The 112,145-nt window shown below is 59.8% G+C and carries 109 protein-coding genes, 1 tRNA gene and 5 pseudogenes (1 of these 115 running past the window's edge); 55 read left to right on the top strand and 60 right to left on the bottom strand.

The window, feature by feature from the left end; all coding sequences use genetic code 11:
• From pheT to PFEN_RS10525, 5 genes and pseudogenes are all read left to right on the top strand, one after another.
• Positions 1-1,541: the 3' portion of a phenylalanine--tRNA ligase subunit beta gene (gene pheT / locus PFEN_RS10505; RefSeq protein ID WP_191486765.1), read on the top strand. Its footprint begins 841 nt before the window's first position; the window shows 1,541 of its 2,382 coding nt (coding positions 842-2,382); the start codon falls outside the window, past its left edge; its stop codon occupies positions 1,539-1,541.
• A 3-nt stretch (positions 1,542-1,544) separates the two neighbouring features.
• On the top strand, positions 1,545-1,847 hold the full coding sequence (ihfA, locus tag PFEN_RS10510) for an integration host factor subunit alpha (RefSeq protein WP_002553164.1): 303 nt from the start codon (positions 1,545-1,547) through the stop codon (positions 1,845-1,847).
• On the top strand, positions 1,828-2,184 hold the full coding sequence (locus PFEN_RS10515; protein ID WP_017128239.1) for a MerR family transcriptional regulator: 357 nt from the start codon (positions 1,828-1,830) through the stop codon (positions 2,182-2,184). The genes ihfA and PFEN_RS10515 overlap by 20 nt, the downstream gene beginning before the upstream one ends.
• Positions 2,185-2,275: 91 nt before the next feature.
• Positions 2,276-2,352: transfer RNA gene (locus PFEN_RS10520), tRNA-Pro, on the top strand.
• Positions 2,353-2,813: 461 nt separating this feature from the next.
• Positions 2,814-2,951, top strand: a pseudogene (locus tag PFEN_RS10525) (AAA family ATPase); the annotation flags it as partial.
• 14 nt (positions 2,952-2,965) lie between these two features.
• Here PFEN_RS10525 and PFEN_RS10530 read toward each other — a convergent pair.
• The gene (locus tag PFEN_RS10530) at positions 2,966-3,256 is read right to left on the bottom strand and encodes a type II toxin-antitoxin system ParD family antitoxin (protein WP_040066196.1); all 291 of its coding nucleotides are present in this window, start codon (positions 3,254-3,256) and stop codon (positions 2,966-2,968) included.
• A gap of 743 nt (positions 3,257-3,999) precedes the next feature.
• On the opposite strand from PFEN_RS10530, the gene PFEN_RS10535 reads away from it, so the two are divergent.
• On the top strand, positions 4,000-4,482 hold the full coding sequence (locus PFEN_RS10535; protein WP_191486766.1) for a hypothetical protein: 483 nt from the start codon (positions 4,000-4,002) through the stop codon (positions 4,480-4,482).
• 3 nt (positions 4,483-4,485) lie between these two features.
• Complete coding sequence (locus PFEN_RS10540) at positions 4,486-4,719, top strand: hypothetical protein (protein ID WP_191486767.1); 234 nt, start codon at positions 4,486-4,488, stop codon at positions 4,717-4,719.
• A gap of 119 nt (positions 4,720-4,838) precedes the next feature.
• Here the strand turns inward: PFEN_RS10540 and PFEN_RS10545 are convergent, their stop codons facing one another.
• From PFEN_RS10545 to PFEN_RS10555, 3 genes are all read right to left on the bottom strand, one after another.
• Positions 4,839-8,078 (bottom strand): DEAD/DEAH box helicase, encoded by a 3,240-nt coding sequence (locus tag PFEN_RS10545; RefSeq protein ID WP_191486768.1) that lies wholly within the window; start codon positions 8,076-8,078, stop codon positions 4,839-4,841.
• Positions 8,079-8,187: 109 nt separating this feature from the next.
• Entirely contained in the window at positions 8,188-8,781 is a 594-nt protein-coding gene (locus PFEN_RS10550) for a hypothetical protein (RefSeq protein WP_191486769.1), read from the bottom strand.
• Positions 8,782-9,337: 556 nt separating this feature from the next.
• Positions 9,338-9,508, bottom strand: coding sequence for a hypothetical protein (locus PFEN_RS10555; RefSeq protein ID WP_412071413.1), 171 nt, complete (start codon positions 9,506-9,508; stop codon positions 9,338-9,340).
• 332 nt (positions 9,509-9,840) lie between these two features.
• Here PFEN_RS10555 and PFEN_RS10560 point away from each other — a divergent pair, with 332 nt between their 5' ends.
• The 6 genes from PFEN_RS10560 (at position 9,841) to PFEN_RS10585 (ending at position 16,488) form a co-directional block, all read left to right on the top strand.
• Positions 9,841-10,809, top strand: coding sequence for a hypothetical protein (locus PFEN_RS10560; protein ID WP_191486770.1), 969 nt, complete (start codon positions 9,841-9,843; stop codon positions 10,807-10,809).
• Positions 10,809-11,177, top strand: a complete 369-nt coding sequence (locus PFEN_RS10565) for a hypothetical protein (RefSeq protein ID WP_191486771.1) — start codon at positions 10,809-10,811, stop codon at positions 11,175-11,177. Before PFEN_RS10560 ends, PFEN_RS10565 begins: the two co-directional genes overlap by 1 nt.
• Before the next feature lie 140 nt (positions 11,178-11,317).
• Entirely contained in the window at positions 11,318-12,247 is a 930-nt protein-coding gene (locus tag PFEN_RS10570) for a LysR substrate-binding domain-containing protein (protein ID WP_191486772.1), read from the top strand.
• A gap of 245 nt (positions 12,248-12,492) precedes the next feature.
• On the top strand, positions 12,493-13,947 hold the full coding sequence (tcuA, locus tag PFEN_RS10575; RefSeq protein ID WP_191486773.1) for an FAD-dependent tricarballylate dehydrogenase TcuA: 1,455 nt from the start codon (positions 12,493-12,495) through the stop codon (positions 13,945-13,947).
• Entirely contained in the window at positions 13,934-15,091 is a 1,158-nt protein-coding gene (tcuB, locus tag PFEN_RS10580) for a tricarballylate utilization 4Fe-4S protein TcuB (RefSeq protein WP_191486774.1), read from the top strand. The genes tcuA and tcuB overlap by 14 nt, the downstream gene beginning before the upstream one ends.
• 47 nt (positions 15,092-15,138) lie before the next feature.
• Entirely contained in the window at positions 15,139-16,488 is a 1,350-nt protein-coding gene (locus PFEN_RS10585) for an MFS transporter (RefSeq protein ID WP_224770938.1), read from the top strand.
• 348 nt (positions 16,489-16,836) lie between these two features.
• On the opposite strand, the gene PFEN_RS10590 is transcribed toward PFEN_RS10585, so the two are convergent.
• The gene (locus tag PFEN_RS10590; protein ID WP_191486775.1) at positions 16,837-17,451 is read right to left on the bottom strand and encodes a TetR/AcrR family transcriptional regulator; all 615 of its coding nucleotides are present in this window, start codon (positions 17,449-17,451) and stop codon (positions 16,837-16,839) included.
• 113 nt (positions 17,452-17,564) lie between these two features.
• On the opposite strand from PFEN_RS10590, the gene PFEN_RS10595 reads away from it, so the two are divergent.
• The gene (locus PFEN_RS10595; RefSeq protein ID WP_191486776.1) at positions 17,565-18,512 is read left to right on the top strand and encodes an SDR family NAD(P)-dependent oxidoreductase; all 948 of its coding nucleotides are present in this window, start codon (positions 17,565-17,567) and stop codon (positions 18,510-18,512) included.
• Positions 18,513-18,920 carry a hypothetical protein gene (locus tag PFEN_RS10600; protein WP_191486777.1) on the top strand — a complete coding sequence of 136 codons (408 nt, stop codon included), beginning with the start codon at positions 18,513-18,515 and terminating at the stop codon, positions 18,918-18,920.
• A gap of 285 nt (positions 18,921-19,205) precedes the next feature.
• Here the strand turns inward: PFEN_RS10600 and PFEN_RS10605 are convergent, their stop codons facing one another.
• The 8 genes from PFEN_RS10605 to PFEN_RS10640 all read right to left on the bottom strand — a co-directional run bounded on the left by PFEN_RS10605 (position 19,206) and on the right by PFEN_RS10640 (position 27,469).
• Positions 19,206-19,514 carry a hypothetical protein gene (locus PFEN_RS10605; RefSeq protein ID WP_191486778.1) on the bottom strand — a complete coding sequence of 103 codons (309 nt, stop codon included), beginning with the start codon at positions 19,512-19,514 and terminating at the stop codon, positions 19,206-19,208.
• A 662-nt stretch (positions 19,515-20,176) separates the two neighbouring features.
• Entirely contained in the window at positions 20,177-21,211 is a 1,035-nt protein-coding gene (astA, locus tag PFEN_RS10610) for an arginine N-succinyltransferase (RefSeq protein ID WP_191486779.1), read from the bottom strand.
• 31 nt (positions 21,212-21,242) lie between these two features.
• On the bottom strand, positions 21,243-22,259 hold the full coding sequence (locus tag PFEN_RS10615; RefSeq protein WP_191486780.1) for an arginine N-succinyltransferase: 1,017 nt from the start codon (positions 22,257-22,259) through the stop codon (positions 21,243-21,245).
• A 130-nt stretch (positions 22,260-22,389) separates the two neighbouring features.
• Entirely contained in the window at positions 22,390-23,739 is a 1,350-nt protein-coding gene (locus PFEN_RS10620; RefSeq protein WP_191486781.1) for an APC family permease, read from the bottom strand.
• Between the two features lie 143 nt (positions 23,740-23,882).
• Positions 23,883-24,635, bottom strand: coding sequence for an N-formylglutamate amidohydrolase (locus PFEN_RS10625; protein WP_191486782.1), 753 nt, complete (start codon positions 24,633-24,635; stop codon positions 23,883-23,885).
• A complete protein-coding gene (locus PFEN_RS10630; RefSeq protein ID WP_191486783.1) occupies positions 24,619-25,971 on the bottom strand; it encodes a glutamine synthetase family protein in 1,353 nt (450 codons plus the stop codon). Before PFEN_RS10630 ends, PFEN_RS10625 begins: the two co-directional genes overlap by 17 nt.
• Entirely contained in the window at positions 25,968-26,612 is a 645-nt protein-coding gene (locus tag PFEN_RS10635; RefSeq protein ID WP_191486784.1) for an isochorismatase family cysteine hydrolase, read from the bottom strand. Before PFEN_RS10635 ends, PFEN_RS10630 begins: the two co-directional genes overlap by 4 nt.
• 2 nt (positions 26,613-26,614) lie before the next feature.
• Positions 26,615-27,469, bottom strand: coding sequence for a MurR/RpiR family transcriptional regulator (locus PFEN_RS10640; protein ID WP_191486785.1), 855 nt, complete (start codon positions 27,467-27,469; stop codon positions 26,615-26,617).
• A 186-nt stretch (positions 27,470-27,655) separates the two neighbouring features.
• Here PFEN_RS10640 and PFEN_RS30580 point away from each other — a divergent pair.
• Positions 27,656-27,724 (top strand): annotated as a pseudogene (locus PFEN_RS30580) (VOC family protein); the annotation flags it as partial.
• A gap of 65 nt (positions 27,725-27,789) precedes the next feature.
• On the opposite strand, the gene PFEN_RS10645 reads toward PFEN_RS30580, so the two are convergent.
• From PFEN_RS10645 to PFEN_RS10665, 5 genes are all read right to left on the bottom strand, one after another.
• Complete coding sequence (locus PFEN_RS10645; RefSeq protein WP_191486786.1) at positions 27,790-28,410, bottom strand: NADPH-dependent F420 reductase; 621 nt, start codon at positions 28,408-28,410, stop codon at positions 27,790-27,792.
• A gap of 113 nt (positions 28,411-28,523) precedes the next feature.
• On the bottom strand, positions 28,524-29,465 hold the full coding sequence (locus tag PFEN_RS10650; protein ID WP_191486787.1) for an SDR family oxidoreductase: 942 nt from the start codon (positions 29,463-29,465) through the stop codon (positions 28,524-28,526).
• Positions 29,466-29,549: 84 nt separating this feature from the next.
• A complete protein-coding gene (locus tag PFEN_RS10655; protein ID WP_191486788.1) occupies positions 29,550-30,518 on the bottom strand; it encodes an SDR family oxidoreductase in 969 nt (322 codons plus the stop codon).
• A 432-nt stretch (positions 30,519-30,950) separates the two neighbouring features.
• Complete coding sequence (locus PFEN_RS10660; RefSeq protein ID WP_191486789.1) at positions 30,951-31,820, bottom strand: AraC family transcriptional regulator; 870 nt, start codon at positions 31,818-31,820, stop codon at positions 30,951-30,953.
• Between the two features lie 317 nt (positions 31,821-32,137).
• Positions 32,138-32,710, bottom strand: coding sequence for a DJ-1/PfpI family protein (locus PFEN_RS10665; RefSeq protein ID WP_191486790.1), 573 nt, complete (start codon positions 32,708-32,710; stop codon positions 32,138-32,140).
• Between PFEN_RS10665 and PFEN_RS10670 the strand changes: the two genes are divergently transcribed.
• From PFEN_RS10670 to PFEN_RS10690, 5 genes are all read left to right on the top strand, one after another.
• Complete coding sequence (locus PFEN_RS10670; RefSeq protein ID WP_191486791.1) at positions 32,697-33,080, top strand: hypothetical protein; 384 nt, start codon at positions 32,697-32,699, stop codon at positions 33,078-33,080. The genes PFEN_RS10665 and PFEN_RS10670 overlap by 14 nt on opposite strands.
• A 176-nt stretch (positions 33,081-33,256) precedes the next feature.
• Positions 33,257-34,018 carry an SDR family NAD(P)-dependent oxidoreductase gene (locus tag PFEN_RS10675; protein WP_191486998.1) on the top strand — a complete coding sequence of 254 codons (762 nt, stop codon included), beginning with the start codon at positions 33,257-33,259 and terminating at the stop codon, positions 34,016-34,018.
• A 247-nt stretch (positions 34,019-34,265) separates the two neighbouring features.
• Complete coding sequence (locus PFEN_RS10680; RefSeq protein WP_191486792.1) at positions 34,266-34,673, top strand: DUF3224 domain-containing protein; 408 nt, start codon at positions 34,266-34,268, stop codon at positions 34,671-34,673.
• A 66-nt stretch (positions 34,674-34,739) separates the two neighbouring features.
• Positions 34,740-35,099, top strand: coding sequence for a hypothetical protein (locus tag PFEN_RS10685; RefSeq protein ID WP_191486793.1), 360 nt, complete (start codon positions 34,740-34,742; stop codon positions 35,097-35,099).
• Positions 35,096-35,566, top strand: a complete 471-nt coding sequence (locus PFEN_RS10690) for a hypothetical protein (protein ID WP_191486794.1) — start codon at positions 35,096-35,098, stop codon at positions 35,564-35,566. Before PFEN_RS10685 ends, PFEN_RS10690 begins: the two co-directional genes overlap by 4 nt.
• Here the strand turns inward: PFEN_RS10690 and PFEN_RS10695 are convergent.
• The 3 genes from PFEN_RS10695 to PFEN_RS10705 form a co-directional block, all read right to left on the bottom strand.
• On the bottom strand, positions 35,550-37,385 hold the full coding sequence (locus PFEN_RS10695; RefSeq protein ID WP_191486795.1) for a putative Ig domain-containing protein: 1,836 nt from the start codon (positions 37,383-37,385) through the stop codon (positions 35,550-35,552). The two genes, PFEN_RS10690 and PFEN_RS10695, sit on opposite strands and share 17 nt — an antisense overlap.
• The gene (locus PFEN_RS10700) at positions 37,385-39,028 is read right to left on the bottom strand and encodes a hypothetical protein (RefSeq protein WP_191486796.1); all 1,644 of its coding nucleotides are present in this window, start codon (positions 39,026-39,028) and stop codon (positions 37,385-37,387) included. The genes PFEN_RS10695 and PFEN_RS10700 overlap by 1 nt, the downstream gene beginning before the upstream one ends.
• A 68-nt stretch (positions 39,029-39,096) precedes the next feature.
• Positions 39,097-39,354 (bottom strand): hypothetical protein, encoded by a 258-nt coding sequence (locus PFEN_RS10705; RefSeq protein ID WP_191486797.1) that lies wholly within the window; start codon positions 39,352-39,354, stop codon positions 39,097-39,099.
• 70 nt (positions 39,355-39,424) lie between these two features.
• Here PFEN_RS10705 and PFEN_RS10710 point away from each other — a divergent pair, with 70 nt between their 5' ends.
• A complete protein-coding gene (locus PFEN_RS10710) occupies positions 39,425-41,551 on the top strand; it encodes a TonB-dependent siderophore receptor (RefSeq protein WP_191486798.1) in 2,127 nt (708 codons plus the stop codon).
• A gap of 98 nt (positions 41,552-41,649) precedes the next feature.
• Here the strand turns inward: PFEN_RS10710 and PFEN_RS10715 are convergent, their stop codons facing one another.
• Positions 41,650-42,504 carry a nitrate- and nitrite sensing domain-containing protein gene (locus PFEN_RS10715; RefSeq protein ID WP_191486799.1) on the bottom strand — a complete coding sequence of 285 codons (855 nt, stop codon included), beginning with the start codon at positions 42,502-42,504 and terminating at the stop codon, positions 41,650-41,652.
• A gap of 5 nt (positions 42,505-42,509) precedes the next feature.
• On the bottom strand, positions 42,510-43,640 hold the full coding sequence (locus PFEN_RS10720) for a methyl-accepting chemotaxis protein (protein ID WP_191486800.1): 1,131 nt from the start codon (positions 43,638-43,640) through the stop codon (positions 42,510-42,512).
• Between the two features lie 437 nt (positions 43,641-44,077).
• Here PFEN_RS10720 and PFEN_RS10725 point away from each other — a divergent pair, with 437 nt between their 5' ends.
• The gene (locus PFEN_RS10725; RefSeq protein ID WP_191486801.1) at positions 44,078-44,926 is read left to right on the top strand and encodes a hypothetical protein; all 849 of its coding nucleotides are present in this window, start codon (positions 44,078-44,080) and stop codon (positions 44,924-44,926) included.
• 186 nt (positions 44,927-45,112) lie between these two features.
• On the opposite strand, the gene PFEN_RS10730 is transcribed toward PFEN_RS10725, so the two are convergent.
• Entirely contained in the window at positions 45,113-45,952 is an 840-nt protein-coding gene (locus PFEN_RS10730) for an MBL fold metallo-hydrolase (RefSeq protein WP_191486802.1), read from the bottom strand.
• On the bottom strand, positions 45,949-46,506 hold the full coding sequence (locus PFEN_RS10735; RefSeq protein WP_191486803.1) for a sugar ABC transporter: 558 nt from the start codon (positions 46,504-46,506) through the stop codon (positions 45,949-45,951). The genes PFEN_RS10730 and PFEN_RS10735 overlap by 4 nt, the downstream gene beginning before the upstream one ends.
• A gap of 159 nt (positions 46,507-46,665) precedes the next feature.
• Here PFEN_RS10735 and PFEN_RS10740 point away from each other — a divergent pair, with 159 nt between their 5' ends.
• Positions 46,666-47,568, top strand: coding sequence for a LysR substrate-binding domain-containing protein (locus tag PFEN_RS10740; protein WP_191486804.1), 903 nt, complete (start codon positions 46,666-46,668; stop codon positions 47,566-47,568).
• Between the two features lie 178 nt (positions 47,569-47,746).
• Here the strand turns inward: PFEN_RS10740 and PFEN_RS10745 are convergent, their stop codons facing one another.
• Positions 47,747-48,448 carry a hypothetical protein gene (locus PFEN_RS10745; protein ID WP_191486805.1) on the bottom strand — a complete coding sequence of 234 codons (702 nt, stop codon included), beginning with the start codon at positions 48,446-48,448 and terminating at the stop codon, positions 47,747-47,749.
• 162 nt (positions 48,449-48,610) lie between these two features.
• Here PFEN_RS10745 and PFEN_RS10750 point away from each other — a divergent pair, with 162 nt between their 5' ends.
• Positions 48,611-48,751, top strand: a complete 141-nt coding sequence (locus PFEN_RS10750; protein ID WP_191486806.1) for a hypothetical protein — start codon at positions 48,611-48,613, stop codon at positions 48,749-48,751.
• A gap of 168 nt (positions 48,752-48,919) precedes the next feature.
• Positions 48,920-49,132 (top strand): hypothetical protein, encoded by a 213-nt coding sequence (locus PFEN_RS10755; RefSeq protein WP_191486807.1) that lies wholly within the window; start codon positions 48,920-48,922, stop codon positions 49,130-49,132.
• Positions 49,133-49,180: 48 nt separating this feature from the next.
• On the opposite strand, the gene PFEN_RS10760 is transcribed toward PFEN_RS10755, so the two are convergent.
• The 8 genes from PFEN_RS10760 to PFEN_RS10795 form a co-directional block, all read right to left on the bottom strand.
• Positions 49,181-50,068: an alpha/beta fold hydrolase gene (locus PFEN_RS10760; RefSeq protein ID WP_191486808.1), complete on the bottom strand. Its 888-nt coding sequence runs from the start codon at positions 50,066-50,068 to the stop codon at positions 49,181-49,183.
• Positions 50,069-50,095: 27 nt separating this feature from the next.
• On the bottom strand, positions 50,096-50,860 hold the full coding sequence (locus PFEN_RS10765; RefSeq protein ID WP_191486809.1) for a substrate-binding domain-containing protein: 765 nt from the start codon (positions 50,858-50,860) through the stop codon (positions 50,096-50,098).
• Positions 50,861-50,935: 75 nt separating this feature from the next.
• Positions 50,936-51,877, bottom strand: coding sequence for an SMP-30/gluconolactonase/LRE family protein (locus tag PFEN_RS10770; protein WP_191486810.1), 942 nt, complete (start codon positions 51,875-51,877; stop codon positions 50,936-50,938).
• A 25-nt stretch (positions 51,878-51,902) separates the two neighbouring features.
• Positions 51,903-52,727: an amidohydrolase family protein gene (locus PFEN_RS10775; RefSeq protein WP_224770939.1), complete on the bottom strand. Its 825-nt coding sequence runs from the start codon at positions 52,725-52,727 to the stop codon at positions 51,903-51,905.
• Positions 52,728-52,780: 53 nt separating this feature from the next.
• On the bottom strand, positions 52,781-53,599 hold the full coding sequence (locus tag PFEN_RS10780; RefSeq protein ID WP_191486812.1) for an SDR family NAD(P)-dependent oxidoreductase: 819 nt from the start codon (positions 53,597-53,599) through the stop codon (positions 52,781-52,783).
• A gap of 10 nt (positions 53,600-53,609) precedes the next feature.
• Positions 53,610-54,170, bottom strand: a complete 561-nt coding sequence (locus PFEN_RS10785) for a carboxymuconolactone decarboxylase family protein (RefSeq protein WP_191486813.1) — start codon at positions 54,168-54,170, stop codon at positions 53,610-53,612.
• Between the two features lie 14 nt (positions 54,171-54,184).
• On the bottom strand, positions 54,185-55,510 hold the full coding sequence (locus PFEN_RS10790) for a cation:dicarboxylate symporter family transporter (protein ID WP_191486814.1): 1,326 nt from the start codon (positions 55,508-55,510) through the stop codon (positions 54,185-54,187).
• A 74-nt stretch (positions 55,511-55,584) separates the two neighbouring features.
• The gene (locus PFEN_RS10795; protein WP_191486815.1) at positions 55,585-56,229 is read right to left on the bottom strand and encodes a DUF4286 family protein; all 645 of its coding nucleotides are present in this window, start codon (positions 56,227-56,229) and stop codon (positions 55,585-55,587) included.
• Positions 56,230-56,360: 131 nt separating this feature from the next.
• Between PFEN_RS10795 and PFEN_RS10800 the strand changes: the two genes are divergently transcribed.
• From PFEN_RS10800 to PFEN_RS31415, 4 genes and pseudogenes are all read left to right on the top strand, one after another.
• Complete coding sequence (locus PFEN_RS10800; RefSeq protein WP_191486816.1) at positions 56,361-57,278, top strand: LysR family transcriptional regulator; 918 nt, start codon at positions 56,361-56,363, stop codon at positions 57,276-57,278.
• Between the two features lie 477 nt (positions 57,279-57,755).
• Positions 57,756-59,051, top strand: coding sequence for an MFS transporter (locus PFEN_RS10805; protein ID WP_191486817.1), 1,296 nt, complete (start codon positions 57,756-57,758; stop codon positions 59,049-59,051).
• A 211-nt stretch (positions 59,052-59,262) separates the two neighbouring features.
• Positions 59,263-59,994: pseudogene (locus PFEN_RS31410) on the top strand (cache domain-containing protein); the annotation flags it as partial.
• 102 nt (positions 59,995-60,096) lie between these two features.
• Positions 60,097-60,852 carry a methyl-accepting chemotaxis protein gene (locus PFEN_RS31415; RefSeq protein ID WP_412071423.1) on the top strand — a complete coding sequence of 252 codons (756 nt, stop codon included), beginning with the start codon at positions 60,097-60,099 and terminating at the stop codon, positions 60,850-60,852.
• 120 nt (positions 60,853-60,972) lie between these two features.
• Here PFEN_RS31415 and PFEN_RS10815 read toward each other — a convergent pair whose 3' ends face one another.
• The 12 genes from PFEN_RS10815 to PFEN_RS10870 all read right to left on the bottom strand — a co-directional run bounded on the left by PFEN_RS10815 (position 60,973) and on the right by PFEN_RS10870 (position 70,293).
• The gene (locus PFEN_RS10815) at positions 60,973-61,797 is read right to left on the bottom strand and encodes a DUF4198 domain-containing protein (RefSeq protein WP_191486819.1); all 825 of its coding nucleotides are present in this window, start codon (positions 61,795-61,797) and stop codon (positions 60,973-60,975) included.
• 8 nt (positions 61,798-61,805) lie between these two features.
• Positions 61,806-62,129, bottom strand: a complete 324-nt coding sequence (locus PFEN_RS10820) for a hypothetical protein (RefSeq protein ID WP_191486820.1) — start codon at positions 62,127-62,129, stop codon at positions 61,806-61,808.
• A 29-nt stretch (positions 62,130-62,158) separates the two neighbouring features.
• Positions 62,159-62,965, bottom strand: coding sequence for a metal ABC transporter solute-binding protein, Zn/Mn family (locus tag PFEN_RS10825; protein ID WP_224770941.1), 807 nt, complete (start codon positions 62,963-62,965; stop codon positions 62,159-62,161).
• A gap of 203 nt (positions 62,966-63,168) precedes the next feature.
• Positions 63,169-64,074 carry a metal ABC transporter permease gene (locus PFEN_RS10830; protein ID WP_191486821.1) on the bottom strand — a complete coding sequence of 302 codons (906 nt, stop codon included), beginning with the start codon at positions 64,072-64,074 and terminating at the stop codon, positions 63,169-63,171.
• The gene (locus PFEN_RS10835; protein ID WP_191486822.1) at positions 64,071-64,769 is read right to left on the bottom strand and encodes a metal ABC transporter ATP-binding protein; all 699 of its coding nucleotides are present in this window, start codon (positions 64,767-64,769) and stop codon (positions 64,071-64,073) included. The genes PFEN_RS10830 and PFEN_RS10835 overlap by 4 nt, the downstream gene beginning before the upstream one ends.
• A complete protein-coding gene (locus tag PFEN_RS10840) occupies positions 64,766-65,698 on the bottom strand; it encodes a metal ABC transporter solute-binding protein, Zn/Mn family (RefSeq protein ID WP_191486823.1) in 933 nt (310 codons plus the stop codon). The genes PFEN_RS10835 and PFEN_RS10840 overlap by 4 nt, the downstream gene beginning before the upstream one ends.
• Positions 65,695-66,588: a DUF6162 family protein gene (locus PFEN_RS10845; protein WP_412071414.1), complete on the bottom strand. Its 894-nt coding sequence runs from the start codon at positions 66,586-66,588 to the stop codon at positions 65,695-65,697. Before PFEN_RS10845 ends, PFEN_RS10840 begins: the two co-directional genes overlap by 4 nt.
• Positions 66,480-66,968 carry a DUF6644 family protein gene (locus PFEN_RS10850; RefSeq protein WP_191486825.1) on the bottom strand — a complete coding sequence of 163 codons (489 nt, stop codon included), beginning with the start codon at positions 66,966-66,968 and terminating at the stop codon, positions 66,480-66,482. Before PFEN_RS10850 ends, PFEN_RS10845 begins: the two co-directional genes overlap by 109 nt.
• A gap of 32 nt (positions 66,969-67,000) precedes the next feature.
• Positions 67,001-67,489, bottom strand: a complete 489-nt coding sequence (locus tag PFEN_RS10855) for a DUF6644 family protein (RefSeq protein WP_191486826.1) — start codon at positions 67,487-67,489, stop codon at positions 67,001-67,003.
• A 21-nt stretch (positions 67,490-67,510) separates the two neighbouring features.
• Entirely contained in the window at positions 67,511-69,019 is a 1,509-nt protein-coding gene (locus PFEN_RS10860) for an alpha/beta hydrolase domain-containing protein (protein WP_191486827.1), read from the bottom strand.
• A gap of 34 nt (positions 69,020-69,053) precedes the next feature.
• Positions 69,054-69,836: a hypothetical protein gene (locus PFEN_RS10865; RefSeq protein ID WP_191486828.1), complete on the bottom strand. Its 783-nt coding sequence runs from the start codon at positions 69,834-69,836 to the stop codon at positions 69,054-69,056.
• A gap of 64 nt (positions 69,837-69,900) precedes the next feature.
• Complete coding sequence (locus tag PFEN_RS10870) at positions 69,901-70,293, bottom strand: DUF6152 family protein (protein WP_191486829.1); 393 nt, start codon at positions 70,291-70,293, stop codon at positions 69,901-69,903.
• A gap of 235 nt (positions 70,294-70,528) precedes the next feature.
• On the opposite strand from PFEN_RS10870, the gene PFEN_RS10875 reads away from it, so the two are divergent.
• Positions 70,529-71,866, top strand: coding sequence for a hypothetical protein (locus PFEN_RS10875; protein ID WP_191486830.1), 1,338 nt, complete (start codon positions 70,529-70,531; stop codon positions 71,864-71,866).
• A gap of 62 nt (positions 71,867-71,928) precedes the next feature.
• Here PFEN_RS10875 and PFEN_RS10880 read toward each other — a convergent pair whose 3' ends face one another.
• From PFEN_RS10880 to PFEN_RS10890, 3 genes are all read right to left on the bottom strand, one after another.
• Positions 71,929-72,492 (bottom strand): cytochrome b, encoded by a 564-nt coding sequence (locus tag PFEN_RS10880; protein WP_191486831.1) that lies wholly within the window; start codon positions 72,490-72,492, stop codon positions 71,929-71,931.
• 101 nt (positions 72,493-72,593) lie between these two features.
• Positions 72,594-74,048, bottom strand: coding sequence for an aldehyde dehydrogenase family protein (locus tag PFEN_RS10885; protein ID WP_191486832.1), 1,455 nt, complete (start codon positions 74,046-74,048; stop codon positions 72,594-72,596).
• 27 nt (positions 74,049-74,075) lie between these two features.
• Complete coding sequence (locus tag PFEN_RS10890; RefSeq protein ID WP_191486833.1) at positions 74,076-75,452, bottom strand: aspartate aminotransferase family protein; 1,377 nt, start codon at positions 75,450-75,452, stop codon at positions 74,076-74,078.
• A 201-nt stretch (positions 75,453-75,653) separates the two neighbouring features.
• Between PFEN_RS10890 and PFEN_RS10895 the strand changes: the two genes are divergently transcribed.
• Together PFEN_RS10895 and PFEN_RS10900 are read left to right on the top strand one after the other, a co-directional pair.
• A complete protein-coding gene (locus tag PFEN_RS10895; protein WP_191486834.1) occupies positions 75,654-76,628 on the top strand; it encodes a helix-turn-helix domain-containing protein in 975 nt (324 codons plus the stop codon).
• A 225-nt stretch (positions 76,629-76,853) separates the two neighbouring features.
• A complete protein-coding gene (locus tag PFEN_RS10900) occupies positions 76,854-78,302 on the top strand; it encodes an APC family permease (protein ID WP_191486835.1) in 1,449 nt (482 codons plus the stop codon).
• Here PFEN_RS10900 and PFEN_RS10905 read toward each other — a convergent pair.
• The 3 genes and pseudogenes from PFEN_RS10905 to PFEN_RS31425 all read right to left on the bottom strand — a co-directional run.
• The gene (locus PFEN_RS10905; RefSeq protein ID WP_191486836.1) at positions 78,299-79,792 is read right to left on the bottom strand and encodes an MFS transporter; all 1,494 of its coding nucleotides are present in this window, start codon (positions 79,790-79,792) and stop codon (positions 78,299-78,301) included. The two genes, PFEN_RS10900 and PFEN_RS10905, sit on opposite strands and share 4 nt — an antisense overlap.
• A 65-nt stretch (positions 79,793-79,857) precedes the next feature.
• Positions 79,858-80,613: a methyl-accepting chemotaxis protein gene (locus PFEN_RS31420; protein ID WP_412071424.1), complete on the bottom strand. Its 756-nt coding sequence runs from the start codon at positions 80,611-80,613 to the stop codon at positions 79,858-79,860.
• Positions 80,614-80,715: 102 nt separating this feature from the next.
• Positions 80,716-81,987, bottom strand: a pseudogene (locus tag PFEN_RS31425) (HAMP domain-containing protein); the annotation flags it as partial.
• A gap of 266 nt (positions 81,988-82,253) precedes the next feature.
• On the opposite strand from PFEN_RS31425, the gene PFEN_RS10915 reads away from it, so the two are divergent.
• The 3 genes from PFEN_RS10915 to PFEN_RS10925 all read left to right on the top strand — a co-directional run bounded on the left by PFEN_RS10915 (position 82,254) and on the right by PFEN_RS10925 (position 86,684).
• The gene (locus tag PFEN_RS10915; protein WP_191486838.1) at positions 82,254-83,702 is read left to right on the top strand and encodes an APC family permease; all 1,449 of its coding nucleotides are present in this window, start codon (positions 82,254-82,256) and stop codon (positions 83,700-83,702) included.
• An 89-nt stretch (positions 83,703-83,791) separates the two neighbouring features.
• Entirely contained in the window at positions 83,792-85,213 is a 1,422-nt protein-coding gene (locus tag PFEN_RS10920) for an aldehyde dehydrogenase family protein (RefSeq protein ID WP_191486839.1), read from the top strand.
• Between the two features lie 145 nt (positions 85,214-85,358).
• On the top strand, positions 85,359-86,684 hold the full coding sequence (locus tag PFEN_RS10925) for a hypothetical protein (protein WP_191486840.1): 1,326 nt from the start codon (positions 85,359-85,361) through the stop codon (positions 86,682-86,684).
• A 49-nt stretch (positions 86,685-86,733) separates the two neighbouring features.
• Here the strand turns inward: PFEN_RS10925 and PFEN_RS10930 are convergent, their stop codons facing one another.
• The gene (locus PFEN_RS10930; RefSeq protein WP_191486841.1) at positions 86,734-87,492 is read right to left on the bottom strand and encodes an IclR family transcriptional regulator; all 759 of its coding nucleotides are present in this window, start codon (positions 87,490-87,492) and stop codon (positions 86,734-86,736) included.
• Between the two features lie 245 nt (positions 87,493-87,737).
• Here PFEN_RS10930 and PFEN_RS10935 point away from each other — a divergent pair, with 245 nt between their 5' ends.
• From PFEN_RS10935 to PFEN_RS10975, 9 genes are all read left to right on the top strand, one after another.
• Positions 87,738-89,279: an acetolactate synthase large subunit gene (locus PFEN_RS10935; protein ID WP_191486842.1), complete on the top strand. Its 1,542-nt coding sequence runs from the start codon at positions 87,738-87,740 to the stop codon at positions 89,277-89,279.
• Positions 89,280-89,290: 11 nt separating this feature from the next.
• Entirely contained in the window at positions 89,291-90,781 is a 1,491-nt protein-coding gene (locus PFEN_RS10940) for an aldehyde dehydrogenase family protein (RefSeq protein ID WP_191486843.1), read from the top strand.
• Between the two features lie 26 nt (positions 90,782-90,807).
• Positions 90,808-91,602, top strand: a complete 795-nt coding sequence (locus tag PFEN_RS10945) for an SDR family NAD(P)-dependent oxidoreductase (protein WP_191486844.1) — start codon at positions 90,808-90,810, stop codon at positions 91,600-91,602.
• Positions 91,603-91,614: 12 nt separating this feature from the next.
• Positions 91,615-92,655: a WD40/YVTN/BNR-like repeat-containing protein gene (locus tag PFEN_RS10950; protein WP_191486845.1), complete on the top strand. Its 1,041-nt coding sequence runs from the start codon at positions 91,615-91,617 to the stop codon at positions 92,653-92,655.
• 11 nt (positions 92,656-92,666) lie between these two features.
• Complete coding sequence (locus tag PFEN_RS10955; protein ID WP_191486846.1) at positions 92,667-93,125, top strand: VOC family protein; 459 nt, start codon at positions 92,667-92,669, stop codon at positions 93,123-93,125.
• Between the two features lie 10 nt (positions 93,126-93,135).
• Positions 93,136-93,738 (top strand): amino acid synthesis family protein, encoded by a 603-nt coding sequence (locus tag PFEN_RS10960; protein ID WP_191486847.1) that lies wholly within the window; start codon positions 93,136-93,138, stop codon positions 93,736-93,738.
• Between the two features lie 62 nt (positions 93,739-93,800).
• A complete protein-coding gene (locus PFEN_RS10965) occupies positions 93,801-95,408 on the top strand; it encodes a bifunctional 3-(3-hydroxy-phenyl)propionate/3-hydroxycinnamic acid hydroxylase (protein ID WP_191486848.1) in 1,608 nt (535 codons plus the stop codon).
• The gene (locus PFEN_RS10970; protein ID WP_191486849.1) at positions 95,405-96,184 is read left to right on the top strand and encodes a 2-keto-4-pentenoate hydratase; all 780 of its coding nucleotides are present in this window, start codon (positions 95,405-95,407) and stop codon (positions 96,182-96,184) included. Before PFEN_RS10965 ends, PFEN_RS10970 begins: the two co-directional genes overlap by 4 nt.
• Positions 96,185-96,260: 76 nt before the next feature.
• Positions 96,261-97,202 carry a helix-turn-helix domain-containing protein gene (locus PFEN_RS10975; protein ID WP_191486850.1) on the top strand — a complete coding sequence of 314 codons (942 nt, stop codon included), beginning with the start codon at positions 96,261-96,263 and terminating at the stop codon, positions 97,200-97,202.
• Positions 97,203-97,224: 22 nt separating this feature from the next.
• On the opposite strand, the gene PFEN_RS10980 is transcribed toward PFEN_RS10975, so the two are convergent.
• Positions 97,225-98,052: an AraC family transcriptional regulator gene (locus tag PFEN_RS10980; RefSeq protein ID WP_191486851.1), complete on the bottom strand. Its 828-nt coding sequence runs from the start codon at positions 98,050-98,052 to the stop codon at positions 97,225-97,227.
• A 186-nt stretch (positions 98,053-98,238) separates the two neighbouring features.
• On the opposite strand from PFEN_RS10980, the gene PFEN_RS10985 reads away from it, so the two are divergent.
• From PFEN_RS10985 to PFEN_RS11010, 6 genes and pseudogenes are all read left to right on the top strand, one after another.
• Positions 98,239-99,378: a tyramine oxidase subunit B gene (locus PFEN_RS10985; protein WP_191486852.1), complete on the top strand. Its 1,140-nt coding sequence runs from the start codon at positions 98,239-98,241 to the stop codon at positions 99,376-99,378.
• A 34-nt stretch (positions 99,379-99,412) separates the two neighbouring features.
• Positions 99,413-99,835 (top strand): RidA family protein, encoded by a 423-nt coding sequence (locus tag PFEN_RS10990; RefSeq protein ID WP_191486853.1) that lies wholly within the window; start codon positions 99,413-99,415, stop codon positions 99,833-99,835.
• A 57-nt stretch (positions 99,836-99,892) separates the two neighbouring features.
• A pseudogene (locus PFEN_RS10995) lies at positions 99,893-101,184 on the top strand (NAD(P)/FAD-dependent oxidoreductase).
• A 33-nt stretch (positions 101,185-101,217) separates the two neighbouring features.
• Positions 101,218-102,066, top strand: coding sequence for an alpha/beta fold hydrolase (locus PFEN_RS11000; RefSeq protein ID WP_191486854.1), 849 nt, complete (start codon positions 101,218-101,220; stop codon positions 102,064-102,066).
• Positions 102,067-102,120: 54 nt separating this feature from the next.
• Positions 102,121-102,945 carry an SDR family oxidoreductase gene (locus tag PFEN_RS11005; RefSeq protein WP_191486855.1) on the top strand — a complete coding sequence of 275 codons (825 nt, stop codon included), beginning with the start codon at positions 102,121-102,123 and terminating at the stop codon, positions 102,943-102,945.
• Between the two features lie 56 nt (positions 102,946-103,001).
• Complete coding sequence (locus tag PFEN_RS11010) at positions 103,002-104,186, top strand: sugar transporter (RefSeq protein ID WP_191486856.1); 1,185 nt, start codon at positions 103,002-103,004, stop codon at positions 104,184-104,186.
• A 61-nt stretch (positions 104,187-104,247) separates the two neighbouring features.
• Here PFEN_RS11010 and PFEN_RS30585 read toward each other — a convergent pair whose 3' ends face one another.
• The gene (locus PFEN_RS30585) at positions 104,248-104,457 is read right to left on the bottom strand and encodes a hypothetical protein (protein ID WP_224770942.1); all 210 of its coding nucleotides are present in this window, start codon (positions 104,455-104,457) and stop codon (positions 104,248-104,250) included.
• A gap of 221 nt (positions 104,458-104,678) precedes the next feature.
• Between PFEN_RS30585 and PFEN_RS11015 the strand changes: the two genes are divergently transcribed.
• Positions 104,679-105,119, top strand: coding sequence for a GNAT family N-acetyltransferase (locus tag PFEN_RS11015; protein WP_191486857.1), 441 nt, complete (start codon positions 104,679-104,681; stop codon positions 105,117-105,119).
• 378 nt (positions 105,120-105,497) lie between these two features.
• Here PFEN_RS11015 and PFEN_RS11020 read toward each other — a convergent pair whose 3' ends face one another.
• The 3 genes from PFEN_RS11020 to PFEN_RS11030 all read right to left on the bottom strand — a co-directional run bounded on the left by PFEN_RS11020 (position 105,498) and on the right by PFEN_RS11030 (position 108,225).
• Positions 105,498-106,724, bottom strand: coding sequence for an MFS transporter (locus PFEN_RS11020; protein WP_191486858.1), 1,227 nt, complete (start codon positions 106,722-106,724; stop codon positions 105,498-105,500).
• Positions 106,725-106,772: 48 nt separating this feature from the next.
• Complete coding sequence (locus PFEN_RS11025) at positions 106,773-106,949, bottom strand: ectoine synthase (protein WP_263596601.1); 177 nt, start codon at positions 106,947-106,949, stop codon at positions 106,773-106,775.
• Between the two features lie 370 nt (positions 106,950-107,319).
• Entirely contained in the window at positions 107,320-108,225 is a 906-nt protein-coding gene (locus PFEN_RS11030) for a LysR family transcriptional regulator (RefSeq protein WP_191486859.1), read from the bottom strand.
• A gap of 87 nt (positions 108,226-108,312) precedes the next feature.
• Between PFEN_RS11030 and PFEN_RS11035 the strand changes: the two genes are divergently transcribed.
• Together PFEN_RS11035 and PFEN_RS11040 are read left to right on the top strand one after the other, a co-directional pair.
• A complete protein-coding gene (locus PFEN_RS11035) occupies positions 108,313-109,437 on the top strand; it encodes an alanine racemase (RefSeq protein WP_191486860.1) in 1,125 nt (374 codons plus the stop codon).
• A 201-nt stretch (positions 109,438-109,638) separates the two neighbouring features.
• A complete protein-coding gene (locus PFEN_RS11040; protein WP_191486861.1) occupies positions 109,639-110,340 on the top strand; it encodes a phytanoyl-CoA dioxygenase family protein in 702 nt (233 codons plus the stop codon).
• Between the two features lie 12 nt (positions 110,341-110,352).
• On the opposite strand, the gene PFEN_RS11045 is transcribed toward PFEN_RS11040, so the two are convergent.
• Positions 110,353-111,048, bottom strand: coding sequence for a tRNA (adenine(22)-N(1))-methyltransferase (locus tag PFEN_RS11045; protein WP_318192837.1), 696 nt, complete (start codon positions 111,046-111,048; stop codon positions 110,353-110,355).
• Between the two features lie 155 nt (positions 111,049-111,203).
• On the bottom strand, positions 111,204-111,440 hold the full coding sequence (locus PFEN_RS11050; RefSeq protein ID WP_191486863.1) for a hypothetical protein: 237 nt from the start codon (positions 111,438-111,440) through the stop codon (positions 111,204-111,206).
• Between the two features lie 317 nt (positions 111,441-111,757).
• On the opposite strand from PFEN_RS11050, the gene PFEN_RS11055 reads away from it, so the two are divergent.
• Positions 111,758-112,099, top strand: a complete 342-nt coding sequence (locus tag PFEN_RS11055) for a hypothetical protein (RefSeq protein ID WP_191486864.1) — start codon at positions 111,758-111,760, stop codon at positions 112,097-112,099.
• The last annotated feature ends 46 nt before the right edge of the window (positions 112,100-112,145 follow it).

The following is a 112,145-nucleotide window of genomic DNA, read 5'->3' on the forward strand; positions in this document are numbered from 1 at the left end:
AAGAGGGCGAGAAGCTGGTGCTGCTCGACGGCCAGGAAGTCACCCTGCGTAGCGATACCCTGGTGATTGCCGACCACACCCGCGCCCTGGCGATTGCCGGCGTGATGGGTGGCGAGCACAGTGGCGTGAACACCGCGACCACTCGCGACATCTTCCTGGAAAGCGCGTTCTTCGACCAGATCGCCGTCGCTGGCAAGGCCCGTTCCTACGGCCTGCACACCGATGCCTCGCACCGCTACGAGCGTGGTGTGGACTGGCAACTGGCCCGTGAAGCCATGGAGCGCGCCACTGGCCTGCTGCTGGAAATCACCGGTGGTGAAGCCGGCCCGATCGTCGAGACCGTCAGCGCGGCGCACCTGCCTGCCGTGGCACCGGTGACCCTGCGTGCCGAACGCATCACCCAGATGCTCGGCATGGAGATGGAGGCGGCTGAGGTCGAGCGTCTGCTGACCGGCCTGGGCCTGGGTGTTTCCGCGAGTGGAGCAGGGCAGTGGCGTGTTGACGTGCCCAGCCATCGCTTTGATATCAGCCTGGAAGTCGACCTGATCGAGGAACTGGCCCGTCTGTACGGCTACAACCGTCTGCCGGTCCGTTACCCGCAAGCCCGCCTGGCGCCGCAAGCCAAGGCCGAAGCCCGTAGCGACCTGCCTGAGCTGCGTCGTCTGCTGGTGGCTCGTGGTTACCAGGAAGCGATCACCTACAGCTTCATCGATCCGAAACAGTTCGAACTGTTCAATCCGGGCGTCGAGCCGCTGCTGTTGGCCAACCCGATCTCCAACGACATGGCGGCCATGCGCTCGTCGCTGTGGCCGGGTCTGGTCAAGGCGTTGCAGCACAACCTGAACCGTCAGCAGGCTCGCGTGCGTCTGTTCGAAAGCGGCCTGCGTTTCGTCGGTCAGTTGGAAGGCCTGAAGCAAGAGCCGATGCTCGCTGGTGTGGTTTGTGGCAGCCGTCTGCCGGAAGGCTGGGCACAAGGGCGCGATGTCGTCGACTTCTTCGACGTCAAGGCTGATGTGGAAGCGCTGCTGGGCTTTGCCGGTGCGCTGGATTCGTTCAGCTTCGTGCCGGGCAAGCATCCGGCGTTGCACCCGGGTCAGACCGCGCGCATCGAGCGCGAAGGGCGCCTGGTCGGTTTCGTCGGCGCAATCCACCCGGAATTGTCGAAAACCCTCGGTCTCGACCGTCCGGTCTTCGTTTTCGAGCTGGTGCTGGCTGAAGTTGCGTTGGGGAAAATGCCTAAATTCAGCGAATTGTCGCGTTTTCCTGAAGTGCGTCGTGACCTCGCGTTGCTGGCGGACAAGGGCGTGGCGGCCAGCGCGGTATTGGACGTAATCCGTGAAAATGCAGGCGAATGGCTCACAGAGCTCAGGCTCTTTGACGTCTATGAGGGTAAAGGCATTGATCCGCATAGAAAAAGCCTTGCAGTTGGCTTGACCTGGCAGCATCCATCGCGCACTCTTAATGACGATGAGGTGAATTCCACGACGCAAAACATCCTCACCTCGCTTGAAACCAGGTTGAACGCCACGCTAAGGAAGTGACGTATGGGGGCTCTGACGAAAGCTGAAATGGCGGAACGTCTCTACGAGGAATTGGGTCTGAACAAACGGGAGGCCAAGGAATTGGTCGAACTGTTTTTTGAAGAAATCAGACACGCTCTCGAAGATAACGAGCAGGTCAAACTGTCGGGTTTTGGCAATTTTGACTTGCGGGACAAACGCCAGCGGCCTGGCCGCAATCCAAAAACGGGAGAGGAAATCCCGATCACGGCTCGCCGTGTGGTCACCTTTCGTCCAGGGCAGAAGTTGAAAGCCCGAGTTGAGGCCTATGCTGGAACCAAGTCATAACGACGAGCTTCCGCCGATTCCAGGCAAACGCTACTTCACCATTGGTGAAGTCAGCGAGCTGTGTGCGGTAAAACCGCACGTGCTGCGGTATTGGGAGCAGGAGTTTCCTCAACTCAACCCCGCCAAGCGTGGTGGCAATCGCCGGTATTATCAGCGCCATGACGTGCTGATGATCCGGCAGATTCGCGCGTTGCTGTACGACCAGGGGTTCACCATCGGCGGGGCGCGTCTGCGTCTCTCCGGCGATGAGGCCAAGGACGACAGCACCCAGTACAAGCAACTGATCCGCCAGATGATCTCGGAGCTGGAGGATGTGCTGGTGGTGCTGAAGAAGTGATTCAAGGTTTTAAAATACTTTGACATTTCAAACGCTTGCGGTATATTTCTTCTCGCTTCCACAAGAAGCAAAACCCAGTTTCACGCCTAGTCGGGGCGTAGCGCAGTCCGGTAGCGCACTAGCATGGGGTGCTAGGGGTCGAGTGTTCGAATCACTCCGTCCCGACCATATTTCCTGAGTAAAATCAGACACTTGAGCCGATCAGCTAGATCGGCTTTTTTGTGCCTGAGGGGGAATCCTTTTTTAGGGCACATATAGGGCGCATGGGAACCCTGTACAGAGTTCTCGCCGCTTTTGTCCTCCTTGCACTGCCTTCAACATCGATTGAAATCCTTTTCGGGTTGTCGTTGTTTCTCGGCGTTTAGAATTTCCAGCAGTCTTCAAATGCTTTTGTTTGGCGTGATTGGGAGTTTTCCGCGGTTGCGCCGTGTCGGAGTCGTTGTCGACTCGCGGTATCCATCGGGAACCCTATATTGCCTCAGGGAGCTGACCGCGCATGGAGGCACCTTATAGGGCGTACACGGCACTGATGGTGTAATGCTCTGACTAGCACTTCTCAGGGCAACTTGCCTCCAGTGGGCAAAATGATGCCATTATCATGGGCATTGAGACCACGCTGAGGGACCAGTATGAAAGTCGTCAAGCTCACTATCCAAAACTTCCGTGGCATCCGTTTGGCGAACTTATTGTTTGATGGTCATACGTTGATGGTCGGAACCAACAATGTCGGTAAGAGCACAATTTGCGAGGCTCTCGACCTAGTTCTTGGGCCAGACCATGCTCAACGGTTCTTGGTAGGGGAGAGGGCAGCTCGTTCGCCGATGTCAGCCAGAAGCTCTCCCAACTGGTCACCGCCAATCTCGATGAAACGACCCCGCTCCAGGTCCATCAGTCCTGCTGAAGTGGCATGACGCAAAGCATCGAGCTTGGCCAGTTCTTCAGCTTCACGCTGCTCCAGCAGACGAAGCCCTTCGCGCATGACTTCGCTGGCGTTCTGGTATCGGCCGGAGACAACCAGGTCGTTGATGACCTGGTCCATGTGATCAGTGAGAACGACATTTCGCGTAGCCATGTTGTGCTCCAGGAACAAATAACGCTGCTGCGGATGTTGGCATATTATGCCATCGCATTGGCTCATGCCTAGTTTGAGTCTGGAATTCATGCTGGAAGGCCTCTTGCAAGATTTGTCAGGGTGATGGATGGAAAACGGAAAATGGCCCTGCCTGATCATGGATGGAGGGCAGGGAGCGGACCTCAAAGGCCACTCCTGTCGGGGGATACACCGTTTGGGTCAGGGCACGTTTGTCAGCTTCTGCGCTGGCGGAGTAAGGAAGGCGTTGTGGAAACCCGTTGCAGCAGATGTTGGGCATAGCTGCTCCCCCAGATTTAAGAAACAGAACTCGGAGAAGCGTTGCGACCTGGGGGGAGGATCAATGCGCAATGGCGCATCGTAGCTTCCCGGATCCAAGCTACATGGGCATGTTGCTGACAACGTCAGCGGTATGCCCCAACACAATGAATAAGGCCGCCGGGAGCTGTCAAAACCCCAACTGCTACAAGCTTTTTCAGGTCGTTGGTGTAGCTATAGAACGGGGAAGAGGACTACAAATCTGCTTCCACAACCAGCGTGGGAGCCTTCCTGATCATCTGTTCGGTTTTTGCCGAGGAAGGTGTGCATTGCCTACAGCCGTGTTTGTGTCAGGTGGCTATTTCACCAAAGATGAAAGTCTTTTTCGGCGTTTTACCAAGCGCTTGCGAAAGCCTATGAGCTAAGACAGACTCCCAGCCTTTCCAGACTCGACAAGGATGCGAGCATTGAAGTTTGAGAGTGACCAGTTTTCCGGCAATCATGGAATTGTCTTCAACGTATCGCGCTTCACCCTGTCAGCCAGTGAACGGGGTAGCCTCAGAACGTTGCATTTTGGTGAAGCGAAAGCCGCCCACTATGACGTGAACAATCTGGTGGTGGCGCTCTACGACAGAATGCTCGCCAAGGATTTGCCCTGCCAAATGATGGTCGGGATCTCCAAACCCCTGACCCGGCAACAGGGGGATTTACTCAATGCCCAACGAACGAGTATCGCCATGCTCACCAGTGGTGTTTTCGCCGCAGCGGCAGGCAGGTTTATGCCTGCTGTGGCCTTTCCAGTGGGATGGGCAGTCCGCGAGTTCACGCTGAGCAAATTGCCGACTTATCACGCTGGCGATGTCATCGTCAGCCTGGATGCGCAGGTCAGCGGCGGCATAGGTCCCCAGCACTCCGTATCGTCCATGATCATCAAGAATCAAGGCGGATAGACCATGAGCGAGTATGGCTTCTATGCCGGGGCTTACGCGGTGTTCCTGCTGCTGTTCTTTTGTCTGAAATCCTACCTCCTCAGAAAATGGCTGGGCATCACCCTGGTCGCTCTGGGGCTTGCGAGTATTTTTATACTGCCGCCTTTCATTGCCGGCTTCGATCTGGGCATCGCTTCGATTTATGCCATCGGTAGCGGGGCTGCGCTGTTTTTCAGTCGGGCCCGGTATGCGGCATGAGCCAGGTGCTCATTCAAGCAGCGTGAAATGGTCTTCCAAAAAAACCTCATATTTCCCACACGTCTCAGGTGTGGGAAATATTGTGTGCGTAGGAGGCTTCGGCCTAAGGCGGCTGTTTGTCATGCAGGACTGTCGGCGGTCATCTGGAAATGAGCCGGCAGCAGCTCCATAACGTCACAGAAGAGTTTCCGCTGCTTCCAGTCATTGCGATCGCCAATCACATACAAGCGGCGCTTGGCCCGGGTGGCCGCGACGTTGAGCAGGTTTGGCTTGGACACTGCCCATTCGCGAGCGCCGCCGTTTTCGCTGCTCCCACCCAGGACGAGGATGATCACGGCAGCTTCCTTACCCTGCATGGTGTGAATGGTGCCGCGCACGATCTTGCCGTGTAATCGATCCTTGAGCTGGTTGCGCACGTCCTGGAAGGGCGTAATCACTGCGATGCTGTCCAGCGGCACACCGTCGCCATCCAGCAAGGCCAACAGACGTTCGAGTACCTTGCCTTCATTGTCGACCCAATTGCCAGAAGAGCGGCCACTCGCATGCACCCAGCCGGTGAGCAGGCGGGCCGGAGTTTCTTTGGCGGGGGATGGCTCGATGGTGCCATAGACCATGGCACCGTCGTAAGCGATGCGATTAGCCAGGTCGAACATCGGTCTGTCGCAGCGACGGTGTACCACCAGCGGCAGGCCGACCCAGCATTTCTGGTCTTTGGGACCGGCCATGCGACCCCAAGGGGTGGCCTGGTCGGCCAGGGTCTGGGCGGACTGGCGATTGGGTAGCCAGTGAGCGTCGACTTGATAGCGGGTACGCATGTGTTCGAGCACGGCATCGGATACGGTGACGATCGGCTCCAATTGCAGCGGATCACCGACCAGCACAGCCCGGCGTGCACGCCACAGGGCACCCACTGCAGCCTGCGGGGTAGCCTGACCGGCTTCGTCCACCAACAGCCAGCCAATCTCGCCGCAGCCAAGGCTACCGAAGGAGCGGGCGAACGAGGCGAAGGTGCTGCTGAGCACCGGCACTACCATGAACAGCGAGGCCCATGCCGAACGTACCACGGCCTGGGACACGCCGCGATAACGGCTGCCGGTCAGCGTGCTGGTGATGAACTCCAGGTTGGCGCGCAAGCGCGAGGCCTCGATCTGGAAGAAGGTGCGGTGCAGCTTGAGCGCTTCGATAAACACCTTCGCCCGGGCCTGGCGCCAGCCTTCGACGATCCAGGGTTCGAGCAGCTCGATCTTGCTACCTCTGCCGATCCGGCCTTGTTCGAGCCAGACCCGCAGGTGCTCGGCCTTTCCAGCCTGGACAATGCTGCGAGCCTTGTCGATCTGCAGGGCGGCGTGGCGCACGGCTTCGTTGATCTCCTGTTCGTCCGTAGCCAATTGTCGATTGAGTTCGGTGAGCTGGCCGACGAGTCGCTGCATTTGGCGTTGAGCACCATCGAAGGCGTCCTTGGCCAAGGCGTGGGCGCTATCGAGCAGGCGTTGCCGGGCTGTCCACATGCGATGAGCACCCCAGAGGCTGAACAGGTTGGCGAGAAATCCCGGCTTTTTTGCCAGGTGTGCTTCAAGGGCCTGAAGTTCTCGTTGCAGTTGCTCGCGGGCAGGCGTGAGCTGTCGTGTTTCCAGCATGGCTTGTTCATCATCGAGACGGCTGCGCTGGGTCAGGCGGACTTGGCGCTCCTCTTCCTTCTGGTGGACTCGGGCCTTGGCGCTGATCACTGCCTGAACCCGTTCCAGAATGTCGCTGACTTGAGCGCGTAGTGCCTGTTCGGCGTTCTTGGCTTCCTGGTATTGCTTGACGGCGGCGCGCCAGAGACTGGTTTTTTCGGCGGACGAGAGCAACTTCATCTGTGGCGCTTGCTCGGCCAGCCATCCGCGCATGCCCTTGGGGGCTGGTTTGTCATCCGTGCTGTTCGCTACGGCCGCGTCGGGCGTTGTATCGCCGTCGTATAGATCTTCGTCCAAGTCTCCGTTGTCGAGGGCCTCTGGTTGGGAGGATGACGATTCCTCTTTGGTCTTCGTCGCTTTGGGCGGACGCTTGCCATAGAAGAAGCGATCGACGAACTGGGTACGTTTGGCTTTGCTGCCCAATGCCGCGGAGATCATTGCCCAGGCTGGCTTGCCGCTGGTGAGCTCGCCCAGTTCGCTGAAGTACTCGGCATCGGGCAGCCAGGATGGGTCGACCTTATCCTGCTGGGGCAACTCGAGAGTTACGTTCTCCACGGCACCATTATTGGAGGAGGCTACCACCATCTCGAAGCCGAACAGGCGTGGGTTGAGTTGATAGGCTAAGCGCTCGCGTCCGCCATCGTTGGCGGATTCGCGCCCATCCTGAATGAAGGCTTCCGACGCCTTGCTCAGCGAAGCCAGTACGTCGGCTCGCTGAGTCACCACGGCGGCGATCAGGTCGCGGAGGAGGGTGGTCTTCCCTGTGCCTGGAGGACCGTTGACGCCCATCACGCCGGTGTCGTTGCCCAGGTTGTTCAGTAGGCTGTTGACTGCCAGTTGCTGGGAGTGCACCAGCCCCAGATGCCGTTCGGCAGGCCAGCAGCCGGCGGCGTAGCGCGAGGGCGCGAGGCGATCGATCAGTGCCAGATCTGCGTTCGATTGGTCGAGGTGCAGACGCTGGCTGGCGTCGTGATGACTCAGGTAGCGGGCCAGCGGCGCACTGGTTTCGCCACGGCCCAAGGCATCGGCCACGTCGGCCAAATCGCTTAGCAGGAAGCTGTTGAGCGGATCGTCCTCCTGTTCGGGTTTACTCGGGTTGATTGGTGCAGAGCGGAAGCGATGTTCGCGCGGCTGGTCCCCGAAAAACGCTTCGAGTCCCAGGGTCTGGCGGATGTAGTCGGTCAGGCGTGCCAGGTCGGCAGCTTGGACCACCCCACCGAGCAGGCTTTTGGCCTGTCCACGGAGGAGGTCCTGGGTCTCGTCGAAGCCGCGTGTCCAATCCTTTTGATTGATGGCGCAGCCAACGAACCACGCCTCGCTGGAGAGAACCAGGCTATCGACCAGCATCATGCCTTGGTCGTTGAACTTGAGCGCGTACAAGGCTGAAAGCCGATGTTGTGGCTCCTTGTAGCCTTGGTCGGCGCCGTAGAGCGCCTCTAACTGGCGAGACACATCCAGGTTGTTGTAAAGGTGTGCGTAGAGCGTGTGGCTCCATACCCGTTTGTTCGGCAGGCGCTGCCGGCTCAGCGGGTTGGCTGGCATCCATGGCAGGATTTGGGCTGAGGCGGGGATGTTTTGGAAAAAAGGTTGATAGTCGCTGTCGCGCTTCTTCAGCTTGGGGACTGCCTGGGGTTGCAGCAGCTCGACGGCGTGCCAGTAACGCACGATATTTTGAGGATTCATCTACGTCCTTGAAAGCGCTGGGGGCTTGGATTCCTGATAGGGAAGAATATCAGGCATGGTGCATCGCTTCCTGGCGCAGGGCGCAGAAGCGATGCGGTCGTGGGCCGGATCACTTGCCTGATGGATACCAGGTGGCGTAGTTGTGGGTGTAATCCTCTTCCAGATCGATGTCTTCGTCGCGGATATCGTGAACTACATCCCGTTCTCGGTCGAAGGCTGGGCGCAATTCGCGTTCTGCCAGCTCCTGGGCCACATAGGCCATGCCTCGCCATTTGTTGCGCCATGCCAGCAACTGTGCCGGGGTTTCAATGACGTAGACCGGTGCGTCGAGACGTTCACGTAGGTTTGGAACGCGGTAGGAGGCGTTCATTAGGCTGGGAACTCGAACTTCTTGGCCGCGCTTGTCCCAACCGATCCAGTGGCTGTAGAAGCGCATACGGCGGTCGTTGTTAGCGATGAACTCGAAATAGTTTCGACTCGATCTGGGCATCGTCCGGGCGCAGGCCAGCCGCATCAGCTTAGTGTTGATCTTCCCGATGCGGTCATCGCTTAACTTGGCCAGTGAGAGCAAAAAATGATCATAGTTGTTGAATCTGATTTCCTTGGCATGGAAATGCAGGCGTTCGGTATAGCCCATTCCCTGATCGGGTGAGCAGCGGACGAGGTACTTGAAGTTTTTGACGCAGTCGACTGATGCGGACATGACTTTCTCCACAGGCCTATATCGGAACAACCGATACCCGCATTGCTGCTTGCTTGGCCTTTACTGGCGAAAATCAGAAAGAAGAAAGAGGATGGGTGTTCCCCAACGCAGCAGGGTGCCTCCCGAGGCATGGCGTGATCTTAAGTGGCCAGTAGCTAGCCTGTCAATAATCGCGTGGGGGGACTCCGCGTCGTGCATACCATATAAAATGGTACGGCTCAGGTCATGCCGGGCGGCGTTATCGGTGACCTGCTGAGCATGTTCTGTCCGAGATCGACACTGACGTTATCGCTGTGCCATTTCTAGTTCTTCGCGGGATATATCCAATTCCTCATCATTCAACTGAGATGCGTAATTGAATTTGGTCAAGAGTGATCGGTCAAGTCCTGCCGGTATCGATCATCCCAGCCCCAGAGCTGATCGGGCGGGTAAGCTTGGGCATTACAGTCGCACTGGAAAAGCTCCTGGAAGTACGGTCGGCAATAGAGTCGACTATAGCGGTGTGAACGCGCCTAGCCGCGCTTGCTCAAGGTACACTTTGATATGGCGCTCGACGCTAAACACACCGGGCGTGTAGTCGAGCTTCCGGGGCGGTAGGTGTCGGCTTCAGCGCTTTCAGCTCGGCTTCAATGCCGGCCAGGTCGGCGTCGACCAGTTCCTCCAGCAAGCTGGCCTGAAGGGGGCTGAATGACTCGGCCCGTTTGGCGAAGCGATGGCGCTTGAGCACGGCCAGTTCGTGGGTGAGCTTTTGATTGACGGTTTTGTAGTGCAGGACCGTTTTAGATCGAATCGACGCGGATCATTGCAACAGGTCCTGGAGAAAAGCCGTGTGCCAACGTCTGGCACTCGGTTGGTCCGATCATCCAGGTATTCAGGTCGATCAAACCTTGCGCTCAAGTGAAAGAGCATTTCCCGTAATGCCCTACCGATGTTGGCTGAAATGTAGGACGTTTCTTATAGTTAATTAGGATCTGTAGCAAACAGCGGTATTGCTCTTCTTTTCGATCTTTATCTGTCTTTATATCTGACGCCATCTTTCATACTTCAAGGATGTGAAGCATGGCGAGCGGATTCATCAATGAAAAGACTATCCATTACCCCAGTCTGAAAAACCAACTGTTGATACAGCGCGGTTCACATGCACAGACCAAGTTCGACACGATCAATAGCCACCTGCGCCGCTCAATGGTGACACCAGGACAACTGGTGATCGTTCCCGATGACAGCACGGCGTCCTGCACCTTCGAAGAAGCCTGGCTGATGACCCGGGCACGGGAAATCGATCTGGCCCTGAGCCTCAACCCCAAGGCCGGTGTCGAGGTCCTGAACAACTATGATTTGTTGCAGGGCTTGCTGGGATACAGCTCGATTGGCATCGGCAGCACCACGGCGGCCTGGGGACGGCATTTGACTGGGGTCGAGGAAACCTTGAAGGACATCGAAAAACTGCATCAGCAGCATTTAAAAGGCGGCAGCTCGGCCAGGAGCGAATTTTTCGTCAAGCGCCAGGCCCTGTTCCAGAAGCTGGACACTCAACTCCAGGGTGTGGGCCATTACGGTACCAGCCTGCGACACAACGAGTCGATCAAGAAAATGCTCGGCATTTCCACCCAGCGCTACCTGCATCGCCAGACCATCGACGGTTATGCGCAGCGGATCAACAAGATTGCCAGCACCTCGCGTTTTCTGAGCAAAGGCGGCTATGTGGGCATGGCCCTGGACGTGGGAGCGGCGGGACTGGCGATTCAGGAGGCGTGTTCGACGGGGCGGGAAGAGCAGTGCAGAAAGGCCCGGTATGTGGAGGGCGGCAAGGTGGCGGGAGGAATTGCTGGTTCTCACTTCGGAGGAAAGCTTGGGGCGCGTGCAGGGGGATTGGTGTGCGCGGTTGGGTTGGGTGTTGTATCGGGCGGGTGGGGAGCATTGAGCTGCGGAATTATTGGTGGGGTCGTAGGTGGATATACTGGCGGAATAATATTTGGAGGGCTGGGAGAGCTTGCGGGTGATTTGATTTATGAGGGAACGCATTGATGATGACGTTGGAGGCGATGAGTGTTTTTCTACTTCTGTTTCTATTGTTCTTTAGTCTTGGCTTGTCAGCCTATATCACTAAAACAAAGCTGGATTTGGTCGAAGCCTATTTCGATAATAACGAAATGATGATCGGTGACCGCAAATGGTGGGGCGGCAAGTCTTACAAGCATCGCTCAATGAGGTTATGTTTGATCGGCATCGTTATCATGTTTCCCAGGATGTTCATCTGGCGCGGACTCGTCACCCAGCGAGAGCTCGACGCCATACCGCAGGGGCTCAAACGATGGAGCAAGGCACCTTTGTATCTTGAGCTTCCTCTATTCTTCGGCATGATTGCCTTTTGGATATGGCACCCATTTCTGTGAGATGGGCAGTGCGCAAGTTCACGCTGAGCAACTGGCCGACGTATCACGCCGGCGATGCCATTGTCAGCCTGGATGCGCAGGTCAGCGGGGCAGGCAAGAGGTAGACTGCTGATTTATCCTTCGTCCGGAGTCGCTTCCCCTTGGAACTCAAGCAACTGCGCTATTTCGTGAAGATCGTCGAGCATGGCAGCCTTGGCCGTGCCGCATTGGAGCTGGACGTCGGCGTCTCGGCACTAAGCCAGCAGGTCGGCAAGCTTGAGAGTGAACTGTCGACTCGCCTGCTAAACCGTACCAGCACTGGCGTGACACCGACCAGCGCCGGGTTCGCCTTCCTGCACCACGCCCAACTGACCTTGCGTCAGGCGGAGAACGCGATCCTGGCAGCACATCGCGGACGCATGAGTGGATACGTCAGTGTCGGTCTGCCACCCACCACCGCCACGGTTCTGGCGCTGCCATTGATCAATGCAATGCGCGAGCGTTACCCAGACATCCAGTTGCACCTGGTGGAGATGCTGTCCGGGCACCTCGCGGCGCAGCTCAATGCGCGACAGATCGATCTGGCCATCCTGTTTCAACTCGAAGGCGGTAAGCGCTGGAACGTGACGCCGTTGCTGGACGAAAAACTATTCGTGATTACCTCCCGGGAGCTGCCAGGCGCACCTCGTGGCGACAGCGTGCAACTGGCAGATCTTGGTCAACTGCCGCTGGTGATGCCCAGCTCTCAACATGGGCTGCGTACGACTCTGATGACTGCATTTGAACGCTCGGGCGTGACGCCTAACATCATCATGGAGATAGACGGGCTGGTCGTGCTGATGAACGCGGTAAGGGCCGGACACGCCGCTACGATTCAACCAGGTGCCGCCGCGGCATTAGAAGGGGAGTCGGGATTGTCACTGGTACAGATCGCTGATGCGCACGTTGGGCGTAGGAATTTGCTGGCGACTCTTGCTGACGACGAATTGTCTCCGGCTGCTCTGGCGACGCGGGTCGTGATAACCGATGTCGTGCGACATCTGGTCAATGATCGACAGTGGCCCGGAGCGCGTTTGATCGAGGAAATTTGAGACTTGGAACCCTGTCACCGTACCTATGCCTTACAGGCAATGCCGCCCACTCAATAGTTGTTCGCCTCGCATAACCGTTGCGATCAAAGGGGCTGTTGCCCGAAGAAAGTTCACTTCCCCCCCCTTTAGCAAAACTAAAGCCCCCATGTAAAAACCCGCCTTTCGCCCCCTTGGGTGCCGCACTACTGTTCGCCCACTCGCCAGCAGCAACTCGTTCCCGTCTGCTTGCGAATTGAGGAGAAACGATGGTCGATGTTTTGGTTATAGGTGGCGGTAACGCGGCCTTGTGCGCGGCGCTGATGGCGCGGGAAGCCGGTGCCAGCGTGATGTTGCTGGAAAGCTCGCCAAAGGTCTGGCGCGGTGGTAATTCACAGCACACGCGCAACCTGCGCTGTATGCATGATGCGCCGCAGGATGTGCTGGTCGACGCGTATCCGGAAGAAGAATATTGGCAGGACTTGCTCAAAGTTACCGGCGGCATAACCAATGAAAAATTGGCACGCATCGCCATTCGCGCCTCTTCCTCGTGTCGTGACTGGATGCGATCCCACGGCGTGCATTTCCAGCCGCCGTTGTCCGGCGCGTTGCATGTAGCACGCACCAATGCATTCTTCATGGGCGGAGGCAAGGCGCTGGTCAACGCGTACTTTCGCAGTGCTGAACGCCTGGGCGTCAAGATTCGCTACAACGCTCAAGTCACCGATATCGAGCTGCAGGATGGAAAGTTCGTCGCCGCGCACATAGACGAGCGCGAGGTCGATGGGCAGCATTTGCCTGCCGAACGCGTTGAAGCCCGCTCCTGCGTGCTGGCAGCCGGTGGCTTCGAATCCAACCGCGAATGGCTGCGCGAGGCTTGGGGCCAAAACGAACGTGGCGAATGGCCGTCGGATAACTTTCTGATCCGTGGCACGCGTTTCAATACCGGGGTGTTGCTGCGCCGCATGCAGGATCTCGGCGCTGACGTTATCGGTGATCCGACACAGGCGCACATGGTTGCCATCGATGCCCGGGCGCCGCTTTACGACGGTGGGATCTGCACCCGTATCGACTGTGTGTCGCTGGGCGTGGTGGTCAACCGCGACGGCGAGCGCTTCTACGACGAAGGCGAAGATTTCTGGCCCAAGCGCTATGCAATCTGGGGGCGGCTGGTGGCCGGTCAACCCAACCAGAAGGCGTATTCGATCATCGACCAGCAGGCGATCGGCCGTTTCATGCCGCCGGTTTTCCCAGGGGCCAAGGCCAACTCACTGCAAGAGCTCGCGCGTCTTCTGGATTTGCCAGAAGCGCAGTTCATGCAAACCATCGAAAACTACAACCGTGCCTGTCAGGTCGGCACTTTCGACCACACCGCCCTGGACGACTGCCATACCGAAGGTCTGACACCGGCCAAGACACACTGGGCACGGCCTTTGGTCAAACCGCCGTTTTATGGCTATCCGCTTAAACCCGGTGTGACCTTCACCTACTTGGGCTTGGCCACCGATGAAACGGCGGCTGTGCACTTCAAAGGCAAAGCCAGTCCGAATCTGTTTGTCGCCGGGGAAATGATGGCGGGCAACGTGCTGGGCAAGGGCTACACCGCCGGCATCGGCATGGCCATAGGCACTGCTTTCGGGCGTATCGCTGGCGTTCAGGCGGCGGCCTCGGTGGGTTTTGGCCCTTCTACTGTGATATCGGAATCTCGACATGCAACGGTTTGATCCCCAAGCGTCCTGCCAACTGATCCCAGTCCTTAATCTGGAAGAAAGTGAAGTTGAGCGGCAGATGACCATCTGCAATGCCTGTCGCTATTGCGAAGGTTTCTGTGCGGTGTTTCCGGCCATGACCCGGCGTCTGGAGTTCACGCAGGCAGACATCCATTACCTGGCGAACCTATGCCACAACTGCGGTGCTTGCCTTTCGGCGTGCCAGTACGCCGCGCCCCATGAGTTTGCGGTCAATGTGCCTAAAGCAATGGCCAAGGTGCGTCTGAACACTTATGCCGAGTACGTTTGGCCGCAGCCGTTGGGCAAGCTTTACCAACGTAACGGTCTAACCCTGGCTCTGGCTTCGGGTGGCGGGTTGGCGTTGTTTCTGTGCTTGACCCTGGTGGCGATGGGTAACCTGTTCACGGCCATGCCGGGGGGCAATTTCTACGGTATTTTCCCGCACAACACATTGGCCCTGATGTTTGGCGTGGTGTTCGGCTTTGCGGCACTGGCCCTGACAATCGGAGTACGACGCTTCTGGCGTAACGTCTCACCTGTCGACGCGCCGCTGCCACTGAAAACCTCTGCCGCCCTGGAGGCCACGGTCAACGTCGCACAGCTCAAGTATCTGGACGGCGGCCACGCAGAAGGCTGCAATAACGAGGATGACAAATTCACTCTATGGCGCCGTCGCTTCCACCACTTCACCTTCTACGGCTTTCTGCTGTGCTTCGCCGCCACGGCAGTGGCCACGCTCTATCACTTCCTGCTCGACTGGTCTGCCCCATACCCGATCTTCAGTCTGCCGGTGATGCTCGGAATCCTCGGCGGTACCGGCCTGCTGGTGGGCCCGGCCGGATTGCTCTGGATGAATCTGCGCCGCAACCCGGAACAGGGCGACGAGAACCAGAAACCCATGGATCGCGGATTTATCGCGCTGCTGTTGCTGGTCAGTTCCAGCGGCCTGGCATTGCTCGCCTTGCGCGAGACCAGCGCCCTGGGCTTGCTGCTGGCAATTCACCTGGGGCTGGTGATGGCGTTCTTTCTGACCATGCCCTACAGCAAATTCGCCCACGGTATCTTCCGTAGCGCCGCGCTACTCAAGTACGCCATCGAAAAACGTCTACCCAACCCGATCAACGCCGGCAGTGACTGACTGTCACGACCTCTATTCCAATAACAATATCGAGTAGCACCATAACCATGGTCAAAATAAAAACGGAAAACACCCGATCCCGGACGTCAAAATTCGGCGCTATCATAAGGGTCACCAGCGGCAACTTTCTCGAACAGTTCGACTTCTTTCTGTTCGGGTTCTACGCAACCTACATATCCCAGACGTTCTTCCCCGCAAGCAGTGAGTTCGCCTCGCTGATGATGACCTTTGCCGTATTCGGTTCGGGTTTTCTGATGCGTCCATTGGGCGCCATCGTGCTGGGCGCCTACATCGACAAGGTGGGGCGTCGCAAGGGTTTGATTGTGACGCTGTCGATCATGGCATGCGGCACGGTTCTGATCGCATTGGTACCGGGGTATGCCAGCATTGGCGTCGCGGCACCGATTCTGGTGCTGTTGGGTCGATTGCTGCAGGGCTTCTCGGCGGGTGCGGAACTGGGCGGTGTGTCGGTTTATCTGGCCGAGATCGCAACGCCGGGCCGTACGGGTTTCTACACCAGTTGGCAGTCGGCCAGCCAACAGATCGCGATCATCCTTGCGGCGGCGTTGGGCTATGGGATCAACGCCTACCTGAATGCAACCGAGATAGCGGCGTGGGGCTGGCGCATTCCGTTCTTCATCGGTTGCGTGATCATCCCGTTCATTTTCATCATTCGTCGTTCGTTGCAGGAAACCGAAGCGTTCAAGGCTCGTGCGCATCATCCAAGTACTGCCGAAGTGTTCCGCTCCATGAGGGAAAACTGGCGCACAGTGCTGGCGGGCGGACTGTTGGCCTCGATGACCACGACTACCTTCTACCTGATCACCGTATACACCCCGACATTCGGAAGAACGGTGCTGCACTTGAGCACCACTGATAGCCTGGTGGTGACGTTGTTTGTGGGGCTCACCAACTTTATTTGGTTGCCCATCGGCGGTGCGATTTCAGATCGAATCGGCCGTCGTCCACTGCTGTTGGCGATCTCGCTGCTGTGTATTTTCACAGCGTATCCGGCCATGCATTGGCTGGCTGAAGCCCCCAGTTTCGAGCGATTGTTGGTGGTCTTGCTGTACTTCTCGTTCTTCTTCGGCGTGTACAACGGTGCAATGGTCGCGGCCTTGACCGAAGTCATGCCACAGAATGTGCGGGTGGTGGGGTTTTCTTTGGCCTTCAGCCTGGCGACCGCAATTTTTGGTGGGTTTACCCCGGCGATGTCGACCTTTCTGGTGCAGGCAACCGGCGACAAGGCGTCTCCGGCCTATTGGTTGATGTTCGCAGCGTTGTGCGGGTTCTCGGCAACGATGGTCTTGTATCGGCAACGTAATAGGTCTGCGAAAAAAGACGGGCCGCCCCCAAAAAGGGGATTGTCGCGAAAAACGCCTGACCAGGTGGTTTAGCGTGGCAGCGAATGTTCATGCGATATCTGAACAAATATGGCAATTGAGCCTGGCCTGCACAATCGGCTGTTAGATTGCCAGCCGTTGAGTTCACCATTGAGCGGCTGAATCTGAATGACCGTGACTGCCTGAAGGTTCGTGAAGACTATGCAACCGCGTTTTCTGATGGCGATATCTCGTTGGACTATTTGCGCCGTCGAGCACCTTTTCTTGCCAGGGAAATCGAAGTGGAGGGAGGCGGTCTGCCGATGTCTGTTCGACAGGACTAGACGCGAACCTGCCTCTTTCTGCTGTCCCCTTTCTGCTTTCTGTGCAGTCATTTCTCCGTGAATTGTTTCCGATAACCCGTCAGACGCGCCGCGACAGGAGCACCAAGTCGGCCGCTTCCTCAGCGTCTTTGAGGAGCGTCTTGCGCGGCGTGCCCATCTGCGCACGCATGGTCAGCCCACGCGCTAGATCCGTGACTTGGATTGCGCGCGCGGTTACGGGAAAGTCAGACGGGATTTCTCCCGCGCTGATCCCGTCCCGGAAACGGCCTTCCACTAGCGTCACGGCGCCAGCTCCCGCGTTCTGCAGGAACTGCCGGACCTCGGGGTCGTTCACAAGCGGCGCGACGCACACGAGAAGACAGCCTGGGGCAGAACCTTTCTCGGTCGCACTTTCTACGGCCTGCCTCAGAAAGCTGGTGAGCGAGTCGCGAAGAGTCCCCGGCGAGAGGAGTGCTTTGGCTGCGAGAGCGCCTTTCCTCTCTGCATACGCCCTGAGGGTACGCAAGAATATCGTCCGCTTGTCCCCAAAGACGGCATACAGGCTTGGTCGTCCCACACCCATCCCGGCGACGAGATCGTCGATCGTCACTCCGTCGTAGCCCTTCGACCGAAACACCTGGGTCGCCTTTTCCAGCGCCCCAGCCTCGTCGAAGCTGCGCGGTCGGCCCCGCGGCCTAGCTGTATTTTGAATCATTTAGTTCAAAACTCGTTGACAATGGCTGTTTTGCAAATATATAACTGAATAGTTCTAAATTGGCAAGCGGGCTCCGGCTTCGCGGGGCTTCACGTTTCACCACGGAGACACCTATGGAACATTCGATCGCACTCGTCACCGGCACCACCTCCGGGCTCGGTTATGCGGCAGCCCGCACTCTTGCCGGAGAGGGCTGGCGCGAGATCATTGTCACCGGGCGCAGCCTGGCCCGGACCCAGGAGACGGCCGCTCAGCTCGCGGCGGAGACCAAGGCGCAGGTCTTCACGCCGCTGGAGCTGGATCTGAACTCGCCGGCCAGCGTTGAGTCCGCCCTCGCCGAGCTGGTCAAGCGCGGTCGGCCGATCGATTTCCTGCTGCTCAATGCAGGGATGGTTCCAGGCAAGGAGCGCGTGATCACGGCCGCAGGCGTCGAGGCTTCTCAGGCCCCGCTGATCGGTCATCATCAACTGACGGTCGGCTTGCTTCGCGCCAACCTGCTGAGCCCCAACGCACGGATTGTTATCGCCGGTGCGGAGCCTGCCCGAGGGGGCGTACCCATGTTTCGCTACACCGACGTGCCAGCCTTCGCGGCCAAGAACTACCGGGGTGACCAAACCGCCGCTGTGGAAGCCTTGATCCGTAACGGGCCGAACGTGAAGTACGTGCCCAACAATGCGTATGCCGACGCGAAGCTCACTGTCGCTTGGTGGGTCGCGGCGCTGGCCCGCCGGCTACCTTCCGGCATGGCCGTATACGCCGTGTCGCCCGGTGCCGCGACCGCTACCAAGGTTTCGCGACAAGCTGGCCTAGCCGTGAAGTATCTGTTTATCCCAATCGCGAACCTCATTCCTGGCATGAATCAGACGCCGGAGACCGCGGCCCGTCGGTACCTCCAGGCGTCGGAGTTCGGAACCGACGTCTCAGGGCAATTCTTCGCCTCGGCTCAAGGGAAGTTCTCAGGCCCCATTGAGGTGCAGCGCCACCCACACCTCCACGATCACGCCAGCCAGGAAGCCGCGTGGCAGGCCGTCGTCAAGGTCTCCGGCGTCGACTTGTCCTAGGTGCATCCTTATTTCGAGTTTGATGTTCTCCAAGGAATCGCCACGAATCAGGGAGCGGCAATCGAGCGAGCAATTGAAAAATATGGCATTGGTGTCATGGTTCAAGAGCGTTTCGGCGACCCTGATGGTTTTCAGAAAGACCTAATGTATGATTTTCGGGTCGGTGGGAATGACGAAGAAGCACTTTGTACTGGCCGTCGGATGATGCACGCGTCATTGGCATACATTTTTCATTTTTCAAACGAAAGCCGGACAGGCTTGAACAATCGATCCAATGGGAATGCCCGTTTTATACGTCGTGCGGAGAAGACTTTCGTCGCGATAATCAACAAACCTGCAAAAATACACCGTGGGTTACCAAGGCTTTACCTGTGGAGAAATTGTGCTTTTTCGGGCGAGCTATCATAGGAGCGGGCGACCCCGCGCAATCTCCAGAAACCCCTCCGGCCACAATGGTTTGATGCATAACGAAGATCTTGTGCAAAAGGAGGATGTATTTGTAAAAGGATCAAAAAAGGACGTATTTGTTTTAGTGTCTTTTTTTCGGCCGCTTTTGTGAGTCCGACCCCGCTACTGGCGTTCCGTCCACGCAGGATGCCCAGGCAGGGAGATGAGTGCTAAAACCCGAGGTCTCTTGAGGGGTGGGGCCAGTGCAGAAAATGCCCCGTCACACAAAGTGGCGGGGCTGGATGCTTAGTCGATGATGTCCAAGCTGAAGGACGGATTGAGTGTCGTGCCGGTGATCGAGTAAGAGGCGGTGGAGCTATCGTCTTCCCCGTAGTCGAAATTGTCTCCCGAGTCGTGATTGGGTCCACCCTGAACGTAGGCCCTGGCCCAGCAGGAGGTGCCTTCAGGAACACCATATTCGCGAAGGTCAACCTTCGCAACGCCACCGGCCGTGATCACCTCAGTTCTATCTGGAGGGCATTCGCCACCGTCCCACTCGACTCTGAAGGACGAGGCGAACCCTGCTCTATTATGAAATTCGACGAGATATGGCAAGATATTTTCCTTTCATAAGTTTTAGTGTTTTCTTAATTGTCATGTCACGCCGCTTCGAAGACGCAACGATGACAGCATGAGCAATATTGCGGGTAACACGTTCCAGTATTAGTCCAGCGTTTTAGAATCTACGTATCACGCTAGATTAGTGCTGAACCCTTTTCCTCATGGTCGCCGCGCAATGCGCGCAACAGCGTTGACGCATTGAACCTGGGACGCTGCGATAGCGAAGCCTTCCATGGGGAAATTATTTCCTTTTAATCGAAAGTATAGATGGCGTGTAGTGACATCTTTATTCACTAGCGCTGCTCGATTACGAGGCTAGCCGCCTTTCATGAGTATGCATTTCAATATTTAGATTTATTGGCTATAAGTAAGGTGGCTATAAGCCATTAATGTGTTTTTAACACAACGATAGAGATGCGCTCAGATTTGAGCGCACCGACGATGGTCCAGTCTTGGTTCATACCCTTTTCTGCGACAGGCTTTTCACGAATTTCTCACATCCTGAAGCGCAGATTGATCTGACAAAAGGATTTGACCCCATCAAACAGAAAAACCGCCATGTGCGGTTTTTTTGTTTCTGGCTTTTGATGGGTTTTGTCGCGAGACGGTTTGCGACACGGTCCGTGCAGACGCACCCATAACAGGTATTTGGCACATCAGGCGGCCACCGCCTGCCGTTGTTGCTTGAGCAACGGCACGGCGCGTACTGAGCTGCCCGCTTGCAATTGCAGGCGTTTGGCGGTCAGGCGATCGACCAGCAAGCTGTTGCCGACCAGTCGAGCGCGGGCGGCGGTGATACGGCAGTTTTCCAGGCGCTGGTTATGGATCAGCCAGAGCGGCGCGTTGTCGTCCGGTGTGCCGACCATCAGGTCCAGCGACTGGCTGTCGTGCACGGCACGGATTTTCGAGATATGGGCTTCGATGAGCGGACCGCCGTCGAAGATGTCGATGTAACCCTTATGGGAAAAGCCTTCGTTGCAGAGGATTCTGCGCGCCGGTTCGGCGTTTTCATGGGCCTTGCCGATCACCGCCTGAGCTTGCTCGGTGAGCAGGCAGGTGTACAGCGGCTGACGTGGCATCAGCTCGGCGATGAACGACTTGTTGCCGAGCCCGGAAAGGTGATCGGCGTGGCTGAAGTCCATTTTGAAAAAATGTCGACCGAGGCTGTCCCAGAACGGCGAGCATCCGTGCTCGTCGGCGCTGCCGCGCAGTTCGGCGATCAGTTTTTCGCCGAACAGGTGTGGGAACTCGGCGACAAACAGCAATCGCGCGACTGACAACAGTCGGCCGTTATGACCTTGACGCTGATCCGGGCGCAGAAACAACGAGCCAATTTCCGATTGGCCGGTCATTTCGTTGTTGAGGAACAAGGTCGGGATTTGTCGACGGATTCCCAGGCCTGCCGAGGTGTTGACCGTCAACCCGACACGGTAGCTGTACCAGGGCTCACGCAGCCCGACGGCACCTGCCAGGGCGCTGACGCCGATCACTTGCTGATCGTCGTCTTCGAGCACGAACAGGTAGTCGGCATCAGCCCGTTCTACCTGCCCGACAAAGGTCCGCTGCGCCCAGCGTATGCGCAGGGTCAGACGCTCCTCGTTGGCCGGCAGCGCGGTGAACTCCGGGCCGGCGAGGCGTGCCAGCGCCAGTAACGCGGGCAGGTCGCTCATTTGAACCGGGCGCACGATCATGATGGAGCTCCTTGGGCGCGCAAGATCTGCTTCATAGCGCAATCAGCCGAACGGGGCTGCCGTTGTCCAGTTGCAAGGCGTCGAGCTGGATGGCGTTGAGCAAGACTGGCTGGTCTGCGTTCCAGTCCAGCTCGGCGATAATCGCTCGGTAGTTTTCCAGTGCGTCATTGCTCAGCAGGTACAGCGTCTTGCCTGCACTGTGTGAGCTCAGGTGCGCAACGGCCGTGCGGGTCCGGGCAATCGAACGAATACTCGGGGTGCGTGCAAACAGTGTTGGTCCACCGTCGAAGAGGTCGATGTAGCTGTTGCTCTCGAAGCCTTCGCGTTCAAGGATATCGAAGGCTTCCTGGCCATCCGGATGAATCCGGCCAATACACGCCTGAGCGCTTTGCGGCAGCATCGGTACGTAGATCGGGTAGTGCGGCATCAACTCGGCGAGAAAACTTCGGTTTTGCAAGCCGTAGAGGCGTTCCGCCTCGACATAAGGCAGGTCGAAAAAGTGCTTGCCCAGTGCATCCCAGAATGGCGATTCACCTGCGTCGCTGCTGTAGCCGACGATTTCGCTAATCACGGCGTCGGAAAAGCGCTGAGGGTGGGCGGCGATGAACATCAGTCGGGCCCGGGAAAGCATTTGCGAAGCGGGCGTGTGCTCTAGCTCGCTGTCGACGTGAAAACCGCGCAGCAAGGTATGGGCGCTGAGGTCCTGGCACAATGACAGCGCCGGCACCCCGTGATGAATGTTCAGCTCGCGCGACTCGCTGGTGAACGGGCGGTTGCGCAGGCTGTAGAAGGGCTCGTTGAAACCGGCGGTCGCGAGGACTTCCGAACAGCCCAGCAGCCGTTGACTGGCCAGATCCTCCAGCACGAAGAAATAGTTCTCCGGGCCATGGCTCTGCACGTCACTGGCAAACGATGCGCAGGAAGCGAGAATCTTCTGGCGCAGGTGCTCGGTGTCGTCCGGCAACGAGGTGACACTCTCCAGGCTGTCGCGCGCAAGTTGTTGCAACTGAGGCAGGTCGGATAACTGAACTGGACGTAAGGCCAGCATGGAGGTACTCCTGTATCAAAGGGCCTGATACCGGGCATCAGGTTTGACTATCACTGTCGGCTTCCACGCATGCAACGGCGGTCGGCTAATCACTGTCAGCGACCGCTCGACGTTTAAACACGGCTCTTTTTCAACTGTTGGAAGGGTCTGGCAATACGCTGCTGGCGCCGATTCTGTTGAGGAAAAACAGGTAGACCAGGCCCGCCGCAATCCAGATGCCGCCGAGCTTTTGCGCATCGGCACCCATGTTGGAGAGGATGGCGCTGACGATGATGAAGCCGATCACCGGGCAGACCAGATGGCGGATCACCTGGCCGGATTTCTGCCGGCGCCAGTAGTAGTTGATCACGGTCAGGTGCAGCAGCATGAAGCCGCTCAGGGCCCCGAAGTTGACCAATGAAGTCAGGGTGTCCACCGAGTTGATGAACAAGTAGCAGATCAACAGCGACAGCACCGCCACCAGGTAAATACTGATGTGCGGGGTGTTGTGTTTGGGGTGTACCTTGGCCAGCACTTTGGGCAGTTTGCCGTCTCGTGCCATACCGAACAGCAAGCGCGATACCGCGGCTTGCGAGGTGATTGCCACCGCCACGCCCCAGGCCAGTGCCGTGGCCACGCCGGTGACAGTCGCCAACCAGCTGCCGGCGGCGACTTCGGCGATTTCATAGAACGCGGTATCGGCGGACTTGAAACCCATGCCGGCGGCCAGGTCCGTGGCGATCCAGGTCTGCACGACAAAAATTACCCCCATGATCACCAACGTGATCAACGCGGCTTTGCCGACGCTGCGGCCCGGGTCGCCTTTGATCTCTTCGGCCAGGGTCGAAATCGCATCGAAGCCGAGGAACGACAACACCGCAATTGACACCGCTTGCATGAGCAACGCGAAGTTGAAGTGCTCGGGGTTGTACAACGGCGCCAGGGTCAGCTGACCGTTACCGGCGCCACCGTGCAAGGCGGTCCAGGCGTAGAACAGGAAAATCCCCAGCACCACCAGTTGCGCCAGCAGAAAGAGCATGTTCATCCGTGCGGTAAAGGTGATGCCCCGCAGGTTGACGAAGGTCGCGCTGACCAGGAAGGCGAGGATGAAACCGACCTTGGGAATGTCCGGGTACAGGTGGTTCAACGCCATCGCCGCATACACGTAGAGCAGCGGCGGGATCAGCAGATAGTCGAGCAGCATCAGCCAGCCGGCGATAAAGCCGACATGTGGGTTCAGCCCGCGTTGAGCGTAGGAGTAGACCGAGCCGGCGATCGGGAAGGCCCGCGCCATGCTGCCGTAACTCAAGGCGGTGAACAGCATCGCCACCATGCCGATGATGTAGGCCAGCGGCACCATGCCGGGTGCCTCCTGGTTGACGTAGCCATAGACGCCGAAGGGGGCGATGGGGATCATGAAAATCATCCCGTAAATCACCAGATCGGTTAGCGACAGACTGCGTTTCAACTCTTGCTTGTAGCCGAATTCTTCTATTTCCATGAAGCCGTTCTCCTTGTAAGCCACTAGGGCAATGTGTTTGAACCAGGCAGGTAAAAACACGCGACTGCGTTGGTCATCGTTGTTTTACCGGTACAACCTTCCGTGTTTTTTCAGCTTGAAACTGTTCGCTTGAGGTCTCGGTTCTACAGCAGCGGCGCCAGATAATCGCTCCAGGTCTGGACGGCCAGTCGATTGCGCAACAGGTCGTTGCGCACCTCGATCAGCACCGAGTCGATGCCGCGGGCGTCGCCGTGAACCGGCACGGTCATGTCGGCCGCCGGATTGATTTTGTAGGGCTGATTGCCGGCGACCCGCAGTGGATGCCCGGCCAGTCCGTCGATCAGCCGGCGTGCATAATCCTCGGCCCGCCCGTACAGCACGCCGGCTTCCAGCGCTCGGGGCTGGCCGAAGTAGACTGGCGTGAAGCTGTGAATGCCCACCAGCCGCACCGTGCGACCCTCGGCCACGCGGGTATCGATCAGTTCGCCAAGGCGTGTATGAAACGGCGTGAACAGGCACTGGCGGCGGTAGTCGCGGGTCGCGTCGTCGAGATTCTGATTTCCCGGCACCGGATAAATTTCGCTCTTGGCTGGAATGCTGTCCGGGGCCTGCAACGGACGGTTGAGGTCGATCAGCAGGCGCGAGTAGTTGGCCGCCAGCAGGGTCGCGCCGAGAGTTTTGGACAGGCTCTCGGCGAGCGCCAGCGCGCCGATGTCCCAGGCAATGTGCTCGTGTGTGGCATCGTCGCTCAATCCCAGATCGTTCAAGGCGCTCGGGATGTAGCGGCTGGCATGTTCACACACCAGAATCAGCGGATGCTTGGACGCTTCCCGGCTCAGGCTGTAAGCCGGCTCGGTGTAGAGTCCAAACTCGGCGGACTCAGTAGAGGCGTGCATAGTGCTCACATAGTTGGGCGGGCGACAGGTGTTGGGTCAAGGCCAGTTCCTCGGTTTTAACGGCGAAGTAGGTGTCGAGCAACGCGCTTGGCAAGGCTTCAAGCAAGGCCTCGCTGCTCCGCAAGTGGCTCAGGGCCTGCGCGAGTGACGCCGGCAGGGCGACGATGCCTCGGCGCTGGCGTTGTTCTTCATTCAGCGAGTCCGGGACTTCGTCGGTGATCGCGTGCAGCGCCAGGCGTTGCTCGATGCCCAGCCGGCCGGCAATCAGCACGGCGGCCATCGCCAGATGAGGGGAGGACGTGGCGTCCATGGCACGGAACTCGAGGTTGTATTGCGCGGCCTCGGATTTGCCGCCCAGGCTCACGGTCGGGCAGATCCGCAGCGAGGCTTCACGGTTGCGTTGACCCAGGCACGCATACGACGCGCTCCAGTGATGCGGTTGCAGGCGCTCATAGGAAATCGGTGTCGGCGCGGTCAACGCGCAGAGGGCCGGCAAGTAGTGCAACACGCCTGCGGACCAGTGCTGGCCAAGGGGCGACAGGCCGTTGGCGGTCCCGGCGTCATACAGCAGCGGATGGCCGGACAGGTCGTGCAGGCTCATGTGCAGGTGCACGCCATTGCACACCGCGTGTTCCGAGGTCTTGGGCGCAAAGCTCAGGTTCAGATCCATTTGCCGGGCGATCTCGCGCGTAATCTCGCGCACGTTGACCGCCCGGTCGGCCGCTGCGACGCCCAGGGTCGGTCGGCAGGTGATTTCGTATTGGTGTTTGCCATATTCGGGCAGGAACATTTCCGGCTCGACTCCACCTGCGCGCAAGGCGCTGAGCAACCAGCCACCGAACGCCGCGCCTTGACGCTGAGCCTCTAGTGAAAACGCCAGATGTTCGGCCTGGACGCTGTCGGTGGTGAGGTTGAATTCGTGCTCGAAGGCCGCAGTGATCTGCAGCCCAAGTTCATCGTGGTAGCGCTGTACTTCGTTGCGCAGCAGCGTCCGCGGGCAGGCCGCCCATGGACGGCCGTCGGTTTCGCAAATGTCGCCATGGATGAAATCCAGGGCCGGCGCACTGGCATCGGGACCGTTGCTGACCGTCACGCGACTGCTCAGGTCGGGGATCAGCCGCAAGTCACCGTAGGCCCCCCACGGATTGCTGGAGGCGATGATGTCTTGCGGGGTCAGCGCGCTGTTGGCCGGGACCCAACCGCAACCGGCGGTCTGGTAGTGCTCCAGTTCATCGCTCGGAAACGACCGGCCACGGGTCACGCCGATCAGGTCCGTGGTGACGATGGTGGTCATTGCCACGGGCGTCAGAGGCTCACCGCAGTGGGCGCGGCTCATGCCTGCAACGCCTGCAAACGATCGAGTACGGTTTGCGTGTCGGTGATCCAGCAATAGCCCTTGATCGCGTTCAGGCAGGCCAGGTGGCGTTGCTCGGTGTAGGTTGCGCAGGCGTCTTCGACCAACGTCACCAGATAGCCGCGGTCAGCCGCATCGCGCACGGCCATGTCGACACACTGGTCGGTGACGATGCCGGCAATGATCAGGTGGCGGGTTTGCAGGTTGCGTAGCACGTAGTCGATGTTGGTTGAGTTGAACACTCCGGAGGAGGTCTTGGGCAAGACGATTTCGTTTTCGACCGGTGTCAGCGCTTCAATGATGGCGGCTTGCGGGCTGCCTTTTGGCAGGTGCATGTCCGACAGTTTGTGGTCCAGCGAGCGGTCGCGCCCGTCGGCGGTGAGGCTTTCGATGAGGGTGTGCAGAACGTTCTGCCGAGCCGTGCGCACGGCGGCCAGCAGCCTGAGCTGATTGGGAATCACCTGTTGACGGGTGCGGTCGAGGAAGTACCTGGCGTCGGGCCCTTGCAGATGCGGGTCGAACTGCGGCTCAAGCCAGGCGCGTTGCATGTCCACCAGCAGCAGCGCGGTGTGGTCGGTAGCGAATGGCAGGTCACGGGGCGAGTGATGGGGGAGCATAAACATCCTTATTTTTCCTCCAGCAGGTGAGTGGTGAAATCGTTTCGTAGGGCGTCGATGCCTTCCAGTCGCTCGGCCAGATCGGGGCAACGCAACGTCAGGCAGGCAATCAAGGCTTCGACCTGGGCCAGTGCCGGCACCAGGGTGTCGAAGGCCGATGCCGACTCCACGGGCGCGGTGATCACCAGATCGGCCATCTCGCGCAGCGGCGAGGCGTAGATGTCGGTGAACAGCACGACGCGCGCATGCCGGTTCTTGGCCGCGCTGGCGACACGCAGAGCCTGGGATTGATAGCGTCGATAATCGAACAGCAGCACCAGGTCCTGGCGTTGCACATCGAACAGGCGATCAGGCAGTTGCGCGTTGTCTTCCAGGGCAAGGCAGCCCGCACGCAACAGACGCAAATGATTGAGCAGGTAGTGGGCGAGGAAGCTGCTGAAACGTCCGCCGAAGCAATACACTTGATGCCGTGTATCCAGCAGCCACTCCACCAGAATGCGTACATCTTCGGGTTGAGTCAGGGCCTGGGTTTCGAGCAGGGCGCGCTGACTGTCCGCCAGGTAATGGCTCCAGACGTCGTCTTGCTTGAGGTGCGAGCGCGGTTGCAACAGCGCGCTGGGCGAGCGCAGGCGGTGATCCATGTCGCTGAGAAGCGCATCCTGAAAATCGGCGTAGCCACCGAAGCCGAGTTTTTTCACCAGGCGCACAATGGTCGGATCGCTGACGCCGGCATGCTCGGACAGGCGCGACATCGGGCCCAGCCCGTTACGCGGGTACTGGTCCAGCAATGCACGTATGACTTTGCGTTCCGACGGCGTGAGGTCCAGGCCGGGATCGGTGATCCTGTCTCTGAGTGAGGGCATCCGTGCTCCTGCTAGAGGGGGGGGGTGTTGCTTTTATTTCATAATCAGTTAAATAAATACTTATGTAATTTATGCTACATGTCTAGCGGATTTTTCATGCGCCTGACCTGAAAAGTACCGAAGCGGGGCGGAAGTCTTGCCGGGCAAGGGCTGCGTGGATTTCACTTGATGTTGTACATGGGGGCTTCGGCGTTCGGCTGGACATTCGTCGATTACGGCCCTGCCTATACAGAATTCAGTGATGGCCGCCTTACCTGGGAACGTGTCCGATCTCATCGGACACGTTGTGGACCTGCTGGTGAGGACGTGGTGTCGGTGATTCAGCCGATATCGACTTTCATGGCGATGTCCCAGCTGCCGGCGCCGTTTTTGGCCAGGCCGATCATCATCAGGGCGAGCCACTCGAGCGTCTGGGCCATCTGCAGGCCGCCGACATCCAACGGACGCAGCCCGAGACTCTCGAGGAAGCTCGAGACACGCGCCTTGGCGTCCGCATCGTCCGCCGCGATGAACGCGTCGAGGCGTTTATCCTTGGCAAGTACTTGGCCGAAGAGGGTATTGAACGCCTTGACCACATGCGCGCTGGCGGGGGCGCCCTTGGCGATCTCCTGCGCACCGGAACTGCCGTGGGGGGTAACGAGGCCCGAGAGATCGGGAGCGACCGGGTTGGTGATATCGATGATTACCTTACCATCGAGCGCTTTCCCAAAGTCGGCCAGTACCGCCACCGCACTGGGGTACGGCACGGCGAGAATGACGATGTCGCCCGCCGGAGTGGTGCCGTAAGTCCCTGTGATCGCTGCGGATGCGAGCTTGTCGGCAAGCGCCCGCGCCTTGGCGGGATCGCGGCTGACCACCTCGACGGTGTGTCCGGCCTTGGCGATACGGCCGGCGATCGCCGTGGCCATGCCGCCCGAACCGATGATGCTGATAGTGCTCATGTGCAGTCTCCATTCTGAAATCAGGTGTTTTCCGTCTTTTCTGGACGGGTCACGTCGTCGCGGCTTGGCCACCCGCCGGGCGCGGTGCGACCCGGCGGTGTGCCGTCACCTCATCAGTCGGCCGGGAAGTAATGACCGTTATCAAGATCGGCGAAGAGTCCGGGCTGGGTCGGTTCCCAGCCAAGAACCCGGCGCGTGATGGCATTCGATGTCGGGGTGTCCAGCGTGACCAGATTCGCAAGGAACCCGAAGTAGCCAGGCAGCATCAGCACGTCCGCGGGAATAGGCACGGCCGGCAGATTCAAGCGGCTGGCAATGGCTTCGGCGATCTGGCGGTACGGGACAGCCACGTCGGCGATTGCATGCCAGCTTCTGCCCGCGGCGCCTTTCTCCAGCGCCAGGCGAAACACGCTGGCGAGGTCGCGGGCGTGCACGGCCCCCCAACGGTTGGCACCGTCTCCGGGGTAGCCGACGACCCCCTTTTCCTTGGCCAGCCCGATCAACAGCGGCAGGAAGCCGGCGTTATCGGTGGAGCTGTGCATGATCTCGGGGATTCGCACGATCGAAGACCGTATGCCCTGTTCAGCGAGACCGATCACCGTGGTTTCCACTATGTTGCGAACCCGCAGAGTATTTTTGTACGGATCGCCGCCAGGAAGGGGCGGATCCTCCTCGGTGGCCGGTCGGCCCAGGCCCTCCCACCCAGGCGAGCCGACGCTTCCAGACACGACCAACGGCTTTCCGCTTCCGGCCAGTGCTTGGCCATAGGCGAGCATGATCTCAAGCTCCGCGGCCGCAACGGCGTTGATCCCGCCGGTTGGAATCAGGTCCTGCCGGTGCGCGAGGTGGATGACGCCGTCCGAGGCTGCGGCCGCCTCCTTGAGCCCCTTGAGATCCTCGAGATTGCCGCGACGTACCTTGGCGCCGAGCGCAGCCACTGCCGCTGCGGCCTTGTCGGACCGAGCCAGGGCCGTGACCTCATGGCCGGCGGCGATAAGATCGGAGATGATGTACGGACCGGAATGGCCAGTGCCGCCGGTAACAAAAACGTGCATATGCGTGCTCCTCGTGGGTGATGGGGGGCGAGAAAAAGTGCTAGGGGGCTGTGCCGGGCGCATTTGCGATCCAGCGCCCCGCCGTCAGCTCAAGTCAGTCGCTGGAAAGTAATGGCCGTTGTCCAGGTCCTCGATCAGACCGGGCTGAACGGGGTCCCAGCCAAGAGCCTGGCGAGTGATGGCGCTCGACGCGGGGAGGTCCAGCGTGGCCACTGCCGCCAGGAACCCGAAGTAGCCCGGCAGCATCAGTTCGTCCGCAGGGATGCTCACGGCGGGTATTCCCAGGCGAACGGCTATAGCCTCGGCGATCTTGCGGAACGGGATTCCCTCGTCGCCGATCGCGTGCCAGGTTTTGCCTGCGGCTCCCTTCTCGAGCGCCAGGCGGAACACAGAGGCAAGATCGCGGACGTGCACGGCGGGCCAGCGGTTCTTGCCGTCTCCCGGATAGCCGGCGAAACCCTTTGTTTTCGCGAGCATGATCAACTGCAGGCGACCGGTCGCACTGTGTAAGAGAGTGGGGATCCGCACGATCGACGATCTGACACCTCGCTCGGCGAGGCCCACGACGGTGGTTTCCACGATATTGCGTGCCAACAGAGTGCCTGAATCGATCGGGCCGCTAGGTAGAGCGGGATCATCCTCGGTCGCCGGGCGGCCCAGACTGACCGGTGCGCCGATAGGCGCCGCCCTGCCCACGTTCATGGGCGTGCCGATACTGCCTGCAACGACCAGTGGCTTATCCGTGCCCGCCAGCGCCTCGCCGAACGCGAGGACGGTCGCGAGTTCCGATTCGGCCAAGGCGGCGATCCCGCCGGACGGAAGCAGTTCGGCCCTGTATCCGAGGTGGATGACACCGTCGGACTCAAGCGCCGCCGCCTTGAGCCCTTTGAGGTCGGCAAGATCTCCACGACGCACCTTGGCGCCGAGCGCGGACGCCGCTGCCGCGGACGCGTCTGACCTTGCCAGAGCGATGACCTCGTGGCCGGCTGCGATGAGGTCGGGGATGACGTACGAACCGACGTGGCCGGTGCCGCCAGTGACGAAAACGAGCATGTTATTGGCCCTTCTGAGCAGTGTGATACGGAACGCGCTGGTGCGACTGCGCTCAACGTACGAGCCATGCTGGTCGTTTAACTTGTAAAAAGCAAGTGATCTGCGGAGATTTACTTGTGTTATGCAAGCGATGTTGAGGTCCGGCCATGAAAACAACATCTAAAGAAGACGTTCGGTACCATTGCGCGGTGAACTATGGCGTGGAGATGACCAGACTGGTCTTGTCCGAGCCACCCGGTCGACTGGCACTGACAGAAATCATGAACTGAAACCGGCACGCTGAGCGTCTTTGCCGAGGAACCGGCTCTGCACCCAGACCGAAGCCGACTTTTTCAACAGAATCGGCCGATTTCAGCCTGTGGTGGCTGGCAGAAGTCGACCCTGGACAGACACTCGTCAACGTCAGCTCAGGGTCGAAGGCTGCTTGCTCCGCTATTGCAGCGGAACATACACATCGGTTTGCCATTGATCCTGCGGCGTCTCGGGATAGACGCTCAGGTAATGGAAGAACAGCGGCTGGTCACGAAGTTCCTCTCCACTGGCAGGAAGCCAATCGCGGTAAATCGGATAGATCGTTTCGCCGATGTGATCCGGTGACCCCACGTGTCGCACCACGACGCAGCGACCGGCAGGAATGACGATCTCGTGCACGCCGAACTCATTCGGAGCCACGGCCTCGTGAATCTCGCCGCAGATTGCGAAGCGGAACGCTTCTGGAGGTGTCGTATCGGGGTTGTTATAGGGAATGCCAAAGGTGCGACTCGATGCCACCGGCGACTGTCCGCTCTGCATACGCCACTCGATGAACGTGTTCGTCGTCTCATTGACGAGCCCGGCTGGTCCGCAGTGCTCAAGCGCTGCTACCTTGACTTCAGGGAAATCCACGATTCGTATTTGCATGATGATCGTCCTGGAAAAGTGAGGGATTGCGAATACCGCATTCCAGATTTGCCAGTTCGGTTCCTTCCTGAACGCACTCGGCGTCGTACCGAACACCCGCCTGAACGCCCTGCAAAATGCCTCGGGACTTTCAAAGCCGGCACTGAGTGCGGCGTCCAGTACCGAGTAATCAGCGAGGGAGGCCAGGCTATGTGCCGCGCGTCGTAGTCGCATCAGTTGCACATAACGTGAGACAGGCACGCCAACGAACGCGGTGAATTGTCGATGGAAGTGAAACGCCGAAAAGTTCGCCACCTGGCTCAACGTCTTCACCGACAGGTCACCTTCGAGATTGGCATCAATGTAGGCGAGTACGGCGTTGAAACGTTTTGTGTAAGCGAAATGGGTCGGCCTGTCAGACACTGGGAAAAGCTCCTGGAAGTACGGTCGGCAATAGAGTCGACCATAGCGGCGCGAACGCGCCTAGCCGCGCTTGCTCAAGGCACATTTTGGGTTGGCCAATGCGATCTCTTCCAAGGCGTTCCTCTATCGTTTGAGCCGCTGTTGGCCGTTGACGCTGGCCGCCTGCTCATCCAGGACCGAGTCCATTTTCAGCGGTGCCAGCTCGATCAGATATTGGGCGGGTCCGTTCACAGCCGCATGGGCCGCTCGGAAAATACGTGCCAGTTGAGCGGGAGCTGATTGCAGCGGCTGATGCGTACCACTGAAATACCCAATATCTAGGCGGACCGGCGGTGCTCGGCAGCGTGCATGGCCAGGTAGGCTTTGAGGTTTTCGTCACTGATCCCCACGGTGCATAAGATTTCAGCCATGAAACTGACCGGAGCGGTACCTGGTGCCGTTATTACGCGCTTGTCGGCTACCGCATAGGGGACATCCTGATAGTAAGCCACTCCACCATAATTCAGTTTCGACAGGTTCTCAGCCGAGTTGGATGTGTGGCGCAGGTTATCGAGCACGCCTGATTGTGCTAACACACGGGTACCGTCGCAAATGCCGGCGAGGATGATGTTTCTTTCATGGGCCGCGATAATCAGGTCCGTGATATTCGGGGCCTGATCGGTCTGCCAGAGGGTCCCCCCACATATGATCAGCAGGTCGAGCTCATCGAGCTGTATGGCTTCGATCGCCAGGTGTGGGGTGACGACCATCCCTCCAGAGGAGGTGACTTGGGTGCCCCCTGAGGTCGCAAAGCGCGTATCGAAGCCGTAGTAGGCACGACCGGTGGAGTTGATCAGGGCTGTTTCCCAATCTGAGAAATTCTCGGTGAGAATAGTAATGGCACGTGTCATTAGAGTGTCCTTCTCTTACGGCATTGATAAAAATTTTAGGGGCCTTTCCCTCATAGGCCCACAGGCTAACAAATATGATCGTCAGTTTTTGTCAGTAGCATTAGCCCTTGAGTTCCTGGCGCTGACCACCGATATGCAGCAGAGAGCAATACCGGATTGTCCGGCATGTGATGCCTGGTCCGAAATGATGCTGCCATTGAACGAGGTTCTTTCAACCTGTGGGAGCGCGTTACCAGCGCACAGCTTTTGGCGCACCTCCGGTGGATCTCTCGTCGACTTCGACCTGTTCTGGCAAAATCGGCGGCATGACTTCGCTCCCCAATCTTGTTGTCCCTTCCGTGACCTCGAAACAAACATCAGTAACTCGTGAAACGGGTGCACACTGAGATATCCAGACTGCATTTTAAGAACCAGTTGCACAAATATGACTTCCAACAGCACGAAATTCAGGGTCGGCAACTACCAGCAGATAGGAAACGATTCCCACCTACGATGACCCACGGTGCTGCGGTGGTGGTTCTCTGGCAACCAATTCGAGATTTCCATATGAAACCCAATCCGCCAATCGATAACGCACTACGCGTCGCGTTGGTTACAGGATCCACTTCCGGTATCGGCGCAGCCATTGCACGTACACTGAGCCGGGCAGGCTATGCGGTGGTCCTCCATTCGCGAAACTCTGCGGATACGGGGCGTGCTATGGCTGCCGAAATGAAACAGGCTATCTACGTGCAAGCTGATCTTGCTTTTGAAGCTGACAGGGTCAGGCTTGTTAACGAGGCGATCGCCGCGTGGGGTCAGCTCGACGTATTGGTCAATAACGCCGGCATCAGCAGAGTTATTCCGCACAGCGACCTTGCCTCAGCCACTTCGGCGGTGTGGAACGAACTTAACGAAATCAATGTGGTGGCGCCGTTCCACCTAGTCGCATTGGCCGAATCGGCATTGCGCGATGCCGCCCGTTACCGTCGAGCAGGTAGCGTCGTAAACATCAGTTCGCATGCTGGTGTCCGCCCTAAGGGCGCATCCATTCCCTACGCGGTGAGCAAAGCTGCGCTCAATCACATGACCCGCTTGCTCGCGGTGTCACTTGGGCCAGACATTCGCGTAAATGCTGTGGCGCCCGGCTTGGTCGACACGCCTCTGACCGCAGAGTGGACAGGTGCCCAAGAGTTGTGGCGAGATCGCGCCCCAATGCGCAGGGCGGCTAGCCCAGACGACATTGCAAACGCTGTTGTAATGTTGGTTGATTCGGACTACTTAACCGGTGAGATACTCCTGTCAGACGGCGGATTAAATCTGACCTAGGTTTAGCGCTCTCCGCAGGGGCGGCGCGAGAAGACCAGTTACTTTGTTTTGCCGACGGGCTCAAACGCCGGACGGATACGATAGCTTTGCAGAGCGGGCTAGATGACTTTGCCGGATGGACCCGCCAGAAACGCGATGCAAACCGTTACTGGAGCGCAATGGTCTACCAGACGAATCAGAGTTGAGGTGCGTGCTTTATTGTGGAGTAGAATGAGAACTTCACTCATTTGGATAGAGACGGACGTGAATGGAAGCGTTAGCCACTTTTTCTACCAAGAATTTCAAACCAACAGGTCTGAGCCCAACCCCCGAGATTACTACCTCCTTGCCAGTGTCTGTCAGCACCATGGAGAAATGCTACTTGGGTGCTATCGACGGTGTTTCCTCAACAGTTTTTACTGCTGCGTTCGACCAGACGACCAGGACGGGCAGTTACATCGCAATTGAGAGCTTCAAAGGTGCGGTGAATGGGAAAGAAGGCGCCTTCAATTTCATCCACTCAGCCTCCACAACCGGCACTGATCGGGCAGATGAATTTTTCTGCATAGTCAGAGGCAGTGGTACAGGTGATTTGAGAGGGATATCGGGATCAGGAGGGATCAAAATCGACACCGATGGCACGCACCATATTTGGTTGAATTACCAACTCGAATAGGTGACGCGGTGAGGGCTTCCCGCGACGCGTCCGATGCATCAAGGGATCAAGGGAGAGTGTTGAGTCGTGCTGCTGATTCGTGATTCACAGATGGCGATCCTGGCACAGCCGGTCGAGCATGCCGCGGCACTGCGTATTGCGCGGGCGGCTATCGGGCATTGGCCGCAGCGGCTGGGCAAGGCCGCCGCCGAAGAGCTGGTTCCCCGGGTCCTGGCCAACATGGACGAAGCTCGCGAATGGGGCCTGCGCAGCGAGGAAGATTTCATGCGTTTCTTCAACCTGGAACTGGCCTTGGGCGTGGGTTTTCACCAGGCGCCGGAAGGGGAGTGGGCACGGCGCATTCTGCTCAATGAGCGGCTGACTATCGCCTCCCGACTTGACCAGCTCACCGACGGCGCCGCGCAACGCTTGAGGGCCAGGGCATGAGTGCCTGGGACAGTCAGCCGGGCGTGTATGCAGAGGCGCCGCGCGTTCGCGATACGGACTCGCTGCAGGCCATGGATTACGCGGCGAAAACGAGCCGCGGCGCGAGCGTGACCCTGGAGCCGGTATTGCCCTGTCAGCAGGGCAAGGTCTGGCTGGAGCTCACGGTGCAAGACAGCCGTGGGCAACCCGCCGCGCGGACCGATTGCACGCTGAAAATTCCCGAAGGCAATGGCATGACGCGCAAGACCGACGACAAGGGTTACGTGAAGTTCGACGGGATCAGTGCCGACCCGGGGACCTTCACGGTCAGGCTGGAAACATCGGACAGTGCGCAGAGCGGTTACACGATCAGCGTCGTGCCCAGGAAGCCGGGCAGCGCGGTGCCGGCGGCGGCCGACGACCCAGTGCAGGAGGACCGATACTTCGGACTGCCCTGGGAGCGCGATTCGCTCATATGGACAGAGTGAACTTCACCGGCAGGTGATCGCTGACCCCCTTGCTCCACAACACCTCGCGAAAGATGGCGTTCCATTCGGACTGGGTGATGGTATTCACGGCGCCGGCCTTCGGAACGTAAGTGGCGTGTTCCTTGACCAGATCCGCCACCTTCAGGTGGGTGATGTCCGTGGCCTGAAAGCCGTTGGTGAAGACGTGATCGAAGGCGTTGCGCCTCCACTTGTCCTTCAGCTCATCGTCCGCATTGCCGCCCGCGAAAACGGCCAGGCTGCTTCTGGGCTTGGGTGGCGTGTGCCTCGTATAGGTCGTGGCCATGGCGGTAAAGGCCTGATGGTCGTCCTTGCCGGCGCAGCAACTGCGGTCACACACGTTGTAGTCGCCCACGATCACGGTGCTGGTGCGCAGACGTTCCGTGGTGATTTCCCGTAGCTCGGTGAGTTTCTTGACCATCAGGATATTGGCGTTGTTGACGTAGTTCTTGCCGGCTTGAGGTGGGGCGTGCAGTGCCACCAGAAAGAACCCGGGATGGCAGGTCGCCTGGAAGGTCAGGTTGAAGGTGCCCGTCGCTGTTGGCGTGCCTTCGAGGACGCCCGACTTGGACAGTTCCAGGCCGGCGGGCAGCATGCTGGTGGTGGTCCAGACCGTTGGCCGAAACCCGCCCGTGGCTTCCAGTTCCATGGAGTAGTCCAGGTTTTCCGTGCCCTCCGGCAAGCGGCTGGTGGAGATGGTCAAGGCATCGGTCACGGTGATGGTGCAGGTCTGGGTGGCCTTGACCGCGTTGCTGTCGGTGACCTCGAGATTGAATGTCTCCGTCGCTGCCGTGTGGTCGACGTTACCGTAGATGACGCCATCGGTCGGGTCGATGATCAGTCCGGATGGCAAGGCGCCCGAGACGCTCCAGGTCGGGGTTCCCCGCACCCATTCGGCCTGCGGTTCGAAATAGTAGTAATTGTGCCGCGAGGTGCTTGGCAAGGCCGCGGACGAGGTGATGGCGACGGTCTTGACCTCCAGCGTGCAGCTTTGCGAGAGGCTGGACGAGGAGTCCGTCACGTCCACATCGAAGGTGAAGGTACCCGTGACAGGCGGGGTTCCCTGAAGAGCACCCGTGGCGGTATGCAGGTTCAACCAAACCGGCGGTGTCGAGCCGCTCTTCCACTTCCAGGTCATGGGGCCTTGGGCGCCGCCCGCGGCGAGTGTTGTGTTGTAGGGGGCGCCGCATGTCGCCGTTGGCAGCGTGGCGGGGGAGGTGATGGTCAGCACCGCCGCGGGCACGACAGGCACAGGCGCCGCGGACTTGATGGTCAGGGTCGTGTTCCAGCTGACCGTTTCGGCCACTGCCGCGACATCGCGGAATTTGATCAGGTAGGGGTTGCGTCCCTGGAAGTTCAGTTTGGCTCCGTTGACGTCGCAATGCCTTATCTGACCGGGGTGAACATCCTTCCAGGGCGGATTCAGCGGACGCGGCTCGGGGCACAGCTCGTTCAGGTTCGGTCCTTCGAGCGCTATCTTGCTGGCGTCGTAGTACACCGCGACGCAATCCACCCGGGTGTCGCTGCTGCTCATCAAGGGTGGCACCATCTTCCAGTTCGCACTTTTCGAGAACAACCAGTTGTACAGCGCGAGCATGGCCTTGTAACCCGAGCCTTTGCTGACCACTTGTCCCAGCTTGCCTTTCTTGACCCCGGGCCTCGGCTCGATGATCACGAACAGGTCGCAGAGCTGCTGGTCCGCGGCGTCGTACAGTTGGCGCTGGATGATGTCGCGGTTCTTGGTATAGCGCGTATTGGCGAAGTCCTTGATGTTCCAGCTGATGACTCTGAGATCGGGCATTAATCCGACTTCCTTGGCACAGGTTTTCTGCGACGGGAAAGAGGTCTTGGCCAACTGACCACACCTTGCTGGCTCAGCACGATCGGTCCGTCGGGCGTATCGTCATCCTCATCGTCCTCCACGCTCATGCCTTTTTTCCTGTAGAGCGGCTGCATCGACAAGCGGGGTCGCCCATCGGGCGGCAGAAACTCGACCTGGTAATCGGCAATGCCGGTCATGTCCGCGGCGGGCGGGGGCAACTGGATGCTCAATGCCCTCAAGAGCTCCTCGGGGGGCACACCTTCACCGTCCGCGGTCATGGATATCGTGGTGTTCCACGAAATACTCAGCGGCATCTGGATCTCTCCAATTCTGCCAGTCCCTTCGGCCCAGAGCGACACGGCCTGGCTCGCGTCCGGGGTCCCCACGTTGCAGTGGACGTCCAGCTGTTCCAGATCGATGCGTACGTTGCCAGGAGACACCCAGGTCCCTGTGTTCAGGAGCGCCAACTGAATCGACAGGCTATAGAACGTCTGCGCGCGCAGATCGAAGAAGTATTCCATGCCGGTGATATGGTATCGGCAGGACTGCAAACCTCTGAGGCCCGAGACGAATGTGTCGCTGACCGCCGAATTGCCAGCGAGCAGTGGTTTCAGCTCGTCGAGCGTCCAGGAGGGGCGGAACTCGACTCCCGCCAAGCGAAAGGCGAGCACCTCATTGTCGGCAGGTACATCGGTCCATAAGGGCACGTACTTGCTGTTGCCCCAGGCCTGGCCGCCCAGGTTGAGTTGCGCGAAGGGTTCCGCGTTGCCATGAACCTCGACGTCAGCCTCGTCCTCTGCGTCCTCACTGGCAGGTTCTTCCGGAGTCTCGGTACTGATCTCGAAAAAGCAGCCTTGCAGTCGTATTGTTTTGCCGAGTGCAATCTGGAAGAACGGGAAGCTTTTCAGATGCGGCGCTACCCAGTTGAGCTCACGATCCAGCAGGAGCCCGTACATATACAACTGCTCCGGCCCTTCGATGATTCGTTTGAGGTTTTCGCCGGGTATGGCCCGCAGGATCACACTGACGCCCGCATCCAGGGGGAAAACCATGGTTGTGTGACGGAACATCGTTGCTCTTGAGCTACAAACCAGAACGGGATCGGCGACAGCGATATTTTCCAACTGTGGTTGCCAGGTATCCCGTGCCCAATCCTTGAGGAAGTTTTCTGCACTGGTGCCGTCAATGACCAGTGTGGTCATCGGTTCATCCATGCTCTCCGTGAACTCGATGCGGATCCTCAACAACGTGCCGTTGTAGTCCACTTCGCCATCGACCATGACCGTGGTTACGTCCAGCCCGGATTCGCCGCTGTCCATGAAAATCGCTTCTTCGTTGGAGCTGCGAGCTGACCAGTTGATGATCAGCGGCTGGCCTTGCTCCGGATCGAATGCCTCGTCCTGGACATACGGGACCTCAGATTTGACTTTCTTGCGGGGCCGATCTTCTTCATCGTCGTCGAAATCCACTTCCGTTTTATCGACCTTCAATGATTGGAGGACGGCACCTCTCCCGAGGAAGGGGGCCGCAAACTCTGCCACGCCAGCCAGGTATTTATCCTCGAGGCTCGTCGTCTCGGTCTGGTTAAAGTGATCGTAGATCCGCATCAGGGCGACGGACACGGGATTCTCCTTGGGGCGGGGGCGGGCCAGACGACACGCGTTTCCTTTTATTGGGGAGAATACTACTGTTAAGTGGCCATCTGGATGGGCCGGCGGATAAAAAAGGTGCGCCGAAGCGCACCTTCTTCCAGTCCCGGCGTTTCACTCCAGCCGCGCCACCAGCATGCCGGAGTAACGAAGAGTTCGATTACCAGGATGGCGGTGGCGGCGGCGAGGGCGATGAGGAAGTAGTCTGCCATCGGCGTCGCCACTCCATGGCGATCAGTCGAATCAGAGATGGCATTCAGAAAATACAAATGCGAATAAGTATCAAAAGCGGATAGCATGTTATATCATGTTCTGCGAATTATTGGCACGTATGCCGTACCATTTGGCTATTTTCTCAAGGTTTCCTAGATGCGTCTTACTCTGGTTTCTCTCTGCGTGCTTCAGGCGTTTTCTGCTTCCTCCTGGGCGGAGCAAGCTACAACCGATAAAACCAGTCTGGAATTGCAAGCGACCGACATCGTTGGGACGGCGGAGTATGAAACGGCTCAAGGTCCGGTGAATGGCTATCGTGCGACACGTTCTGCCAGCGCGACGCGAACCGATACTTCGATTCACGAAACTCCGCAGTCCATCAGCGTGGTGACCAAAGATGCTGCCGAGGACATCGGGGCCACTCGTCTTCAGGAGGCCCTCGATTACGCCGGTGGAGTAGGACGGGCTAACAACTTCGGTGGCCAGGGGCTGACCAGCTTCACCGTGCGTGGATTTACCACCGGCGAGTTCTATCGCAACGGTTTTCCAATCAACCGTGGTTATCCGAGCATGCCCGATGCGAACACCATCGAGCGGCTTGAAGTACTGCGAGGCCCCGCGACCACTCTCTATGGCCGGGGTGATCCTGGTGGCACATTCAATGTCGTTTCCAAGCAGCCTCTAGCTGAACGTACTGTGACATTGGGGAGTCAACTTGATAATCAGGGAATGAAACGTGGCACGCTCGATGCCTCGGGCCCGCTCGACGAAGAAGGACGTCTGGCCTATCGCCTGAATGTGGTGGGAGAGGGCGGTGATACCTTCCGCGATCATGTTGAAACCGAACGCTATGGCGTGACGCCAGTTGTTTCATGGCAGGTCAACGACGACACCAAGGTGATCTTCGAGGGCGAGTTCATGCGCAACAATCACCCGCTGGATCGCGGCGTGACGCGCTATCCGAATCAGATTGGCAGCGCATCGCGCGACACGTTCTTCGGTGAAAAAGACGTTGGCAAGTTGCACAACGACAACAACATGGCCCAACTGCGATTCGAGCATTTCCTGAGTGACAACTGGACATTAGGTGGTGGTTTCCAATGGCTTGATGGCACTTTGCAAGGCAATGCTATCGAGGCCAATGGCGTCGCCGCTGATGGGCGCACGCTGGGGCGAAACTTCAATTATCGGAAGCTGGAGTGGACGGATCATGACACTCAGGTGAACCTCACCGGGCATTTCTCCATAGGTGGTTTCGATCACACCTTGCTGACCGGTGTCGAGTACGAGGATTACGACTACAAGTCCATCATTCAGCGCTCCGCCGGTGCGCTCGGTGCCTACCCAATTGATATCTTCAACCCAGTCTATGGCCAGCCTCGTCCGGCTCTGACTCGCACGCCAACCAACGACAAGGAAAACCTCAAGACATACGCAGCCTTCGTGCAGGATCAAATCGCGCTGACTGAGCGTCTGAAGGTCTTGGCTGGCGCTCGCTTCGAGCGCTTTGAACATGACTACGAGACCTTTGTACCGGGTAGCAGGAGCTGGGAGGTGAGCGACAATGCGGTGACGCCGCGTCTCGGCTTGCTTTATGACCTTACCAATACCGTGGCGGTTTATGCCGATACCGCGCGCTCTTTCAAACCCAATACCGGGGCTAGTCGGCAGGGTGGCGGTTTTGAACCGGAAAAGGGCAAATCCTATGAGGTGGGTATCAAATGGGAGGCATTGAATCGCCAATTGAGTGTGGATGCGGCGATTTATCAAATTGAAAAACGCAACGTCCTCACCGTCGACCCCGTGGACTCGACATTCAGCGTGGCTGCTGGCGAGGTGCGCAGCCGTGGCTTGGATTTGAACGTGACCGGCAACGTCACCCCAGAGTGGCGGGTGATTGGCGGCTATGCCTATGTTGACGCAGAGGTCACCAAGGACAACGTGATCCGCTCGGGTACCCGGCTGATGAACATTCCGAAGAACAGCTTCAGCCTGCTCAACGTGTATGAGTTCCAGGATGGCAATCTGAAAGGTTTAGGTTTGGGGGTGGGTAGCAAGTACGTTGCTGAACGGGCGGGACAGACCGCTAACACGGGGTTTTCGATGGGCAGTTACACTGTCGTCGATCTGCTCGGCTTTTACAAAGTCAATGATAAGGTCAGGCTCAATCTCGATGTGAAGAACGTATTCGACCGTGATTATGAGGAGGGCGCCTTTGGCAATGTTTACGCCTATCCCGGTGAGCCGAGAACCGTTCAGGTTGGTATTTCTTACACGCTCTAGGCCATGAAGGAACCGCCGCCTGAATCGCCCTGGATTTTCCAGGGCCGTGGACTGGCAAGCAGGCGAGCATCTGGACGGTCTCTGGCATCCGTAGTCCCTTAGCGGGGCTGTAGCTGAGCCAGCGCCGTATCCACCAGGGCCAGCAGTTCATCAATGGCTTGGGTGGCGCGTTGGAAGTAGGCCTTGGCGGCAATCACCGGGCGTTCCTGGTCGAGCAGCTCGTCTTTTGTGCAGCGTAGAAAGTCCTCCACCCTCTGTTCGCGATGCTGCAGGCGGAACACGTCAGCCTGCGGGTGATCGCTGGCATGGCGTTGCAGAGTGGCGAAGGCCGTGTCGGCCAGCAGCTCGATCTTCTGGTAGAGAAAACGCATCCTCACGCGCTGCTCGGCGCTGCTCTGGCCGGCCGCCGCGATGCCGGTGCCCAAGGCACGCGCCTGGCCGGCCCATTCTGCCGCCTGGACGACCTCGTGCCAGATGCAGGGCAGGTAGCTCAGCTCGGCACGGCCCTCGCTCAGATCGATTTCGCTCGCCACATCCTCCATCAGAAAGATGCTGTTGCGAATGATCAGGTGATGCTGCGCCAGATTGTTCGCCCGGTCGCTACTGCGTCCCTCGCGCAGGCGTGACCAGTGATCGATCAAGCTGTTCCAGGCGGCCCGGTGCGTGCCGTCGAGCTCCTGGGCCGCACGGATATGCTGGTCCAGCCCCTGGCGTGCGGTGGCAAGATCCTGACTCAGGCTGGCATCGCCGCAGAGCACGCCGTTGCTCAGGCCGCGATGGCGCTGAAAGCCGGATATCAGTGCACGTAACAAGGCCAACTGGCGGATGTTCAACTGGATATGTTGGCGCTTTTGCCGCTGCCGGCGCCGGTGCAAGCCATAGAACAGCAGGGCCAGGGTGGCCAAGGTGCTGGCGCAAGCGAGTAAGAGCGCTAGTCCGTGCAATCCATTCATGCTGATTACCCCGTCAGATGAGCCAGGTGGTGGGCGATGGACCGCGCCTGATCGGCGGCCTGCAGGTTGTCGGCATTGCCTTGGCGGACGCGGTCGGCCAGTTCGGCGATTTCCGCAACGGCCTTGCCCTGTTGTTCGGTACTGACCGCCACTTGGTCGACCTGCCCGGTCAATTGCAGAGTGCGCTGCTGTACCTGATTGATCAGCGTGCACACCGCTTCGGAACTGCTGGCGCTGCGATGCGCCAGATGGGTCAAGTCGGACACTTGCACCGTGGCCTCCTTGATGTGCTGTTGCACCGATTCGATGTTGCGACTGATTTCTGCCGCCGACTCCTGGCTGTGCAAGGCCAAGCGGCGAACTTCATCGGCGACCACGGCGAAACCACGGCCGCTCTCACCTGCGCGGGCGGCTTCGATGGCGGCATTCAGGGCGAGCAGGTTGGTTTGCGACGCTATCTCGCGGATGGTGCCGGACATTTCATTGATGGTGCGCGAGTTGGTGTTCAGCTGGAGGATCAGTTCATTGGTGGTGATGGCCTGTTGCGCCATCTCGGACACCTGCCGCACCAAGTTGGTGAGCTGGTCGATCCCTTCGGTCAATTGTTCGCTGGCCATGACGCTGGTCTGACGCGACTCATCGGCCAGCGCCGCGACCTGCAAAATGCTCACATTCAGTTGTTCTATCGCCGCTGCGGCGACAGTGGCCGATTCGCTTTGCCCTTCGGCATTGCTGGTCACCAGCGCCGCGCTTTGTTCGAGTTCGTAGGAGGAGTGGGATATCTCATCCAGACGCTGCTGCAGCAGTTGTTGTTGGCGTTGTTCGCGGTTCAGCCGATGCTGAAGGCTTCGTCTGATCGGCTGCAGCAGCCACTCGGCAGTGCTGGCGGGCTCCCGAGCGCCATGCTGGGCGGCGTCTTCACAGTCGCGTTGCAACTGCCCGGTCTCCTGCAACAACAGCCACAGGCTGGCAATCGCCAGGTAGGCCAGTACCGCCCACAGGGGGCCTGTGGGCAGCGTCGCAGCGATCAGGCTGGTGGCGCCGCTCACCAGGCTGATTGCCAACAGCGTGCGGATCATGCCAACGATACCCCATTCGCGTAGCAGCAAGAATGCAGGGTAAGTAAGCCACTTCATGTGTCGGAATCTCCAGTGCGGTAGCCAAAAAAAACGCCTGAAGCCTCTGCAAAATATCCGCAGCGGATTCAGGCGCCTTTGCCTTGCAGGAGCTGGTCCTGCTGATGTGATGTGTTAGGAAGCAAGAGTGATGCCATAGGTTCGCGGTGGCTTTCAAAGGATCTGGACCACCATCGTTTTGCGCGCAGCTTTTGTCGCGGTGGCCCTACTGCTCAATCCTTGCCAGCGAGGCGAGTACACAGATGATCTGCTCACGGCCTTTCAACCCGCCCTTCGAAAGTTTTGCGGCCGTCGAGGGTGACCAAGGGGAGGGTAACGGTCTGCTACGTGTTCATCGGGATGATGGTTTTGTGCCGGGACATGGATGGTGGCGACTTGCTGGCTTTCTCGGGTGCTACTACGCTGCCATTACCCATACATTGCAGGGAGTGCTAGTGATGAGAGCCGTCGTTGTTCTACTTGTGCTGATTTTCCTAAGTGGCTGTCAACTCGCCAAGATAGTAACCACTTCGAAGATTCACCCCGACGTCGACGAGATAAAGCAGCAAGACGGGATCCTGGCAATAACAGAAATTAATAATACAAGAATATCGGGTCTTCCTGAGACGGTGACCAATTTATGCGAATCCGGGCAGCCGAAGGCGTTTGCAGCCGCGATCTGGGTACCCATCGCGGCAAAGGTTGTAGTGGATGTTGTTACAGGCGCAGTAACAGATTATGTCAAGAGGATTAAGTCTGAGTCATCGCGATCGGTAACATTCAAGACTGTGGTGATGAGCGGTTCTCTGATTGAGGCGAACTGTATTGCACTTGTGAGAGGTGATGAAAAAAATCCAAGTGCCGTGGTGGTATTGAAAGTTGAGGTATTTGGTGAAAAGGGATTTACCTTGCAACCGATTTTTGCACGCCTGAACAGAACTGTATCTTTGACGAAGTGTACAGCGAACTGCGGGGATAAAACGAAGTCGGAGGGGCAAGTGAATATGGTTGTCGCGGTATCTGGATCTGCTGCGGACGGAACTCTCAAAGACCTGGGGACGGGAGCGACCACGATAAGGGGATTGAGCATTCGTGCTCAAACAGTCAATGTTACCCAGGGCGTGGGGGCACCTACCAGCTTGATTGCCTTGCCTGCCGCCAATATACCCGTGCAGTTGAGTGTCTCGATGGCTGATATGGGGAATGTTGCTGGAGACCCGGATATTGCTCTAGGCGAAGTTCAAGCAGCAATGGCGGCGCTGAAGGAAGGTGCTGTTGCAGAGGTGAGTGCTCATTACAAGGACTAGGTGTTCCGTCTCGGAGAGTCATGGTCGCTTGTCGCAGATATAAAACAGCCCGACAGCGTCGGGCTTGAGTGGGTGTTGCCGGAGGCTATGAATCAACGTGCTCGTCCTTGAGTGACAGGAGCAGAAACGGCACGGCTGGGTCCGTTTTCATCGGGTCAGGGGACAGGCGGCACGACCTCTGCCTGCCTAGGCTTCATAGGAGATTTTGTAGGTCTTACCTGCCCGTTCGATGTGTGCAAAGCCGAGTTCACCAAGATGCATGCCAGCGATAAGGAGCTTGTCCGAACTGACGACATCCAATAGCTTCGACCGTGTAGCCGCGCAAAGAAGCGGATCTTGGTCGAATGCAATTGATACATTGGGACGAGCAATCTGGATCTGGGGAAAATGAACGATGTCTCCCCAAATCAACAGGCTGCGATCTTTGGATTCTAGGCGATAACCAGAATGCCCGGCGGTATGCCCCGGAAGGGACATCGCACTGATGCCAGGGAGTATTTCATTATTAGTGAACGTGCGTATCTTTTTCCGATACTTGTCAAATATCCTCCGAGCGAACAGAAAGTTTCCACGAACGCGCTCACTCGCTCGACTGAGATTGCCGTCGTCCTTCCAGAAAGAAACCTCCTGCTGGTGGACAACCAACTCAGCATCGGGAAAGGCAATTTCTCCAGATGCATCGATCAGCCCTCCGATATGATCGGGATGCGCATGGGTCAGAAGAATCGTATCTATTTCCGAGGGGCGCACGCCTGCAAGAGCAAGATTGGCCTGCAGCTTGCCACCCCATTGCTTGAATCCGCCTGCCCCCGCATCGATCAGGATCGTTCGGCCACGGCCACGAACCAAGTAGCAATTGATGTGGATCGACGACGGATCACCCACACCTGCTTCTTGCTGCAATCTGGTTGCCTCGGTTGGATCAATATTGGAAAGCCAATCCAGACTTGCACAAAGATATCCGTCACTGATGGCAGTGATCGAAAACTCTCCAATCTGCTGGCTCGGGAGTTTCATGTTATTCATTGCTGTAATTCTGGCCAATATTCGGATGTGGCGTCACCGCCACTCGTCAATTGCGCGGTCATCGGCGCATAGAGGTGGACGTCCTCCGGTAAATATTCCACACCGGACTCGATGGGACGATCGAGCTTCGCCAGCCATCGATGCTCAGGGTACTTCTCCAATGCGACTGCTTGAATCTGATAAGGCGTGAGGCCCATCGTGATGAGCGGCTCGAGGCCGGTTGTGCTCACCACCAGATACTCGTCTGCACCGATGGCCGGAGCTCGGTCAAGACCAGCATAAAGATTGCGGTGCCAATCGGTGATGTGCTGTTGCCAGCGCGCGAAGTTTCCACCGCCTTTCTGACGATAGTCATCTGCCTGAAGAACAGCGAGATTGTCGATCGAATGAAGCGCAAGGTAGACAGGGCACCCGGCGCTCAATGCTTTGAAGCGCTGCGAGGTATGGAATCCGTTCACTGAAATGAGCGCTGGCAGTTTTTCCAGGCTGTAATAATGATTCCACTCTGCTTCGCTGGCTGGATCGGCGAAGCTGCACTCGACGGTATAGATCATCAGATCACTCCTGGCCGGGAGTCTCAGGCGCCCGGGTTCGCTTGTTGATGTTCTGTCACGGTATGACGTGCATCGCGGCGTATAAATCGATTTTTTGGTAACCTTCAGTGAAGAAATATCAAGGTGGCCTGGGTACCTTGCCCTGAATCAGGAACGTTCATGCGCCGAAAGATTCCCAGCAACACTGCACTGATGGCATTCGAGGCTGCCGCCCGTCATGGCAGCTTCGCGCGCGCGGCGGACGAACTATCCCTCACCGAAGGGGCAATAAGTCGTCAGATCGGCCGGCTGGAAGCATTCCTCGATGTCATGCTGTTCGAGCGAGTCGGAAATCGCGTCCGACTCCTGCCTAACGGGGAGCGCTACGCAGCCCAGGTGCGGGAGTCGCTCGATCGACTGGAGCGGGATAGCCGATACCTGATGGGACAGCCGAGCGATGGCGCGAGCCTCGACATAGCCACCGTCCCGACTTTCGCTATGCGGTGGCTCATTCCTCGCTTGCCACTCTTCAGGCATAAGCGTCCAAACATCTCTGTGCACCTTACCGAGCGTACGGAACCCTTTGTTCTCGCCGGAAGCGGGTTCGATGCCGCAATCCATTTCGAGCATCCGGCCTGGACAGGAATGCGCCCGCACCCTCTGATGAATGAGGTGCTGGTTCCGGTTTGCCATCCCGGGCTTCTGAAGGGCGTCAAAACGGCAACTGCGCTGGATACCTTGCCGCGACTGCATCGGCGACAGAACCCCGATGCGTGGCAACACTACTCCCAGGAGACTGGAATCCCACTGACCCATCCGGCAATGGGGGCGCGCTACGATCTTCATGCAATGTTGATCGAGGCTGCTTTGGCCGGTCTTGGCGTTGCTCTGGTACCGCGCCTCTACATTGAAACCGAACTTGCGCAAGGTCGGTTGGTCGCACCGTGGCCAGATGGGAAAACCATCTCCAAAACCTTCAGCCTCATCCTCCCCGAGCCTATTGAACTGAGCAGGGAGCCAATACGAGCGTTTGCTCAATGGGTACTGGATGAAGCGAAGAAGACAACAATGGTTGAGCTGTAGGGAACTTCCTTCGACGTTTTGAGCTGACACTCTCCTTTCAGTGGGGGGGGGAGTCGCTGATTCCAGTTTGGCCCTGGCGGGCAAGAGCGCGCGCTCGTTCTCCTGCCCGCCGCTTTGGGTGAGGCTGACGCTATCGCTATCGACACGGAGTCGCGGCGCAAGACCGGAAAAGGTTTGGCTAATCCGGAATAACCCGTGTTTCGTCGTAACCCATCCGGCCATCGCCATGCTCAATGAGCACGTTCACACCGTTGCTCTGGACCGTAGCCTCGATGTTCATATAGATCGGTGTCATTAACAAACCGGCCATGTCATCGACCTCCAGCGTCCTTACCAGATTGCCAGTCTTGATCTCGACCTCCTTGACCGCCTTCATGGTGATGTAGGGCACCTGGTAGGTTTCTACAGGGGCCTGGATGCCGTAGACGCCCAGGAACATTCGATCCTGGGTACGGGACCACATTGGGACTTCAACGTTGCCTTCAAGCAGTTGGTTGTTGTCATCGGTGTTGTCCAGGCGCCCCACCTGTTGCAGGTTGATCGGCAAGGTCCGCGTCCCGTCACGCCAAGTACCGCTTGCTCCTTGGTCAGTCACCGTCAGTGTGATCGGGCACTTTTTATCAGGCTCTTCGCAGAGCTCCAGTTGCTTTTCAGTCTGCTGCTTGCCATGTAAGGCAATCGGGATGCGATGCTCATCATAGTAATAACTGCCATCGACCTTACCGAGCTGACCTTGCTGCAACCACATATACGTCTGCAGCGACATATGCACCGAATGGCTACCCAGGGTTCCGGTGTAATTGCGCACCTCGTACCAGCCGGCCCACCCTGGCAGTGGCAGGCAGGTCAGGAGGAACGACAGTGAGGTGATTTTCTTCATGGGGGGCATTCATTCCGAGTGTCCATACAAGGTGTCGGTAGTTTAAACGGATCATCCGCTCGCCATTTGTGGTTTATCGCTTCGGATGATTGCTGCACTCGATGGGGCTGCTACCCTGATGTTGCTGGTGACACTCATCCTCCATCCTCCTGGTGATGTTTCATGCCCGTTTCCCAATCCATCGAAATGACCCCGCTTGAGAGCCTTGATTCGCTGATAGCATTGCTCCGTGCCGAGGGCTTGCCTCACGGAGACCTTGGCGAGCCTGAGCGTGAGTTCTGGCAGTTCCAGCACGGCGGCTAGTCCCTCGAGTTCCGTAGCCTGTGCCCGTCCACTGCCCGCTACCTGGCAAAGCGGCTGTCCTAGTTTCATTGTGATCAGTTCGGCAGTCAGTGTCGGTTTTGGTATCGTCCATCTGGTGGGGCCAGCTCAAATGGGGGATAGGTTTGCCTGGTCCTTGGCCATCATGATTTGGCCGAGACACTGGCCGATGCCGGTTTCATCGTGGCGGCCATCAACCTCGTTCCCGGCGCCGCGCATTTTGCTTTTCTCGCCCCCTGTTCTGCGCCGTTGAAGCAGGATGCAGCGGAGTTCTGCGTTGATGCCAAGGGATTCGACCGCGTTGCCGTGCACAAGCAGCTCAACGAAAGGGCGCTTGAGTTTTTTGAAGCGCATGTCCGCTAGATGATCAGGCGCGCGCCTTGAGCGACGTCGCGCCTGAGCAGACATGGGTTATTTGGCTTTCAGGCCATAGGTCTGGCTGGCAAAGGAGGCGATTGCATCCGCCATGGCTTGAGGTTGTTCGGGGGCCATGGCATGGCCGGTTTTTTTCAGCACGACTACCGAAACCCGGTCCCCGAGCATGTTCTTCAGTACCTGTGAGAAGCGGCGGGGCGCCACCGCGTCATCCTCACCCTGCAGGTCAAGAATCGGCGCCTTGCCAGCGGCGAAATAGTCGTCCACCGGCGTGGTGTTACGCGCATGGGATTCAGCTTCGTGTGTCGCTTCGTGCCAGCCGTCGAGCCAACCAGTCGGGTCATTGCCCGGCGCAAAGAACGCTTGCTTGAGGTAGATCAGGCGCTGCTCCTTGGACAGCGACAGGTCGCCGGCACCGTCGATGGCCTTGCGCATTTCCGGACCGATGGGCTTTTCTGTCGAGCCTGGTGGTACCTTGCCAGCTGAAGCGGCGGCCAACACGACACCGCGTACCAGGTCTGGGCGATCAGCGGCCAGCTGACGCGCCGGGAAGTTGCCCCAGGCATGCCCGACTACTACCACAGGCCCGGATTTTTCATGCTCGACGACGGCGGCGACGTCCTTGGCAAAATCATGGACGGAGAGGTTTTCCATCGGCCCGACGCTCTTGCCGATGCCGCGCGGTTCAGGGCGTACCACCCGGAAACCCTTGGCCTGCAGATCCTCCGCCACCTGGTCATAGTCACGTCCCGAGCGGCCGAGGGAGGGCAGCATGACAATGACCGGACCCTTGCCTTGGGACGTTACGTCGATCTGTACGTTGTCGTACTTGATCACGTCGTGTTGCAGGGCAGAGCTGGCAAATGCGCTGGCGCAGGCGGTCAGCATGGCCGCCGCGCAGAGGTTCAAGGCGAATTTTTTCATTGTTATTCTCCGGTATTGTTGAAAAAGTCAAAGGGTCTTGCCGGGTTCCAGGCCACTCTCTTCAAGCAACTGAATGGCCGGCTTGCTGGTCAGGTATTCGATGAAGGATCTGGCGGCGGCCGATTGAGTCGATTGTTTGGCCACCACGGCGGTGAACAGGCTGATCTTTTGTACCTTGTCGGGTAGCGGGCCGACGAAGTCGACACCGGGGGTGACTTTCAACTCGCTGACTTGCTGCATGCCCAGTTCGGCATCGCCGCGGGCCAAGGCCGTCCCCACCAGTTCCTTGCCTTCGATCACCACGCTTTTCGACTTCATCTGTTCGCTGATACCGAGCTTATTGAACAGGGTCGTCGAGATGTAGACGCCGCTGGCGCCTTGCGAATAGGCGACCCGCTTGGCGTTCAGGAGTGCCTGACGCAGCGCATCCACCGATGAAATATCGGGTTTTGGCTGGCCCTTGGGGACGCCAACTCCGATCCGAGAGGAGGCAATCTGGGTGCGAGTGGCCATTTCGAATGAGCCGGTGCCCGAGAGTTGGTCCAGTGTTTCGGCGGCCATGATCGCCAAATCCATGGGCTCCTTGTGCAACACCCGCTGAGGGATCGAATCGGGCGACTCGCCCATCGATGGCCCCCAACTGATCAGCAGCTTGTTGCCGCTGGCTTTCTCGTAGGCCGGCTGCAGGTGTTGCATGGCACCCTTGAGTGCGCCGGTGGCAATGACATGCAACTCGGCGGCCTGCAGTTGGGCGCTGACAGCGAGCAGACTGCCGAGGCCTGCGGATACCATAAGCGACGCTTTTGTTGTTTTTTTCACGACTGTACCTTTTGGGGGTTGGGGTTGTGGATCAACGGTCGACACCTCTCAGGTGGCGCCGCGGGTATTCACGTAAAGCGAATAAAGTGAGGTGGTAGAGGCCATCAGCAGCCGGTTGCGCCTGGGGCCAGCGAAGCACAAGTTGGCGCAGCGCTCCGGCAGGTCGATATGACCGATGGCGGTGCCGTCCGGGGCGAATACGCGCACACCATCCAGGCCTGCCTCGCCGCTACCCCAGCCGCACCAGAGGTTGCCATCGATATCGATACGCAAACCGTCAGGCGTGCCGACGCCGGCATCGATCAAGACTTTTCCGGCATCGAGTACCTGGCCTTCGCTGACGTTGAAAGCCTTGATGGTGCGCGGTCGGGCGCGGGACTCGACGACGTACAGGGTTTTTTCGTCCGGTGAAAAGGCCAGTCCGTTGGGCCCTTGCACGTCGTCGGCGACACAGCTCAACTCGCCATTGAGCGGGTCGATGCGATAGAGGTTGGCAGGCAGTTGCGCACAACCCTTTTGCCCCATGTAATCGCTTGCCAACCCGAAGGGTGGGTCGGTGAACCAGATGGAGTCGTCGGACTTGACCACCACATCATTGGGGGAATTGAGCGGCAGCCCCTGGAAATGGCTGGCCAGTACCGTCTGGCTGCCGTCATATTCGGTACGGGTGACCCTGCGGCCGCCGTGCTCGCAGACGATCAGGCGGCCCTGGCGGTCGCGCGTCATGCCATTGGCCTGGTTCGACGGGTAGCGCCATACGCTGAGCGCGGCGCTTTGTTCGTCCCACTTGAGGATTCGGTCGTTGGGCAAGTCCGTGAACAGCACATGGCGGGCGTCACCGAACCACACCGGCCCTTCGGCCCAACGCAGGCCACCCGCGACGCGCTCAACCTTCGCATGCGCCAGCCGATAATGGCTGAAGCGCGGGTCGAGTTCGCGAACGGCGGGGTCGGGGGTTCGCAGGCTGGGTTGCCAGGGAAAGTCGGGCACGGTCGGTTTCTCCAGAAGGTCGGCTTCAGCGATACAGGGTGTTTGGATTGGTGACCAGAACCGCCTGCGCTACCGCGGGGTCGGCACAGGTCTGGAGCACGAAGTCCAGCAACAGAGCGTCGTCGGGTACCTCGCCCTTGACGTTCGGATGGGGCCAGTCGGAACCCCAGATCGTCCTGTCCGGGGCACATTCGAGAAAGCGCCGAGCCCAGGACAGACCTTGTGGCCAAGGGCCGGCGGCGCCTTGCATGGCGCGGTCGATGCCCGACACCTTGATCCAGCGGTCCGCTCGTTTCAGATGCTGTTCCAGCGCCTTGAGCGGGGCCGCTTCGATCGGTTGGCTCAGGTCCAGGCGCGCCATATGGTCGATGACCAGTGGTGTATGCAAGGTTTTCCAGGCGTCGAGCACGGGCAGCAAAACGTCGATTTCACCGTGCAGGAGTACGTGCCAACCCAAGGGGGCAACGCGTTCGGCAAGTCGGCGCAGATACTCCGGGTCACGGTTGCCGGGAAGGTGTCCCATCAAGTTGAAACGGATGCCTCGCAGCCCGCCATCATGCAGGGCCTGGAGCTGATCATCGGTGGTGCTGTCGTCGATCAAGCCAATGCCCCGATATCGCCCGTTGCTGGCGGCAATGGCAGAAAGGATGGCGCCATGGTCGGTGCCATAGGGCGCGGCCTGCACCAGCACCCCGTGTTCGATACCCAAGCTTCGATGCAGCTCAAGCAACGCCTCGAACGGCGCGGGCGCTGGGTGGTAGGCGGCGTTGGCCGGCAGCGGGAATTGATCCCACGGGCCGTAGATGTGGGTATGGCAGTCCCACGCGCCTGCTGGAAGGAGTGTGTGCATGGTCATCAGCTCGAATCAGGAAAAGCCCTGCCCATCAAGGCCGGGCGGGCAGATCAGTCACAGCGGGCGGTCATGCCGCCATCGACGACGATTTCGGTACCGGTCACGAAACGCGATTCGTCGCTGGCCAGAAACAGCGCCGCGTTGGCGGTATCCCGGCCATCGCCCATGAAGCCCAGGGGAATTCGTGCCAGGCGGCTGTCGAGCAGCTTGTCGATGTCGCCACCGGTACGTTGCCCGGCCAGGCGTACTTCCACCATCGGGGTATGCAATTGGCCGGGGACGACGGTGTTCACGCGGATGCCTTTCTTGGCGTATTCGACCGCTGTCACTCGCGATAGCTGAATCACCCCGGCCTTGCTGGCGGCATAGGCCACTTGGGCCGAACCGGTCCAGCGAATGCCGGAAGTCGAGGCGGTGTTGATGATCGAGCCACTGCCCTGAGCTTCCATGATCGGCAGTACATGCTTGCACGTCAGGTAGACGCTCTTGAGGTTCAAGGCGATCTGTGCGTCCCATTTGTCCTCGTCCAGCGCCACGGCACCGCCGGCTGAAGAGCCACCGACGTTATTGACCAGAATGTCCACCCGCCCGTAGGTCTCCTTGCAGGTGGCAACCATCGCGGCGACGGATTCACTGTTGGTGACGTCGCAGGCGAGCGACACGACGTCCCCGCCGATGTCCTTGATGCGGCGGATGGTTTCTTCCATGGCATCGAGGTTCTTGTCGACCGCGAAGATTTTCGCGCCGGCCTGGGCGAACAGCACCGCCACGGCGCGCCCATTGCCCCAGCCAGGCCCTACGCAGCCGGCGCCAGTGACGATGGCCACTTTGCCTTGCAGGCGGGTGTTCGAAGTGTTTAGTTCAGTCATGCTTGCATCCTCAGGAAAGGTGGGTGGGAAGTTCAGCGGCCACGCCAGCCGGTGGCGGTACCTCGAACACCTTGATGGTCATGGAAATCAGCGTGTAGTAGCCGGCGATGCCTACCAGGTCGACCACGGCGGTTTCGCCCAGTACGCGGCTGATGTCCTGATACAGCGGGTCGTCGATCTGGCGTGTGTCATGCAACTGGCGGATGAAGGCGTACACCAGCGCTTCGTCTTCGTGCTCGAAAACCGGCTGCCGGTCATCGCGAATGGCGTCGATCACGGCCGGGGACAGACCGGCCTCCAGGGCGAATGGCTTATGCGCGGCCCACTCGTACTCCGCCAGCCAGTGGCGGCCGAGCAGCAGGATGGCCAGCTCCGACAGGCGTGGCTCCAGGCTACTGTCGTAACGGCAGTAACGACCAAGGCTTTGTGCGCATTGGGCCAGCTCCGGGCGATGCAGCCAGATGGCGAGTGGCCCGCGCACGCCTTTGCGCGGGCCGCTCGCGATGGCGTCGTAGATAACTCGCTGGGCTTGATTCAGATGGTCGGGGTCTATCGCTTTCAAACGACTCATGGTCGGCGTCCTGATCAAAGATTCTGGGAGTGTGGCTGGCGATTTGCGCTGGGCGGCTCGCTGGGCTCGGACGGCGCGCGCAGCAGGCTTTTACCGGCACTGCGCCCCGTCTCGCGTTTGAAAGCCTCGACATCGAAGGCGCCTTCCCAGCGAGCGATGGCGTACACGGCAATGGTGTTGCCGATGATGTTCACCAGGGCGGTGGCCGTGGCCATCATCCGGTCAATGCCAAACAACAGGCCCAGGCCACCCAAGGGCAGGCTTTGCACCGATTGCAGGGTCGCCGCCAGTTTGATGAAGGCGCCGCCGGCCACCGTGGTCCCGCCCTTTGAGGTCAGGCTGAGAATCGCCAGCAGGCCGAGCTGTTGCCAGATCGAAAAGGGCGTGTCGGTGGCCTGGGCAATGAAGCCGATGGCGACGGCCATGTAGATGGAGGTACCGTCCAGGTTGAAGCTGTAGCCGGCGGGGAGCACAAAACCGACCACCACCTCGTCACAGCCAGTACGCTTGAGTTTTTCCAGCAGTCTCGGGAAGGCCACTTCACCGGAGGCGGTACCCAGCACCAGCAGTATTTCTTCGCGAATCACTTTCAGGACGGTCCAGAACGGCAGGCCAATCGACCAACTGATGGTTCCCAGTACACCGAACACGAAGAACAGCGAGGCTGCGTAATAGACGCCAATCAACTTCAGAAGGTAGAGCAGCGTGGCCCCGCCGTAACTGCCCACCGCCGCGGCCATGGCACCAAAGGCCCCCAGCGGCGCCAGTTTCATGATGAACCCGAGCATCTTGAACAACACGCTTTGGGCTTCGTCGATCCCCTTGACGATCAACGAGTCAGGCCCGGCGACGCGGTTGATCGCCATCCCGGCCAGCATCGAAATAATCAGCACCTGGATGATGTCTCCCTTGGCGAAGGCATCGACCAAGGTGTGCGGGATAAGGCCTAGCAGGTAGTCGATCACCGAAATACTGCCGGCGCTCGCGGTCGCCTTGATGGCTTCTGCCGATTCGTTGAGGTTGCCAGCATGCAACCCGGCACCGGGCTGAATCAGGTTGACCAAGACCAGGCCGACGACCATGCCCAAGGTACTGATCACTTCAAAGTACAGCAGCGATTTCATGCCCAGGCGGCCCAGCTTGCGCATGTCCTTGACGTGCGCGAGGCCGTGCACCAGGGTGAAAAACACGATGGGCGCGAGCATCATCTTCAGCAGAGCGATAAATGCCTGGCCGAGGGGTTTCATGGCGATCGCCCAACTGGGTGCCAGTAGCCCCAGCAACACGGCCGCGACCAGCGCGACCAGGACTTGTACATGCAGCTTCTTCAAATGTTTCATCGGTAATCCTCGCCCTGGTGGGCGTCATTATTTTTGTATGCGGGCACAGGTTGTTCGGATGGCTCTCCAGGCGATCAGCGGCAGTAGGGGAGGTAGAGATTGAACTGCGTACAACCGACATTGAGTGGTCGCCGCATGGCATCCAGGGCACTTGACGCAATGCGATAGTCGAAGCTTGCAATCAGAGACAGGCTGCGTCCCCGGTCAACCGGGGGCGCCAGGTTTTCACCCCACTGCAGCGTCAATACGCCAGCTATCGTGTTGATCTGGGCATCAACGGCGCTGATGAAGCTTTCCATGTCGATGTGGGCGGGCATGTTCCAGCTCATTAACAGGAGGGCGGCGGCCTGGCCAGGGCGACGCGTTTCGGCGCGGGTCCTGAGTACGATCCGCTGACGACCAACGGTTCTGGGCAAGATGCGACGGCTCCAGGGTGTGGAGCGTGCGCCCGAGACACTCAGGTACTGCGCAGTGTTCAACACCTCTTCGTTCTCAAGCTCGTAGAGCGCCAGATAGCGTGGCCAGCCTTCGCTACACACCCAGCGCTGGCCGTCGAGAAAACCCGGCAGCGCGAGGCGCTGTGGGAAGTGCTCGGTGTCGTACCAGTCGTTGAACTCCTCCTCCTGAGAAGAGGGGGGTTGCATCAGCACAAGCAACAGCGCGCCGTTCATGATGCGCTTGTCGAGAGTGGGCAGGGCGGCACGACTGAAATCAGGCATTTGGAGTTCTTCATTGTTGTTCTCCTATTTGTGTTCAGCATAGAGAACCCTAAAAAACTAGACAAAAACCTTTTATTGATAGCAATCTATGCTTTAAAAGCATGGGGTTCAGGGCTGTGGATATTCGAGAGTTGCGCACGTTCGTTCAGGTGGCACATGCGGGCAGCTTCAGCCGCGCGGCGCGCGATCTGTATATCGCCCAGCCGGCGCTTAGCCGTCAGATCGCCAAGCTTGAAGACCAGCTCAATGTCACGTTGCTGACCCGTCATGGTCGAGGTGTCGAGTTGACGGCGGCGGGTGCGCGGCTGTTGGAGCGCGCTGAAATGATGCTCCACTACCTGCAGGAAACCACCGATCACGTGCGTAACAGTGCCCAGGAGGAGCGCGGGCATCTGGCAATCGGCCTTCCCCCGGCGATCGGCGCGGTAATCGGCCCGCAACTGATCAGGAGCTTTCGCGAACTGTGGCCCAAGGCTTCGTTGCATGTGCGCGAAGGGCTCAGCAGCTCCTTGCAGGAGTGGGTACTGGATGGGCGGGTGGACCTGGCGGTGGTCTATAACCAACCGCTGCTTGAGGCCTTTGAAGTGCGCCCGCTGTTCAGCGAGCCGATGGTGGTAGTCGGCCCCGTCGGCGAGCCGGCCCGTGCGTTTCGTATCCATGATTTTGCGGATCTGCCGTTGATCATGCCAAGCCTGCCGCACAGTAACCGACGCTTGGTCGAACAGGCGGCGGTGCAGAGTGGCGTCCGGCTTAAGATTGAAGTGGAAGTGGACAGCGTGGATCTGACCAAGCGCCTGGTTCAGGCCGGGCTCGGCTACTCGATCCTGGCCAACGCGGCGGTGCAGGATGAAATCGCACAGAAAAAACTGGTCGCCCACTCCATCGAGCGCCCCGCCATTCGTTCCACCGTGACCTTGACCACGCTGCGTGAGCGTCGCACCAGCCGGCTGGCCGCCAGCTGGGAGACGCTGTTGATCACCCACCTGAAGTTTCTGGTGACTCAGGGGGCCTGGAAGGACGCGGCTGTCTGGCTGGCGCCTGACGAGTGATCAGGGGTTCTACCTCTATCCTCGACCTTGCCAGTCGCTGATTGCTCAGCCTCCTTTCACCTGGCCGGTGGCGGGTGTATCGGCGTACACACGCTTTGCAAACTCGGCAATGGCATGGGCCATTTCTCGCGGCCGTTCGGGCGCCATGGCGTGTCCGGCTCCCGGTAGAGTCCGGGCCTCGACCCGATCACCCAGCATCGACTTCAGAGTATTGGGTATAACCACTGCATCATTGCTGCCCTGAAGGTCGAGGATCGGTACGCTGGCGCCCGCCGACCAATACAGGTCGATGGGGTTGCATCGCGGGCCTGCGCTTTGTGTTCGGCATCATCGGCAAGGAAGATTGAAAGGCGCTGTCACGCTCCGGGATATGCTCCGTTGGCATGAGTACGTATGGCCTAAAGGTCTTGGTCGGGAGCAACGCTGCTGGCATATCCTCGGCCGCGTTGAATCTCAAAAAACAATAACGGAAGACTCATGACAACAATGACCAGCCCGCAGGACCGCCTGTGCAGCGACGTGGAGTCGAGTGCTTGCCGCAAGGCGGCAATACGCTTGATCCCACTGTTGGCCATCGCTTATTTCGTCAACTACCTGGATCGCACCAACATCGGTTTTGCCGCCCTGACGATGAATCAGGATCTGGGCTTGAGCGCCTCTCAATTCGGCTTTGCCGCGGGTGTTTTCTACATCGGTTACTGCCTGTTCGAAGTCCCCAGCAACCTGGCGCTGTATCGGTTTGGCGCTCGCCGTTGGATGGCACGCATCATGATCACCTGGGGCCTTTGTGCGGCCGCCACGGCGCTTGCCCAAGGGCCGATCAGCTATGCCGTGATTCGTCTGCTGGCCGGCATCGCGGAGGCCGGCTTCTTTCCCGGTGTGATCTTTTTCCTGTCGCTGTGGTTCCCCGCGCATTACCGCACCCGGATGATGGCCTGGTTTCTGTTTGCGATTCCCATGTCGTCCGTTTTGGGCGGGCCCCTGTCGGCGGCCATGCTGGCAATGGATGGCTGGCTGGGCGTGGCTGGCTGGCAATGGCTTCTGGTGCTGCAAGGCTTGCCGGCTTGTGTCCTGGGTGTGCTGTGCTTGAAGATCCTGTCCGACCGCCCCGCTGAGGCTCAATGGCTGACCCCGCAAGAGCGGATTGTGTTGCAGGCAGCGCTCGATGCCGAGCATCAGCAGCGCAGCAGCCTGAACTTTCGCCAGGCGCTCAAGGACGTGCGCGTCTGGCTACTGGCGGCGATCCTGTTCAGTTACATCATCGGCATATTGGGCATTGGCGTCTGGTTACCGCAGATCCTGAAAAGTCACGACTTGAGCACGATGCAGATTGGCTTCGTCTCCTCGGTTCCCTATCTGGTGGCCAGCGTCGCCATGTTGCTTTGGGCCAAGGTGTTGGCACGCAAGCGGCGCTATATCAAACATCTGGCCATCACCTGCGGGGTCGGCGCCGCTGGGTTCCTTTTTTCGGTTATCTACAGTGATTTACTGCCGGCCTTGATTGGCTTGACTGTCGCCCTGATCGGGCTGAGTTCGGTACGCACCTGTTTTTACAGTATTCCGGCCACTTTCCTGAGCAAGGAGGCAGCCGCTGGCGGCATTGCCTTCATCAATGCGGTCGGCAGTCTCGGCGGGCTGGTAGGGCCTTATGGTGTCGGCTGGCTCAAGGATGTTACCCATTCATTCACCGCTGGCCTGTTGGGCATGGCCGGTATGTTGTGTCTGGCCGCTGTGTTGACTTGTATCTTGCGTGTCATCGTCAAAGAGGCCTGACGACGAAATGGCGAGTCTCCAGACCGCCTGACTGCCCCACGATGACAAGTAGGTCATCGTTTTTGCTCCGACCGGTCTTTAACGATCTATCACCCCAATGAAAACAAAGAGTGAGCATCCCATGCGCCTAAGTCTGAAGGCCAAAGTTCTGTCCATCGCAGTATTACCGGTTCTACTGTTTGCACTGGTGATCAGTCTGACGACAGTTCTGATGCTCCAACAGCAGGCGAAAAAAGAGCTTGAAGAGACTCGGCAACGCCTGCTTGGAGAAGCCCGGTTGACGTTGAAGAATTACGTCGAAGTGGCGCTCACCACGATCAAACCTCTATACGACGCTGCCTCCCCAGGCGACCAGGCCGCACGCGCCGAGGTGATTAAACTGCTATCAAGCATCACCTATGGCAAGGACGGTTATTTCTTCGGTTTCGACTCCGAGACCATTCGCTTGTTCAAGGGCAGCAGCCCGGATGGCGTGGGCCAAAGCTTCAAGGACAACCGCGATTCCAACGGCGTGTACGTCAACCGAGAGTTGGTGAGCGCCGCCAAGGCCGGTAGTCATTATGTGCAGTATGACGCGGCACAACCTGGCAGCGATGTCAGGGTAGCGAAATTGGGCTACAGCGAGTACCTGCCTAAATGGGACATGATTATTGGCTCGTCGATCAATATCGAGGGTATCGACGCTCAGGTGGCGGCGGTGGAAGCCAGGGTGCACCAGCGTACTCGGGACGTACTGCTGAGCATTCTGGGGATCGCGCTGCTGCTGTTGGGGGGGATTGCCGTTGTGGGCGTGCTGATGGCCAACGCGATGCTGCGGCCGCTGAATCTGATGAAAGCCAATCTGGATGACATCGCGGCGGGCGAGGGTGACCTGACCCGTCGCCTGGCGATTACCAGTCAGGATGAGTTGGGTGAGCTGGCGGGCTCGTTCAACCGCTTTGTCGACAAGATCCACGGCCTGGTTCGCCAGATCGCCGAGATGACGACGCAACTGACCGGGTTGGTCAGCCAGGTGTCCGATCAGGCCCATCGTTCGGAACAGGCCATGGAGCGTCAGCGTCACGAGACCGATCAGGTGGCCACCGCCATCAACCAGATGTCCTCGGCGGCGCAGGAGGTGGCCCGCAGTGCCCAGGGCGCCGCGGTGGCTGCCCAGCAGACCGACGAAGAGGGGCAGGCCGCCAAGCGGGTGGTGGACGGCAGCATCCGGCAGATTCATGCCTTGGTCAGCGATATCCGCGCCAGCGGCGTCTCACTGGACAGTTTGCAGACGGACGTCTCGTCGATTGTCAGCGTACTGGATGTGATCCGCTCGATCGCCGAGCAGACCAACCTGTTGGCGCTCAACGCGGCCATCGAAGCCGCCCGGGCCGGTGAGGCCGGCCGTGGTTTCGCGGTGGTGGCCGACGAGGTGCGGGCGCTGGCTAGCCGAACCCAGCAGAGCACCCAGGAAATCCAGGGGATGATCGACCGTTTGCAGCAGGGTACGCATAAAGCCGTGGAAGCCATGCGACGCTCCAGCGATGCCGGCGACGGCACGTCGGCCCAGGCCAATGAAGCCGGTGTCTCGTTGGACACCATGGCGCAACTGATCGGCACCATCAATTCGATGAACGCGCAGATTGCCAGCGCCGCGGAAGAGCAAACAGCCGTAGCCGAAGAGATCAACCGCAGCGTGCATCAAATCGCCGTGGCGGTGGACAACGTGGCCGATGAGACCCAATTGGGGGCTCAGACGTCTCGCAGCCTGGCGGACCTCGGGCAGCGGTTGGGCCTGCTGGTGGGGCAGTTCCGGATCTGATGCCCGCCTGGCGAAGGCCTGTCATGTGGTAGGGCCAGAACCTACCGGCGCCGATTTCATGCTGTGCTTCCCGCTCTGGTCCGAGCCATCAAGGCGCTGACGTCTGCGCCGTTGCTTGTGTTATTTCATATCTCTGGCCTGCACCCACAGCACTGCGTCTTGTGACAGGGGCTTGCCCTTATGGGTTTTCTGGGTACCGATGTTGAGTGCCGCGATTCCCCACCAGCCGGCACGGGGCAGGCCGATGGTCACGACGCCCTGCGCGTCCGCGTAGGTGCTGAGCGTTTTGAAAGCAGCTTGAGGTGCCGATACATAGTCTTGTTGGCCGAAGGCGTTTTTCTCGACATCAACGGAATGGTTGAGGTATTCGATTTCGATCTCGGCGAACGGAACAGGTTTGCCGTCGGCCAGCACCAAGGCCCGGAATACACCACCTGTCCAGTTTGCATACGGCTTGTTGAGTGGCTGGATCTCCACCGGTAACCCCTGCGGCTCTGCCCAGTCGCCGGGTACTCCGCCCACGTTGACGATCAGCTTGGTGAACTGTTGGATGTAGACGTCTTCCCCAGTTTCCAGGTAGGGCTCAGGTTCCAGTATGAAAATATGGTCACCCAGTGAGCGTACCAACTCCCGTGGAATCGACGCACGATAGGCGGTCGCTCGGTTATCGCGACTCTGCCACTGGACAGGGCGCAAGTATTTGCGCAGATCGAGTCTTTCCCCACCGTGCGAGCTGACTTGGCTGAACGCGCGAGGCTCATCCATGACCAAGGTCGGACCGCCGGAAAAGGGGTGCGTGAATACTAGCGCGAACTCCAGTTGTTCCGCGCGCTGCAGCGCCGTTTCATTGATGTAGAGCATTTGAAAGTGGGCTTGTGCCACGCTGGTCAAGCAGGTGAGCGTAGCTGCGGCAAGGGCTTGGAGTGTTCGTCGTCTGGCCGGCATGATCGATTTCACCTTGAAATGTCGGAGGACTGGATGGTGCTTTCATGACCCTCTCCGCCGAGGAATATCACGGAGTAAATCCCCGTTGGGGCCTGGAAGGTATAGGTGTTGTCCTTGCCGACGTCGCCTTCTAGCAAGACCTTGTTGCTCATGTCTCGGACAAGGATTTTTCTGCCGGCTGCCGAGCTGCCGTCGGTGAAACCGGCCTCGCACTTCACCCAGTCATCGTGCTCGATGTAACAGTCGAATACAGGGCCATGGGCGAACGCCGCCTGGCAGAAAAAAACGGCGCCCGCCATCAGTATCCCGTGTGCTGAACCTATGGGTTTCATAAGGTCTTGGATCTCCACAGCCGAGGTGATCATTTAAGCGGCGACTGAACATCGCCATGTGTAGAGGTGGTGCCTGTACTGGTTTTGTCAGGCGCTGGAAAGGCCGCCACCAAGGCATCCAGGTTCGAGCGCAACAGGGCGTCGTACCCGGTGGCCGGGTCGGCGAGTATTCCCGGATTGCCCGTATCCAGTAGCAGCAAGCGTGCGCCACCGTCCTGAATGGCCTTGGCGATCTGTTCATTGGGTGCCCACTTGTGGACCACCACGTGGATGTCATGCTCGCGCAGGTACAGGGTCAGTGCAGCGCGGTCGGCGTCGCTCCAGTCGACGTCCTGTTGCACGAACCAGCCGTCGACAAAGACGCCGAATTCGCCGAACAGGTAGATGAACTCGTCGGCCAACGACAGCACGCGCATGTCCGGCAGTGCCATCATCCGAGTGCCGTAGTCAGCCTTTAGCTGGCGCAATTGACTCTTGAGTATCGCGAGGTTGCTCTTTATCCGAGGCGCATCAGAGGGCGACAGGCGTGCCAGGTCGGCGGCGATAAGTGCCGACATACGCATGGCATTGACGGGACTGAGCCAGGCGTAGGTCGACAGGCCGCCATCGACCTTATCCGCTCTGGCCCAGGGTACGTCGTTCGACGGCACGCGGACCACGGCAACGCCGGGTTTGATGGTGTCCCGTGAGCGCGTGGCGTCGATCTCGACAATCCGCAGATTGTGTCGACGAGCCGTCGCGTATAGCGGGTCCGCACGCCAGAGATTGCCCATGGTCACCACGGCTTCGGCTTGCTGGAACACGGCGGGGTCCAGGCGCAAAAGCGCGTTGGCCATACTTTCCATGGGCACGGGAGCGCCCGGCGGTAGGCGGACGGCCTCAATGTTGGTGCCTTTGCTGAGCGCCGAAGTGAGCGCGTACACAGCTGGCAACGCAACGAGCACTCGCTGCCGGCCGGCGTCGGCCGTGGCGCAAAGCTGGGTACCCAGCAGCAGTGCCAACACCACCAGCCAAGATCTGCGTGATATGCAAAGCCATTTCATACGCTGGCCCCTCTGAATCGCGATGAGGTCGCGCGGATGACGGTGGTCGTGACGAACACCAGCGCGGCAACCAGGACGATTGCGCCACCGGTCGGCACGGGGATGTGAAATTGCATGGGGGCAAGGATGCCAACCATGCAGGAAAAAGTCGCAATCAGAATCGCAAGCGTGACGAGCCCTGGGAGTGACCGGGTAACGTTACGTGCGGCCGCGGCAGGTATCAGCAAAAGGGCTTCGACGAGCACCGCGCCAATGATTTTCAGGCAGGCTACCGTCACCAGCGTGACCAACACGACGAACAGGTACTCGACGCTGCGCACCGACACGCCCCGCGCATGGGCCAGGCTCGGGTTCAGGCTGGACAGCAACATGCCGTTGTACAGGGGCAACCCGATAAGCGCGCAAATGGCTGTCACGCCAAGTAGTACGTTCATGTCGGTGTGGTCTACGGCGAGAATGGAACCGAACAACACGCTTTCCATCACGTGGGTGTTGATCTTCGCTGACACGAACAACAGCAACGATGCCCCGACCGCCAGCGAGATGGACAAGAACACGCCGATCAGTGTGTCATTGGACAGCGTCGTTCGGTGTTGGGTGTACTTCAGCGTCAGGGCGAACAGCAGGCAGAAGCCAAACATTGACAGGTAAGGGGAGGTATAGGACTCGCCGACCAGCACGCCAATGGCAACGCCAGTCATCGCCGCATTGCCCACTGATTGGCTGAAGAAAGCCATACGCTTGATCATCACCATCGAGCTCAGCACCCCTAGCAACGGCCCGATGAGCACCGCACACATCAATGCATTGATCACGAACTCGTATTCAAACGGTTGCGGCAGCACGTGACCCGCGGCGAGCGCCTGAAGGTGGTCGCGAATGAAATCGTACAAGGTATTCATCGAATATCCTCCAGTCGGCAGTCGATCTGATCGGCGCAGCCATGAAACAGTACCCGTTGGTTGATAACGGTTACGGACTGCGCGATACGCTTGACCTGTTCGAGGTCATGGTTGATCCAGAGGACGGTGACGCCGCGGTCGTGAAGCTCGGCCACAAGCGCCTCCACCAGTCGCACACCTGTTTCGTCGATACCAGCGGTCGGTTCATCGAGGATCAGCAGGCGCGGTGTCGGACTGATCGCTTGGGCAAGCAGTACGCGCTGGCGCTGCCCACCGGACAGGCTGCCAAACGGTTTTGCGCCCATCCCAGCTACGCCAGTGCGCTTCAGCGCCTCGGCGTTAGCGGCTTTGTCGAAGCGGCTTGAGCCTAGAAAGGCCGGCCTGCGTTGACCGAGAAGGGCCATCACATTGTTGACTGTCATTGGCACGTTACGGTCGAAGTCCAGTAACTGCGGGACATACCCCACTGGCCGTAAGTCCTCACCCTCGAACCGGATGACTCCTGAATGCGGCATCTGGCCCAGCAGTGCGCGCACGAGTGACGTCTTGCCTCCGCCGTTCGGGCCTACCAGGCAGTGGAGCGCACCTGCTTCCACCCGAAAGCTCACCTCGTCGAGTACCTGCGTACCCCCCAGTTGCAATGAGACGCTATCGAACACCACGGCAGGCCCTCGCATCGCTTGTTCCTCCTTCATTGCTGGGTAAATTCAACGGCTTCGGCCAAGGTCTCGAGGTTTTCGCGCATGGCCACCTCAAATTCGTCCGCACTGTAGGTGCTACCGGTGATGTGAGACAGCGTGAAGACCTTCACGCCGGTGGCTGCCTCGATGGGCTTGGCCAAGTCCATGGCAAAGTTCTTTTCAGCGAAAAGCACCCGTACATTGGCCTTTCTGATGGTGTCGATGGTGGTGGCCAACTGGCGCGCGGTCGGTGCCACGCCGTGACGTGGCTCAATGACCGCGGTCACGAACAGGCCGAACTCCTGCATCATGTAGTCGTAGCCTCCGTGCGTCGTCGCGCAACGGAACGTAGATAGATCCAGTGCGGCAAAGCGGGTCATGAAATCTGCCCTGAGTGCCCGGATCCGACCCGCATACTCCAGCGCGTTGTGTCGATACGCCTGGGCGTTTTCCGGGTCCAGTTCCCCCAGCCGGCGGGCGATCTCGAAAACCTGTTGTATCGCTGCCGTGGTGGAGACAAAGGTATGCGGATTGACAACCTTGATGCCGTCCTGGTCGCCGCCGATGGGAATGAGAGCAACCGAGGCGTTGGCCTGGATGATCGGTAGCGTCTGCCGACGACCGGCGGCCTTGATGATCTCGAAGGCCCATTCATCGTGTCCGATGCCGTTGACCACCAGGACGTCGATATTCATCGCGCGGGTGATGTCGTCGGGCTGCGGCTGGTAATTGTGCGGATTCGCCTCCGCCGGAATGAGCCCAACAACCTCGGCCCGATCACCGACGATGTTTGCCACAAAGCTGTAGTAGGGGTGCAGTGTGACGCCGATTTTGAGCTTCTTGCCTACCGGGTGTTCCGGGCTGGCGAATGCGATCGCGGGTATGAGCAACAGCAACGCAAGGCATCGACGCAAGAGTACGCGGTGTTTTCTGAGGGCATTCACGGCAGGGTTCCTTTTACGCGTTCGATTTCGCTGGTGCCGTCGTAAGGGATGACCTGGCGCCAGCCTTCGCCGACCAGCCACTCGGCCTTGACGATGACCGGGTAGGGCGCGTTCGGGTTGGAGTGGACCCAGATCGTCGCCTGGTTTGCCCACATCACACCGGCATGCGCGTGTCCAATGACGAGCAGGTAGGCGCTCTGGCCCGGCACGCTGCCGCCGGTTCCGTAGTAGACCGTGGCGCCCTGGCCCTGCGTGGCTTGCGATACTTTGCTCGGGCCTTGCTCCGTCGGGGCCACGGCGGCGTCGGAATGTCCGTCGGTGTCGGAGTGCGGGTCGGTGGGGAGGGCATGGGACAGGTGGGTGCCAGGCAGAATCAGTTGCCAGTACACCTTGCCATTGGCCTTCCAGAACGCGTCTCTGTAGAAGGGCGGCAGCAAAAGCTCCTGGGCACGCTCCAGGGTGATCCAACCGCCGGTATCGTTGTTGTTCCAGATGATTTCTTCGCCGGCAGGCAACAGCGCGCTATGGATGGCCTGATCGACGCTATTCAGGCCGTCGAAAGAGCGAACCTGCCAGCTCAAGGGGGTCGGTGGGCCGACCTTCTGAGGCCGTAGCATCAAATAACCGGTCACGCTGGCGATGACTAGTATTGCCGCAAGCAGCATTGCCAGCGATTCCCATCCGCCTGAGAGCGGGCGCACCACCATGGATGTGCCGTTTGCACGTTCGCTGGGCGCGCTTGCGCCGAGCGCGCGGCGCCGGCGTGGCGATAGGCGAGCCATCAGAGAAACGCAATCCAGCGGCCCAGGAATATCACGCCGGCCCACAACGCCAACGAGCTGAGCCCCGCGACACGAGCCTGGCTGGGAGGCGGTAGCGTCGTATCCCATTCGCTGATCCGGCGAAAGGCGCCCAGATGGAATATCCCCATGTTGAGCCCCGCCAGCAGCAACAGGCCCATCTTCAACAAGAACGCGTTATTTTGCGCATAACTGGTGCCATTGGCGCAGAACATGAGCAGGCCGGTGATTACGCACATCACGAAAGCGACCCAGGTGTATGGCAGTAAATCCTGGATCAGCTTCAGCGCGCCGCGGCGATGGGAGGCGACGCCAAGCAGGCGCAAATCCACGACGGCGATGGTTCCGTAGACGATGGCGATGCCGATCACATGCACCGATTCAAGGGTTGGAAAAGCCGCGCCTGACTCGCGGATGAAAGTCGCGACAGCGGTGTCCTGGAGGGTTTGCAGCAGGGGTTGAATATCCATGGTGAATACCTGAGAGCTTTCGTTGAAAACGCTTAGATCGTGTAGGCGATCCAGCGACCGCAGATGATCACGACGCACCACAACCCGATTGACAGCCAGGCAAATGCCTTGACGGGGCTAGGCTCGCCTTCGCTTTGTGCATCGCCGGCAGGGCGCAGCAGCGGACGTCGGAGCACCCAGGTCAAGATGAACGCTGTCACCACCAGGGCCATCTTCAGCCAGAACGTCGAATTGACGAGGACGCGATCAGGCTCTGCGATGATCATGATCAACCCGGTACAGAGCAGGACGATCAGTGCATTGCGCATCCACGGGTAGTAACGGCGTACGACGCCTCGCAAGGGCTCGTCGCTGGCGAGCACGCCGGCCAGTCTCAGATCGGAGATGACCGCTGAGCCGAAGAGCACGGTAATGGCGATGATATGAATGCTCTGGACGGTCGGTATGATCCACAGGATGTCCCTGATGGCAGTGCTCAGCGGTGATGCGTAGATCCAGGCAATGATGAGTGAAGATGACATCGGCTTTTCTTCCACAGTGAGTTAGAAGTCTTGAGGTGTTGCGATAGAGCGCAGGCCCGCCGCATCCTCTGGCAGCAAGTACCCTTCCTTGATCGAAACGGCTTTGGCGTCTTCGAATTTCTGTGCATAGCGGCTGAAGTTTCCATAGCGCTGGCCCAGCACTTCCTTCGAGTAAGGCACCTTGGTGTCGTAGATCAGCCCGCAGCCGGTCTCCTGGTCAGTGAGGTAGGTGGCACTGGGCACCTGGATCCACGGCGGGCGTACTCCGCCTTGCAGGTTGCCGGTAGCTGGCTCGCGGGCGGCGGTCTTGCCATCACGCACGACCCGAGGTGCGTTCGGCATGGGTTTGCCCTCGCGTACCCATTGGTCCAGGCGATCGAGCAGCGCCGAGACGACCAATTCCACTGGCTCGTCATACAGCGTCCGGCATCGCGGGTCGCTGCCCTTGCCGATGTCGGCGGCGAGCTGTTCGGTGTGCTCCGTGCCGAGGTCGGCCAGGCGCAGATGGGGCATGCCGGTCACTTCGTAGTAGCGAACCCGCGGGTTGTCGGTGTCCGGGGGCAGGGGGATGTCTTCGATCACGTCGTGCATCAGTTCGGACTGGCTGTAGACGGTCACGAACGGCACGCCTTCGGGCATTTGACGCGGCAGTCGGATCACGTCGCCGCCCACTTCTCCGTAGGCCATGCGACCGGTCATGTAGGCATCGATCAGCGGCGTTGCGTCGGGCATGCGCCATTGCTGGTGACGTCCCTGGTCGAGATAGTCCATCCAGACTTGCGCGGTGACGGCCCAGCTATTGACATAGACGCGTTGCACGTCGAGGCCGGCCAACGGGCTTTGCGCCGTATTGGTTTTCAGCAATAACGCCAGTTGTGCGCCGATGCCCTGGGACTGTGGTGCGAAGGGATCGGGAGCTTTACCGCGGGTGAAGTGTTCCGGGTCGTAATAGGTGCCCAGCGGCGCATAGCGTGCAAAGTCGAAGCGGCGCATGAATTCGAAGTTCACGATCCGTCCGTATTGAGCGATCTGCTCGGCCTCGGCCGCCGGGGTGTCGGAGATGAACTTGGGATCGACTGGCGGCTTGTTCACATTCAGCGTGTATCCGACGTACGCGTAGCCGCGACGCAGCAGATAGTCGCGGGTCAGGATCCATCCCGCACCGCGCTCGCCGAACCAGCTGAACGGCTCAATCACCACCGTGCCATTGAAGCGCGCGGGATCGGCCGGTTTGCGCACCAGAATGCGGGTGGTATAAGGCGCTTCCAACAGGGTTTTGCCAGCGGCGGTAATGGCCGGGGCGATGCCTTGCAGGTAAAACTCTTCCTCGATGTAGCCGTACTGGTCGAGGTCGCTGTATTCGGTACCCGGACGTTTCGCCGACGACAGTGGCGGCTTGTCGGAGGACGGCACAGCAATGGCCGTGGGCATGCGCGGCACCTCTGCGAACGTGTTCGACGCGAGGAGCAGCGACAGCACGACGCTTTGCAATGTGGGCCACAGGATACTGATGGGGGTCAGGCGTTCCATTCGGACAGTTCCAGGAGAGGGGGGATGGGCGGCTTCACTCAAGGTTCAGAGATGCCTTGCCCTCGCTGTCGATCACGATCTGGTTGTTTTCGCAAACGTACTCTTGAATGGCGTAACTGGAGCGCTTGTACTCAAACGTGAAGTGATACGGGGTATTGAGTACCTGCGGGTCTTCGATCAGGACCTGGTTCTCCAGGTGATCCGGCCCGCGTAGCCGGAGGCGCTCGGTGATCTTCATATCCGGCCCGTGGGGCACGTCATAGAAGCGCACGTCCGTTCGCACTCGCTGGGTCTCTACCACGAGCGTGTCACCTTCCCAGTGACCACGCGAATGGCCCTGGTAGAGCGGGTCGAGCTTTTCTTTTGGTGGCATGGCCTGGTTCAAGAGAATCCGCCGCACCTGCTGGAGATACTCGCCGAGGACGATCACTTGTTTGTCGTCGTGAATGATCTGGATTGGGAAGAGCGCCGCCATCATCGTGGGCATGCCCTCGGGCAGGCATCTGGAACTGGTGGTGGCGATCGGCGTCCCGGCTGCGTTCGCCACGGCTTCTTTCTTCTTGAGTTCGGCGTACTCGGCGGCATACGACGCCTTGAGGTCCATCGGGCCGCCGGGGTGCACCGGATCGTCCGGGTTCTCGCCGAACCAGTCGTCCGGGGTTCTTTCCCAGGTGCCGCTGATGTCTGGCCGTGTGGCCACGCTGTGCTTGTCGCTTGGAGATTTCGACGCTGTCGCGGCGTTGCTCATCCCGGCGAAGGTCACGAGGAGCGCCCCCAGGAAGATCACCGCTGCGTTCGAGATTCGTGCTGGTTTCATTGAAATGTCTCCGCGTTGCTGGTTTGCCCAGTTCTGTTGTCGCCGCACTCGGGAGAGGCTGCCTTTATCCGCCACCCGAGAGCACGACGTCACCGATCTTGATCTCCACGAGCAGGCCGCCCGGGTCACCGTTTTTCAGCGGTTTGAAGGACACCTCGGCGCTTTCGCCGGCCTTGATCGAGTCGGCACGCCAACCTGTGCGCTGCAACGCGTTGACGCTGCCCGTCTCGATCTTGAAGCGCTGGGGCGGCGGGCCTGGCACATCGAGGTAAATCGTGATGTGAGGGTTGGTCCAGGCAAATCGCTCGACCACACCCTTGATCGTGATCGTCTGGGTCTGGTCGAACAGCGCGAATGAATGGTGGGCACTGGCAACAGGCGGCAAAACACCGCAGGCAATGAGGGTCAGAAGACAAAGCCCCTGACGTAACAACGGGAAGGGTGACAAAGGGGTCATGACGGGCGCCTCGATTTTTATGGTTCTTATGGGCCCAGCATAGGGCCCGCGCGTTCAGAGGCCGTAGCCCAAAACGGCAACCATTCAAGGTACCGAGGTATTTTCTTCGGTGGCGAGGCATCGCGCGACGAAGGTGCGGCAAGCGCTTGCACATGCTGATTTGGGTTACCACTTTCGCGACCCGAACCGGAACACTTCTGTCTCGCCTCACAACTATAAAAACAGGAGAGACGTCATGCGCGCACCCCCATTTGCCCCGTTACTTTCGCTGGTTGCACTCTGTGCATTTGAGCAGCAGGCACACGCCTACACGCTCTACAACGAAGATGGCGGTGGCACCGTTTTGAACGCCGAGCTGGGCGCCGGATTTGGTTGGTTCAGCAGTACCCGCAACTATATCGGCGACCCGCAGAAACAACCCGGCAGCATGCGTTGGCAGGAGGGCTACGCCAAATATGGTCTCAGCGGCTCTACGGACAAGATCACCGCCGGCTCGGTCTATGGTGGCTTCAGCCTGCTCAGCAGCGGGTCATGGGGTGACGGAGACATGGGGGCGACCACGGCGGGGAACGAGCGAAGAACGGCTGTGGAGGACGCCTTCCTGGGCTGGAAATCAGGCGATCTGCTGCCTGCCCTGGGCAAGGATGGTGTGGATTTCTCGTTCGGGCGCCAGATTGTCACGGTGGACGGCTTTCTGATCACCGACGATGGATTCTCCGCCGGTAACGCGTTCAATCCCATCGAGGGCGTGCGCGACAGCCGGTTCAACCGCGGTGGCGCCTTTTACCTCGGCCAGCGCCTGGCGTTTGGCAATACGGCGGTGCTGAAGCTGGGCGGTAAGGAGGGGCTGCACGGCAGCCTGATATGGCTGAAGTCCGATAACCCCGGGCAGTCCAAGACCGAACTGGCTGTGGGTACTATCGATTACACGACGCCCATCGGTTCGATCGGTTCGACCTACGTGCGCGGCCTGGATGTGGACGAGCGATATGCCTTCGCTGATCGGCTCGAGCGCAAGGGCATGAACGTCTACAGCATTCGTGGGCAGGGCAATGCCGGGATCGAGAACGCCGACTTCGCATTCGAGGTGGCCCGCGAGGAAAAAAGTTCGGGCTCACAGCGGGCGATGTTCTTCGACGCGGGCTACACCTTCGCCGATGTCCGCTGGCAACCGACGGTCAGTTATCGCTATTCGCGCTACTCCTCAGGCTGGGACTTTCTGTTCCAGGGCGGCTACCGCAAACGCTACCAGGGTGAAATTGCGCTCAATTATGCAGGTTCCGTGACCTCGAACATGGAGATCAACGACGTACTCCTTGCCGTTCGGCCGACCGATAAGTTGACCCTTAACGCGATGGCCTTCGACTACCACCAGCTATCCCGTCGTAATGAACAGGACTTCACCGCACGCGAGATCGACCTGTTTCTGGATTGGGCGGTGACGGATAACATCACGCTTTCGCCGCTGATTGGCTTCTACAAGCCCGAGAAGTGGCTCGGCAACGGTGGCCGGCAGAGTGGTAGCGCATCAACGAACACGTACATGCAGTTCATTGTGTGGGTGGCTTTTTAAGTCGCCATTGAGCTCTGTTGTGAATCGTGGGGCGTTGATGTTTGCGTCAACGCCCCATCAACTCACAGCATCCGACGCAGGACGTCGCGTCGAGGATCCTGGTCGTAGAACCGGTGCTTGAGGGCGCCTGCGACATGGAACAGGATCAGTCCGAGCAGGGTATAGGCGAGTACTTTGTGCAGCCATTGGAAAACGACGAACCAATCGTCGTTTTTCGCCAGGAGCTCCGGCAGGTTGATCCCGAAAAAGAACACCCCGTCGCTCATCGTGTAGGTGCTCGACATGGAGTAACCCATCAACGGCACGATCACCAGCAGCACGTACATGACGCGCTGTGTCAGTCGTGACAGGAACTTTTCATACCCCTCCAGCGTTTCCAGCGGCTGTGGCAAACTCGGGGTGCGAAAACGCACGGCGAGCTGAGTCAGGATAACCAGGAACGTCAGCACCCCGAAGGATTTGTGCCAGGGGTAATAGAGCTCGTACTTGCTCGCCACTTCGTCATTCAGACCGGTCATATGCCAGCCTGCCCAGAGGAGGCCCAAGACGAGCACGGCGCGCGCCCAGTGCAGAATTCGCAGGGACGTCGGATACCGATCGGTTGTCTGTTGGTCTATCGGGTTCATCGTAGTCTCTCCATTGATTATCAAAGGCATCAAGCACTTTTGAACGTCCACCCTCTACTGTACAAGGCTTGTGGGGTGGTTCGTCTGGGTAGGGATTATTTTCAGCTGGGCAGCAGCACGGTGATGACCTTCTCCTCGGTATAGGCCATCGCGCCGCCAAACCCGCCTTCACGACCAATCCCGCTGGTCTTGACTCCGCCCCAGGGCAGATTGGCGTCCAGCGGGCTCCAGCAGTTGACGCCCACGGCGCCGACCTTCACCGCGGCGGCTACGCGGTGCGCGCGCACCAGGTCGGTCGTCCAGACCGTGGCCGCCAGGCCGTAGGTGGAATCATTGGCCAGTGCGACAGCCTCATCTTCGCTGTCGAAAGTGATCACCGTGCCGACGGGGCCGAAGATTTCATCTTGGGCGATCGCCATGGCGTTGTTGGCATTGGCGAAGATAGTCGGTCGGACAAACCAGCCCCGCTCAGGCGTCGATACACCACCGGCCAGTAGCGAGGCGCCTTGTTCGATGCCCAGTTGGATATAACGGTTGACGCGATCGAATTGCGCTTTCTTGGCCACTGGTCCCATCTGTACGCCGGGCTCCCGAGGATCGCCTACCTTGACTGCTCGCGCGGCATCGGCAAGCGCCGCGGCGAAACGCTCGGCGATGCCGCGTTGTACCAGGATGCGCGAGCCGGCGGCACAGATCTGGCCCTGGTTGGCGAACAGGCCGAGCGCGCAGCCGCGCAGTGCGTCGTCGAAGGAGGCATCGTCGAACACAATCTGCGGGCTCTTGCCGCCCAGCTCCAACGCCACGCGCTTGAACAGCACACCGGCGGTGCGCTGGATTTCGCGTCCGGCCTCGGGGCTGCCGGTGAAGCTGATCTTGGCGACGTGCGGGTGTTCGCACAAGGCGCGCCCCACCTCGTTGCCGTAGCCGGTGACCACGTTGATCACGCCGTCGGGGAAGCCCGCTTCCTGGGCCAGCCGCGCCAGGTGCAGGGCGGACTGCGGTGTCTCTTCCGAAGGCTTGATGACCACGGTGCAGCCTGCCGCCAACAGAGCGGCGAGCTTCCACACGGTGATCATCAGCGGCGAATTCCAGGGCACGATGGTGCCGACCACGCCCACTGGCTCCCGTACCGTGTACGAAAGAGTCTTGGTGCCAAAGTAGCCACCGGTGGGAATGGTGCGACCTTCCAGCTGGTTGGCCCAGCCGGCGGCGGCGCGCAGATTGGCGATCGCGTTGGGCAGGTCCATCCGGCGTGGTTCGATGGGGGAGCGGCCGATGGCGTTGGCGTCCAGATCGGCCAGCAATTCGCTGTCACGTTCTACCAGGTCTGCCAGTTGCAACAGCAATCGACCGCGCTGGGCGCCGTCAAGCTGGCTCCAGGCACCACGCTCCAGTTGGCTGCGCGCGGCCCCCACGGCACGGTCCACGTCCTCGGCCGTGCCGCGCGCGGAGCTGCCGTATACTTGTTCTGTCACGGGATTGATCAGGATTATGCGACGGCCGTCGGAGGCTTCGACGCCAGCGCCTTCGATGAAGTGATTCAAGTGCTCAGTCATTTTGCGGTCCATAAGTAGTGGGCAAGATCACGCCTTGAGGGAGGCCAGGGCGTCGCCGAAGATATCCAGTGCCTTGAAGAACAGCTCGCGAGAGATGGTCAGCGAGGGCATGACGCGCATCACGTTGCTGTAGCGGCCACAGGGAATCATCAGTACGCCGTGGTTGAGCAGGTAACCCATGAGTTGGCCGATCTTTTCGCCCGCCAGGGGGGCCTTGCTGACCGGGTCTTCGATCAGTTCGATACCGATCATCAGACCGCGCCCGCGCACTTCACCGACGAACGGGCTGTTGAAGCCACGAATGTGCTCCTGTGCCTCCAACCCCAGCGCGTGAGCGCGGTTGAGCAGGTCGAGCTCCGGATCCTGCAGGATGCTGATGTTGGTCAGCGCCACCGCCGCCGACAACGAGTTGGCGGCGAAGGTGTTGGGCATTGAACCATCGGGAATCTGCGCCGCCAGGTCCGAGCGCATGATCAGGCCGGCCATTGGCAGGTCGCTGCCGATGCCTTTGCCGAAGGTGAGCATGTCGGGCTTCACGCCGGAATGTTCGACCGCCCACATCTTGCCGGTGCGCCCCGCGCCGGACTGCACTTCATCGACAATCAGCAACGTGCCGCTGCGGTCGCAGGCCTTGCGCAACAGTTGCAGGAACTCTGGCGAGGGCGGCACGTAGCCACCTTCGCCTTGTACCGGTTCCACGATCACGGCGGCCACGTCATCGGCGGCGGTATAGGGGGTGTTCAGCAGATAGTCCACGTACTCACCGGCGATCTGCTCGGCGCTTTTGTGGGTGGTGTCGAAGGGGAAACGGTAGGCGTAAGGGTAAGGGGCGTGAATCACGCCACCCATCTGGGCGCCATAGCCCTTGCGGTAAGCAGTACCGGTGGTCAGGGCGCCGGAGGCGTTCCACACGCCATGGTAGCCGCCGTGGAAGGCGATGATCTGGTGCCGCCCGGTGATGCGCTTGGCGAATTTGATCGCGGCCTCCAGCGCATCGCTGCCGCTTTGCGTGAAGAAGGTGATGCAGTCGCCACGCAAACCGTCGGGCGCGATCTCGGAAAGCTTGGCGGCCAGTTCGGTGCGTCGGGTGCTGTTGATTTCCAGGGCGTGCATCAGTACTTCGGACTGTTCGCGAATCGCCTGCACCACCTTGGGGTGGCAGCGACCTACGCTGCTGACGCCCACGCCGGCGGACAGGTCGATGTAGGTGTTGCCGTCGGGGTCCTTGAACGTCGCGCCGAAGGCGCGGTCCATGGCCACCGGCATGCGTCCGCCGCCGCGCGCCATCGACTCGGTACGCGCCGACAACGCCAGGGCCTCGCGGGTCCTGGGGCCGGGAAGCGTGCTGGATGTCATCCGCGGGGCATCCGCGAAGTGCAGGGATTCAAATTTGGCTTCACTCATGACGGTCTCTCTGGGATGTCGATGCAAGTGTGCCGATCATCTCCGGGGCGCGTCCGTGGCCGGTAGCCCGAATCGGCACATGGGTAGGCACCTCCAACGCATGGTCGATTCCACAAACAACTTGCAGGACTTGTGCTATGTGCGAATATCAAACGGGACGGCGATCTAAAAACAAGAATATTGGTAGAGGCTTGCGACCCAATGAAAAACCAGACGATCAGCCATTTTCGAGATATCCATGTCCATGCAGCCACCATCCAGCAGTGGAGCCAGGACTACAGCCAGTTAACCGCAGGCTCCGCCGAGAGTTCGCTCATGCAGCTGACGACGTCGGGTTGCCACTTGTTTCTCGAGCAGATCAACCAGCGCGTGGTGCAGAACGGCGTGGCCCCTCGCGGCAAGATGTGCTTTGCCGTGCCGATCAACGTCCCCGGTTCGATTCGGATGCAGGGGCGCGAGGCGGATGACAGCAGCCTGTTCTTTCTTCACGGTGGCGAAGAGTTCATGTTCCATATGCCGATGGGCATGGAGCTGTTGTCCATCACCTTCGAGCGTGAGTTGTTCGAAGAAGCGCTGGAGCAAACAGCGTCAGCGAAGGAACTCAGCCGGTTGCTGCGCCAGCCGGTGATCAGGGTTTCTCCCCAGCGATTCGCACAGGCTCGGCGCCGATTGCTGGCGTTGTTCTCCGAGGCCCTGGTGGACGAAGATCTCGACAGCGCGCGCGATCGGGAACGGGAGGTGGCGCTGGAGCAGGCCATGCTCGGTGAGTTACTGCAACTGATGACCGACCCGGCCTGTGACAAGCAGCAGCGCAGCCCCAGCTCCACGCGTAGTTTTATCGTTGAGAAATGCCACCGCCTGGCGACCGCCGAAATGATCAACGTGCCCAGCGTGATCGAGTTGTGCCAGCGACTCCAGGTGAGTCGGCGCACGGTGCAGAACAGCTTCCGTTCGGTCGCCGAGACCACACCGCTCAATTATTTGCGTTCTGTGCGGCTCAACGGTGTACGCCGTACCTTGATGTCTACCCATGCATCCGAGCTTTCGATCGGTGATGCCGCTGCCCAGTGGGGCTTCTATCACCTGAGTCATTTTGCGGCGGAATACCAGGAGCTGTTCGCGGAGTTGCCGTCCCATACCGCCCGCGCCGCCATCACCGGTTGCGTGCGTGCCTGAACACAAAAAAATGTAGAAAGACCTGAAATAGCCTGCGTCGGCTGGTCAAGCGGCGCAGGTGTTTCGCCGTGGGTGCTTGCGTTACCGATTTGGGATACCGGGGCGTTGCCGGGCAGGCATAGGATCAATGCCAGCGTGCAACAACAACGACAAGCTATTCGGTACCGGTAAACAACCGGCCGCACCGATCCTACAGCGACTGCCTCATACAATAAGGTCAATAACATGAGTGTATCTAACCCGGTCAACAGCTCCACGGAGCTCAAGCGTGGCGCCTTGGGTGTGGGCTTTATCATCTTCTTCGTGGTATCGGCGGCGAGCCCGTTAAGTGTGATCGCCGGCGGCTTTCCGATCGGCATCATGCTGGGCAATGGCGCCGGTACCCCGGCATTGCTGATCCTCGCTTTGCTGGTACTGCTGGCCTTCTCGGTGGGTTACACCACCATGTCGCGCCACCTGACCAATGCCGGCGGCTTTTATGCCTTCACCGCCCGTGGGCTGGGCGGCCTGGCCGGTGGCGCCACCGGGGTCCTGGCGATGTTTGCCTATAACATCCTGCAGGTCGGGTTGTATGGCATGTTCGGTGGGGTGGTCAGTGGCACCATGGCAAGCGTATTCGGTCTGGTGCTGCCGTGGTGGTCCTACTCACTGATGGCGATGGTAAGCATCGCGATCCTCGGTTATCGCAAGATTGACCTGTCGGCGCGGCTGCTGTCGGTGATGGTGATCGCCGAGTACCTGGCGATCCTGATCCTGGACTTCGCCATCCTCAAATCCGGCGGCGACAGTGGCATCAACCTGGATGCGTTCAGCCGCAGCCATGTGTTCAGCGGCACGCCGTCAATCGGCTTGCTGTTCTGCTTCGCCGCTTTTATCGGCTTCGAGGCAACGACCATTTACGGCGAAGAGGCCAGGAACCCACAGCGGACCATCCCGATTGCCACTTACTGCTCGGTGTTGCTGATCGGTGGTTTCTATGCGCTGTCGGTGTGGTCGATGGTGGTGGGAGTGGGCGCCGACAAAATCGTACCGATGCTGCTGGCCTTGCAGGATCCGACCACGTTTATCTATGGCATGTCTGACCACTTTGTCGGCCCGCAACTGACACAGATTATCCGTGTGCTGTTCATGGTCAGTATCTATGCCGGTCTGTTGGCCTTTCACAACGCCGCCGCGCGTTACTTCTATGCCATCGGCCGTGACGGTTTGTTGCACAGCCAGTTAGGGACCACCCATCGCGTGCACCAGAGCCCGCATATGGGCTCGGCGTTGCAGAGCTTGATCTCGGCCGTGGTGGTGCTGATTTTCGCCGCGATGGATGCCGATCCGATCTTGCAACTGTTTGCCTGGCTCTCCAACCTGGCCACGCTGTGCGTGATTTTGCTGATGGCGCTGACCTCGGCGGCCGTGCTGGTGTTCTTCCGGCGCCACCCCGAGCTCAAGGTCGGGGTCTGGCGTGGGCAGATTTTCCCCGGCTTCTCTTGCCTGGCCCTGTTCGCGGTGCTGATCCTCGCGGTGGTGCATTTCGATGTGCTGACCGGTGCCAGCCAACTGCTGTCCTATAGCCTCTGCGCCATTATTCCGCTGGCCTTGCTAGGAGGGGTATTCCTCGCGGCGAGGCTGCGCAAGGCGTCGCCGCAGAGGTTCCTCGCATTGGGCAGCCACAAGCTTTAAGGCGTGCCCTGCGCCGCTTGCTTGCTCAGTCTGACCAGCAGCGCTGCGATCAAAAGCAGCGCTGCCGATGCTGCGAGCACCGCGACAAAGCCTGCGTCAAACGCCGAACGGGCAAATGCGCTCAGCATCGCGGCGCCGTCGGGCGATAACGTTTCGGCGACCACCAGCGCATCGTCAAGACTCTCGAATGTCGCGGGGTTGCGGGTCAACCAGGACGGAATCACCACGCCCGCCGAATACCCATAAATCGCCGATAACAGGCTGCCCGCCAAGGTCACACCCACCGCACCGCCCAGTTCAAAGGACACTTCCTCGATGGAAGCGGCCATGCCGGCCTGGTCGGCGGGAACGCTGAGCATGATGGTACTGGACGAAGCGGTCAGTGCCGCACCAATCGTAAAACCGAGCAGCGCAAGGATGATCAGTTGCAGGTATACCGTGGCGTCATACAGCAACAGGCAGGCCAGCATCGACGCTGACGACAACAGCAACGTCCAGAACAGCATCCGCTGGTTCCCCAGGCGAGGCAGGTAGTAACCGGCAAGCGGTCCGGAGATAAACGAGCCCAGGGGGAGCGGGAGGATGAACAATGCCGCCTCCAGCGGCGACAGGCCGAGCACCAGTTGCAGGCGTTGGCTGAATACCAGCTCCATGCCGATCAACGCAGCGGCTGACACGACCGCTGAAATAACGGCATTTCTGAAACCAGGCGCCTTGAACAGTGCCAGGTCGAGCATCGGCTGGGTAGCGCGGCGTTGACGCCGAATGAACAGCGTCAAGAACAGCGCGCCCAGGGCCAGTGCCAGCAGCATGCCTTCGAAGGAGGGCGCCCGCTTGCCGAGTTCCTTGATGGCATACGCCACGCTGATCAACCCGATCATCACCTGCAACGAGCCCAGCCAGTCCCAGCGTTTGCTGGCATCCCCCGGGTGATTCGGGATCAATAGAGCGCCGGCGACTAACGCCACCAGCACAATCGGCACGTTGATCAGAAACACCGAACCCCACCAGAAATGCTCCAGCAAAAGGCCTCCCCCCACTGGGCCGAACGCGGCCCCCCCTGAAGCCACCGAGGCCCAGATACCGAACGCCATGGCCTGTTCGCGTGGCTCGGTGAACGTCACCCGTACGATCGCCAGCGTGGCGGGCATCATCATCGCCGCGCCAACCGCCAGGAAACCGCGCGCACCAATCAGTACGCCGGCGGAGGGTGAAAACGCCGCAATCAGTGAGAACAGACCAAACAAGCCGAGCCCGCCGATGAACAGGTGTTTGTGCCCGAGACGGTCACCCAGTGTGCCCATGCCCAGCAGCAGCCCGGCGGCGATCAGTGCATAAATGTTGACGATCCAGAGCTTTTCCGAAGCCGAGGCACTAAGCTCCCGGGTCAGTGTGGGCAGGGCGGTGTACAGCACCGTCATGTCGATGACGATAAGCAGCAATGCACTGGAAATAATCGCGAGGATCAGCCAGCGGCGTGGAGAAATCATCAGTGGTGCTCATTGATGGAAAATGGGACGGCGATCACTTTAACTCAGTCAAGACGGCATACCTCTTACACACGGAAATGACCGACCAGTTGCTGTTGGTGATGGGCCATTTGATGCAGTGAATCACTGGCCTTCGACGCCTCATTCACCCGGTTGGCGAGGGTTTCGCTGATGCCACGAATGTCACTGACCCGATGACTGATATCTTCCACCACCGTACTTTGCTCCAGGGCCGCGCTCGCAATCTGCTGGTTCATCTGTTCGATTACCGTCACGGCCTGGGAAATATTTTCCAGCGCCGCACGGGTCTGCTGTACCTGGATCACGCTGCCGCCGGCTTGCTCGCGACTCAGTTGGGCACTGTGCACCAGCTCCTGGCTCAGCTGTTGCAGCGTCTCTATCACCGTGCGGACCTGCTCGACCGAGCTCTGGGTGTTGCTGGCCAGGTGCCTGACCTCATCGGCCACCACCGCGAAGCCGCGCCCCTGTTCGCCGGCCCTGGCCGCTTCGATGGCTGCATTCAACGCCAGCAGGTTGGTCTGCTGGGCGATGCTGCTGATGACATCCAGCACCTGGCCGATCTGCGCGCTGCTGGCGGCGAGGGCGCGCACTTGCGCAAGGGTGGTGTCCAGGCGCTGATCGAGGCTTTCGATACTGCGTTCGGCGTTGGAAAACACCGCTTGACCCGATCGGCTCGCGCTTTCAGCAGCGGCCGCGGCGTCTGCGGCAGCGTGGGAGTGGCGCGTGACTTCCTGGGCACTGGCGCTCATTTCGTGCAGCGCGGTCGCGGCCAGCTCCACTTCACGGTACTGGCGTTGCATGCCCGCGCTGACTTCCCGGGCAATCCCCGATGAGGTATCGGCACTGCTGCGGGTCTCCCGGGAAGCGGTTTGAATGTCGCGAATAATCGGCTGCAACTTGTCGAGAAAACGGTTGAACCCATTGGCCAATTGGCCCAATTCGTCGTGACGTCCGGCGGGCAGGCGTTGGGTGAGGTCACCGTCGCCTTCGACGATAGCATCGAGCAGCCCGGCCATCTTCAGCAGCGGGCGTGTCACGCCGTAGGCGGCCAGCCAGATCAGTAGCATGCCCAGGCAACTGGCAAGGATGCCCAGGCCAAGGTTGAGCCAGTTGGACTCACGTCTTCTGTCGTCCAGTTCACTTTGCATCTGTTGGGCGGGTGCCTGCACCCGTGCTTGCGGGACCTTGAATTCCAATTGCCAAGGGGGATTGCCCTTCACGGTCTGTACGGCCTGGCGTATATCCAGCGTAGCGCCCGAGACGTCACCACTGCGTCCCGCCACTTGACCCGAGGACGACAGAATGGTCACTTCGCTGTTGCCTTGGTACAGGTCCTGGCCGAGGTTGGCGGCCAACTTTTGCAAGGTGTCGAGGCTGATGTCCATGCCGACCACGCCGAGGGTCTTGCCGTTGACGATCAGGGGGATGGAAATGCTGCTCATCAGGACTTTTTGGCCTTCCACTTCGACGGTGTAGGGCTCGACTACGCAAATCCGCTTTTGTGTTTGGGGGCAGGTGTACCAGGCGTTTTCCGGTTCGCTGCCGGGTGGCGCGGTGTTGGCGGCGATTTGCGTCTCGGTCAGCACCTCCTGCACCAACTGCCCCGGCTGGCTCTGCGACCAATACAGCGCAAAGCGGCCGGTTTCGTTACCCGCGAGCGCGCGTTGCCCGACGAAACCCGCGTCTGCGCCGGCCAGCGCGTCAGGCAGCAGTATCACGTACAGGCCGAGCACATTTTCGCGTTTGAGCAGTGCCTGACGGCTCGCGTTGACCAGTGTTTCGCGCAACTGCGCAGTCGTGAGGCGTCCATTGAGCGTTTGCTCGCGCAGTTGCAGGACCTGTTCGGCGAACCCCTCGCCATACAACGCCGTTTCGTTGAAAAAGCGCTCTACATGTTGGCCATGGGCAACGGCCTGGGCTTGCAGGCGCTCCAATGCGGCTTGCCCAAGCAACTGGTTGCTCTGCTGCTTGAGCAGTTTTGCGCTTTGTTGATTCTGGTACACAGAGGCACCTATCAGCGCGCCGACGACAGTCAGCAGGCACAGGCCGCTCAGGAGTGTGATTCGCCATTGGAGGGTTAGGTGAGCTGAACGCATGACTGAGGTTTCCTGCAGAGGGCTTTGGTTGCGATGGGCCGAGGACCAGGCTCTCGCTTTTATTATCGGTGCCGGCATCTGGGTGATAGAGCGGGTGACGCGAGCATGCGCAGGGTCTGCGCAAGCGGCTATCCCGAATCGGCAACAGCGCTTCGATCGCCCATGCCGCCTCGACCTGTTTTGGGGCGGCGCTTCGGATGCTACCGATTTGGGATAGCGAGCGGTTCTGGTGCGGGCATAGGATCAAACTCAGCGCGCAACCAAAACAAAAACGCTAATTGGTGCCGATGGAGTTTGATCGGGCCAACCCACCAGCGACTGCCTCATACAATAAGGTCAACAAAATGAGTGTATCTATCCCGATCAATAGCTCCACGGAGCTCAAGCGCGGCGCCCTGGGTGTCGGCTTCATCATCTTCTTCGTGGTGTCGGCGGCGAGCCCTTTAAGTGTGATCGCCGGTGGCTTCCCGATTGGCATTATGCTGGGCAACGGCGCCGGTACCCCCGCGTTGCTGATCCTGGCCTTGCTGGTGCTACTGGCGTTCTCGGTGGGTTACACCACCATGGCCCGGCACCTGACCAATGCCGGCGGCTTTTATGCGTTCACCTCCCGTGGTCTGGGTGGCCTGGCAGGCGGTGCGGCGGGGGTGTTGGCGATGTTTGCCTATAACATTCTGCAGGTCGGGCTGTATGGCATGTTCGGTGGGGTCGTCAGCGGCACCATGGCAAGCGTATTCGGTTTGGTGTTGCCGTGGTGGTCCTACTCGCTGGTGGCGATGGCGAGCATCGCGATTCTGGGTTATCGCAAGATCGACCTGTCGGCGCGGGTGCTGTCGGTGGTGGTGATCGCCGAGTACCTGGCGATCCTGATCCTGGATTTTGCCGTCCTCAAGTCCGGCGGTGACAGCGGCATCAACCTTGATGCGTTCGACCGGAGCCACCTGCTCGGCGGTACGCCATCCATCGGCCTGTTGTTTTGCTTCGCGGCCTTCATCGGCTTTGAAGCCACCACCATTTACGGTGAAGAAGCGAAAAACCCTCAACGTACCATTCCGATTGCCACCTACAGCTCAGTGTTGCTGATCGGCGGGTTCTACGCGATTTCGGTGTGGTCGATGGTCGTGGGCGTGGGCGCGGACAAAATCGTGCCGATGCTGCAGGCCCTGCAGGATCCCACGACGTTTATCTACGGCATGTCCGATCACTTCGTCGGGCCTCATCTGACCCAGATCATTCGGGTGCTGTTCATGGTGAGTATCTATGCCGGACTGCTGGCGTTTCACAACGCCGCCGCGCGTTATTTCTATGCCGTCGGCCGTGACGGCCTGTTGCACAGTCTGTTGGGTACCACCCATCGCGTGCATCAGAGTCCTCACATGGGCTCGGCGTTGCAGAGCCTGATTGCCGCGGTGGTGGTATTGATTTTCGCGGCCCTGGATGCAGACCCGATCCTGCAACTGTTCTCCTGGTTCTCCAACCTCGCCACCCTCTGCGTGATCTTGCTGATGGCGCTGACCTCCGTTGCGGTGTGCGTCTACTTCCAGTGTCATCCCGAGCTCAATGTCGGGCTCTGGCGAGGGCGCATCCTGCCCGGTTTCTCGTGCCTGGCGTTGGTGATCGTTCTGGTGCTGGCAGTGGTGCATTTCGACGTACTGACCGGGGCCAGCCAGCTGTTGTCCTACGGACTCTGCGCCATTATTCCCGTGGCCCTGATCATCGGCATCGTTCTCGCCGCGCGACTGCGGAAGAGCTCGCCACAGCGGTTTCTCGCCTTGGGCAGCCACAAGCTTTAAGGCGGTCCTCGATACAACTCGATTACCCAGACAATACCGGCCTGCCGTTGCTCGGCATGGCTCGTCAGTGTGTGAAAGGAAGGTTCCCAATGCACAACTACAAGATGCTCATCAACGGGGCTCAGGTTGCCGGTGAACAGGGGCACTTTGACGTGATCAACCCCGCCACTGGCGCGGCGTTCGCCCAATGCCCCGCGGGCTCGCTGGCGCAACTCGACCAGGCGGTTGACGCCGCGCGGGTGGCATTCAAGGACTGGCGGCAGAGCAGCCACGCCGACCGTTGCGAGCGCTTGCTGGCGGTAGCGGCGGATATCGAACGGGAAGCCGAGTCACTGGCCCGGTTGATTGTGCTGGAACAAGGCAAACCGCTGGCACTGGCGTTTTCCGAAGTCATGGGCGCCGCTGCCTGGACCCGCTACGCGGCCGGGCAGGAGATTGCCGTGGAACTGGTGGAAGAAACCCCCGCGCAACGGATCGAGTTGCATCGCAAGCCTTTGGGGGTGGTCGCGTCGATCACGCCGTGGAATTGGCCGTTCATGATCGCCGTCTGGCACATCATGCCGGCGTTGCGTGCCGGCAACTGTGTGATCAGCAAACCGTCGAGCCTGACCCCGCTGAGCACCTTGCGTCTGGCGCAGATCATTGCCCGCCATGTGCCCCACGGTGTGATCAATTGCGTGACGGGCGAACAAGGGTTCGGCCGCGCGATCACTTCGCACAGCGGCATTCAGAAGATTGTCTTCACCGGCTCGACCGCCACCGGGCAGAGCGTGATGCGCGGTGCCGCCAGCAACCTCAAGCGCCTGACCCTGGAACTGGGCGGTAACGACGCGGCAATCGTATTGCCCGGTACGTCGGTTGAGGCGGTGGCCGAGGAGATTTTCCAGGCGGCGTTCCTCAACATGGGCCAGACCTGTGCCGCGCTCAAGCGCCTTTACATCCACGAATCGCAGTACCAGGCCTTCGCCGATGCACTGACGCGGATTGCGGCGCGCCAGGTGGTGGGTGATGGCCTCGACGCCGGCGTCACCTTTGGTCCGGTGCAGAACCTTGAACAACTGGAGCTTGTGGACGCACTGGTTGCCGACGCGCGGGCAAACGGCGCGCGGGTGTTGTGTGGTGGCGCGCGTCTGGATCGCCCCGGCTTCTTCTATCCGCCGACCCTGGTCGCGGACGTGACGGACGGTCATCGCCTGGTCGATGAGGAGCAGTTCGGCCCCGTGTTGCCGTTGATCGCGTACCGCGATATCGAAGATGTGTTGCGCCGCGCCAATGCCGGCGACATGGGGCTGGGCGGATCGGTCTGGGGGCCGGATGTCGAGCAGGCCCAGGCCTTGGCCAGTCGCCTGGAGAGTGGTGTTGCCTGGGTCAACTGCCACGCGCAGATCCAGCCGAATACGCCGTTTGGCGGCAGCAAGATGTCCGGGTTTGGCGTCGAGTTCGGCCTCGAGGGGCTGCTGGAGTTCACCGGCCAGCAACTGCTGTTTGTCCGCAAGCGCGATACCGAATAAGGAACATGAGCATGTACGAAAGATACAAGACCACCGAGAAGACGTCTGGCACCCCATGAGTTCCAGCGCCGCCGGCGCGGCGGCACCGACGTTACACCCATACCTGAGAAAGCCTATTTAAAGGCGCCCATGAGGAGCTTGAGCCATGCGGTATCCATCACGTCATCCAGTTTTCGGTAGCACGCTCGTGTGCACATTGGCGCTTTGCGCCATCAACCAGGTGCACGCCTACGAGTTGTACAGTGATGAGAGCCGTCACCTCAACGCGGACATGACGGCCGTGTTCGGCCAGTTCAACAGTCGCAAGAACTACGACGGCACACCCGGGGGCTCTACCTGGCGCGAAGGCTTTATCAAATACGGATTGAGTGGCGACCAGGCTCTGGCGGGCAAGGGAACCGCGTATGGGGCGTTCGCCCTGGTCAGTTCCGCCACCTGGGGCGACGGTGACCCGGCCGGCAATACCCTGGGTACCGAGCGCACAACGAAGATCGAAGACGCCTACCTGGGATGGCGCTCCGGCGAGCTGTTTCCTGCGTTGGGCAAGGACGGCGTCGATGTGTCCGGTGGGCGCCAGGTGGTCAAGCTGGGCCGAGGGTTCCTGATCAACGATGACGGACCGAACCTGGGCAAGGGCCCGGCCAATGGCACGATGAACCGTGGCGGTGCTTATTATCTGGCGGCACGGCATGCGTTCGATCAAACCGCGTATTTGCGTCTTGGCGGGCAAGATGGCCTGCACGGCAGCCTGCTGTGGCTCAAGTCCGACAACCGCGCCCAGGCTGAAACCGAACTGGCCGCCGGCACGCTGGATTACACCACCAAGCCGGGTACGCTGGGGCTGACCTGGATACACGGTATCGATGTGAACAATCAATGGGCCAGCGACTTGCAACGCCAGCGCAAAGGCATGAATGTCTACAGCGTGCGCGGTGAAGGGGATGCGGGCATCAAGAACGTCAGCCTGGCGTTCGAGTACGCCTGGCAGGACAAGGATAGCGGGCCGGAGAAAGCCTGGTACGGCGAAGCGGGCTACACCTTCGCCGATACCGCCTGGGCGCCCAAGGTGACCTATCGCTATACCCGCTATTCACAGAAATGGGATTCGCTGTTCACCGGCTTGAGCATGGGCTATGGAACCTGGTTTCAGGGCGAAGTCGCCGGCAATTACGCCGGGCCGTTCAACAGCAATACCCGCATTCAGCACCTCGGGCTGAAGGCAACTCCGCTGGAGAACCTGACCTTGGGCGCGCTGTACTTCGATTTCGAGACGCTGCGCACCAGCAATGCGCTGAACCTCGATGCCCGTGAGCTGGATGTCTACGCCGAGTGGGCGGTCAACCCGCACTTGATCGTCACCCCACTGATTGGCCTCTACAAACCCAAGCAGGACTCAACCACGGGCGGCAATCAAGTCGGCGGCAATGGTACCAACCTGTACAGCCAGTTGACGGTGGCTGTTCCGTTCTGAGTGCTCATCCGCCGTGTCCAGGGTAAGGGACCGGCGGTTTGTCCATGGCTCAGGACACGCTGGCGTTCGACTGATTGCGCATGTTTTCGGCGATACGCCGAGTGGTATCCATGACCATTTCGATCACTGTTTCCTGACGCAGCAGCTTGAAACTCTGAGTGTTGCCGACGGCGGAAAGGCTGCCGACCACTTCGTCGATATCCGCCTGGATGATGGGCGCGGCGATGCCGGTCAGGCCCAGGTTGAGTTCATCATGGGTCAGGCAGTAACCGTCCTTGCGGATCTTTTTCACGGCCTTGGAGAAGGTCGGCCAGTCATAAGGGCTATCCGGGTCGTTGGCCATATGTTCGTCGAACAAGCGTTGCAAACGACGACCTTTCTGGAAGGCGATCAATACCTTGGATTGCGCGCCGCGAAAAAACGGCAGGGGTTGCCCGCGCCCGAACGCAAAGTGATAGGTGTCGGTGGGTTCGGCGATGTAGGTGTTGATGATGCGCCCATCATAAAAAACGCTCGCAAACACAGCCAGACCCGTTTGCGCGGACAGCTCGTGCATCAACTCGCGCCCGGCAAGGAGGATCGGGTCGTACTGCCGCATCATCCAGTCCAGTTCGATGACCCGCGGCCCCAGGCCATAACTGCCGGCGTCCACGCGGGTCAGCAGGCCGGCCTCACACAGATCCTTGACGTAACGGTACACGGTTGCACGTGACAGGCCCATGCGTTCGGCAATGGTGTCGGGGTCGATCTTCAACGTCTGTGGACCGAACAGGTCCAGGACACTCAGTAATTTGCTCAGACTGCTCATTTCGTTCCTAAAGAAGGGGGGGCACGTGTTTCGTTCCAGCGTTGACCAGGCAGCCTGCGGGAGCGCCAAGCGCTGCCGCAACACTACCGCAGTGCCGGAAAAACGCAATCTCGAGCGCATCGTTTTGTCGTAAAAAGATCATTTAGTCTCAATAAACGAGACAAATTTAAATAAATGGCTTGTTGGTTGAATATTTTTGTGTGATAAATCTCATCACTGCAAATGCTCAAGCAAGAGGGCTGAAAATGAATGGTGCGCAACTGATAGTGAATGCGGCGGCGGCAAGCGGTATCGAATACTGCTTCGCCAACCCCGGAACCACCGAAATTCCATTGGTGGCGGCCATGGCCAGCGCTCCCGCACTCAAGCCGGTGTTGTCGCTGTTCGAAGGGGTTTGCACGGGGGCGGCGGATGGGTATGGCCGGATTGCCGGCAAGCCTGCGATGACCTTGACGCACCTGGGCCCGGGGTTTGCCAACGGCATTGCCAATCTGCACAACGCGCGGCGTGCCAATACGCCCATCGTCAACGTGATCGGCGATCACGCGTCATGGCATGTCAACTACGATCCGCCGCTGGCCAGTGATATCCAGGCCTTGGCCGGGACCGTCTCCGGTTGGGTGCGCACCTCGCGCACGGCGTCGGGTATCGGCGAGGATCTGCAGGAGGCGGTACGGGCGGCCTGGCAGGCCAAAGGGCAGATCGCCAGCCTGATTCTGCCCATGGACCTGCAAGCCAGCGCGGTAACGCACAACGGTGTGTTCGCGCCGATGCGGGCGCCGGTTCGGCGGTTTGCCGGTGACCGGGTCGAGACGGTGGCGCAGGCACTGCGTGATGGGCAACGCCTGGTGTTTATCGTCGGCGATGAGGGCTTGTCGGTCGCCGGTCTGGAAGCCGCGGGGCGCTTGGCCCAGCTGTCGGGCGTGCGCTTGTTTGCCGAGACCTTTCCGCGGCTCAGCTACCGTGGCGGCGGTTTGCCGGACCTGGATCGCCTGCCGTATTTCCCGGAAGTCGCCATTGAAATCCTCGAGCAGTACGACCAGGTCGTGTGTGCCGGGGTGCCGGAGCCCATCAGCTATTTCGGCTACGAAGGCATACCGTCGCGCCTCGCGGAGCGTGAGCGGCTGCTGGCGTTGGCCGATGTCGGTGACGATGTGGCCGGCGCGCTGACGGCGCTGGCCGATGCCCTCAATGCGCCGGCCTACGTGCCGACGCCGCTGGGCATCGAACTGCCGCCCGGCCATGCCGAACTCACACCTCAGTCCGTCGGCCAGGTGCTGGCCGCGTCGCTGCCGGACGACAGCATTGTCTCCGTGGAAGGCGGTACCTGCGGCTATCCGTTTTTTACCGCCTCGGCCCGCGCCGCGCGGCATCGGGTCTTGACCAATACCGGTGGCGCGATTGGCCAGGGTATCCCGGTGGGGTTTGGCGCCGCCTTGGCGGAGCGGGGCAATCGCGTGTTCTGCCTGCAATCCGATGGCAGTGCCCAGTACACCATTCAAACCCTGTGGAGCATCGCCCGCGAGCAGTTACCGGTGGTGATCCTGATTGCCGCCAACCATCGCTACGCCATTTTGCAGAACGAACTGCGTCGTTTCGGCATGACCGAAATGGGCCCCGAAGCCCTGCGCCTGACGGAGCTTGATAACCCGCGGATTGACTGGAAGGCCCTGGCCAAGGGCTACGGCGTGCCGGCCTGCACGGTGCGAACCAACGCCGAACTGCAACGGGCGCTGGCCAATGCCAAGGCCGACGGTGGTCCTTGTCTGATCGAAATGGCGCTGTGAAGGAGTCGATGATGAAACAGTTCGAAGTGCTACCGGCTGTCCAGGCCTTTCTCTCCCAACCGGGCCGCTTGTTTATCGGCGGCAGTTGGCAGGATGCCGCCGCTGGCCGGCGGTTTGCAGTGGAAAACCCGGCTACCGAAGAAACCCTGAGCGAAGTCGCCCAGGGTGATGCGCGTGATGTCGATGCGGCTGTTGCAGCCGCTCGCTCGGCGTTCAACGGCGCCTGGGCGCTGCAATCACCCGCCCAGCGCGGCCTGCTGTTGTTCCGGCTGGCGGACCTGCTGGATCAACACCGCGAGGAACTGGCGCAGTTGATCACACTGGAGAACGGCAAGCCCATCGCCGCCGCTCGCGGTGAAGCGGCCAGTGCGGCGACCATCCTGCGTTACTTCGCCGGCTGGCCGACCAAGATCGAAGGCAGCACGCTGCCCGTATCGCCGGCCAGCGGTGCGCCCATGCTCAACTACACCTTGCGTGAGCCGGTGGGGGTATGTGCACTGATCGTGCCGTGGAACTTCCCGTTGAACATGTGCGTATGGAAGCTCGGCCCGGCGTTGGCGACCGGTTGTGTGGCGGTGCTCAAGCCCGCCGAGCAAACGCCGTTGGTGGCGATCCGACTGGTGCAGTTGATCGAGGCCGCCGGGTTTCCAGCCGGGGTGGTCAACCTGATCACCGGCCTTGGCGCTGAAACGGGCGCGCCACTGGCGCAGCATCCCGACGTGGACAAGATCGCCTTTACCGGCTCGACCCAGGTCGGCCGGCTGATCGCTCAGGCGGCGACCAGCAACATGAAAAAGGTCTCGCTGGAGCTGGGCGGCAAATCGCCGAACATCATCTTGCCAGACGCCGATATCGCGCGCGCCGCCAAAGGCGCCGCCGATGGCATCTTCTACAACCAGGGCCAGGTGTGTACCGCCGCCTCGCGTTTATACGTACATGCCAGCGTGCTTGATCAAGTGCTGGAAGAACTTCAGCGCCATGCCGCCGCCCACGTTCTCGGTAATGGTTTGGACCCGGCCAGCAGCATGGGCCCGCTGGTGTCCGGTCGCCAATTGAACACGGTCAAGGGCTACCTGCAACGGGGTCGGGAGGAGGGCGCCGAACTGATCTGCGGTGGCGACCGTCCCGCTCACCTGGAGCGTGGCCACTTCCTTGCACCCAGCGTGTTCCTTGATCGCGCCGAGCGTGCCTGTGTCGCCCGCGAAGAGATTTTCGGCCCGGTGCTGACCGTCATGAGCTGGACCGAAATCGACGACCTGGTGTTGCGCGCCAACGATTCGCCCTACGGCCTCGCGGCTGGCCTCTGGACCCGCGACCTGCGCTCGGCGCACCGCGTGGCGGCGCAGCTCAAGGCGGGCTCGGTCTGGATCAACTGCTGGAACGTGGTCGATGCGGCTTCGCCGTTCGGCGGTTACAAGCAATCCGGCTGGGGCCGGGAAATGGGTAAAAACGTGATCGATGCCTACACCGAAACCAAGAGCGTCTTCGTCGATCTGGCCTGAACCGAATAATCACAAGAGGAAATGCTATGGATCTGGAATTGAAAGGCCGCGTGGCGATCGTCACCGGCGGCGGTATGGGCATCGGCAAGGAAGTCGCACGTTTTCTGTCCGAGGAAGGCTGCAAGGTGGTGATCTGCGCACGCCGCATGGAGTTTCTCCAACAGGCTGCCGAAGAGATCAGCGCGCAGACCGGCAACGAAGTACTGCCACTGTACTGTGACACCAATCAGATGTCGGCCGTGTCCGACATGGTCGAAGCCGCGTACAGACACTTCGGCCGCATCGACATCCTGGTCAACGGTGCCGCCGCGCCGTCCGGGGTGGTGCGCAATGACATCGAGCATGCCGGCGACGACGAGTTGCTGTCGGACCTCAACACCAAGGTGATCGGCTACTTCCGCTGCGCCAAGGCCGTTACCCCGCATATGAAGGCCGGCGGCTTCGGTCGCATCATCAACATCGGCGGCCTCACCGGGCGCGCCAGCAAAGTGCTCTCGGGGATGCGCAACCTGGCGATCGCCCACATGACCAAAACCCTGTCCGACCAGTTGGGCCCTGCGGGCATCACGGTCAACCTGATTCACCCCGGCGTGGTTGACACCCCGCATATCCAGGAGCTGTACGAGCGCGAAGGGGTCAAGCAAGGCAAGACCTCGGAACAGGTTGAACAGGCCTACATCGACGCGACGCCCATTCGCCGCACCCTCGTACCTGTTGAAATAGGCTGGTTGATTGGTTTCCTGGCGTCGCCAAAGGCCGGCGCGGTGACCGGTGAATCCATCGGCATCGACGGCGGGTTGACCCGTGGCATCTATATCTGAGGAGCATCAGCGATGAGTAACGGAACCCTTTTGGTGGCCACCGTGGGGCAGGCGGTGATCCGCAGCGCCGACGATGGCCGTACCTGGCACCGCCTGGGCCTGGGGCAGGACCTGGAGTTCGACGCGATCACCCGCTCCTTGAGCGTGCACCCCGGCGCGCCGGAGGTGATCTACGCCGGCACGGACGTTGGTTTGTGCGTCAGCCGCGACACCGGCGGCCATTGGCAGCGGATCGATTCGCCGTTCAACGAGCAGACGGTGTGGAAAGTCGCTGTCGATCCGCAGGACGCCCAACGGATTTTCGTCGGCACTGGCGCACCGTCGCGCGCCGTACTGTGGCGGACCCTGGACGCTGGTCTCAGTTGGCAGCGTGCGCCGGTGGAAATTCCGGAGTTCTGCGAAGGGGTCAGCCGCCCACGCCTGCTGGCCTTCGCCTATGACCCGACGGACCGCGACCAGCTGTGGTTCGGCCTTGAGGAGGGCGGGCTGTTCCATTCCCGCGACGGTGGTGACAGCTGGACGCGGGTTGATGATCGGCTGTTGTGGGACTACAACTCGGACGTCCACAACATTCTGGTACTGCCCAATCATGGTCAGAAAGTCATCGTGGTGGTCTGCGTCAACGCCGTCTATCGCAGCCTGGATGAGGGGCTGACCTGGACCGGCATTATCGGTCGAGAAGCCTTCGGCCTGTACTACATGCGCGCCATGAACGCGCCCTTGGGCACGCAAAGCGACCTGTACCTGAGTATTTCCGATGGCACGCCGGGTACCACCAGCAAGATCCTGGTGTCCCATGATGCCGCGCTCAGCTGGGAGGTGCTGCCCTTGTCGCAACAGCCCAATTCCTGTGTCTGGGCCATTGCCTTCAACCCGGAAAACCCGCGACAGATTGTGGCGGGAACCAAGTATGGGCACTTGTTCACCTCCGAGAATGGCGGTGAAAGCTGGCAGAAACAATGGCGGGAATTCAGTGAGATCGCTGATGTGCTCTGGACCCCCGCAGTGGCGCAGATCAAGGCAGGGCACCAATCCATCGTCAAAAAACACTGAGGTATCACGCCATGAAAGTCGAGATCCTTCGTACCCACTTATCGCTCTGGGTAAGTGATCCTGATGTGTCGGCACGCTGGTACGCCGACATCCTGGGCATGCATGAAAGTGCCCGGGGCGAAAGCTGGGTCATGATGGCGTTTGGTGGCAAACATCACGACATCGCCTTGATCCGCGCGGAGCCCGGCGCCCATCAGGGCGGGCTGGGGTTGCAACACTACGGATTGGAAATCGCCGGGGACATGACCACCCTGCGCCAGCTCTACGGCATGTTGTTGGGCAAGGGGGTCGAGGTGGTGAAGATCACCGACCACGAAATCGGCAATGGCGTGTACTTCAACGACCCCGACGGGAATCGCATGGAGTTTTTTCTTGAGACCGAACACGACGATGCGCGCGGCAAGGCCCGGTTCAAGGCCGCTGGCGCGCCAAGCCGACATTTCAATCTAGACCCACTGGACCCACTTTGAGGCAACCCTGATGAAAATCGCGAACTTTGCGACGTATCACATCCGTAAATGGTACAGCTTTGTCGAAGAAACCCTGGCCAACGAAAGTGGCCAGTTGGCCGATGGCGAGCCGCTGTTCAAATATGCCGTCGCCGCCGTGATCGCCAACCCCTATGCCGGCCGTTACAGCGAGTCGCTGACAGAGCTGGTGGAACCGTCGCCGCTGTTGGGCGAAGAGTTTGGTCGGCGTATTCAGGCACTGGCCGGCTCGCGGGAGATTGTCAGTTACGGTAAAGCCTGCCTGGTGGGCAGCCAAGGCGAGTACGAACACGGCAACGCATTTCTGACCAACCCGGCCGCCGATCCAGTACGCGTGGCGCTGGGCGGTGGCAAATCCTGGGTGCCGTCCACCGGCAAACGTGGCGGCCCGGGTTCAACCATTGATGTGCCGCTGGCCCACAAGGATGCCCTGTATGTGCGCTCGCATTACGACAGCATGTCGCTGATGTTTGGCGACGGTCCCGCGCCGGATGAGGTGATCGTGATCTGGGCCTTCGCCACGCGCGGGCGTTTGCACGCGCGGCTGGGCGGCCTGCAGGCGGCGGACGTCAAAGGTATGGATGGGCTGCACTGATCGCAGGCGCATGGCCTTTGCGGCGCCGGATGAAAACCACAACAAGAAAGCGGTGAATAGCGATGAAGCAGGAGAAAACCCAGGTTGTCATTGTCGGCGGCGGGCCTAACGGGATCACGGCCGCGCACTATATGGGGATGTACGGTATCGACTGCATCGTCCTTGAGCTTGCCGACTGCATACTGCCTTATCCACGCGCGGTGGGCATGGATGACGAAGCCCTGCGCGTGCTGCAGGGCATCGGCATCGCCGAACTGGCCGTGCGCGACATGATCTGCGATGTACCGCTGCGCTATTACAATGCTCGCGGTGTGTGTTTCGCCGAGGTCAAGCCGAGTACCGCCCATTACGGCTGGCCCATGCGCAATATTTTCATGCAGCAACTGCTGGAGGGCACGCTCCGCGAAACCCTGGGGCAGCGCGCCAGCGTGGTGTTGCGCCAAGGCCATGAAATGCTCGAGCTTGAGCAGGACGGGCAGGGCGTGACCTTGCAGGTGCGCGATGCTCAAGGCGAGATCTATCAACTGCGGGCCGACTATGTGATTGGCGCCGATGGCGGCCGCTCCACCGTGCGTAAAAAGCTCGGGATCGAGTTACTGGGGCTGACCCACCCACGCAAATGGGTGGTGGTCGATACGGCCAATGACACCCTGGACGCGCCTTACACCGCACTGCATGCCGACCCGCAACGGCCCTTCGTGTGCATCTACCTGCCGTACCAGCAGCGTCGTTGGGAGTTCATGCTGATGGAGGGCGAGGATGAGGCGAAGATGTGCGAGGAAAGTACCATTCGTGATCTGATCCGTGGGCATATTGGCGACGCGGTCGACCAGTTGAACATCATCCGCATCCGCGCCTATACCCACCATTCCAGGGTCGCGGCGCGGTTTGTCCAAGGGCGTGTGGCGCTGGTCGGCGACGCCGCGCATATCTCGCCACCCTGGGCCGGGCAGGGCCTCAATTCCGGACTGCGGGACGTGGCCAATGTCGCTTGGAAGCTGGCGGCGATCGTCCAGGGGCGGGCCTCGCACGCGATCCTCGCCAGCTACGACCAGGAACGCCGCGGGCACGCCACCGAACTGGTGGCCCTGGCCGACAATATGGGCGCGGTATTGGGGCTGACCAACCCGCTGATGGCCGGCGTGCGCGACTGGCTGTTCCAGGCGGTGAACAGCGTCGATAACCTGCGCTCGCACCTGCTGGAGTTCAAATTCAAACCCAAGGCCACCATTACCAAGGGCCTGGTCCATCACGAACGTGCCGAATTGCGTGAGGATGATCTGGTCGGCCAGCTGTTTGTGCAGCCGTATATCGAAGATGCCCAGGGGCAGCGTCGACGTCTGGATGAAGTGCTGGGCGACTCCTATGCGGTGCTGGGGTATCGGGTGAACCCGCGCGAGCAACTCAGCGAGGAAATGGCCACGTATTGGGCACGCTGGGACACGCGTTTTATTCAGGTCAATCGTTCGCGCAGTGGCAGCGGCCGTCAGCAGCCCTTGACGGCCACGGACGCCATCAGCGTGGAGGACGTGGATAATCGCCTGGGCGAATGGTTCTCCAAGGTGCGCGACTGCATCGTGGTGGTGCGCCCGGATCGGTTTGTCGCCGCCATTACCACTCCGCAGAGGCTGGAAGGGGTACTGCGCAAGTTGGCGGAGCAACTCTCATGAACAGCGGCAATGCGCTGCTTGACCAGCTGCATCAGGCCACGCGCACGGCGCAAGCCATTGCGCCACTGGCCCCGGAGGCGATGGATCTGTTTGCCGGGTATGCGCTGCAGCGCCAGGCGCTGGACCGCCGCCAGGCCGCGGGCGAGCAACTGAGCGGCTGGAAGATTGCCTTTGCCGGTAGCGCCGCGCAAAAGCGCTTCGACCTTGACCAGCCGGTCTATGGCGGTCTCACGGATCGCATGTTGGTCAAGCCAAACACGGCGCTGACGCTCTCGCGATTGATCCAGCCCAAGCTGGAGATCGAAATGGCGATTGTGCTGGGGCGTACCCTGATGCCGGGTGACTACCGCGACGAGGATATTCTGGCCGCCATCGGCGAGGTCGCGCCGGCATTCGAGATCGCCGACTGCCGTTGGCGGGGCTGGAATTTCGGAGTGGGCGCCTTTCTTGCCGATAACGCGGCGGCGGGGCTTTATTGCCTCGGGCCGCGCATTCCTTTCGATCCGGTACGGCACGCCAGCGTGATGTATCGCCTGGAATGCGGAGGCGCGCTTTGCGGCCACGGGGATACCCAGGACCGAGAGGACAGCCCGCTGGCCAATTTCTGCTGGCTGATTCGGCGTCTGCTGGCCGACGGTCAACGGCTGGAGGCCGGGCAGGTCGTGCTGTCGGGGGCGCTGTTGCCGCCGATGAATATCCAGCCCACCACCTACCGCCTGCAGATGTTTGGCACGGAACTGGCTTTGGTTTTCACGGCGGACACCACCCCTGTGTGAATGCTAGCTGTCGTCATGGATGACCGAGTCCCTTTCAGGCCGATAAAAACAACGGGGCCACCGAGGAACGACGACCATGCTCGCTGAAGTTCGAACCTTCAATGACTCTCAACAACACGCCGGTTCCATCCAGGGCTGGCGGCAAGTGTATGACCAGCTCGGCCGTGGCTGCCTGACCAGTGAGCTACGGCAGCTATCCGCCGACCGCTTTCAAATTTTCCAGGAAATGCTCGACAAGCGCGTGGTGCAGCGCGGCTATGCGCCGAAAGGTCGGTTGTGCGCGGCCATGTCTTTAGGCAGCGCGCCGGTGGTGCAGGGGCAGCAGGTGGGGACTCACAGCGTGGTGCTGTTGCGCGACGCCGAGGAGTTTGTGCTGCATGCGCCTGAAGGCACGCACTTCTTCGCGCTCAACGTCGACACGGTACGCTTTGCCAAACTGGCGGCCTTCGAATTGTCCAGCGATCAGCTCAGGCGCCTGAAGACCACGTCTCAGCTCAGCGTGGATGACGCGTTGCTATTGCGAATACGCCAACGTATTCATCCGCTGTTTCGTCAGCTTTTGGAACAGACCGACGCTATCAGTCCCACTGCCGAGAAAATGCTGGAGAACGAACTGCTCAACGCGTTCCTCGATTTGTTCAGCCACGCCACCGATGAGGTTCGTTGTCGTCGCGGCAATTTCGCCGTGAGTGCTTACCTGGTCAAGCGCTGTCAGGAGTTGATCGATGCCAGTGGCGATACACCTCTGAGTATTCTCGATCTATGCGAACACCTGCGGGTGAGCCGCCGAACCCTGCAGAACAGTTTTCAGTCGGTGACCGGAATGCGTCCTGTCGAATACCTGCGCAATCTGCGCCTCAATGCGGTCCGCCGTCGTTTGATCGCAACCCCTGCCTGTGTCCAGAACGTCGGTGAGATTGCGGTGGCGATGGGCTTTTTTCATCTGAGCCACTTTGCCGCGCACTACCGGGAACTGTTTGGCGAGTCCCCGTCCGAAACGCTCAGAGCGATGCGTTGAAAGTCCATACACACAAGTGTGATCAGGCATAACTGATCCGGTCGGCATAGGCGTTCTGCGCCATTTTGCGTTGGTAGTCGCAGGGCGTGGTGCTGACCAGTTTCTTGAAGTCGCGCAGGAAGTGCGATTGGTCGGCAAAGCCCAGGTCGAGGGCCAACGCCGAAAACGAAACATCCTGTTGGGTATTGAGGGTTTCCAGGGCTGCCTGGCAGCGGATGATTCGGCAAAAGGTCTTGGGCGACATGCCAGTGTCCTGGCTGAACTGTCGGTGCAGCGTGCGGCTGGTGTAGCCGCTGAGATCTTCCAGTTGCCGAATCCGGATATCACCGCGATGGCGCAGCGCCTGCTGAATGACCATGGCCGTAAGGGTTGACGTTTTACCCATCAGGCGCGGGGCCAGGTAGTCGTTGAACAGCCGCATTTGCTCGCCCAACTGCGGTGCCTGAACGATACTTTCGAAGATGCGCTGGGCAAACCCCGAGACCTCCAGCAGGTCGAGCTCCCGTTCGGTCAATTCCTCGGCCAGCACATTGATGAAACCGGGAATGACACCCGGTGAAAAGCGCACGCCAAAGTAGTGATGGTTCTGGTGCAACTCGACCGCCTGGGCGGCCAGCGGTGTGCCACAGATCCTGGCGGTAGGGCGCGTCGCATCACAGTCGAAAACAATGTCCACGCAACCGTCCGGCACGGCCAGCAGGTTGGTCGATTGCGCCACATCGAAGGCATAGAAATGCGAGATCGCCGGGTGCTCGGAGGGCATGACCGAATACCGTGAAGAATTGAGCACGAACCAGGGCTGTTCGTTCGCCGTGTGCTGCCGGGGAGTCGGCGCGCGCTGTTTGATCATGGTTGCACCTTGGATGGGCAGCGATACGGGAATCTTTACGCATTAATCGCGCCAACTCCCTCGGTGCCGCCCGACCGCGCATGTCCGAAATCTACAATACCGCCGAAAACCGCCGCCTGATACTCGACATCGATAGCGTGGAGCTGCGCCTACCGCAGCGATATCACCTTCAGTCCGAGAATAACTATGTCTACAAATACAAAAATCGACTTCATCTACCTTTCCGAGCAGGACATGATCCGCGCGGGCGTGACCGACATGCTGGCGTGCGTGAATACGATGGAGGAGATGTTCGGCTTGCTGTACGCCGGCGACTACCGCATGGCCGGCCCGAACAATGACTCCCATGGCGCGATGGTCATCTTCCCGCAGGATTCGCCCTTCCCGAACATGCCCAAGCCCACGGCCGACCGACGCATGATGGCCATGCCCGCCTACCTGGGCGGCAGCTTTTGCACCGCGGGCGTGAAGTGGTACGGCTCCAATATCGCCAACCGCGAAAAAGGCCTGCCGCGCTCGATTTTGATGTTCACCCTCAACGACCCCGACACTGGCGCACCCTTGGCCCATATGTCGGCCAACCTGCTGTCCGCGTACCGCACCGGTGCGATTCCCGGCGTGGGCGCGCGTCACCTGGCACGCAAGGACTCGAAGGTCGTCGGCCTGCTGGGCCCGGGCGTAATGGGCAAGACCACGCTGGCGGCGTTCATCGCGGTATGCCCGCATCTCGACACGCTGAAGATCAAAGGTCGTGGTCAGAAGAGCCTCGATGACTTTATCGCCTGGGTAAAAGAAACCTACCCACAAATCACCACGATAAAAGTGGTCGACACCCTTGAAGAGGTGGTCCGCGACTCGGACCTTGTTACTTATTGTAGCTCCGGCGAGGTGGGTGACCCCTCGAACTACCCAATTGTGAAGCGCGAATGGGTCAAGCCGGGCGCGTTCCTGGCGATGCCTGCGTCCTGCTCCCTCGACGAGGGAATGGAACAGCCCGACGTGCGCAAGGTGCTGGACAACACCGGTCTCTACCAAGCCTGGTTTGAAGAGTTGCCCAAGCCCGCGCATCACAATGTGCCAGTGATCGGCGTGCGTTTCATGGACATGATCGCCGAAGGCAAGATGCGCCTCGAAGACGTCGAGGACATCGGCAAGATCATTGCCGGGGCGGCGCCAGGTCGTAAGTCCGACGAAGAAATCATCATCATGTCGGTGGGTGGCATGCCCGTGGAAGACGTGGCCTGGGGCACGGTCGTATACCGCAACGCCATCGAAAAAGGCATCGGCGTCACCTTGAACCTGTGGGAAACCCCGGTGCTGCGTTAAGCCACCCAATACTTACTTTGACAAGGCATTCGACATGACAAGAATCATCAAGCTCAAGACCGGCTCTCCGTTTGAAGATCAGGCCAGCTATTCGCGCCTGGTGGTCGTGGACAATTGGATCTACGTCTCCAACACCGCGGGCCGCAACCCGCAAACCAAGTTGATCGCGGAAGATATCCTCGAGCAGACGCAGCAGGTATTCGCCAACATCGAAGCGGCCTTGGCGGCGGTCGATGCGAGCCTGGCGGATGTGGTGTGTTCGCGGGTGTTCATCCAGGACCCGAAGGACGTGCCGGCCGTGATGAACATGATCGGCGAAAAGTTTCGCGGCATCGACCCGGCCAGTACCGTCACCTGCCCGCCGCTGGGCTCGACGGTCTACAAGGTGGAACTGGAAGTGACGGCGTATCGCAATGCGTCGAAAGCGCAAGTCGAAGTCATTCGCCTGTCACAGTAACCGCCACGCGGCCGTGCGCAAGCGCGGTCGACTTCATTCGCTTACCGAGTCTTGAACATGGCACCGACTATAGCGCCTGTGAAAACGTCCACCGTGCTTCCCTATGCGACTTCCGTCGTCATCATTGGCGGCGGGATTATCGGCCTGACCGCCGCGCTGACACTGGCCGAACGCAATATCTCGGTGGTAGTGCTGGAAAAAGGCCAGATTGCCGGCGAGCAGTCATCACGCAACCTGGGCTGGGTACGCAAGACCAGCCGCCACGCGGCCGACATCCCGCTGGCGCTCGCGGCGGATCGCTTGTGGGCGCAGATGTCCGAGCGGGTCGGGGCGGATGTCGGGTATCGCCAGAAAGGCATCATGTTCGTCGGCCGCACCCCATCGCAGATGGCGCTGCATGAGGGATGGCTGAAGTCGGTGGAGCATCTGTCGTTGGATTCACGGTTGCTCAGCAAGCGCGAGATTGAAGCGCTGGTGCCAGGCGGCGTGGGGGACTGGGCCGGCGGCATCTTCACGCCGTCCGATGCGCGCGCCGAACCGACGCTGGCCAGCAGCGCCATCGCCAAGGCGGCCATGTCCATGGGCGTGGTGATTATGGAACAGTGCGCGGTACGGACCCTGCAGATGTCCGCCGGAGCGGTCAGTGGCGTGGTCACGGAGAAAGGTGAGATTCGCTGCGATCATGTGTTGCTTGCGGGGGAATGTGGTCACGGCGCTTTCTCGGCAACCTCGGCGTGTCGTTGCCGACCTTGCCTTTGACCTGCTCGGTGCTACGTACCCAGCCAATGGAGGGGCCGACGCAGATTGCGGTCGGCGCGCCGGACTTTTCGTTTCGCAAGCACCAGGATGGTGGCTTCATCATTACCCAGCGCGGCAAACTGGATGCCTTCCTGACCCTCGATCACCTGTTGCTCGCCAGGCAATACATGCCGCAGTTCCGTGCGCAGCGCAGCGTCCTCAACGTATCGCTGGGCCAGCCTTTTCTCCGCGACCTGGCGCTTGCCCGGCGTTGGCGTGCCGACAGCATCAGCCCGTTCGAACGTGTCAGGATGCAAGACCCGGCCGCCAACCCGCGGCTCAATAACGACGCGATGAACAACCTCATGGCGGCCTGGCCGGTTTTCAAACAGGCGCGGATCGCCCAGGCCTGGGCCGGCACTATCGACGTCACGCCGGATTCCAATCCGGTCATTGGGCCGGTCGCGCGGATTCCGGGGCTGACCGTGGCCACCGGCTTCTCGGGGCACGGTTTTGGCACGTCGCCAGCGGCGGGTCACCTTGCAGCGGATCTTGTCAGTGGGCATACGCCAATCATTGACCCAAGCCCTTATCGCTTCGATCGTTTCTAGATCGGCCGGCGCCCTGCACACAGGAACAAACCGATGACTTCTGACAGCTGTTTCTTTACCAATCGCTCAGGCTTGCGCCTGCATTTCTTGCGCTGGGGCGAATCGACCGGCGTGCCCCTGGTGCTGTTACATGGCTTGCGCGCCTATGCACAGACCTGGGAGTCGCTGGTGCAGTCGTTGGGGCCGGGCTATTGCATCCATGCCCTGGACCAGCGTGGTCGAGGGCTGAGTGACTGGGCCGCGCCCGCCAGTTACCACACGCAGTCGTATGTCGAGGACCTCGAGGACTTTGTCGCCCATGTCGGCTTGTCGCGGTTTGTATTGCTGGGGCACTCATTAGGCGGCGCCAACGCCCTTGAATATGCGCGGCAGCACCCGGGACGACTGCTGGGATTGATGATCGAAGACATCGGGCCCGGCTCCTCAAGCCAGGGCGATGGCGCCGCGCGGATTCGTCGCGAGATGAGCCAAACGCCGTTGCAGTTCGATAGCTGGGACGCGGCTCGCGCATTCTGGCGGGCTTCGCGCCCGGGGTTGTCGGAGCAGGGCCTGGCGTCAAGGCTGGTTCATTCGATGAAAGAGCACGACGGCGTGATCACCTGGCGCCATGACCAGCAGGGTATTGCCGAGGCGCGCCTGAGTATCGAGCCGACGGACCTGTGGCCAGCGGTGCGCGCGTTGGATTGCCCGACCCTGTTTATTCGCGGTGGCCGCTCGGACTTCCTGCCGCCCGCGATGTTACAGGCCATGAGTACCAGCAACCCGCACGTTCGGACGGTGGAGGTCGCTGACGCGAGTCACTATGTGCATGATGATCAAGGCGAGGCGTTCAATGCGCTGGTTGCAGACTTTCTCGACAGCCTGGCGCTGCCGGGTCAATGATGCTTGTCTATGTTTCTAGTCCGGTAACATTTTTTCCCTTTCTGGAAGCATATCATGAGCAAAACCTGGTTTATCACCGGAACATCGGCCGGCCTCGGCCGTCTTCTCACTGAACGCCTGTTGGAACGCGGTGACCGGGTTGTCGCGACCCTGCGGCGGCCAGGCGTGCTGGACGAATTGCTCGTACGCCACGGCGACAAGCTGCAGGTGCTGACGCTCGATGTGACGGATACCCGGGCCGTGGGGATCGTCATGGCGGACGCTTTCGCGCGGATGGGGCGCATCGACGTGGTGGTCAGTAACGCCGGTTATGGCCTGTTCGGAGCTGCGGAAGAAGTCAGTCACGCACAGATCGAGCAGCAGATCGCGACGAATCTCATCGGGTCCATCGAGCTCATTCGCGCAGCCTTGCCACACCTGCGCCAGCAAGGCGGTGGACGTATCGTGCAGATTTCATCGGAGGGCGGCCAGATCGCCTACCCGAACTTCAGCCTGTATCACGCTACCAAATGGGGCATCGAAGGTTTCATCGAATCGGTTCGCCAGGAGGTTGAACCATTCGGAATCGACTTCCTGATCATCGAGCCTGGACCGACCAGGACCAATTTCGGCGCGGGTCTTGTCCACGCCACGCCGATGCCGGTCTATGACGACACCCCGGCGGGTGCTGTGCGTCGGAGCGTGTCGGACGGAAATTTCGCCATCAAGGGCGACGCGGACAAGACCGTCGCCGCCATGATCGCCGCAAGCGATCAGGACCGGCCGCCTTTGCGACTGGCCTTGGGCAGTTCGGCCTACCACTCCATCAGGGCCGCGCTTGCTGAGCGTCTCGGGGCGATCGAAGCCCAGCGGGAACTGGCGTTTTCGGCGGACGCCTGATATGTTCAAATGACACTTCTCGCGCGTCGCTGCCTCGGCTGTCGACTGATGTCCAAATGAGTTCCCCTGCAACTGAAAACACCGACAACTGGCAACCGGTCATTGCGCTGGCGTTGGCCGCCTTTGTCTTCAATACCACCGAATTCGTGCCGGTTGGCCTGTTGAGTGCCATCGGCGACAGCTTCGACCTGTCGAGTGCACAGGTCGGGTTGATGCTGACGATCTATGCCTGGGTGGTGTCCCTGACCTCTCTGCCGGTGATGCTGCTCACCCGAAACATCGAGCGGCGCAAGCTGTTGATGGTGCTGTTCGGCCTGTTCATTGTCAGCCATGTGCTGTCCAGCCTGGCCACAAGCTTCGGTGTTCTGTTGGTGAGTCGGATCGGGATCGCCTTGTCCCATGCGCTGTTCTGGTCCATCACGGCCTCCCTCGCGGTGCGGGTGGCACCGGCGGGCAAGCAGGTACAGGCGCTGGGCCTGCTGGCAACCGGGACGTCCATGGCGTTGGTGCTGGGGATTCCGCTGGGCCGATTGCTGGGCGAAGCCATGGGCTGGCGTATCACCTTTCTGGTGATTGCATTGATGGCGGGCGTCCTGGTGCTCTGGCTTGGCAGAAGCCTGCCGCTGTTGCCGAGCCAGAACTCGGGCTCCCTGAGAAGCCTGCCCGTGCTGTTCGGGCGCCCCGCGCTGGTGGCGGTCTATGGCCTGACAGTTGCGGTGATCACGGCTCAGTTCACGGCCTATAGTTATATCGAGCCGTTCATCAAAACCGTGGCTGGCATGAGCGGCGAGGTGGTGACCCTTATCCTGCTGTTGTTCGGTGGCGCGGGGATTTTCGGGTCGTTGCTGTTCAGTCGATTCAATCGACAATACCCGCAGCACTTTCTGCTGGTGGTGACCTCATTGCTGGTGGCGTGCCTGGCGTTGCTGTTGCCATTGAGCGGCGAGGTGTCGACGCTGGGGGCGCTCAGCGTGTTCTGGGGCATGGCGATCATGGGCTTCGGGCTGTCGTTGCAATCGAAGGTGCTGGTGCTGGCGCCGGACGCAACCGATGTGGCGATGGCGCTGTTCTCGGGGATCTACAATATCGGTATCGGTGGCGGAGCGCTGGTGGGCAGTTGGGTGGGGCGGCAACTCGGGTTTGCCTATGTCGGCGTGGTGGGCGGCGCGTTGGCGGGCCTGGCGTTGGCATTCTATGGCTTCTCGGTTTATCGCGCGGGCCGGACTGGGGCGGGGAGCTGAGTCCTGTCATCGGTGCGCGAATAAAGGGCCGATCTATTTTCTGTTGCGCGTCTCTGGCCGTCTAATGAAGCGTCACAACCCTGCGACTCTCACCGATTCGGATCCTGTCCAACGCCCGGTTTAACGCGTCCAGGGCATCGAGGAGTGCTTTGGCCTCGGTCTCCCTGCCATCCCCCCACAGACGTTCAGCCATTTTGTTCAGGGCCTGGATGGATCTTTCGATATCGGCAGCCGTTGTTGTCGAGGTACTCGCCGGTGTTGTCTTTGGCATTTTTAGAACCTCAACTGTTAGGGGCAGACTTATTGATCATGGCAGGGTTTCTCCTGAAAACCTGCTCTGTCCATATCACTCAGGAGCAGGATTTCCGTTCATCGCCTTCCAGGCATAGGAGAATACACGCGCTTGCCAATGCAGCGCGTGAGTGAGATCGCCGATCTTGTTGTCATATCGGTGGGTGCCTGCTTAATCAAAACTGTGCGAAGGAGAAAACGATGACCTTACGGATCGAGATAAAAGAAGCGCCTCTAGAGGCCGATTACCAGGCAATTCTGGCACCGTTGAGCGAATACAACCAGGCACAAACCGGACTGGCGGGTGCCGAAAAATTTGCGATCTTGATCAAGGATGAAACGGGTAACACCCAGGGTGGTTTACACGCCAAGATTTTCGGGCAGTGGCTATTCGTCGAATTGCTTGTCGTACCTGAAATCGCCCGAGGGCAGGGAATGGGCTCGAAGTTGATGAGCATGGCGCAAACGCTGGCTCGTGAGAAAGGCTGCCAAGGTATTTGGCTGGATACCTTCTCCTTTCAAGCGCCGGACTTTTACCTCCGGCTTGGCTTCAGCGTATTCGGCGAGCTCAAGGATTACCCGATCGCCGGGCACAACCGATTTTTTATGCAAAAGCGTTTTGATATGCATCGCTCGGCATGAGCAGATTAGATCTGCTCCGAAAGCGCAGACGCTCTGCTTCACCTCACTGCCACGGTCTAAGCACTGCCGCCACGATGCCATGGCACTGACCCTCTTTTTTCGGGGAGTGACGCCTCTTCGGATGCCGCTTAATTGGCACGGTGCGGCCGCGACCACCGCTATGTCTCACCTTGCGGTTACCGAAATGCTCGATGGCAAGAATGTCAAGTGGATGGAGCCGGTGACAGATGAGCAATATCACGCTGGCCCACTTGTCACAGATTGAATAGTGCGATCCATGTAGGAGCATATTGCTCGCGCTGTAATACAGAGCGCACGCATCAACGACAGCCCGTGTTGGCGAGACGCAAAAACAGTGGAGCCGATGCGGCTCCACTTTCAATTGCCAGTCTCTTGGTCGGCCTTGAGGATCGAGGGCGCGAGGGGGCTACGTGCTCTGGCAAACCACCATAGGGCCGCCGCGCCCAGCAGCGTAGCCAGCACGGCCAGAATCAGGAGCACCCGTTGCGTGCCTAAGGGCGCGGCAAGCAGAGCCACCAGTAAACCGGCCAGGGGTTGCGACAGGTTGTTAAGCAAGGTGATAACGCCCACCGTCTTGCCGAAGTCCTGCTGCGGAATCACCTGTTGGCGGATAGTGCGCATGTAGACATTGAACATTTTGTCGAAGCCGACGATCAGCAGGAAGCCCAGCGCATAGACGGTCAAATTCAGGCTCAACGCGCTGATGAAGGCGCCTGCGGCGATCATCGAATAACCGACGCCACCCAGTACCCGCAGGGGAAGCACCACCCGGGCAAGGAAGAACAGAATCACGATGGTGGTTACCGCTCCGGCCGCTTGCAGCCCGGCGTAGTCGTCCTTGCCGGCGCTGTATTGGCCGATCACCATGGCCGCCGAGGTGGCCAGGGTGACCCCGACGATCAGGTTGACCCCAACGGCCAGGGTGATGATCTTTTTCAGCTCCACCAGCCCACGGATATGCCCGAAGGCGATACGCAGGGGCTGCAGCCAGATATCCTGATGCTGCTCGAACACCTCCAGGGTGATGCGGCTGAGGCGTTGCCACGCCAGCATACTCAGGTCGGCCAGCAGGAACAGCCCGGCGACCCACAACACAACCCAGTGCCAGGCCCAGACCTCCAGCAGCAGCGCCGCCACCAGTGGTCCGAGGACCAGCCCGGTCTGGTCTGCGATCTGCGAGTAGGACAGGATCTTGGTGTAGCTGTAGTGCTGGAAGATATGCGGCATCAGTACCTCGCGGGCCATGATGCCCTGGGTGGTCAGCACCCCGCACAGCGCCGACAGCACTACCACCCAGGCGATGCCGCCGAAGACTCCGTAGAGCACCACCGCCAGCACACAGAGCAATGCCCGGTAGACCTGGCTGATGTGCAGGATCCTGATGGGCGAGAACTTGTCGCACAGGGCCCCGCACACCGGAAACGCGAGAAAACGCGGCAGCGACTCGACGAAAAACGCAAGCCCCGCCCAGGACGCGCTGTTGGTGGTTTGGAATACCACCAGCGGCACGATGAACAGCAGGATCTGATCCGCCAGCCGCGATAGAAATAGCGAGATGAAAAAAGCCAGGTAATCCTTACGCATAGTGACCTCTTGTGGGTGGGCGGCGTGACGTGGCGGCCTGCCGCGACATCAGTAGGCCGAGCCCGAACTGTCGTTGAGGTTATGCCGTTCGTCGCCGCGCAAGGGCGGGTTGAACACGCTGACCAGAATCAGATCCTGTTCCTTGCCCCCGCGCAGGTAATGGCGATCGTGCTGATCGAGCACATACACGTCGCCGGGTCGAATCGGATAGGCATTACCCTGCAAAATGTACCACCCTCATTGAGTACCGTTTGATGCCCAGCACCTGCTCCGCCCATCCGAACGGAGAGATTGTGTTGAAGGGGGGGTTGACGCTTGTAGGGTATCTGCGCGAACACGTCGAAGTGTTTTGCGATAAAGCGATCAGTCACGGTCATTGCTGACTCTCCGGGTGAGGGGGGGCGTGAATAGCCGGAGCGCAGAGACATCGCCAGTTGTCCAGACTGGGTATCCACGGCGGTTTCAATCATCCTCGTCAGCCTCTTCTGAAAATACCTCGATCGATCCAGCAGGATAGACATTCGAACCCTAGTGGGTCTCTATCCAGTTCACCAGAGTCTCCTGTGGCTCGTCCACGTTGTGAGTGGCTATCGATTCAAACGCGCCAGGGTGGCGCGGGCCGGAATGACTCCTGCAAAAAACGCATGTAATTGAGGGTTCGCGCAGGCAGTCCTTCGCGTTGGTGGGTCAGGGCCACGACATTGGCATCCGGCAGCTTCCAGGCGGGCAGCAGCCGCACCAGGGTGCCATCGGCCAGGGCATCGGCGACGTCCCATTCAGAGCGCAGGATGATGCCTTGCCCTTCACAGCCCCATTGCCGGATCACGCTGCCGTCATTGCAGCTCAAGGCCGGCCGGATGCGCACACTCTGGGTTTTGCGTGCGCGAGTGAAATGCCACAGCGTCACATCTTCGTTGTTCTCGCGCAGGGCGATACAGGGCAGCTCGGCCAGGTGTTCGGGGCTGTCGGGCAGGCCGTAGCGTTCAACAAAGGCCGGTGAGGCGCAGATAAAACGACGATTTGGCGCAATGGCATGGCACACCAGATTGGAGGCGCGCAGCTCGCCAATATGGATCACCACATCAAAGCGGTCGCTGACTTCCACCATGGGTTGGTCGGACAGGGTCAGGGCTATCTCGACCTCGGGATGCTGGCGTTGAAAAGCGGCGGCCGCTGGCGCCACATACTGCCGGCCAAAACCGAAGGGCGCGTTTATTTTCAGCTTTCCGACGAAGCCGCTGCGTCGCTCATGCAGGTCCTCCAGCAACGCGTCGAACTGCTGGACCCGTTCGCCGCCACGCAAGCACAGCAACTCGCCTTCGTCGGTGAAACGCAATTGCCGGGCGGATCGATCCAGCAGGCGGATCCCCAGTTTCTTTTCCATCTGCTGCAGTCGTTGGGTGACCGCCGAGGGTGTCAGGCCGAGTTTACGCGACGCCTCCAGCAAGCTGCTGCTCTCACGGATGACCAGTAGAAAGCGAATATCGAATGCATCATTCATTAAGTTTTACTGAATCTATGAGTTAGGGAGATTAAAGTTTATTGCGATTTTGAGGGCTTAGAATAGCGACATTACCGGAGAGCACAAATGTCAGAACTATTCGAAACCCCTTCGTTGTTACTGGACGTGGATCGCCTGGATGCGAACATCCTGCGCATGCGCGACAAGCTGGCGCCGTTTGAGGTGGTGTTGCGGCCACATGTCAAAACCAACAAATCCCTGGAAGTGACCGAACGCTTTTTTCCAGCCGGGCGCGGACCGATCACCGTGTCCACTCTGCGTGAGGCGGATTTCTTTTTCGCTGCCGGTTTCACCGACATCTTGTATGGCGTCAGCATTGCGCCCAACAAGTTCGCTCACGCCGCAAGGTTGATTGAACAGGGCGCGGCCTTGAAGCTGGTGCTGGACAACCTGGAGAGCGCCCGGCTGTTGGCCGAATTCGCGCGCACCCATGAGCAGACCTTCGAAGTGCTGCTGGAAGTCGATTGTGATGGTCATCGTTCAGGTATCCCCCCGCACTCGCCGTTGTTGGTGGAGATCGCTCGGTTGTTGCGCGCCAGCGACGTTACCGTCAGCGGTGTCATGACTCACGCCGGCAACTCCTATGACAGTCGTTCCATCGCTGAAATCGAGGCTTGTGCCCGGCAGGAACGCAACGCCGTGGTCGATGCAGCCCGACTACTTGAAGAAGCAGGGTTCGAACTGTCTGTTGTCAGCATCGGCTCGACGCCCACGGCGCTGTTTACCCAGGACTTGTCCGGTATCACGGAAGTCCGGGCCGGGGTGTTTGCCTTCTTCGATCTGGTGATGGCCGGGTTGGGTGTCTGCCAGGTGCAGGACATTGCCGTCTCGGTGTTGACCACGGTCATCGGCCACCAGCCGGAAAAAGGCTGGACCATTGTCGACGCCGGCTGGATGGCTCTTTCCCGCGACCGTGGCACCGCCAAGCAGAGCGTGGACCAGGGTTACGGCATCGTCTGCAACCTCAACGGGCAGCCCATTGGCGACTTGATCGTCACGGCGGCCAACCAGGAACACGGGATCATTTCCTCACGCTCGGGAACTTTCGAACCGGCCGGTGAACTGCCCGTGGGCATGCAACTGCGCATCCTGCCCAACCATGCCTGCGCCACTTCGGCTCAACATGCGGGGTACCACGTCCTGACCGGGGGACGCCACCTCGGTGACTGGTCGCGTATTGCGGGTTGGTAAAAAAACACGGCTGTTTCGGCTGCCGCCTATCAACCGCACAATGGCGGCGGACTTGTCGAATATGGCGTCGAGGTCGTAACGCCTTTACTCAGCGTTTTTGCAGCTGGGTGGCCGACCGGCTACTACACTTGCAGACGGCTCAGCCTTGGCGAATGGCTGTCAATCTGCAAGATGCGTGGGGGCAAGGGCATTGAGGACGCTATGACTGACCGTGAACAACTTCATCGAGAGGGTTTTGTGCTGCTTCGTCGAGCGATCCCGGACCTGTGGCTGGATGACCTTCGCGCGGTGTTCGATGCGGGCGTGAAGCCTTCTGAGCAATGGCCAGTGCCGCGTGGCATGGACTGTCGCCATTCGCTGTTGGATTGTGATTCGAAGGTTCAGGCGGTGTGTCGTCTGCCGCAGGTGCTGGCGGTGGTGGGGGCGTTGATTGGCGAACGCTTCTTCCTCTCGCAGGTGGAGGGGCGCGAGCCCCTTGCCGGTGGCGGTCATCAGCCGTTGCACCGCGACTTGTCGGCCCAACGCCCTGGCGACATAGTGGGCGCCCTGGCTTATTTCGACGACTATGGCCCGGAGAACGGCGCGACACGTATCGTCCCCGGCAGCCATCGCCCCGAGCAGGGACGGCCGCCGTTCGACTTCAATGACGAGTCCCGCTCCGTGCAGCTTTCAGGCTCCGCGGGTGACATTCTGGTGTTTGATGTCGATCTGGTGCATGCGGGCAGTCTGAACGCAATCGGCGCCCGCCGTCGCTCGATCCTGATCAGCTATTTTTCGGAGCCGCTATACGCCTCACACCTGGAAACGGTGAGCTTGCGCGGTATTCGGATGGACACGAGCGATCGGTTCGATCCCGCGGATTATGCCTTGGCGGGCGTTCCCGGCTGTTTGCGTCCTGCCTGATGGCGGCTCGGCTCAGGCCAGTAGCCTGGTGATCCACCGGGCCTGCCGGGAGATGTCCCGCACCTTCTCCTCGGGCACGGCTTGCCGCGCCCGGGCCAAGTGGGCCAGGGTTTGTTGCTTCTGGTGCAGCAGGCGCTGCCATTTGGCCAGGAACGCCGGGCTGCGTGCCTGCATCTGCAACGGGCCGAAGTACAACTCCTCGGCGGTATACATCACCGGCCCGGCGCGCTCGGCGACGATGATTTCGTAGTCGAAGCGGTTTTCCCGCAACAGTTCCTCGCAGAGGATGCGGTAGTCATTTTCCATCAGCCATTGGCGCAGCGGCTGTTCGCCACCGTTGGGCTGCAGAATCAGGCGCTCCTGGCCACTCAGGCGCGCCTTGCCGCTGTCGAGGATGTCGCGGATCGTCTCGCCGCCCATGCCGCAGATGCTGATCGCGGTAATCCCGTCCGCCGGCTCGATTGCCGCCAGGCCATTGGCCAGGCGCACGCTGATCCGTTGCTCCAGGCCATTCTCGTGCACGCTGCGTTCGGCCGCGTGGAAGGGGGTCAATGCCACCTCGCCGGCCACCGCCGCGGTGATGGCGCCACGGTGCATCAACGCCACTGGCAGGTAGCCGTGATCCGAGCCGATATCGGCCAGGCGCGCACCGGCTGGCACCTGCGCCGCCACGCGCTCCAGGCGCATGGACAATATCTGTTGGTTCAACTGCCGCCCCTTTTTCACCACGAACATCCGGCACCTTTGGCCGGATCGGGGCGCGACTCTATCGAGCAACGCCGTGCATTTCAAATGCCTGCTACCATGGCGATGCTTTCATTGGCTCGTGCCGTGCGATTTTTTGCGACATTTTCGTACTGAGCCTAAAGCCATGTATTCACCACCCGCCGATCCAGTTCCTCCCAATCCGCCATACCCAACACCCGGGTTGTGTTCAGCCCGCGCAAATAACCCCGTAGCTGATTGGCGGTGGCTCGGACAAGCTCCGGGTCGGTCGCGTTTTGCGACAACAGTACGGTTTCGTACTGGACCAGGTAATCGGCCACCCGGTCACGGAAATCGGGCAAAACGGCGTCGCGGATCAAGTCAAACGTTCTCAAGGAGAGATCCTCATCAATTTTTCTAGTTGTGATTGGGTGTATGTCGGTCTGCACGGTGGCAACTATTGCTAGAAGTAATAGTGACCATCAAGAAACGCAAGTTCTACTTTGTTGGCAATAACCGGAGAATGGCCTGCATCGAACACCCGGCTCAGGACAGTGCGCGATGGCGTTCGCCCGCCCCGCCAGGGTTGACCTGCTGACGGGCGTGGTGGCTGCACCTGGCTGAGCCGACAAGATACAAATGGTGATGGCGCTACCCGTGATGCCATTCCGTTGCTTGATCAAACGAGTTTTTTATTTTCAGGAAGAGATTGATGCGCCCTTTATCTGTGTCTGCCCTGGCGATTGGCACTTTGTTGCTCGCAGGTTGTGCCTCCGCGCCGAATGATCCGACCCTGACCCTGCAGACCCGCAAGAGCCCAGCCCAATACGCCAGCTGCGTTGTACCGAAATTGCAGGGCAGTGCGTTGACCCCGACCGTTTCGCAGAGTCAGCGCGGCTACCGGATCGTGGTGTCGAGCAAAGTCTCGGCGGACAATGTGCTGGAAGCCTACAAGGCCGGGACGGGGGGCAAGGTGTTCATCTACGAGCGACACTTGCTGGCCTCGAACCTGCTGCCTTCGAGTTTTGAACGCGCGGCACAGGATTGCATCTGAGCCCCGGCTCGTAAACGTTTTTCAACGCGCTCCTTTGGTTGGCCGC

It is taken from the genome of Pseudomonas sp. FEN (genome assembly GCF_904067045.1).
Lineage (GTDB): Bacteria > Pseudomonadota > Gammaproteobacteria > Pseudomonadales > Pseudomonadaceae > Aquipseudomonas.

Excerpts from the sequence above, each read along its gene's own strand:
- ihfA (WP_002553164.1), top strand. The coding sequence starts at position 1,545 with ATGGGGGCTCTGACGAAAGCTGAAATGGCGGAACGTCTCTACGAGGAA.
- PFEN_RS10515 (WP_017128239.1), top strand. The coding sequence starts at position 1,828 with ATGCTGGAACCAAGTCATAACGACGAGCTTCCGCCGATTCCAGGCAAA.
- PFEN_RS10530 (WP_040066196.1), bottom strand. The coding sequence starts at position 3,256 with ATGGCTACGCGAAATGTCGTTCTCACTGATCACATGGACCAGGTCATC.
- PFEN_RS10540 (WP_191486767.1), top strand. The coding sequence starts at position 4,486 with ATGAGCGAGTATGGCTTCTATGCCGGGGCTTACGCGGTGTTCCTGCTG.
- PFEN_RS10545 (WP_191486768.1), bottom strand. The coding sequence starts at position 8,078 with ATGAATCCTCAAAATATCGTGCGTTACTGGCACGCCGTCGAGCTGCTG.
- PFEN_RS10550 (WP_191486769.1), bottom strand. The coding sequence starts at position 8,781 with ATGTCCGCATCAGTCGACTGCGTCAAAAACTTCAAGTACCTCGTCCGC.
- PFEN_RS10560 (WP_191486770.1), top strand. The coding sequence starts at position 9,841 with ATGGCGAGCGGATTCATCAATGAAAAGACTATCCATTACCCCAGTCTG.
- PFEN_RS10565 (WP_191486771.1), top strand. The coding sequence starts at position 10,809 with ATGATGACGTTGGAGGCGATGAGTGTTTTTCTACTTCTGTTTCTATTG.
- tcuA (WP_191486773.1), top strand. The coding sequence starts at position 12,493 with ATGGTCGATGTTTTGGTTATAGGTGGCGGTAACGCGGCCTTGTGCGCG.
- tcuB (WP_191486774.1), top strand. The coding sequence starts at position 13,934 with ATGCAACGGTTTGATCCCCAAGCGTCCTGCCAACTGATCCCAGTCCTT.
- PFEN_RS10585 (WP_224770938.1), top strand. The coding sequence starts at position 15,139 with ATGGTCAAAATAAAAACGGAAAACACCCGATCCCGGACGTCAAAATTC.
- PFEN_RS10590 (WP_191486775.1), bottom strand. The coding sequence starts at position 17,451 with ATGATTCAAAATACAGCTAGGCCGCGGGGCCGACCGCGCAGCTTCGAC.
- PFEN_RS10595 (WP_191486776.1), top strand. The coding sequence starts at position 17,565 with ATGGAACATTCGATCGCACTCGTCACCGGCACCACCTCCGGGCTCGGT.
- astA (WP_191486779.1), bottom strand. The coding sequence starts at position 21,211 with ATGATCGTGCGCCCGGTTCAAATGAGCGACCTGCCCGCGTTACTGGCG.
- PFEN_RS10615 (WP_191486780.1), bottom strand. The coding sequence starts at position 22,259 with ATGCTGGCCTTACGTCCAGTTCAGTTATCCGACCTGCCTCAGTTGCAA.
- PFEN_RS10620 (WP_191486781.1), bottom strand. The coding sequence starts at position 23,739 with ATGGAAATAGAAGAATTCGGCTACAAGCAAGAGTTGAAACGCAGTCTG.
- PFEN_RS10625 (WP_191486782.1), bottom strand. The coding sequence starts at position 24,635 with ATGCACGCCTCTACTGAGTCCGCCGAGTTTGGACTCTACACCGAGCCG.
- PFEN_RS10630 (WP_191486783.1), bottom strand. The coding sequence starts at position 25,971 with ATGAGCCGCGCCCACTGCGGTGAGCCTCTGACGCCCGTGGCAATGACC.
- PFEN_RS10635 (WP_191486784.1), bottom strand. The coding sequence starts at position 26,612 with ATGTTTATGCTCCCCCATCACTCGCCCCGTGACCTGCCATTCGCTACC.
- PFEN_RS10640 (WP_191486785.1), bottom strand. The coding sequence starts at position 27,469 with ATGCCCTCACTCAGAGACAGGATCACCGATCCCGGCCTGGACCTCACG.
- PFEN_RS10645 (WP_191486786.1), bottom strand. The coding sequence starts at position 28,410 with ATGAGCACTATCAGCATCATCGGTTCGGGCGGCATGGCCACGGCGATC.
- PFEN_RS10650 (WP_191486787.1), bottom strand. The coding sequence starts at position 29,465 with ATGCACGTTTTTGTTACCGGCGGCACTGGCCATTCCGGTCCGTACATC.
- PFEN_RS10655 (WP_191486788.1), bottom strand. The coding sequence starts at position 30,518 with ATGCTCGTTTTCGTCACTGGCGGCACCGGCCACGTCGGTTCGTACGTC.
- PFEN_RS10670 (WP_191486791.1), top strand. The coding sequence starts at position 32,697 with ATGGCACGTGTCATTAGAGTGTCCTTCTCTTACGGCATTGATAAAAAT.
- PFEN_RS10665 (WP_191486790.1), bottom strand. The coding sequence starts at position 32,710 with ATGACACGTGCCATTACTATTCTCACCGAGAATTTCTCAGATTGGGAA.
- PFEN_RS10675 (WP_191486998.1), top strand. The coding sequence starts at position 33,257 with ATGAAACCCAATCCGCCAATCGATAACGCACTACGCGTCGCGTTGGTT.
- PFEN_RS10680 (WP_191486792.1), top strand. The coding sequence starts at position 34,266 with ATGGAAGCGTTAGCCACTTTTTCTACCAAGAATTTCAAACCAACAGGT.
- PFEN_RS10690 (WP_191486794.1), top strand. The coding sequence starts at position 35,096 with ATGAGTGCCTGGGACAGTCAGCCGGGCGTGTATGCAGAGGCGCCGCGC.
- PFEN_RS10695 (WP_191486795.1), bottom strand. The coding sequence starts at position 37,385 with ATGCCCGATCTCAGAGTCATCAGCTGGAACATCAAGGACTTCGCCAAT.
- PFEN_RS10705 (WP_191486797.1), bottom strand. The coding sequence starts at position 39,354 with ATGCTATCCGCTTTTGATACTTATTCGCATTTGTATTTTCTGAATGCC.
- PFEN_RS10710 (WP_191486798.1), top strand. The coding sequence starts at position 39,425 with ATGCGTCTTACTCTGGTTTCTCTCTGCGTGCTTCAGGCGTTTTCTGCT.
- PFEN_RS10715 (WP_191486799.1), bottom strand. The coding sequence starts at position 42,504 with ATGAATGGATTGCACGGACTAGCGCTCTTACTCGCTTGCGCCAGCACC.
- PFEN_RS10720 (WP_191486800.1), bottom strand. The coding sequence starts at position 43,640 with ATGAAGTGGCTTACTTACCCTGCATTCTTGCTGCTACGCGAATGGGGT.
- PFEN_RS10725 (WP_191486801.1), top strand. The coding sequence starts at position 44,078 with ATGAGAGCCGTCGTTGTTCTACTTGTGCTGATTTTCCTAAGTGGCTGT.
- PFEN_RS10730 (WP_191486802.1), bottom strand. The coding sequence starts at position 45,952 with ATGAATAACATGAAACTCCCGAGCCAGCAGATTGGAGAGTTTTCGATC.
- PFEN_RS10735 (WP_191486803.1), bottom strand. The coding sequence starts at position 46,506 with ATGATCTATACCGTCGAGTGCAGCTTCGCCGATCCAGCCAGCGAAGCA.
- PFEN_RS10740 (WP_191486804.1), top strand. The coding sequence starts at position 46,666 with ATGCGCCGAAAGATTCCCAGCAACACTGCACTGATGGCATTCGAGGCT.
- PFEN_RS10745 (WP_191486805.1), bottom strand. The coding sequence starts at position 48,448 with ATGAAGAAAATCACCTCACTGTCGTTCCTCCTGACCTGCCTGCCACTG.
- PFEN_RS10750 (WP_191486806.1), top strand. The coding sequence starts at position 48,611 with ATGCCCGTTTCCCAATCCATCGAAATGACCCCGCTTGAGAGCCTTGAT.
- PFEN_RS10760 (WP_191486808.1), bottom strand. The coding sequence starts at position 50,068 with ATGAAAAAATTCGCCTTGAACCTCTGCGCGGCGGCCATGCTGACCGCC.
- PFEN_RS10765 (WP_191486809.1), bottom strand. The coding sequence starts at position 50,860 with ATGGTATCCGCAGGCCTCGGCAGTCTGCTCGCTGTCAGCGCCCAACTG.
- PFEN_RS10775 (WP_224770939.1), bottom strand. The coding sequence starts at position 52,727 with ATGCACACACTCCTTCCAGCAGGCGCGTGGGACTGCCATACCCACATC.
- PFEN_RS10780 (WP_191486812.1), bottom strand. The coding sequence starts at position 53,599 with ATGACTGAACTAAACACTTCGAACACCCGCCTGCAAGGCAAAGTGGCC.
- PFEN_RS10785 (WP_191486813.1), bottom strand. The coding sequence starts at position 54,170 with ATGAGTCGTTTGAAAGCGATAGACCCCGACCATCTGAATCAAGCCCAG.
- PFEN_RS10790 (WP_191486814.1), bottom strand. The coding sequence starts at position 55,510 with ATGAAACATTTGAAGAAGCTGCATGTACAAGTCCTGGTCGCGCTGGTC.
- PFEN_RS10795 (WP_191486815.1), bottom strand. The coding sequence starts at position 56,229 with ATGCCTGATTTCAGTCGTGCCGCCCTGCCCACTCTCGACAAGCGCATC.
- PFEN_RS10805 (WP_191486817.1), top strand. The coding sequence starts at position 57,756 with ATGACAACAATGACCAGCCCGCAGGACCGCCTGTGCAGCGACGTGGAG.
- PFEN_RS31415 (WP_412071423.1), top strand. The coding sequence starts at position 60,097 with ATGGAGCGTCAGCGTCACGAGACCGATCAGGTGGCCACCGCCATCAAC.
- PFEN_RS10815 (WP_191486819.1), bottom strand. The coding sequence starts at position 61,797 with ATGCCGGCCAGACGACGAACACTCCAAGCCCTTGCCGCAGCTACGCTC.
- PFEN_RS10820 (WP_191486820.1), bottom strand. The coding sequence starts at position 62,129 with ATGAAACCCATAGGTTCAGCACACGGGATACTGATGGCGGGCGCCGTT.
- PFEN_RS10825 (WP_224770941.1), bottom strand. The coding sequence starts at position 62,965 with ATGGCCAACGCGCTTTTGCGCCTGGACCCCGCCGTGTTCCAGCAAGCC.
- PFEN_RS10830 (WP_191486821.1), bottom strand. The coding sequence starts at position 64,074 with ATGAATACCTTGTACGATTTCATTCGCGACCACCTTCAGGCGCTCGCC.
- PFEN_RS10835 (WP_191486822.1), bottom strand. The coding sequence starts at position 64,769 with ATGAAGGAGGAACAAGCGATGCGAGGGCCTGCCGTGGTGTTCGATAGC.
- PFEN_RS10845 (WP_412071414.1), bottom strand. The coding sequence starts at position 66,588 with ATGGGATACGACGCTACCGCCTCCCAGCCAGGCTCGTGTCGCGGGGCT.
- PFEN_RS10850 (WP_191486825.1), bottom strand. The coding sequence starts at position 66,968 with ATGGATATTCAACCCCTGCTGCAAACCCTCCAGGACACCGCTGTCGCG.
- PFEN_RS10855 (WP_191486826.1), bottom strand. The coding sequence starts at position 67,489 with ATGTCATCTTCACTCATCATTGCCTGGATCTACGCATCACCGCTGAGC.
- PFEN_RS10860 (WP_191486827.1), bottom strand. The coding sequence starts at position 69,019 with ATGGAACGCCTGACCCCCATCAGTATCCTGTGGCCCACATTGCAAAGC.
- PFEN_RS10865 (WP_191486828.1), bottom strand. The coding sequence starts at position 69,836 with ATGAAACCAGCACGAATCTCGAACGCAGCGGTGATCTTCCTGGGGGCG.
- PFEN_RS10870 (WP_191486829.1), bottom strand. The coding sequence starts at position 70,293 with ATGACCCCTTTGTCACCCTTCCCGTTGTTACGTCAGGGGCTTTGTCTT.
- PFEN_RS10875 (WP_191486830.1), top strand. The coding sequence starts at position 70,529 with ATGCGCGCACCCCCATTTGCCCCGTTACTTTCGCTGGTTGCACTCTGT.
- PFEN_RS10880 (WP_191486831.1), bottom strand. The coding sequence starts at position 72,492 with ATGAACCCGATAGACCAACAGACAACCGATCGGTATCCGACGTCCCTG.
- PFEN_RS10885 (WP_191486832.1), bottom strand. The coding sequence starts at position 74,048 with ATGACTGAGCACTTGAATCACTTCATCGAAGGCGCTGGCGTCGAAGCC.
- PFEN_RS10890 (WP_191486833.1), bottom strand. The coding sequence starts at position 75,452 with ATGAGTGAAGCCAAATTTGAATCCCTGCACTTCGCGGATGCCCCGCGG.
- PFEN_RS10895 (WP_191486834.1), top strand. The coding sequence starts at position 75,654 with ATGAAAAACCAGACGATCAGCCATTTTCGAGATATCCATGTCCATGCA.
- PFEN_RS10900 (WP_191486835.1), top strand. The coding sequence starts at position 76,854 with ATGAGTGTATCTAACCCGGTCAACAGCTCCACGGAGCTCAAGCGTGGC.
- PFEN_RS10905 (WP_191486836.1), bottom strand. The coding sequence starts at position 79,792 with ATGATTTCTCCACGCCGCTGGCTGATCCTCGCGATTATTTCCAGTGCA.
- PFEN_RS31420 (WP_412071424.1), bottom strand. The coding sequence starts at position 80,613 with ATGCAACGCCAGTACCGTGAAGTGGAGCTGGCCGCGACCGCGCTGCAC.
- PFEN_RS10915 (WP_191486838.1), top strand. The coding sequence starts at position 82,254 with ATGAGTGTATCTATCCCGATCAATAGCTCCACGGAGCTCAAGCGCGGC.
- PFEN_RS10920 (WP_191486839.1), top strand. The coding sequence starts at position 83,792 with ATGCACAACTACAAGATGCTCATCAACGGGGCTCAGGTTGCCGGTGAA.
- PFEN_RS10925 (WP_191486840.1), top strand. The coding sequence starts at position 85,359 with ATGCGGTATCCATCACGTCATCCAGTTTTCGGTAGCACGCTCGTGTGC.
- PFEN_RS10930 (WP_191486841.1), bottom strand. The coding sequence starts at position 87,492 with ATGAGCAGTCTGAGCAAATTACTGAGTGTCCTGGACCTGTTCGGTCCA.
- PFEN_RS10935 (WP_191486842.1), top strand. The coding sequence starts at position 87,738 with ATGAATGGTGCGCAACTGATAGTGAATGCGGCGGCGGCAAGCGGTATC.
- PFEN_RS10940 (WP_191486843.1), top strand. The coding sequence starts at position 89,291 with ATGAAACAGTTCGAAGTGCTACCGGCTGTCCAGGCCTTTCTCTCCCAA.
- PFEN_RS10945 (WP_191486844.1), top strand. The coding sequence starts at position 90,808 with ATGGATCTGGAATTGAAAGGCCGCGTGGCGATCGTCACCGGCGGCGGT.
- PFEN_RS10950 (WP_191486845.1), top strand. The coding sequence starts at position 91,615 with ATGAGTAACGGAACCCTTTTGGTGGCCACCGTGGGGCAGGCGGTGATC.
- PFEN_RS10955 (WP_191486846.1), top strand. The coding sequence starts at position 92,667 with ATGAAAGTCGAGATCCTTCGTACCCACTTATCGCTCTGGGTAAGTGAT.
- PFEN_RS10960 (WP_191486847.1), top strand. The coding sequence starts at position 93,136 with ATGAAAATCGCGAACTTTGCGACGTATCACATCCGTAAATGGTACAGC.
- PFEN_RS10965 (WP_191486848.1), top strand. The coding sequence starts at position 93,801 with ATGAAGCAGGAGAAAACCCAGGTTGTCATTGTCGGCGGCGGGCCTAAC.
- PFEN_RS10970 (WP_191486849.1), top strand. The coding sequence starts at position 95,405 with ATGAACAGCGGCAATGCGCTGCTTGACCAGCTGCATCAGGCCACGCGC.
- PFEN_RS10975 (WP_191486850.1), top strand. The coding sequence starts at position 96,261 with ATGCTCGCTGAAGTTCGAACCTTCAATGACTCTCAACAACACGCCGGT.
- PFEN_RS10980 (WP_191486851.1), bottom strand. The coding sequence starts at position 98,052 with ATGATCAAACAGCGCGCGCCGACTCCCCGGCAGCACACGGCGAACGAA.
- PFEN_RS10985 (WP_191486852.1), top strand. The coding sequence starts at position 98,239 with ATGTCTACAAATACAAAAATCGACTTCATCTACCTTTCCGAGCAGGAC.
- PFEN_RS10990 (WP_191486853.1), top strand. The coding sequence starts at position 99,413 with ATGACAAGAATCATCAAGCTCAAGACCGGCTCTCCGTTTGAAGATCAG.
- PFEN_RS11000 (WP_191486854.1), top strand. The coding sequence starts at position 101,218 with ATGACTTCTGACAGCTGTTTCTTTACCAATCGCTCAGGCTTGCGCCTG.
- PFEN_RS11005 (WP_191486855.1), top strand. The coding sequence starts at position 102,121 with ATGAGCAAAACCTGGTTTATCACCGGAACATCGGCCGGCCTCGGCCGT.
- PFEN_RS11010 (WP_191486856.1), top strand. The coding sequence starts at position 103,002 with ATGAGTTCCCCTGCAACTGAAAACACCGACAACTGGCAACCGGTCATT.
- PFEN_RS30585 (WP_224770942.1), bottom strand. The coding sequence starts at position 104,457 with ATGCCAAAGACAACACCGGCGAGTACCTCGACAACAACGGCTGCCGAT.
- PFEN_RS11015 (WP_191486857.1), top strand. The coding sequence starts at position 104,679 with ATGACCTTACGGATCGAGATAAAAGAAGCGCCTCTAGAGGCCGATTAC.
- PFEN_RS11020 (WP_191486858.1), bottom strand. The coding sequence starts at position 106,724 with ATGCGTAAGGATTACCTGGCTTTTTTCATCTCGCTATTTCTATCGCGG.
- PFEN_RS11030 (WP_191486859.1), bottom strand. The coding sequence starts at position 108,225 with ATGAATGATGCATTCGATATTCGCTTTCTACTGGTCATCCGTGAGAGC.
- PFEN_RS11035 (WP_191486860.1), top strand. The coding sequence starts at position 108,313 with ATGTCAGAACTATTCGAAACCCCTTCGTTGTTACTGGACGTGGATCGC.
- PFEN_RS11040 (WP_191486861.1), top strand. The coding sequence starts at position 109,639 with ATGACTGACCGTGAACAACTTCATCGAGAGGGTTTTGTGCTGCTTCGT.
- PFEN_RS11055 (WP_191486864.1), top strand. The coding sequence starts at position 111,758 with ATGCGCCCTTTATCTGTGTCTGCCCTGGCGATTGGCACTTTGTTGCTC.